109 protein-coding genes, 1 tRNA gene and 1 riboswitch (1 of these 111 cut by a window edge) are annotated in these 113,131 nt (G+C 55.3%); of the genes, 66 read left to right on the top strand and 44 right to left on the bottom strand.

Annotated elements, in window-relative coordinates:
- The 4 genes from ftsZ to recN form a co-directional block, all read left to right on the top strand.
- Nucleotides 1–1,355: the 3' portion of a cell division protein FtsZ gene (gene ftsZ / locus ACRBB0_RS20970; RefSeq protein WP_431376418.1), read on the top strand. 298 nt of this gene lie to the left of the window's left edge; 1,355 of the gene's 1,653 nt are visible here — the last part of the coding sequence; the start codon falls outside the window, past its left edge; its stop codon occupies nt 1,353–1,355.
- A 347-nt stretch (nt 1,356–1,702) separates the two neighbouring features.
- Complete coding sequence (lpxC, locus tag ACRBB0_RS20965; RefSeq protein WP_431376417.1) at nt 1,703–2,632, top strand: UDP-3-O-acyl-N-acetylglucosamine deacetylase; 930 nt, start codon at nt 1,703–1,705, stop codon at nt 2,630–2,632.
- A gap of 132 nt (nt 2,633–2,764) precedes the next feature.
- Nucleotides 2,765–3,619, top strand: coding sequence for an outer membrane protein assembly factor BamD (locus ACRBB0_RS20960; protein ID WP_431376416.1), 855 nt, complete (start codon nt 2,765–2,767; stop codon nt 3,617–3,619).
- Between the two features lie 48 nt (nt 3,620–3,667).
- Nucleotides 3,668–5,320 (top strand): DNA repair protein RecN, encoded by a 1,653-nt coding sequence (gene recN / locus ACRBB0_RS20955; protein ID WP_431376415.1) that lies wholly within the window; start codon nt 3,668–3,670, stop codon nt 5,318–5,320.
- A 31-nt stretch (nt 5,321–5,351) separates the two neighbouring features.
- Here recN and ACRBB0_RS20950 read toward each other — a convergent pair whose 3' ends face one another.
- A complete protein-coding gene (locus ACRBB0_RS20950; RefSeq protein ID WP_431376414.1) occupies nt 5,352–5,879 on the bottom strand; it encodes a DUF1772 domain-containing protein in 528 nt (175 codons plus the stop codon).
- Nucleotides 5,876–6,253 (bottom strand): hypothetical protein, encoded by a 378-nt coding sequence (locus ACRBB0_RS20945; protein WP_431376413.1) that lies wholly within the window; start codon nt 6,251–6,253, stop codon nt 5,876–5,878. Before ACRBB0_RS20945 ends, ACRBB0_RS20950 begins: the two co-directional genes overlap by 4 nt.
- Nucleotides 6,254–6,332: 79 nt before the next feature.
- On the opposite strand from ACRBB0_RS20945, the gene ACRBB0_RS20940 reads away from it, so the two are divergent.
- The gene (locus ACRBB0_RS20940) at nt 6,333–6,926 is read left to right on the top strand and encodes a TetR/AcrR family transcriptional regulator (protein WP_431376412.1); all 594 of its coding nucleotides are present in this window, start codon (nt 6,333–6,335) and stop codon (nt 6,924–6,926) included.
- A 22-nt stretch (nt 6,927–6,948) separates the two neighbouring features.
- Here ACRBB0_RS20940 and ACRBB0_RS20935 read toward each other — a convergent pair whose 3' ends face one another.
- On the bottom strand, nt 6,949–8,322 hold the full coding sequence (locus tag ACRBB0_RS20935; protein ID WP_431376411.1) for an FAD-binding oxidoreductase: 1,374 nt from the start codon (nt 8,320–8,322) through the stop codon (nt 6,949–6,951).
- Between the two features lie 142 nt (nt 8,323–8,464).
- On the opposite strand from ACRBB0_RS20935, the gene ACRBB0_RS20930 reads away from it, so the two are divergent.
- Nucleotides 8,465–10,075, top strand: a complete 1,611-nt coding sequence (locus tag ACRBB0_RS20930; RefSeq protein ID WP_431376428.1) for a chloride channel protein — start codon at nt 8,465–8,467, stop codon at nt 10,073–10,075.
- Nucleotides 10,076–10,086: 11 nt separating this feature from the next.
- Here ACRBB0_RS20930 and ACRBB0_RS20925 read toward each other — a convergent pair whose 3' ends face one another.
- The 9 genes from ACRBB0_RS20925 to ACRBB0_RS20885 all read right to left on the bottom strand — a co-directional run bounded on the left by ACRBB0_RS20925 (nt 10,087) and on the right by ACRBB0_RS20885 (nt 19,352).
- Nucleotides 10,087–10,731 (bottom strand): SH3 domain-containing protein, encoded by a 645-nt coding sequence (locus tag ACRBB0_RS20925; protein ID WP_431376410.1) that lies wholly within the window; start codon nt 10,729–10,731, stop codon nt 10,087–10,089.
- 154 nt (nt 10,732–10,885) lie between these two features.
- Nucleotides 10,886–11,230 (bottom strand): DUF427 domain-containing protein, encoded by a 345-nt coding sequence (locus tag ACRBB0_RS20920; protein ID WP_431376409.1) that lies wholly within the window; start codon nt 11,228–11,230, stop codon nt 10,886–10,888.
- Nucleotides 11,231–11,297: 67 nt separating this feature from the next.
- Nucleotides 11,298–13,064: an aminopeptidase P family protein gene (locus ACRBB0_RS20915; RefSeq protein ID WP_431376408.1), complete on the bottom strand. Its 1,767-nt coding sequence runs from the start codon at nt 13,062–13,064 to the stop codon at nt 11,298–11,300.
- Between the two features lie 208 nt (nt 13,065–13,272).
- Nucleotides 13,273–15,150, bottom strand: a complete 1,878-nt coding sequence (gene cobT / locus ACRBB0_RS20910; protein WP_431376407.1) for a cobaltochelatase subunit CobT — start codon at nt 15,148–15,150, stop codon at nt 13,273–13,275.
- 45 nt (nt 15,151–15,195) lie between these two features.
- Nucleotides 15,196–15,603 carry a hypothetical protein gene (locus ACRBB0_RS20905; RefSeq protein WP_431376406.1) on the bottom strand — a complete coding sequence of 136 codons (408 nt, stop codon included), beginning with the start codon at nt 15,601–15,603 and terminating at the stop codon, nt 15,196–15,198.
- A gap of 202 nt (nt 15,604–15,805) precedes the next feature.
- A complete protein-coding gene (locus ACRBB0_RS20900) occupies nt 15,806–16,429 on the bottom strand; it encodes a hypothetical protein (protein WP_431376405.1) in 624 nt (207 codons plus the stop codon).
- Nucleotides 16,430–16,547: 118 nt separating this feature from the next.
- A complete protein-coding gene (locus ACRBB0_RS20895; RefSeq protein ID WP_431376404.1) occupies nt 16,548–16,934 on the bottom strand; it encodes a hypothetical protein in 387 nt (128 codons plus the stop codon).
- 300 nt (nt 16,935–17,234) lie between these two features.
- Entirely contained in the window at nt 17,235–18,221 is a 987-nt protein-coding gene (gene cobS, locus ACRBB0_RS20890) for a cobaltochelatase subunit CobS (RefSeq protein WP_431376403.1), read from the bottom strand.
- A gap of 84 nt (nt 18,222–18,305) precedes the next feature.
- On the bottom strand, nt 18,306–19,352 hold the full coding sequence (locus ACRBB0_RS20885; protein ID WP_431376402.1) for a hypothetical protein: 1,047 nt from the start codon (nt 19,350–19,352) through the stop codon (nt 18,306–18,308).
- A 363-nt stretch (nt 19,353–19,715) separates the two neighbouring features.
- Between ACRBB0_RS20885 and ACRBB0_RS20880 the strand changes: the two genes are divergently transcribed.
- The 14 genes from ACRBB0_RS20880 to ACRBB0_RS20815 all read left to right on the top strand — a co-directional run bounded on the left by ACRBB0_RS20880 (nt 19,716) and on the right by ACRBB0_RS20815 (nt 31,028).
- Entirely contained in the window at nt 19,716–20,063 is a 348-nt protein-coding gene (locus ACRBB0_RS20880) for a hypothetical protein (protein ID WP_431376401.1), read from the top strand.
- 153 nt (nt 20,064–20,216) lie between these two features.
- Nucleotides 20,217–20,780: a sigma-70 family RNA polymerase sigma factor gene (locus ACRBB0_RS20875; RefSeq protein WP_431376400.1), complete on the top strand. Its 564-nt coding sequence runs from the start codon at nt 20,217–20,219 to the stop codon at nt 20,778–20,780.
- The gene (locus tag ACRBB0_RS20870) at nt 20,777–21,145 is read left to right on the top strand and encodes a hypothetical protein (RefSeq protein WP_431376399.1); all 369 of its coding nucleotides are present in this window, start codon (nt 20,777–20,779) and stop codon (nt 21,143–21,145) included. The genes ACRBB0_RS20875 and ACRBB0_RS20870 overlap by 4 nt, the downstream gene beginning before the upstream one ends.
- A 137-nt stretch (nt 21,146–21,282) precedes the next feature.
- Entirely contained in the window at nt 21,283–21,732 is a 450-nt protein-coding gene (locus ACRBB0_RS20865) for a hypothetical protein (protein ID WP_431376398.1), read from the top strand.
- A gap of 127 nt (nt 21,733–21,859) precedes the next feature.
- Entirely contained in the window at nt 21,860–22,642 is a 783-nt protein-coding gene (gene rpiA, locus ACRBB0_RS20860) for a ribose-5-phosphate isomerase RpiA (protein ID WP_431376397.1), read from the top strand.
- 10 nt (nt 22,643–22,652) lie between these two features.
- Complete coding sequence (locus ACRBB0_RS20855; protein ID WP_431376396.1) at nt 22,653–23,195, top strand: hypothetical protein; 543 nt, start codon at nt 22,653–22,655, stop codon at nt 23,193–23,195.
- A 152-nt stretch (nt 23,196–23,347) separates the two neighbouring features.
- A complete protein-coding gene (locus tag ACRBB0_RS20850; protein ID WP_431376395.1) occupies nt 23,348–23,839 on the top strand; it encodes a hypothetical protein in 492 nt (163 codons plus the stop codon).
- 205 nt (nt 23,840–24,044) lie between these two features.
- On the top strand, nt 24,045–24,410 hold the full coding sequence (locus ACRBB0_RS20845) for a hypothetical protein (RefSeq protein WP_431376394.1): 366 nt from the start codon (nt 24,045–24,047) through the stop codon (nt 24,408–24,410).
- A 252-nt stretch (nt 24,411–24,662) separates the two neighbouring features.
- A complete protein-coding gene (gene gor, locus ACRBB0_RS20840; protein WP_431376393.1) occupies nt 24,663–26,024 on the top strand; it encodes a glutathione-disulfide reductase in 1,362 nt (453 codons plus the stop codon).
- A gap of 67 nt (nt 26,025–26,091) precedes the next feature.
- Nucleotides 26,092–27,252: an FtsH protease activity modulator HflK gene (gene hflK / locus ACRBB0_RS20835; RefSeq protein ID WP_431376392.1), complete on the top strand. Its 1,161-nt coding sequence runs from the start codon at nt 26,092–26,094 to the stop codon at nt 27,250–27,252.
- Nucleotides 27,252–28,136 (top strand): protease modulator HflC, encoded by an 885-nt coding sequence (gene hflC, locus ACRBB0_RS20830; RefSeq protein ID WP_431376391.1) that lies wholly within the window; start codon nt 27,252–27,254, stop codon nt 28,134–28,136. Before hflK ends, hflC begins: the two co-directional genes overlap by 1 nt.
- Nucleotides 28,137–28,138: 2 nt before the next feature.
- The gene (locus ACRBB0_RS20825) at nt 28,139–28,327 is read left to right on the top strand and encodes a DUF2065 family protein (RefSeq protein ID WP_431376390.1); all 189 of its coding nucleotides are present in this window, start codon (nt 28,139–28,141) and stop codon (nt 28,325–28,327) included.
- 156 nt (nt 28,328–28,483) lie between these two features.
- Nucleotides 28,484–29,377 carry a RadC family protein gene (gene radC / locus ACRBB0_RS20820; protein WP_431376389.1) on the top strand — a complete coding sequence of 298 codons (894 nt, stop codon included), beginning with the start codon at nt 28,484–28,486 and terminating at the stop codon, nt 29,375–29,377.
- Nucleotides 29,378–29,519: 142 nt separating this feature from the next.
- A complete protein-coding gene (locus ACRBB0_RS20815; protein ID WP_431376427.1) occupies nt 29,520–31,028 on the top strand; it encodes a Do family serine endopeptidase in 1,509 nt (502 codons plus the stop codon).
- 293 nt (nt 31,029–31,321) lie between these two features.
- On the opposite strand, the gene ACRBB0_RS20810 is transcribed toward ACRBB0_RS20815, so the two are convergent.
- Together ACRBB0_RS20810 and ACRBB0_RS20805 are read right to left on the bottom strand one after the other, a co-directional pair.
- On the bottom strand, nt 31,322–31,837 hold the full coding sequence (locus ACRBB0_RS20810; protein WP_431376388.1) for a peptidoglycan-binding domain-containing protein: 516 nt from the start codon (nt 31,835–31,837) through the stop codon (nt 31,322–31,324).
- A 55-nt stretch (nt 31,838–31,892) separates the two neighbouring features.
- Complete coding sequence (locus ACRBB0_RS20805; protein WP_431376387.1) at nt 31,893–32,261, bottom strand: OB-fold nucleic acid binding domain-containing protein; 369 nt, start codon at nt 32,259–32,261, stop codon at nt 31,893–31,895.
- Between the two features lie 136 nt (nt 32,262–32,397).
- Between ACRBB0_RS20805 and ACRBB0_RS20800 the strand changes: the two genes are divergently transcribed.
- The 4 genes from ACRBB0_RS20800 (at nt 32,398) to ACRBB0_RS20785 (ending at nt 36,299) form a co-directional block, all read left to right on the top strand.
- Nucleotides 32,398–32,721: a 2Fe-2S iron-sulfur cluster-binding protein gene (locus ACRBB0_RS20800; RefSeq protein WP_431376386.1), complete on the top strand. Its 324-nt coding sequence runs from the start codon at nt 32,398–32,400 to the stop codon at nt 32,719–32,721.
- A gap of 65 nt (nt 32,722–32,786) precedes the next feature.
- Nucleotides 32,787–33,512, top strand: coding sequence for a VCBS repeat-containing protein (locus ACRBB0_RS20795; RefSeq protein WP_431376385.1), 726 nt, complete (start codon nt 32,787–32,789; stop codon nt 33,510–33,512).
- Between the two features lie 112 nt (nt 33,513–33,624).
- Nucleotides 33,625–34,437: a TIGR00282 family metallophosphoesterase gene (locus ACRBB0_RS20790; RefSeq protein WP_431376384.1), complete on the top strand. Its 813-nt coding sequence runs from the start codon at nt 33,625–33,627 to the stop codon at nt 34,435–34,437.
- Nucleotides 34,438–34,520: 83 nt separating this feature from the next.
- Nucleotides 34,521–36,299, top strand: a complete 1,779-nt coding sequence (locus tag ACRBB0_RS20785) for an SLC13 family permease (protein WP_431376383.1) — start codon at nt 34,521–34,523, stop codon at nt 36,297–36,299.
- Nucleotides 36,300–36,430: 131 nt separating this feature from the next.
- On the opposite strand, the gene ACRBB0_RS20780 is transcribed toward ACRBB0_RS20785, so the two are convergent.
- A complete protein-coding gene (locus ACRBB0_RS20780) occupies nt 36,431–37,165 on the bottom strand; it encodes a glutamine amidotransferase (protein ID WP_431376382.1) in 735 nt (244 codons plus the stop codon).
- A gap of 151 nt (nt 37,166–37,316) precedes the next feature.
- Between ACRBB0_RS20780 and ACRBB0_RS20775 the strand changes: the two genes are divergently transcribed.
- On the top strand, nt 37,317–38,057 hold the full coding sequence (locus ACRBB0_RS20775; protein ID WP_431376381.1) for a YebC/PmpR family DNA-binding transcriptional regulator: 741 nt from the start codon (nt 37,317–37,319) through the stop codon (nt 38,055–38,057).
- A gap of 137 nt (nt 38,058–38,194) precedes the next feature.
- Here ACRBB0_RS20775 and ACRBB0_RS20770 read toward each other — a convergent pair whose 3' ends face one another.
- Nucleotides 38,195–39,208 (bottom strand): alpha/beta fold hydrolase, encoded by a 1,014-nt coding sequence (locus ACRBB0_RS20770; protein ID WP_431376380.1) that lies wholly within the window; start codon nt 39,206–39,208, stop codon nt 38,195–38,197.
- A gap of 559 nt (nt 39,209–39,767) precedes the next feature.
- Nucleotides 39,768–40,112: an SH3 domain-containing protein gene (locus ACRBB0_RS20765; RefSeq protein ID WP_431376379.1), complete on the bottom strand. Its 345-nt coding sequence runs from the start codon at nt 40,110–40,112 to the stop codon at nt 39,768–39,770.
- Nucleotides 40,113–40,218: 106 nt separating this feature from the next.
- Between ACRBB0_RS20765 and ACRBB0_RS20760 the strand changes: the two genes are divergently transcribed.
- A complete protein-coding gene (locus ACRBB0_RS20760; protein WP_431376378.1) occupies nt 40,219–41,043 on the top strand; it encodes a hypothetical protein in 825 nt (274 codons plus the stop codon).
- Here the strand turns inward: ACRBB0_RS20760 and ACRBB0_RS20755 are convergent.
- Nucleotides 41,034–41,915 (bottom strand): LysR family transcriptional regulator ArgP, encoded by an 882-nt coding sequence (locus tag ACRBB0_RS20755; RefSeq protein ID WP_431376377.1) that lies wholly within the window; start codon nt 41,913–41,915, stop codon nt 41,034–41,036. The two genes, ACRBB0_RS20760 and ACRBB0_RS20755, sit on opposite strands and share 10 nt — an antisense overlap.
- A gap of 87 nt (nt 41,916–42,002) precedes the next feature.
- On the opposite strand from ACRBB0_RS20755, the gene ACRBB0_RS20750 reads away from it, so the two are divergent.
- The 11 genes from ACRBB0_RS20750 (at nt 42,003) to ACRBB0_RS20700 (ending at nt 53,004) form a co-directional block, all read left to right on the top strand.
- Nucleotides 42,003–42,596 (top strand): LysE/ArgO family amino acid transporter, encoded by a 594-nt coding sequence (locus ACRBB0_RS20750; RefSeq protein ID WP_431376376.1) that lies wholly within the window; start codon nt 42,003–42,005, stop codon nt 42,594–42,596.
- A 91-nt stretch (nt 42,597–42,687) separates the two neighbouring features.
- Nucleotides 42,688–43,581 (top strand): DMT family transporter, encoded by an 894-nt coding sequence (locus tag ACRBB0_RS20745; RefSeq protein ID WP_431376375.1) that lies wholly within the window; start codon nt 42,688–42,690, stop codon nt 43,579–43,581.
- A 132-nt stretch (nt 43,582–43,713) separates the two neighbouring features.
- Nucleotides 43,714–43,893, top strand: a complete 180-nt coding sequence (locus tag ACRBB0_RS20740; protein WP_431376374.1) for a hypothetical protein — start codon at nt 43,714–43,716, stop codon at nt 43,891–43,893.
- Nucleotides 43,894–44,177: 284 nt separating this feature from the next.
- Nucleotides 44,178–44,750 carry a transcriptional regulator BetI gene (gene betI / locus ACRBB0_RS20735; protein WP_431376373.1) on the top strand — a complete coding sequence of 191 codons (573 nt, stop codon included), beginning with the start codon at nt 44,178–44,180 and terminating at the stop codon, nt 44,748–44,750.
- Nucleotides 44,747–46,252 (top strand): choline-sulfatase, encoded by a 1,506-nt coding sequence (gene betC / locus ACRBB0_RS20730; RefSeq protein WP_431376372.1) that lies wholly within the window; start codon nt 44,747–44,749, stop codon nt 46,250–46,252. Before betI ends, betC begins: the two co-directional genes overlap by 4 nt.
- 94 nt (nt 46,253–46,346) lie before the next feature.
- Nucleotides 46,347–46,988 (top strand): glutathione S-transferase family protein, encoded by a 642-nt coding sequence (locus tag ACRBB0_RS20725; RefSeq protein WP_431376371.1) that lies wholly within the window; start codon nt 46,347–46,349, stop codon nt 46,986–46,988.
- The gene (gene betB / locus ACRBB0_RS20720; RefSeq protein WP_431376370.1) at nt 46,985–48,454 is read left to right on the top strand and encodes a betaine-aldehyde dehydrogenase; all 1,470 of its coding nucleotides are present in this window, start codon (nt 46,985–46,987) and stop codon (nt 48,452–48,454) included. The genes ACRBB0_RS20725 and betB overlap by 4 nt, the downstream gene beginning before the upstream one ends.
- Before the next feature lie 231 nt (nt 48,455–48,685).
- Nucleotides 48,686–50,338 carry a choline dehydrogenase gene (gene betA, locus ACRBB0_RS20715; RefSeq protein WP_431376369.1) on the top strand — a complete coding sequence of 551 codons (1,653 nt, stop codon included), beginning with the start codon at nt 48,686–48,688 and terminating at the stop codon, nt 50,336–50,338.
- A gap of 54 nt (nt 50,339–50,392) precedes the next feature.
- Nucleotides 50,393–51,070 carry a thermonuclease family protein gene (locus ACRBB0_RS20710; protein WP_431376368.1) on the top strand — a complete coding sequence of 226 codons (678 nt, stop codon included), beginning with the start codon at nt 50,393–50,395 and terminating at the stop codon, nt 51,068–51,070.
- A 100-nt stretch (nt 51,071–51,170) separates the two neighbouring features.
- Nucleotides 51,171–51,407 (top strand): YdcH family protein, encoded by a 237-nt coding sequence (locus ACRBB0_RS20705; RefSeq protein ID WP_431376367.1) that lies wholly within the window; start codon nt 51,171–51,173, stop codon nt 51,405–51,407.
- Nucleotides 51,408–51,705: 298 nt separating this feature from the next.
- Nucleotides 51,706–53,004 carry a flagellin gene (locus ACRBB0_RS20700; RefSeq protein WP_431376366.1) on the top strand — a complete coding sequence of 433 codons (1,299 nt, stop codon included), beginning with the start codon at nt 51,706–51,708 and terminating at the stop codon, nt 53,002–53,004.
- A 32-nt stretch (nt 53,005–53,036) separates the two neighbouring features.
- Here the strand turns inward: ACRBB0_RS20700 and ACRBB0_RS20695 are convergent, their stop codons facing one another.
- From ACRBB0_RS20695 to ACRBB0_RS20685, 3 genes are all read right to left on the bottom strand, one after another.
- A complete protein-coding gene (locus tag ACRBB0_RS20695; protein ID WP_431376365.1) occupies nt 53,037–54,851 on the bottom strand; it encodes a M3 family oligoendopeptidase in 1,815 nt (604 codons plus the stop codon).
- Nucleotides 54,852–55,050: 199 nt separating this feature from the next.
- Nucleotides 55,051–56,013: an alpha/beta hydrolase gene (locus ACRBB0_RS20690; RefSeq protein WP_431376364.1), complete on the bottom strand. Its 963-nt coding sequence runs from the start codon at nt 56,011–56,013 to the stop codon at nt 55,051–55,053.
- The gene (locus tag ACRBB0_RS20685; RefSeq protein ID WP_431376363.1) at nt 56,013–56,300 is read right to left on the bottom strand and encodes an SCP2 sterol-binding domain-containing protein; all 288 of its coding nucleotides are present in this window, start codon (nt 56,298–56,300) and stop codon (nt 56,013–56,015) included. Before ACRBB0_RS20685 ends, ACRBB0_RS20690 begins: the two co-directional genes overlap by 1 nt.
- An 83-nt stretch (nt 56,301–56,383) precedes the next feature.
- Here ACRBB0_RS20685 and ACRBB0_RS20680 point away from each other — a divergent pair, with 83 nt between their 5' ends.
- The 5 genes from ACRBB0_RS20680 to ACRBB0_RS20660 all read left to right on the top strand — a co-directional run bounded on the left by ACRBB0_RS20680 (nt 56,384) and on the right by ACRBB0_RS20660 (nt 61,410).
- Nucleotides 56,384–56,947 (top strand): tetratricopeptide repeat protein, encoded by a 564-nt coding sequence (locus ACRBB0_RS20680; protein ID WP_431376362.1) that lies wholly within the window; start codon nt 56,384–56,386, stop codon nt 56,945–56,947.
- A gap of 25 nt (nt 56,948–56,972) precedes the next feature.
- A complete protein-coding gene (locus ACRBB0_RS20675; RefSeq protein WP_431376361.1) occupies nt 56,973–59,855 on the top strand; it encodes a helicase-related protein in 2,883 nt (960 codons plus the stop codon).
- The gene (locus tag ACRBB0_RS20670) at nt 59,856–60,251 is read left to right on the top strand and encodes an RNA-binding S4 domain-containing protein (protein WP_431376360.1); all 396 of its coding nucleotides are present in this window, start codon (nt 59,856–59,858) and stop codon (nt 60,249–60,251) included.
- A gap of 51 nt (nt 60,252–60,302) precedes the next feature.
- Nucleotides 60,303–60,641, top strand: a complete 339-nt coding sequence (gene fdxA / locus ACRBB0_RS20665) for a ferredoxin FdxA (protein ID WP_431376359.1) — start codon at nt 60,303–60,305, stop codon at nt 60,639–60,641.
- Between the two features lie 259 nt (nt 60,642–60,900).
- Entirely contained in the window at nt 60,901–61,410 is a 510-nt protein-coding gene (locus ACRBB0_RS20660; protein WP_431376358.1) for a CarD family transcriptional regulator, read from the top strand.
- A 121-nt stretch (nt 61,411–61,531) separates the two neighbouring features.
- Here ACRBB0_RS20660 and ACRBB0_RS20655 read toward each other — a convergent pair whose 3' ends face one another.
- The 3 genes from ACRBB0_RS20655 to ACRBB0_RS20645 form a co-directional block, all read right to left on the bottom strand.
- Nucleotides 61,532–63,412, bottom strand: coding sequence for a cation:proton antiporter (locus ACRBB0_RS20655; protein WP_431376357.1), 1,881 nt, complete (start codon nt 63,410–63,412; stop codon nt 61,532–61,534).
- A gap of 123 nt (nt 63,413–63,535) precedes the next feature.
- Nucleotides 63,536–64,480, bottom strand: coding sequence for an alpha/beta hydrolase (locus ACRBB0_RS20650; RefSeq protein WP_431376356.1), 945 nt, complete (start codon nt 64,478–64,480; stop codon nt 63,536–63,538).
- A gap of 367 nt (nt 64,481–64,847) precedes the next feature.
- Entirely contained in the window at nt 64,848–65,738 is an 891-nt protein-coding gene (locus tag ACRBB0_RS20645) for a LysR family transcriptional regulator (protein WP_431376355.1), read from the bottom strand.
- A 100-nt stretch (nt 65,739–65,838) separates the two neighbouring features.
- Here ACRBB0_RS20645 and ACRBB0_RS20640 point away from each other — a divergent pair, with 100 nt between their 5' ends.
- The 7 genes from ACRBB0_RS20640 to ACRBB0_RS20610 all read left to right on the top strand — a co-directional run bounded on the left by ACRBB0_RS20640 (nt 65,839) and on the right by ACRBB0_RS20610 (nt 73,395).
- Entirely contained in the window at nt 65,839–66,597 is a 759-nt protein-coding gene (locus tag ACRBB0_RS20640; protein WP_431376354.1) for an SDR family NAD(P)-dependent oxidoreductase, read from the top strand.
- Nucleotides 66,594–66,968 carry a carboxymuconolactone decarboxylase family protein gene (locus tag ACRBB0_RS20635; RefSeq protein WP_431376353.1) on the top strand — a complete coding sequence of 125 codons (375 nt, stop codon included), beginning with the start codon at nt 66,594–66,596 and terminating at the stop codon, nt 66,966–66,968. Before ACRBB0_RS20640 ends, ACRBB0_RS20635 begins: the two co-directional genes overlap by 4 nt.
- Nucleotides 66,969–67,468: 500 nt before the next feature.
- Nucleotides 67,469–67,546, top strand: a riboswitch (SAM riboswitch).
- A gap of 44 nt (nt 67,547–67,590) precedes the next feature.
- Complete coding sequence (gene metZ / locus ACRBB0_RS20630; protein ID WP_431376352.1) at nt 67,591–68,769, top strand: O-succinylhomoserine sulfhydrylase; 1,179 nt, start codon at nt 67,591–67,593, stop codon at nt 68,767–68,769.
- A 101-nt stretch (nt 68,770–68,870) separates the two neighbouring features.
- On the top strand, nt 68,871–69,926 hold the full coding sequence (gene folE2 / locus ACRBB0_RS20625; RefSeq protein WP_431376351.1) for a GTP cyclohydrolase FolE2: 1,056 nt from the start codon (nt 68,871–68,873) through the stop codon (nt 69,924–69,926).
- Nucleotides 69,927–70,087: 161 nt separating this feature from the next.
- Nucleotides 70,088–70,315 carry a hypothetical protein gene (locus ACRBB0_RS20620; RefSeq protein ID WP_431376350.1) on the top strand — a complete coding sequence of 76 codons (228 nt, stop codon included), beginning with the start codon at nt 70,088–70,090 and terminating at the stop codon, nt 70,313–70,315.
- Between the two features lie 45 nt (nt 70,316–70,360).
- Nucleotides 70,361–71,809, top strand: a complete 1,449-nt coding sequence (locus tag ACRBB0_RS20615) for a TrkH family potassium uptake protein (protein ID WP_431376349.1) — start codon at nt 70,361–70,363, stop codon at nt 71,807–71,809.
- Nucleotides 71,809–73,395, top strand: coding sequence for a thiamine pyrophosphate-binding protein (locus ACRBB0_RS20610; protein WP_431376348.1), 1,587 nt, complete (start codon nt 71,809–71,811; stop codon nt 73,393–73,395). The genes ACRBB0_RS20615 and ACRBB0_RS20610 overlap by 1 nt, the downstream gene beginning before the upstream one ends.
- 100 nt (nt 73,396–73,495) lie before the next feature.
- Here the strand turns inward: ACRBB0_RS20610 and ACRBB0_RS20605 are convergent, their stop codons facing one another.
- From ACRBB0_RS20605 to ACRBB0_RS20595, 3 genes are all read right to left on the bottom strand, one after another.
- Nucleotides 73,496–76,567 carry a valine--tRNA ligase gene (locus tag ACRBB0_RS20605; RefSeq protein ID WP_431376347.1) on the bottom strand — a complete coding sequence of 1,024 codons (3,072 nt, stop codon included), beginning with the start codon at nt 76,565–76,567 and terminating at the stop codon, nt 73,496–73,498.
- A gap of 121 nt (nt 76,568–76,688) precedes the next feature.
- Nucleotides 76,689–77,147, bottom strand: coding sequence for a hypothetical protein (locus ACRBB0_RS20600; protein ID WP_431376346.1), 459 nt, complete (start codon nt 77,145–77,147; stop codon nt 76,689–76,691).
- A 454-nt stretch (nt 77,148–77,601) separates the two neighbouring features.
- Complete coding sequence (locus ACRBB0_RS20595; protein ID WP_431376345.1) at nt 77,602–77,820, bottom strand: DUF1127 domain-containing protein; 219 nt, start codon at nt 77,818–77,820, stop codon at nt 77,602–77,604.
- A 223-nt stretch (nt 77,821–78,043) separates the two neighbouring features.
- Here ACRBB0_RS20595 and ACRBB0_RS20590 point away from each other — a divergent pair, with 223 nt between their 5' ends.
- Entirely contained in the window at nt 78,044–79,105 is a 1,062-nt protein-coding gene (locus ACRBB0_RS20590) for an Mrp/NBP35 family ATP-binding protein (RefSeq protein ID WP_431376344.1), read from the top strand.
- A gap of 118 nt (nt 79,106–79,223) precedes the next feature.
- Here ACRBB0_RS20590 and ACRBB0_RS20585 read toward each other — a convergent pair whose 3' ends face one another.
- From ACRBB0_RS20585 to ACRBB0_RS20565, 5 genes are all read right to left on the bottom strand, one after another.
- A complete protein-coding gene (locus ACRBB0_RS20585) occupies nt 79,224–79,397 on the bottom strand; it encodes a hypothetical protein (protein ID WP_431376343.1) in 174 nt (57 codons plus the stop codon).
- A 351-nt stretch (nt 79,398–79,748) separates the two neighbouring features.
- The gene (locus tag ACRBB0_RS20580; RefSeq protein ID WP_431376342.1) at nt 79,749–80,858 is read right to left on the bottom strand and encodes a DNA polymerase III subunit delta'; all 1,110 of its coding nucleotides are present in this window, start codon (nt 80,856–80,858) and stop codon (nt 79,749–79,751) included.
- Complete coding sequence (gene tmk / locus ACRBB0_RS20575) at nt 80,855–81,493, bottom strand: dTMP kinase (protein ID WP_431376341.1); 639 nt, start codon at nt 81,491–81,493, stop codon at nt 80,855–80,857. The genes ACRBB0_RS20580 and tmk overlap by 4 nt, the downstream gene beginning before the upstream one ends.
- On the bottom strand, nt 81,490–82,659 hold the full coding sequence (locus ACRBB0_RS20570) for a D-alanyl-D-alanine carboxypeptidase family protein (RefSeq protein WP_431376340.1): 1,170 nt from the start codon (nt 82,657–82,659) through the stop codon (nt 81,490–81,492). Before ACRBB0_RS20570 ends, tmk begins: the two co-directional genes overlap by 4 nt.
- 167 nt (nt 82,660–82,826) lie before the next feature.
- Complete coding sequence (locus ACRBB0_RS20565; RefSeq protein ID WP_431376339.1) at nt 82,827–83,705, bottom strand: SPOR domain-containing protein; 879 nt, start codon at nt 83,703–83,705, stop codon at nt 82,827–82,829.
- A gap of 214 nt (nt 83,706–83,919) precedes the next feature.
- Here ACRBB0_RS20565 and ACRBB0_RS20560 point away from each other — a divergent pair.
- Nucleotides 83,920–84,009 (top strand) — tRNA-Ser (locus ACRBB0_RS20560).
- A gap of 253 nt (nt 84,010–84,262) precedes the next feature.
- Here ACRBB0_RS20560 and ACRBB0_RS20555 read toward each other — a convergent pair.
- The 5 genes from ACRBB0_RS20555 to ACRBB0_RS20535 form a co-directional block, all read right to left on the bottom strand.
- Complete coding sequence (locus ACRBB0_RS20555) at nt 84,263–85,219, bottom strand: ABC transporter permease (RefSeq protein WP_431376338.1); 957 nt, start codon at nt 85,217–85,219, stop codon at nt 84,263–84,265.
- A complete protein-coding gene (locus ACRBB0_RS20550) occupies nt 85,216–86,256 on the bottom strand; it encodes an ABC transporter permease (protein WP_431376337.1) in 1,041 nt (346 codons plus the stop codon). The genes ACRBB0_RS20555 and ACRBB0_RS20550 overlap by 4 nt, the downstream gene beginning before the upstream one ends.
- Nucleotides 86,253–87,770: a sugar ABC transporter ATP-binding protein gene (locus tag ACRBB0_RS20545; protein ID WP_431376336.1), complete on the bottom strand. Its 1,518-nt coding sequence runs from the start codon at nt 87,768–87,770 to the stop codon at nt 86,253–86,255. Before ACRBB0_RS20545 ends, ACRBB0_RS20550 begins: the two co-directional genes overlap by 4 nt.
- Before the next feature lie 62 nt (nt 87,771–87,832).
- Nucleotides 87,833–88,969, bottom strand: a complete 1,137-nt coding sequence (locus ACRBB0_RS20540) for a sugar ABC transporter substrate-binding protein (RefSeq protein ID WP_431376335.1) — start codon at nt 88,967–88,969, stop codon at nt 87,833–87,835.
- A gap of 43 nt (nt 88,970–89,012) precedes the next feature.
- Nucleotides 89,013–89,729 carry a FadR/GntR family transcriptional regulator gene (locus ACRBB0_RS20535; RefSeq protein WP_431376334.1) on the bottom strand — a complete coding sequence of 239 codons (717 nt, stop codon included), beginning with the start codon at nt 89,727–89,729 and terminating at the stop codon, nt 89,013–89,015.
- A 240-nt stretch (nt 89,730–89,969) separates the two neighbouring features.
- Between ACRBB0_RS20535 and ACRBB0_RS20530 the strand changes: the two genes are divergently transcribed.
- The 3 genes from ACRBB0_RS20530 (at nt 89,970) to ACRBB0_RS20520 (ending at nt 94,030) form a co-directional block, all read left to right on the top strand.
- Nucleotides 89,970–90,875 (top strand): SMP-30/gluconolactonase/LRE family protein, encoded by a 906-nt coding sequence (locus ACRBB0_RS20530; RefSeq protein WP_431376333.1) that lies wholly within the window; start codon nt 89,970–89,972, stop codon nt 90,873–90,875.
- 323 nt (nt 90,876–91,198) lie between these two features.
- Nucleotides 91,199–92,998 carry a methyl-accepting chemotaxis protein gene (locus ACRBB0_RS20525; RefSeq protein WP_431376332.1) on the top strand — a complete coding sequence of 600 codons (1,800 nt, stop codon included), beginning with the start codon at nt 91,199–91,201 and terminating at the stop codon, nt 92,996–92,998.
- A 294-nt stretch (nt 92,999–93,292) separates the two neighbouring features.
- Nucleotides 93,293–94,030 (top strand): SDR family NAD(P)-dependent oxidoreductase, encoded by a 738-nt coding sequence (locus ACRBB0_RS20520; protein WP_431376331.1) that lies wholly within the window; start codon nt 93,293–93,295, stop codon nt 94,028–94,030.
- Between the two features lie 450 nt (nt 94,031–94,480).
- Here the strand turns inward: ACRBB0_RS20520 and ACRBB0_RS20515 are convergent, their stop codons facing one another.
- Nucleotides 94,481–94,906, bottom strand: a complete 426-nt coding sequence (locus ACRBB0_RS20515; RefSeq protein WP_431376330.1) for an Lrp/AsnC family transcriptional regulator — start codon at nt 94,904–94,906, stop codon at nt 94,481–94,483.
- 135 nt (nt 94,907–95,041) lie between these two features.
- On the opposite strand from ACRBB0_RS20515, the gene ctlX reads away from it, so the two are divergent.
- The 12 genes from ctlX (at nt 95,042) to ACRBB0_RS20455 (ending at nt 106,086) form a co-directional block, all read left to right on the top strand.
- Complete coding sequence (gene ctlX / locus ACRBB0_RS20510) at nt 95,042–95,977, top strand: citrulline utilization hydrolase CtlX (protein ID WP_431376426.1); 936 nt, start codon at nt 95,042–95,044, stop codon at nt 95,975–95,977.
- On the top strand, nt 95,974–96,903 hold the full coding sequence (rocF, locus tag ACRBB0_RS20505) for an arginase (protein WP_431376329.1): 930 nt from the start codon (nt 95,974–95,976) through the stop codon (nt 96,901–96,903). The genes ctlX and rocF overlap by 4 nt, the downstream gene beginning before the upstream one ends.
- Before the next feature lie 10 nt (nt 96,904–96,913).
- Nucleotides 96,914–97,963: an ornithine cyclodeaminase gene (locus tag ACRBB0_RS20500; protein ID WP_431376328.1), complete on the top strand. Its 1,050-nt coding sequence runs from the start codon at nt 96,914–96,916 to the stop codon at nt 97,961–97,963.
- A gap of 74 nt (nt 97,964–98,037) precedes the next feature.
- Nucleotides 98,038–98,556 (top strand): DUF2478 domain-containing protein, encoded by a 519-nt coding sequence (locus ACRBB0_RS20495; protein WP_431376327.1) that lies wholly within the window; start codon nt 98,038–98,040, stop codon nt 98,554–98,556.
- 219 nt (nt 98,557–98,775) lie between these two features.
- The gene (locus ACRBB0_RS20490) at nt 98,776–101,310 is read left to right on the top strand and encodes an ATP-binding protein (RefSeq protein WP_431376326.1); all 2,535 of its coding nucleotides are present in this window, start codon (nt 98,776–98,778) and stop codon (nt 101,308–101,310) included.
- Between the two features lie 213 nt (nt 101,311–101,523).
- Complete coding sequence (locus ACRBB0_RS20485) at nt 101,524–101,760, top strand: hypothetical protein (protein ID WP_431376325.1); 237 nt, start codon at nt 101,524–101,526, stop codon at nt 101,758–101,760.
- A 63-nt stretch (nt 101,761–101,823) separates the two neighbouring features.
- Nucleotides 101,824–102,429, top strand: a complete 606-nt coding sequence (locus ACRBB0_RS20480) for a carboxymuconolactone decarboxylase family protein (protein WP_431376324.1) — start codon at nt 101,824–101,826, stop codon at nt 102,427–102,429.
- Between the two features lie 49 nt (nt 102,430–102,478).
- The gene (locus ACRBB0_RS20475) at nt 102,479–103,537 is read left to right on the top strand and encodes a bifunctional transcriptional activator/DNA repair enzyme AdaA (RefSeq protein WP_431376323.1); all 1,059 of its coding nucleotides are present in this window, start codon (nt 102,479–102,481) and stop codon (nt 103,535–103,537) included.
- A 12-nt stretch (nt 103,538–103,549) separates the two neighbouring features.
- Nucleotides 103,550–104,308, top strand: coding sequence for an isocitrate lyase/PEP mutase family protein (locus ACRBB0_RS20470; protein ID WP_431376322.1), 759 nt, complete (start codon nt 103,550–103,552; stop codon nt 104,306–104,308).
- 48 nt (nt 104,309–104,356) lie between these two features.
- The gene (locus tag ACRBB0_RS20465) at nt 104,357–104,623 is read left to right on the top strand and encodes a hypothetical protein (protein WP_431376321.1); all 267 of its coding nucleotides are present in this window, start codon (nt 104,357–104,359) and stop codon (nt 104,621–104,623) included.
- 31 nt (nt 104,624–104,654) lie between these two features.
- Nucleotides 104,655–105,188: a hypothetical protein gene (locus tag ACRBB0_RS20460; RefSeq protein ID WP_431376320.1), complete on the top strand. Its 534-nt coding sequence runs from the start codon at nt 104,655–104,657 to the stop codon at nt 105,186–105,188.
- 136 nt (nt 105,189–105,324) lie between these two features.
- Nucleotides 105,325–106,086, top strand: a complete 762-nt coding sequence (locus tag ACRBB0_RS20455) for an SDR family NAD(P)-dependent oxidoreductase (protein WP_431376319.1) — start codon at nt 105,325–105,327, stop codon at nt 106,084–106,086.
- A 62-nt stretch (nt 106,087–106,148) separates the two neighbouring features.
- Here ACRBB0_RS20455 and ACRBB0_RS20450 read toward each other — a convergent pair whose 3' ends face one another.
- From ACRBB0_RS20450 to ACRBB0_RS20425, 6 genes are all read right to left on the bottom strand, one after another.
- A complete protein-coding gene (locus ACRBB0_RS20450) occupies nt 106,149–107,558 on the bottom strand; it encodes a 3'-5' exonuclease (RefSeq protein WP_431376318.1) in 1,410 nt (469 codons plus the stop codon).
- Nucleotide 107,559: 1 nt separating this feature from the next.
- Complete coding sequence (locus ACRBB0_RS20445; RefSeq protein ID WP_431376317.1) at nt 107,560–108,060, bottom strand: hypothetical protein; 501 nt, start codon at nt 108,058–108,060, stop codon at nt 107,560–107,562.
- A 109-nt stretch (nt 108,061–108,169) separates the two neighbouring features.
- On the bottom strand, nt 108,170–109,993 hold the full coding sequence (locus ACRBB0_RS20440; protein ID WP_431376316.1) for a DUF294 nucleotidyltransferase-like domain-containing protein: 1,824 nt from the start codon (nt 109,991–109,993) through the stop codon (nt 108,170–108,172).
- Between the two features lie 221 nt (nt 109,994–110,214).
- Complete coding sequence (locus tag ACRBB0_RS20435) at nt 110,215–111,999, bottom strand: sodium:solute symporter family protein (RefSeq protein ID WP_431376315.1); 1,785 nt, start codon at nt 111,997–111,999, stop codon at nt 110,215–110,217.
- Between the two features lie 5 nt (nt 112,000–112,004).
- Complete coding sequence (locus ACRBB0_RS20430) at nt 112,005–112,292, bottom strand: DUF4212 domain-containing protein (protein ID WP_431376314.1); 288 nt, start codon at nt 112,290–112,292, stop codon at nt 112,005–112,007.
- Nucleotides 112,293–112,383: 91 nt separating this feature from the next.
- A complete protein-coding gene (locus ACRBB0_RS20425) occupies nt 112,384–113,067 on the bottom strand; it encodes an adenylate kinase (RefSeq protein WP_431376425.1) in 684 nt (227 codons plus the stop codon).
- Between the last annotated feature and the right edge of the window lie 64 nt (nt 113,068–113,131).

Below are 113,131 nucleotides of genomic sequence, written 5' to 3'. Positions count from 1 at the left end.
ATATGTGCTTTATCACCGCTGGTATGGGCGGCGGCACCGGTACGGGTGCGGCTCCGATCATCGCACAAGCGGCTCGTGAACTTGGCGTGCTGACCGTTGGTGTTGTCACCAAGCCCTTCCAATTTGAGGGCAACAAGCGGATGAAACAGGCGGAAGATGGCGTTGAGAACCTCCAAAGGGTTGTCGACACGCTGATCATCATTCCGAACCAGAACCTGTTCCGTCTGGCCAATGAAAAAACCACCTTTACCGAAGCCTTCAGCCTTGCAGATGATGTTCTGTATCAAGGTGTTAAGGGCGTGACCGATCTGATGGTGCGTCCCGGCCTGATCAACCTCGACTTTGCCGATGTTCGCGCTGTGATGGACGAAATGGGCAAGGCGATGATGGGCACAGGCGAAGCCGAAGGCGAAGATCGCGCCATTCAGGCGGCTGAGAAAGCCATCGCCAACCCACTGCTTGACGAAATCTCGCTCAAGGGTGCCAAAGGTGTGCTGATCAACATCACCGGCGGTCATGACCTGACATTGTTCGAACTGGACGAAGCGGCGAACCGCATTCGCGAGGAAGTCGATCAGGAGGCGAACATCATCGTCGGCTCGACACTTGATGACGGTCTTGACGGTATGATGCGCGTTTCGGTTGTTGCAACCGGGATCGACGCGGTGGAAAGCCATGCGGAAACGCCGCTTCCCCGCCGGTCACTGTCGCAGCCAGGGTCGACCAAAGCGGTTGACGCGCCTGCCATGGCCCCAGTTGCTGCGGCGGCTGTTGCTCAGGCGGCTGTTGCTCCTGCACCAGAACCAATTCCTGCGCCGCAGCCAGAACCGGTTGCTGCACAATATCAAGAGCCTGAACCCTCGTTGTTCCAAGGTATCGACGCTGAGCGGGCGCATGTTGAAGAGCCAACCGACAGCATCTTTGAGGATGAGCAGGTTCTGGACGACGACGGTCTGCCACCCCCAGCGTATCAGCCTGCCGTGGCGGAATTCCGTCCGCAGCCAGATACAATCGAAGCTGATCCACAGGATTTTGTTGCGCCACGTGGCCCCGCCGCCGGTACGCCCAACCCTGACATGGTTGCCCGTGTCAAAGCGGCCGCCGCGCGCAGCCGTGAAGAACAGGCAGCAGCCCAGCCCGAAGTGGAAGCGGACAAGCCACGTTTCAGCGTGAACTCTCTGATCGGTCGCATGACAGGTCATGCTCAGCAGCCGGCAGCACAAGAAGCGCCTGCGCCGCGTCGCCAACAGCCTCCGGTTCAGGCACAGCGCCCTGCGCCAATGCCAGAAGCCGAAGCCGAGCCAGAAGATGATCGGATTGAAATCCCCGCCTTCTTGCGCCGTCAGGCCAATTGATCGGCGAGATTTGCCGCTAAATTATTAACAAAAAGTAACGCCCTCGGACTCCGGGGGCGTTTCCTTTTGTGTCATATGGTGCAGTTTCCGTGAGGGCGCAGCGCGTTTTTACTGACAATTGAACATGATCACCCTGTGCATAACGGTGTGGAGTGTTTTGTTTTTCTGTTTAATTTTAGGGTGTTATGTGGCGCAAGTGAGAGATGCGCGGGGTTTCGCCCACCGCGTTCGGTGCATGTTTCACTTGGTTACAATCTTTGATTTGAGCCGTTGAGCGCTAACGCGTATCTCATAGCGAGAAGCCGCGACCCGAGTGGGGAGGGACGTGGTAACCAATAGGATGCCACGTGCAAACAACCATCAAATCGGCGATCACCTTTGACGGCTTTGGCCTACATTCCGGGAAACCGGCCTGTCTGACAATCCGTCCTGCCCCTGCCGATTATGGCGTTTGGTTTCAAAGAACCGATATCACATCCGGTGAGTCGCGCATCCCAGCCCGCTGGGATCTGGTTGAAGCGTCACCGCTTTGCACGTTGCTGCGAAATGCAGACGGAGCGAGCGTGTCGACCGTTGAACATGTCATGGCGGCGCTGTCGGGCTGTGGTGTCCACAACGCATTGATCGAAATTGATGGCCCTGAAGTTCCTATCCTCGATGGGTCTAGTATCCCATTTGTGCGCAATATCCTTGAGATTGGGTTAAGCCACCAAGATGCCCCTATGCAGGTCATCGAAATTCTTGCACCTGTGACGGTGAAAACGGATCAGGGCTGGGCGCGTTTGTCACCGGTGGAAGCCGGGCAGGGGCTTCAGATGGATTTCCACATTGATTTTGTGGATCGCGCCATCGGCCAACAACACAAGCGCCTGAATCTTGCCAATGGGACCTTTGTTCGTGAATTGTGCGACAGCCGGACATTTTGCCGGGCGGCAGATGTCGATGCGATGCGCGCGGCAGGTAAAGCTCTGGGCGGAACCTACGAAAATGCGGTTGTTGTGGACGATGAAAAAGTGCTGAGCCCAGGCGGTCTGCGCCATAGTGACGAAGCCGTTCGGCACAAAATGCTGGATGCTTTGGGTGATTTGGCCCTAGCCGGAGCACCGATTGTTGGCCTGTATGAAGGCCACAAGGCCGGGCATGCGATGACAAATGCCCTTTTGCGTGCGCTTTTTGCGACACCATCGGCATATCGGATGCGTCATTGTGACGATATTCTGGCCCAAAACCTGCCTGGTGCGGGCGTGGAACAGGATGAAATCCCTCTTCATTACTGACGTTTTTGCCATGGGCGGACCTACGCGCATGAAATACGCGTAAAGACGTTTTGCACCGGAAAATTCTGTGCTAGACCGAAGCCAATAGGGCCGCGCAAGGTGGCCGGACTTGAGATCAAAAGGTAGTCGCGCATGGCAGGGGGCAGATCACGGTTTGTACTGATCGGGGCGATCTTTGGTGCTTTTACGCTGGCAGGGTGTTCAGAACTGCAGCCAAAGGGAACGGGCCCCGGTGGGAGGCCGCTTGAAGGTTACACCGCCGAGCAGATTTTTGAGCGTGGCGAGTATGAGCTTTCGATCGATGATTACGAAGAAGGTGCGCTCTTTTTCAGCGAAATAGAACGCCTGTACCCATATTCTGAGTGGGCCAAACGCGCTTTGATCATGCAGGCCTTTGCCCATCACCAGGACAAGAATTACGAAGAGGCGCGCTCAGCTGCGCAGCGCTTTATTGATTTTTATCCTGCTGACGATGATGCGGCCTATGCGCAATATCTGTTGGCGCTGAGCTATTATGACCAGATCGAATTGGTCGGGCGGGATCAGGGTTTGACCTTTCAGGCGTTGCAAGCCCTGCGGACCGTGATTGAACGCTATCCAGATAGCGAATACGCGCGATCGTCGATCCTGAAATTTGATCTGGCGTTTGACCATTTGGCTGGCAAGGAAATGGAAATCGGCCGCTATTATCTCAAGCGCGACCATTTCGGTGCCGCCATCAACCGGTTCCGCGTTGTTGTCGAAGATTTCCAGACCACCACCCATACCGCTGAAGCGCTGTACCGTTTGGTTGAGGCGTATTTGTCGCTTGGATTGGTGGAAGAGGCACAGACCTCGGCGGCGATCTTGGGACATAACTATCAGTCGTCTGATTGGTATGACTTGGCGTTCTCGCAACTCAAGGGCCATGATTTGGAACCGAAATTGTTTAGTGGCAACTGGCTTGCGTCAGCTTATCGCCAAACGCTCAAGGGCGAATGGCTGTAAGGGCGGCGTGGTTCGGCTCTGGCATTGTGACTTACCGGACGGATAACGATGCTGCGCGCGCTTGAAATCAGAGACATGTTGATCATTGACCGGTTGGACCTCGCGTTCCAGCCGGGCCTGAATGTTCTGACCGGTGAGACTGGTGCAGGTAAGTCTATCTTATTGGATTCGCTTGGCTTTGTTCTGGGGTGGCGGGGCCGGGCGGAGCTGGTGCGAAGCGGGGCCAAACAGGGTGAAGTCACCGCTGTTTTTGAGCTGGCTGAGGGCCATGCCGCGCGCATTGTACTGGAAGAGGCCGGACTGCCGAGCGGTGATGAGCTTATCATGCGGCGGGTGAACACCGCCGATGGGCGCAAAACCGGTTGGGTGAATGATCGCCGCGTATCGGGCGATGTGTTGCGGCAGCTGTCGGCGACGTTGGTTGAGCTGCATGGCCAGCATGACGATCGTGGCTTGCTTGATCCCAAGGGGCATATGACCATTTTGGACAGCTATGCCGGGAATGACGCGACGCGCAACAAGGTTCGCACCGCGTGGTCCAAAGTCGGCAAAGCCAAACGCGACTTGACCAAGGCGCGCACCGCTTTGGAAGAGGTCCGCGCCGAAGAAGAGTTTTTGCGCCATTCGGTCGAAGAGTTAAACAAGTTGGGTCCGGCACCGGGCGAAGAGGCCGAGCTGGATAAGCGCCGGCGCAGCATGCAACAGGCGGAACGAATCCGGGATGACATTGCTCAGGCGTCCTCTGCGCTTGGGTATGAAGGGGCCGAAGGGGCGATGGCCAACGCGTTGCGGTGGCTGGAAGGGGCGTCTGACAAGGCCGATGGGCGGCTGGATGCGCCGATGAATGCGCTCACCCGTGCGATGGCGGAATTGGACGAAGCCTCACGCGGGGTTGCCGATTGTTTGGACGGGCTTGAGTTCAATCCGGTTGATTTGGAAGACACCGAAGAGCGGCTTTTTGCGCTGCGGGGCTTGGCGCGCAAACATCAGGTTCAGGCCGACGATTTGGCCGGTCTCAGTGTTGAGCTGTCGGCACGGCTGGCGGCTTTGGACGCTGGGGAAGCCCAGATGTCTGATCTTGAAGCCGCTCTGCGAAAGGCAGAGGCCGAGTATGATGCGGCCGCCGTCAAGTTGACTGAGAATCGGCGCAAGGCTGCCAAACGCCTCGATGCGGCTGTGGCGTCAGAACTGGCTCCGCTCAAGATGGAACGCGCTGTTTTTGTGACAGAAATCACCGAGGTTCAGCCCGGAGCAGAGGGCGCTGATGCGGTGTGTTTCACCGTTGCCACCAACCCCGGATCTCCGGCTGGTGCGCTTAACAAAATCGCCTCGGGTGGGGAGCTGAGCCGGTTCCTTCTCGCGCTCAAAGTGTGTTTGTCTGAGGAGCGCAACGACGGCACCACGATGATCTTTGATGAGATCGACCGGGGTGTGGGGGGCGCAACTGCGGATGCTGTTGGGCGCCGTCTCAAGGCGCTGTCGGATGGCGGGCAAGTCTTGGTTGTGACCCATTCTCCGCAGGTTGCGGCGCTTGGGGGGCATCACTGGCGGGTTGCCAAACATGTTTCGGCAGGGGTGACGACATCGGATGTTTCGCCGCTTGATCCAGATCAGCGGGAGGCCGAAATCGCCCGAATGTTGTCAGGCGATACCGTCACCGAAGAGGCCCGCGCTGCGGCACGGGCCCTGTTGGCTGGTTAATGAGAGCTCAGGCTTTGACCCAGATTTGGGGTTAGTTTTGGGGCGACTCTTTGAGAGCTGACGTCGTTTGGCCCAGTTTGAGAAGACCCAAAGCGCATAACAACAAACTCCCACCCGAGACCACGGTCCTTAGAATGTTGTAGGTTTGCCAACGGGATGAGTAGGTGATCCAGATGTCCTGCGCCGCCTCGGACGACGCGGGGATGGGGGTTGCGGCCAAGGCGTCGTTCATTGGGACATTGACCGACATGGTGAGCAGCAATGCGCCCGCAAAATAAAGGCTGGCTGCCAGCGCAAAATACACTCCAGACACCTGAGCCTGAACCCGCCACGCGGCGATGGCGGCAACAGCGATGACACAGGGTGTTCCAAAGAAAATCGGGGCAAAGACCGCGTTGCGGACGCTTGCGTTCATGGCTTGCATGGCAGCGATTGCGACCTCGGGCTTGGCCGCATCGAGCCCCCACATCGTTGAACAAATCCACGCATAAAAGAACCCAAAGATGGCACCGGAAAACAGGATGGCAGCGATCGCGGTGAGGTGACTGATGGTCTTCATTCTTGGGCGGCCTTTGCGGATGTGCGTTTGAAGAACAAATTCGCCATGATGGTCAAAACTGCGAGCTGCGCTGCCAGAACTGCTGGCCAGATTTCTGGAAAGGCGGGGTCGAAATATTTTTGCGGTCCGAAGCTCAGCAGCGCCATGAGTGCGGCACCGACGGCCAGAATATCGCCCCCACCATGACGCCCCATTTGTAACGCGGCCGCCGCGCAGGCGATGGATGCGGCGAGAAAGGGAGCCAGTGCAAAGAGGGCGATGCTCCGAGGAGGGTGGGGCGGCACACCGGCATAAAGCGACGCTACCATAACGACTTGCAGAATTATCAACGCCCAAAGAGCGGCGGGAATGGCGGTGGGAGAATATCGAAACATGTGCGTATCCGTAATTGTGTGTACGTTTGCATGTTGGTGTAATTGGGTGTACGGTTTTTGTCAAGCAGGAGAAAACCCGATGCGCAGCGAAGCCAAAGAACACCGAGAACAGCAGATCGCCGATGCGGCTTATGCATTGATGTCAGAAAAGGGATATCAGGGGCTGTCGATGCTTGCGGTTGCCAAGCGGGCAAAAGCCTCCAATGAAACGCTTTACCGGTGGTACGGCGATAAACTTGGGCTGTTTCAGGCACTTATCGCCCGAAATGCCCAGCGGATCGTTGAGGCGCTCGACCATGCAACCAAAGAAGACCTCTCAGCGCGCGAAACGCTGCGTGGCATTGGGCCGGTTTTGTTGGCGATGCTTTTGTCACCTCAGGCCATTGCCCTGAATCGCGCGGCTGCGGCAGATGCGAGCAATACGTTGGGGCAGGTCTTGGCACAATCGGGGCGCGGAGAGGTTTTTCCGCGCATTCAAGCGTTGTTTCAACAGTTGGTTGATCAAGGTGAGCTAAACGGCCCGGTCGAAACTGCGGCGACGCTTTGGATCAGTTTGTTGATAGGAGATTGGCAAGTCCGCTGTGCAACGGGGGCCATGCCCCCCCCCAGCGCCGCCCGGCAGTCAGAGCGTGCTCAGTCTGCCGAGGCGTATTTGTTTCAGCTTCTGGGCTAGGTCACAGAAACGGGGCTGGGGTTTAGTTTCCGGGCACCAATTTGCCGGGATTCATGATGTCTTGTGGGTCCAACGCATGTTTGATGGCCCCCATGACGGTCCAGGCCTCGCCGTGTTCCGCATCCATATAGGGCTTTTTACCAACACCGATGCCATGTTCGCCTGTGGATGTGCCGCCAAGGGCCAAAGCGCGTTTCACAAGGCTGTTGGACAGGCGTTTGGCTTCTTCCATTTCTGCTGGTTGATCAGGGTCGATCAACAAAATGGCATGAAAGTTGCCATCGCCCACATGGCCCAAAATCGGCCCCGGAAGTATCGAATTGGCGATTTCAAGCTGGGTTTCTTCTACGGCCTGGGCCAGTTGGGAAATTGGAACACAGATGTCAGTCACCAAAGCCCGCGCCCCAGGCCGTGAGGCCAGAATTGCGTAATATCCGTTGTGACGCATCGACCAAAGCGCGCGCCGCTCTTCTTCGCGCGAAGACCAGCGAAACGGTGAGCCATCATGATACGAAACGATTTCAGCGAATCTTTCGGCGTCTTGGGCGGTGCTCTCCGGGCTGCCGTGGAATTCAACCATGAGATGCGGGGATTCGTCCATCGACACCCCCGCATAGTCGTTAAATGCTCGGGCGGTATCGGCGCAGGCGAATTCGATTCGGGCCATGGGAATGCCCATCTGGATGGTTTCCGTGACGGCCGCGACCGCGCAAGCCATGTCTGGAAAGCTACATATCCCGGCGCTGATCGCCTCGGGGATGCCGTGCAGCTTTAAGGTGAGTTCCGTCGCCAAGCCCAAGGTGCCTTCGGAGCCAACCATCAAGGCGGTGAGGTCATACCCGGCGGCCGATTTGCGCGCCCGCGTGCCGGTTTGGATCACACGACCATCGCCCAGCACCACCTGCATGCCCATCACATTGTCGCGCATCGAGCCATAACGTACGGTTGTTGTCCCCGAGGCGCGGGTCATCGCCATGCCACCAATCGACGCGTTGGCACCGGGATCGACAGGGAAAAACAGGCCGGTCGCGCGCAATTCTTCGTTCAGTGTTTCACGCGTAACACCGGGTTGCACCACCACATCCATGTCAGCGGCGTTGATGCTGATGATTTTATTCATCCGCGAAAAATCGACGCTTATCCCGCCTCGCATGGCAAGCGCATGCCCTTCAAGAGAGGTTCCCGCCCCCCAGCCGATGACAGGCACGCCATGTGTTGCGCAAATGCTTACAATCTTTTGAGTTTCTTCAGTGTTTTCCGGAAAAACCACCCCATCCGGCGGTGTTAATGGAAAATGTGATTCGGAACGACCATGCGCCTCCAGATCGGACTTGGACAAACTTAAACGTTCGCCTAGTAGAGTGTGCAATTCTGCAATCGCCTGTTGTAAGGGCATTCGGGCCTCCGGATTCAATTGGGGGCATATTAACGAAGCTTAAACATTGGCGAAACCCGCCGATTATGAGGAGGTCCCAGTGCTGGGTCAATTGCGCCACCAGTTGCGGCAGGCAACCCAAGCTTTTGGCGAGGGTTGGGACATGGTGCGCCACGAGGCACCGAGCCAGATTCAGTTTTGGTTGATCGCGCTTGGCTTGGGGATCGTATCGGGCTTGGCCGCAATCGGGTTTCGGGCTGCGATTGAGTGGTTGCAAGCCAGCGTTTACGGCACCGCGAATGTCAACTCTCTGCACAGTTTCGCAGAACTTTTGCCGTGGTATTGGGTGCTTTTGATACCCGCGTTTGGCGGTGTTGTTGTTGGGTTCATTCTTCATCACATGACGCCAGATGGCCGGGTGCGATCGGTTGCAGATGTGATCGAAGGGGCTGCTTTGAACGATGGTCGGGTTGAGACCAAGGCCGGTCTGGGCTCTGCGCTGTGTTCGTGGATCACCTTGTCGACCGGGGGCAGCACAGGGCGCGAAGGGCCGGTCGTTCACATTGCCGCCATGGCAGCCAGTTGGGTGGCCAATAAGCTTCGGGTTGATGGCGTCACGGGCCGGGATTTGATGGGCTGCGCGGTTGCGGCGGCGGTTTCGGCAAGCTTTAACGCGCCAATTGCCGGAGCCTTGTTTGCGCTAGAGGTGATCCTACGTCACTTTGCGCTGCACGCCTTTGCGCCAATCGTTGTCGCCAGCGCTGCGGGGACAGTGATCAACAGGTTGGTCTATGGCGACGTCACTGAATTTGTCCTTCCCGGCACCACGACGGTGGAATTCTATCTGGAATTGCCCGCTTTTTTCATGCTTGGATTGGTTTGCGGATGTGTCGCGGTGGTCATGATGCGGGCGATTTTCTTCGCGGATGATGTCGAAACGGAACTGCAAAACCGGCTGAGCCTGCCGTATTGGCTACGACCAGCGGTGGCCGGGTTGTTACTTGGCGGTTTGGCGATCTTTTTCCCCCATATCATTGGCGTTGGATATGAGACCACGTCTCTGGCGTTGACCGGCAACCTGATGTTGCACGAAGCCTTTGTCTTTGCGGTTCTCAAAGTGCTGGCCGTGTCGCTGACGGTTGCGGGGCGCATGGGGGGCGGGGTGTTTTCCCCGGCGTTGATGGTCGGTGCGCTGACCGGGCTGACCTTTGGCCATATTGCGACCGGCTTGTTCCCTGAAATGTCGTCGGCCTTTACTTTATATGCATTGGCCGGCATGGGGGCCGTTGCGGCGGCGGTTCTTGGCGCGCCCATTTCAACCACGTTGATTGTGTTTGAACTGACCGGGGATTGGCAGACTGGGCTTGCGGTGATGGTGTCGGTGTCCATGTCGACGGCGCTGGCCTCACGTCTTGTGGACCGCTCGTTCTTTTTGACCCAGCTTGAGCGGCGCAAAGTGCATTTGGCCGCCGGGCCGCAGGCCTATTTATTGGCGATGTTTCGTGTTCAGGGGGTCATGCGGCGGCCCACAGATGAGAACGCAGCGGATGAGAAGCTCTGTCTCGAGCTGATCGAACAGGGGTTATATGTCTCAGCGGAGGCGACGCTGGAAACCGCGTTGCCGCTGTTGGATCGCTCGGATTTGAGCTTTTTGCCGGTGGTGATCAAAGACGGAAGCAGCCCCCCTGTGTTGCAAGGGGCGCTGTTCCATGTCGATGCTCTCAAGGCCTATAATCAAGCGCTGGCGGCCACCGCTGAAGAAGAGCACAGCTAGTCGCCGCAGAGTTACCGGCGTGGCAAGCGTTGTGCCATACAATGGCGAAACGCACGGCCGTAATTGTGTTCGCAGGCATCAAAGGCGGCTTGCAGATCGGAATACGGTTTTGGCTGTGGCTGCGGGGCAGGGCGCGGGCGGTCGGGGCGTTGCTTGGTCAGATAGGCTTTGTGCGCCCAGCCGATCAGCCCCGATTTCAGCTTGACCAAGCGCCATTTGCCGCTTTTGCCCAAGACATCCACCTTCATGCCGTTGTGAATTTTGCGCAGCACATGGTAATCGGTGCCCGGACCTTTGCGCAGATTGAGATCACCGTAAGGCGCATCGACCCAACGTTGGCCATCGGAATACTGCGGCGGCTTGGGATGGTGAGGCTTGGGCTGGTGCGGCTTGTCATGGCTTAGAAACCGGCCATGCGCCCATCCGATTGTATCGGTTTCATGGTGATAGACCTTGGCCCAGGTGCCGGGTTTTGCAATCAGGGTGACCTTACTTCCGTGCTCCATTTTTTCCAAAACGTGATAGCCGGTTGAGGGGCCTGTGCGCAGGTTGAGATAGCCGTCGCGCGGGGCATCGACAAAGAGACGGGGGCCTTCGGAGGCGGAAACGGCGCTGGCAAAGCTCAGGGCCAAAAGCAGAAATACGAAGCGGAACATGACAACCTTCCTTATGAAAATAGTGATGAGGAGACTGTGTGTTTGGCGCGCTTGTTATACAATAACCGGCGATTGTATGTTCATAACTTGTTGAATTTAAACGAAAACGGCACCCGTTAGGATGCCGCCAAATAATCGTCATTTGCAAACGAACTTAGGGGATTTGTTCGATCGCGACACCTTCTTGGACCTGAAACGCCAGGTAACCGGCGATTTGCTTGGCGTTATCGTTGGGTGTTTCATAGCTCCAAACCGCATTTTCATAGGTTTTGGATTTTGACATGATCGAAAAGTAAGACGCTTCGCCTTTGAAGGGGCAGGTGGTTTTGTGATCGGTGGCTTCGAGAAAGGCCATGCCGATGTCTTCGCGGGGGAAGTAGATAACCGGGGGGTAATCCCCTTCAACCAACTCCAGCGCCCGGTTTGTTTCGCCCAAGACGGCACCTCCGGCACGAATGGTCCAGCTGCCCTCGGCTGGTGTGATTGTGATCTTGCTCATGTCTCTCTCCCCCTGTTCGTTTCGTATGGTCCCGGATCAAAGACACGGGAAATGTATCAACAATATGTCAGATAGCCCGGCAAGCCCGTGACAGCCAGTCTTTTGCGGCCCCTTCTACCAAAGGACTAACGCGGACCTCAACTTCGGCGTGATAGCTATTGAGCCAATCGCGCTCGTCTTCTGTAAGAAGGGTAGGGTTAACAAGCCGTGTATCAATGGGCACCCAAGTCAGGGTTTCAAAGCGCAACATATGGGGCACGGTTTGGCCGGGCAGGGCGGGGGCATCTTGGACGGCGATCAGGTTTTCGATCCGAATACCAAAGGCCCCTTCCTTGTAAAACCCTGGTTCATTTGACAAAATCATCCCGGCTTCAAAGGGCACTGTGCCTGTGCTGGCCAGACGCTGGGGGCCTTCGTGAACCGAGAGATAGGCCCCGACACCATGCCCGGTGCCATGGCCGTAATCTAGCCCGTCTTGCCAAAGGGCCGTGCGCGCCAAAACATCCATGTCACGCCCAGCCAAGCCGGTTGGAAAGCGCAGCCGTGAGATGGCAATCATCCCTTTGAGCACCAAGGTGAAGGCGCGGCGCTCTTCTTGTGTGGGCGTGCCGACCACAACTGTACGGGTGATATCGGTGGTGCCATCCACATATTGCCCCCCGGAATCGACCAACAAAAGCTGATTGTTTTCAACGGTGCGATTGCTGGTATTGGTCACGCGGTAATGCACGATCGCCCCGTTGGGCCCCGCGCCAGAGATTGTCTCAAACGAGATATCGCGCAAGGCATTGGTGGCCCGGCGTTCCGCTTCGAGCCGTTGAACGACGTCGATTTCGGTGAATTCTCCGCCGGTTTGGGTCTCAAGCCAGCTCAGGAACCGCACCATAGCCGCCGCGTCGCGCAGATGTGCGGCCCGGCTACCGCTCAGTTCGGCATCGTTCTTGCGGGCCTTGGGCAGCAAACAGGGATCTTGCGCCTCAATCGTATCACTCAAGAGGTCAGCGACAATCACCGGGCAGGTGGCGGGATCAATTTGCACGCGGCCAGTCAGGTTTTGAACCGCTGGCAAAAAGGCGTCGACCGGGTTTAGATCAACCAAATCGCCAAAGTGGTCCCCCAGAGATGTGACTTTGTCCTGCGCAATGAACAGAGAGACCCGCCCTTTTTTGTGCAGAATGGCAAACCCATGTGGCACCGGATTGCGCGCAATATCACGGCCGCGAATATTCAAAAGCCAGGCGATGGAATCGGGGAGGGTGATAATGGCGGCATCAGCCTTGAGATCAGCGGCCAGGCGTTTGATCTTTGCTTCATGCGGCTCACCGGCCAGTTCAACGGGTTGGGCAAAGGCCTCGCCCATGGGGGGGGCGGGTTGGTCGGACCAAATGCTGTCGATCAGGTTGTCGCAGGAGCGCAGTTCATGATCCCCGAGCTTGGCCGCCAATGCCCGCTGTTGATCAAGCGACAACAGCCAGGGATCAAAGCCGACAACCCCTTTGGGCAAAGCCTCGGCGATCCAATCCCCAAGCGACACTTCCGGCCAATCCACCGGCTCAAACACATCTGCGACCTGAGCGCGGACCTGCACCCGGTAGCGTCCATCAACAAACACACCGGCGCGGGTCGCCAAAGCAACACACCATCCCGCCGATCCTGTAAAACCGGTCAACCAAGATAGCCGTTCATCATGGGCCGAGACGTATTCACCTTGGTGGGCATCGGCGCGGGGGACCAAAAATGCATCGACGCCTGCCGCCGTCATTTCTGAGCGCAAGGCCTCCAATCTTGCCGGACCTTGCTGGGGTGTGGCGGAGTCTTCAAAGCTTTGAAACATCGTCGGTTCCTCTTGGACACAAGTTGGACACAAGCCAATCAAGACCTTGGCTTAAAACAATTTTTGAACACACAAGCAGCACGGCCTGCCAAACCCACACCTCAGCGGGCGTCTTTTGGGCAAGATACCCAGATTGGGGGCAAGGGCCGAGGGGTGGCCAAGGGGCGAAACGTATTTGCCGCAGGTACAGATGCGCGGCAAAGCCCGCTCAAGATGCCCGGTTGATCCCCATAATCCGCGCACGCGCGCGCGGATCACTATCAAACAAAGAAGCCAGCTGTTCGGTCATGGCACCTGCCAGCTGTTCCACGTCGGTGATGGTCACGGCGCGATCATAATACCGCGTCACATCGTGGCCGATCCCAATGGCCAGGAGCTCAACCTGACGCTTGCGCTCGACCATCGCGATCACATCGCGCAGGTGTTTTTCAAGGTAATTGGCAGGGTTAACCGACAATGTGCTGTCATCCACGGGCGCGCCGTCGGAAATCACCATCAGGATTTTGCGCGCCTCAGGGCGGCCTGCCATACGGCGGTGCGCCCATTCCAGCGCCTCGCCGTCGATGTTTTCCTTGAGCAAGCCTTCTTTCATCATCAGGCCAAGATTATCGCGGGTCCGGCGCCATGGGGCATCGGCGCTTTTGTAGATGATGTGGCGCAAATCATTGAGGCGACCGGGCTGTTGATCGCGCCCGGCATTGAGCCATTTTTCACGGGCCTGCCCGCCTTTCCATGCGCGGGTGGTAAAGCCAAGAATCTCAACCTTGACGCTACAGCGTTCAAGCGTGCGGGCCAGAACGTCGGCGCAAATCGCGGCAATCGAAATCGGGCGACCGCGCATCGAGCCGGAGTTATCGAGCAGCAGGGTCACCACTGTGTCGCGAAATTCGGTATCTTTTTCGCGCTTGAAACTCAGCGGGGTGGTTGGGTTGGCAACAACCCGCGCCAGACGGCCAGCGTCCAGAATGCCCTCTTCGAGGTCAAATTCCCACGACCGGTTTTGCTGCGCCTGCAAACGGCGCTGCAATTTATTGGCAAGCCGCGATACGGCCCCCTTGAGCGGCTCTAACTGCTGATCTAGATAGGCGCGCAACCGTTCCAATTCCTGCGGCTCGGCCAATTCTTCGGCCATGATCTCTTCGTCGTTGTCAGTGTTATAGACCGCATAATCGGGATCCGCTTCGGAAAACGGTTGCGGGGCAGGGGGCTCCATCGGGGCCTCACCCTCGGGCATTTCCGCTTCGTCACCAAGCTCTTGGTCGGCCATTTCGTCCATGCTGACTTGGGCCTGCGATGGGTCTTGGGTCTCTTCTTGGCTTTGTTCGGGCGAGGCATCGGCCTCATCGCCTTCGTCATCCTGACCGGAAGAATCGGGCTGTTCTTCTTCTTCCTGATCGTCTTGTGAGCCGTCATCGTCAGAGTCGTCCGAGATATCGTCGGGGTCTTCGCCAAGCTGATCGCCATAGCCCAGATCGGTGATCATCTGCCGTGCGAATTTGGCAAAGGCCGCCTGATCGGACAGAACATCGCCGAGATTGTCCAATGTGCCGGCGGCTTGGTTTTCCATAAAGCCACGCCACAGTTCCATGACGTTATTGGCCCCGTCGGGCAAATCGCGCCCGGTGGCCAGATGGCGGATCAGATACCCCGCAGCCACCGGAAGGGGCGCTTCGGCGGCTTGCGTGATCTGACTATAGCCACGACGATTGGCTTCGTGGCTGATCTTGGCGTCGATATTGCCAGCCGTTCCGGGCATATCGCGCGCGCCCATAGCTTCGCAGCGGGCGGTTTCCATGGCCTCGTATAATTCGCGGGCCATATCACCGGGCGGCGCATAACGCGCATGGGTGGTATCGTCATGATAGCGTCGTTGCAGAGCCAAAGCATCCGCCGTACCGCGCGCCAGCAAAACCTCGTCGCGTGTCATGCGCCGCGAGATTTGCGGCAAGCGCATCGCGTCGCCGGACACACCGGACGGGTCAACGGTATAGCTTACCGAAAGTTCGGGATCATCCGCCATGACCTTGGTGGCCTCGGCCAATGCCTTTTTGAACGGATCTGCGGGGTTGTCGGATGGCTTATTCATAGCGCATTTATCGGCAGATTGATGCGCCGCTGCAAGCGATAAAGACTAGCCAATTACCAATGTTTTGCAGGCCAGAAGATGGTTGTCAGCCAGACGCGCCGATATCCGTCTGCGCTTGGGGTCTTGTTGAAAGGTTGCGGCCTGCATCAAGCGGGCCTGAGCCATCTTGGCCTCAATCCGGTTTGCCAGCAATTCTTGGCCGCTGATCCCCAGGCTTTGGGCATCAAAGGACACGGCCTCAAGCAGATCTTCGAACATGGAAAATCCAACTTCGGCCTGCCGATCTTCGCCACCCATCAACCACGCATGTTCGCGCGCGGCCGAGAAACGGCCAAGGCAGGAGGCAAAGAACTGCGCTTGTTCACGCGGCGCGTTGGGCATGCCATCAGACAAGGCATGGGTCGGGGGGGCGCATAAAATCGCCAATGCAATCGCCGCAATGTGTGTTTTCAAAACGCCCATAAAATGGAGTTTAGACGCAAAAACCTGATGAAAGGTTGTGCGAAATGAAAACTTTTACCGAACTGTCACATTTTTACGAAACGCGCAGGTCCGTTGATCCAGAGAACTGAGCCCCACAACATCGCCCTAAAAGGCCCCCGAGGCCCTAATTTTGTGCATCGACCTGCGATTTGGACAGGTGGTCATGGCCGTCTCAGTCATCAACCGGAATGTAGTGAACCTTGTCCAAGCGAATACCGAGCCGCGCGGTGCTGCGCCTAGGCCACGCGCCACCAAAAGCGCTGTACCAAGCATTGCCGGCTTTCTGAGACAGATCGATGGGGACGTATTTTCCGGCAGGGAGCGTTTTGAGCTGCTGGCGCCGCATGATTTCAGCACCTGTATTGGGGTATAAATCCAGCATGTCCAGATTTGACCTAAACAACAGACCGACCGCCATAGTCGGGTCGCCGGGCGCTTTGGGGCGTGGGTAACCATCCAAATAGACCATTGCGCAAAAATCCTTGCCGGCGATTCCTCCGTTTGGCAAATCTGGCCTAGCGGTGATGTCGTATTTGCCGGGGGTTTGGCCGACGACGATTTCGCCAAAGGTCAGAACCGTCAAGGCCGGAAGGGTCAGGATGGGCGCGACGATTTCATCGGTAATCGCGATGGTTTCCCCGATGTTGGTTGGCGTGAACATGCAGCCGATCTTGCGAAGCTGTCGTTCTTGATCGGTGATGGCGCGCTGCGACGCTGCGGCTTGTTCCGAGATGGAGAGGTCGGACAAGGCTGGAAGCGGCAACAGGAAAAGAGCAACGGTCAAAATTCGGCGCATGGGGCATCCTCACATCAATACAGATGTGAGTGGGCCACATGAAGTGTGGCATAGCAAGGGAGCATTTGTGCGCCGGGTGTTTCAGGTGTTTCGGTGATTTCTGGGTGGTTTTGGACGCTTATCTGAGAGGGACAAGTTCGCTACAGGCGAGGCACAGGGCATCTTGTGGGCAACTGGTGACGTGACCGGCCTCAGCCAGTTTGGTCAATTGTATCAAACTGCGCTCTTGGAAACTGGGAAGGTGCCGCCCAAAGCGCAAGTGTTGGTCCGGCGCGGCTTTTATCTTGGCGATGCTTGCCAGAAGCACGTCGCGGCGCATTGCCATTTCAACGCCTTGCTCTGGGCCGTCCTCCATAATGTTGAGCCATTTGGTTCGGGCATCGAATTGGGCGGCGCAATGGAGCATGACTTGTTTTTCGGCCATCGTATTTGCCTGCGCATCTGAGCCAAATGCGATGGCGCAAGACAAGCCAAGGCCCATCATCCATTTTCCCAAAATCATCATATCTCAGCCCCCCGGCACGTCTCTGCCTGCCAGCAGAACAGAGTAAACAAAACCTTACAAGGCCCGGAGCCTATGAGAACGCTGTGTTTCTGATGCGATGACAGTGTTGTCATGGGGCGCTGTCGCGCAATCCGCCAAAACTGTCATTCTATTGCTGATCTCCGGCGCTCCAAGAGCGAGGCGGCGCAGGCATGGCACCCGCTGCTTTGAAAGGGGGCGTGATCATAAGGGGCGCGCGCGAAAAAGGCCCCTGGCAAAATGCGAGGGGCCTTGATTGCGATTTAGGTCGTGTGGGCGAGCTTAGCCCAAGCTGACGCTTGCCGCGCTTTCGGGGAGTTCTTCGTCAAAACAGCGCTGGTAGAATTCGGCCACGGTTTGACGCTCAAGCTCGTCACATTTGTTCAGGAAGCTCAGGCGGAAGGCATAGCCGACATTGCGGAAAATCTCGGCGTTTTGGGCCCATGCGATCACGGTCCGCGGCGACATAACGGTCGACAGCTCACCATTCATAAAGGCGCGGCGGGTGAAATCGGCGACGGTGACCATCTGTTTGATGGTCTTGCGACCGGCTTCGGTGTTGTAATGCGGCGCTTTGGACAGAATGATCTGGGTTTCGGCGTCAATCGACAGATAGTTCAGCGTGGCGACCAAAGACCAGCGGTCCATCTGACCTTGGTTGATCTGTTGCGTACCGTGATAAAGCCCGGTTGTATCCCCCAACCCGACAGTGTTGGCGGTGGCAAACAGACGGAAATAGGGGTGCGGTGTGATGACTTCGTTTTGGTCAAGCAGGGTCAGCTTACCATCGGTTTCCAAAACCCGCTGGATCACAAACATAACATCGGCGCGCCCGGCGTCATATTCGTCAAACACAATCGCCGTCGGATTGCGCAGCGCCCAAGGCAAGATGCCTTCTTGGAACTGAGTTGTCTGCTTGCCGTCGATCAGTTTGATCGCGTCTTTGCCGATCAAATCGATCCGCGAAATGTGTGAGTCCAGATTGACACGAACCGCAGGCCAGTTGAGCCGCGAGGCAACTTGTTCGATATGAGTCGACTTACCGGTGCCGTGGTAGCCCTGAATCATCACCCGACGATTGCGGTTAAACCCGGCAAGAATCGCCAATGTCGTATCAGGATCGAACTTGTAAGTGCTGTCGACTTCGGGAACACGCGATGTGCGCTCAGGAAAACCATGCACAACCATGTCAGTATCGATGCCAAAGACGTCACGAACGGAGATTTCTTCGGTGGGTTTCGCGTTGATATCAATCAGGCCGTCCGTCATGGTAATAATGTCCTCTTATCCGGGCTCGAAAACTGCGCCCCCGTGGTGCATCATTTCGTCGGAAGGGGCAAGGGGAAGCCCGCATTAGAATGCTGTCAGCAAATCGCCTTCGGCGGCCCGCGTCTGTAATTGGATAAGTTGGTCTTCAGTGGCCTTGATCCCAAGGCCGTGCAGAACGTCCAATGTGTCGGCCAGATCCCGGACGCCAGCGGCCTCTTTTGTGGCGCTGTAATACTGATCGAACCGCGCGATTTCCGACTGGTTGGCGCCTTTCTCCAATGTGCCGCCCGGAACAGCAAAAATCTCAAAGAGGGCTCCGAAATGTTGGTAAGTTGAGGCGAGCCCCAACATGACGCCCGATAATGTCATTGGTGGTTCCTCAAGTCTCTCTGTCCGATAGTTGGTGAGACGTTCGTCATTTAGGAAAACTGAGGCTGTGAAGGATTTGTCATTAGTCGTTTCAATACCCTGCAACACGAGACGGTCGGCTTTTACGACGACGACTCCTTCTATTTTCATAGTATTTCGGGTTTTGGCCCGCTGTTTTAGTTTGAACAGCGGGTGGTAGGCACCTTCCTGGACGTGTTTTGGGGGGATATTGAGTAACGAGAGTGACCAGCCTCGCGTAATTGCACCGGGTTCATTGCGTGCTTTGTCTGGAACCGTTTCATTCGCACGGCGCAATATAACACTTAATCCTTCAAACGGTTTGATGCGATCTCTGATTTTTTCTTCTCGGGGGATTAAGGAACGATGCCCGATAACCATGGAGTTTTTGATGATTCCACGTGGGGCAAACGCCGTTGCTCCGAAGACATCCTGGAGGGCCGTCCGAATAATAACGGGGATGTCTTTTCGGTCTTCCAGAACGGAGGATAATCCGGACGCGATCAAAGTGAACTGTTTCTCTTCTTCGTTGGTGTTCAGCTTCTTTTTCAAGAACTTATTTAGCCGGTCCAGATTCGTATCTGCACGCTCAGCGATCTTCTCCAACGTGGCCCCCGATTGAATTTTGCCGTTACTGCTTGAGGAACCTGTCGGCTCGGGCAAGCCGCCTTCGTGTTGAACCCAACGAATTACGGTCCTGAGCGAGTCGATAGCGATAGCGTTGGGAGCGACTGGCTTTTGCATAGGTACCATCCATAAAAAGTCAAAAATCGTTTTAGTTCCGGTTAAGTTGCATCGTTTTAGCCCCATTGCCTAGTTTTTTTTGTATTCAAAACTATTTCGGCCTGTTCGACCTTTTTTTGAGGTCGATTGTTCGATTTCCGCCATTTTGTGGACAAACGCCGCCTAGACGGCCGCAAAGTATGCGTTGGTATACAATTCCCCCTTTGTGGAACGTTGATTTTTGACCGATGAGTCAGTTTTTTTGACGGACGTACGAGTTCCCAGTCAAAAACCTGTCTTTGCCGAGTGTTAGCGCAATCTGAGCGGGGCGTTCTCTGTAGGGTTGAAGAGCCAAAGGTTGGCTTAACCACAATGGTGATCGAAATGACCGGCAGACACTTACTTGCGTTTCAAAGCGCATTTCGCCCGAAAACCGCAAAACCCGCCTCAACAGTAGAGGTCGCCGCTCGCGAGAGGGGCTATCGCCTGCCGCTGGCGGCTCAAACGGACAAGGGACGGAAAGACATTCCGGCGCAGATCAATCGCAGCCCTGCAAACCCAGCACTCCCACTTAAAAAGGATAAACCCATGCTAAACAGACTGAAAACAGAAATTCTTGCTATTTTGCGTTGTGGCACCAAACGGGACCAAGCGCGTTTGGTTATCGCAGCAGCAAGCCTGATCGTTGCTGCCTCAGGTGTCATTGTTGCCTTTGCCGCCGTGTTCGCGTGATCTGAAGGCAAAAACAATGAAAACCAAATATTCCGGCGCTTTGACGTCGACCTAAAGCGTCCAGTACTCTGGGCGCTTCTTTCGTGTGGGACATGGACCTGTACCCCAAAGTTGTGGCAAGAGTGGTTCTGAAAATTGCTGCGGGATGTGAAAATGCAAAGTGATCCTGAGCTGATCTTATTAGAGCAAGAGATTGCGAAAATAGCCAAGGGCGACAGGCGCGCCCTTCGTCGCTTGTTTAACATGGTTTCTCCGCAACTGTTCGGAGTGTGCTGCGGAATCCTCAATGACGAATCTGTGGCTGAGGACGTTTTGGAAGAGGTGTTTTTGCGGGTTTGGACATGGGCGGGGCAAATGCGACCCAATGGCAGTTCTGCGGTGACGTGGTTGGTGACTTTGGCGCGGGATGCGTCGGTGGAGCGGCTTCGACAGATGCGCAATGAGGGCGAGATCGGCAGCCCGCCGGAAATCGCACAGAGGTTATATCGTCCTGCTGCGACATCCGTGCCCGGATCGGCTGGCCCGGCTGGCTCGGCTCGGGCTGAAGCGGATCAGTTGCTGGCCTGTTTGGCCGAGTTGCCCAGGGATCAGACCCAAGTGATGCGCAATGCCTATGTTCAGGGGCTGACCTATGATAATCAATCCAAGGACGCGCATGCTCTGAGATGTGCCGTCCGCAAGGGTATTCTACAATTGCGCGAGTGTTTGAGCCGATGACAGAGCCGACCCAGACGCCGCTTCCGGGTGGGCCAGAGGCCACCGCTGCTGAATATGTTTTGGGGCTGCTCACGGAGGCGGAGCGGACAGCGTTTGAAGATCTTGTGTCGTCCGATCCAGACCTTCAACAAGACGTGGCCGCGTGGCGTGAGTATTTTTCGACATTTGTCGCGGATATGCCCGAGCATGTGCCGCCGCCCCAAGTGTTGCGTCGGATCGAAGCCAAGCTGGCCGGCGCGCCGCGTGTGCCTCTGCGCAAGCAGATCGTGCCCTACGTGATTGGCGCCGTGATCGGTGCCGTCATTTGTTGGGTCGCGCTTTGGGCGGGGGTGTTGCCATCGCAAGGTGTGGGCCCAACCAAATAGGGTGATCAAATAGGGCGATCAAAATCGCTGGATCAATTCATCTGGCGCTCGGGTCTGTGCCAGATACCTGTGCAGGCTCTGCACAAAATCTGCGCATCATGCCGCGTAATCCGTTGAAAAAATGCGGAGAGATAAGCATGAAACGATTTTTAACACCGTCATATGTGGCACCGATGTTTCGGTTGCGCTTGGCAATGATCATGGCGTTTATCGGCGTTTGCATCGGTGGAGGATTTATCATGTTCGACACCGAACTGTTGTCATCGCGTGGATCTGTACAGAGTTTTATTCCACTCTGGTCGTATTTTTCGGCCATTGGCCTTGGGGCATTTGTGGCGGGGGGGCTCTTGGCGCATTTGTTTGGCAGGCCGGGCGGTTTGGGAGTGATTTTGTCACTGGTTGGCGGTGTATTGGCCAGCGTGATTGCAGCGATGATCGCCGGTCTGATCACGGTGCCTAGCGATTTAGACCTACCGATCTTGAATTTGATCCTTGTCGTTGTGCTCACACCGCTCAATCTGACCTGGGTGGCGATGATCTTTGGCTTGCATTTCTATTCTGCCAAGGTGCGATCCGCGATGATCTGATCCCTTGCACAGATAGCTAAAACCATTGCTGAATTCCCTCTCGCTCTGAGGGGATGCAATGCGTATAAGTTCCTTGCCTGCTTTATTTTCAACGCCAAGATACAAAGCCTAGACCCAAGGAACCATCATGACCGGAGAGCTGTCGCCAATCGACAAGGCCAAATTCGTTGCTGCCAAACGGGCGGCTGATCTTGTGGAAGACGGCATGCGTGTCGGTCTGGGGACCGGATCCACGGCGGCGTGGTTGGTGCGCTGTTTGGGCGAAATGGTCGAAAAGGATGGTTTGAAAATTCGCGGTGTGCCGACCTCGACGCGCACCGCGGTCTTGGCGCGCGATGTCGGGATTGAGGTGGTTTCGCTGGATGAGGCGCGCTGGCTCGACATTACCATCGACGGGGCGGATGAGTTTGATGCCAACCTGTCGCTGGTCAAGGGCGGAGGTGGGGCGCTGTTGCAAGAAAAGATCGTGGCGGCGGCTTCGGATCAGATGGTCGTTATTGCGGATGCCGCCAAAGAGGTGGAGCATCTTGGTGCCTTCCCTTTGCCAATAGAAGTGATCCCCTTTGGCTGGCAAACCACCCAAGCCTTGGTCGAAGAAACACTGGTGTCGATGGATGTGATGGGGCGCCAAGCGTCATTGCGGATGAATGGCGACATCGCGTTTGTCACCGATGAGGGTAACCATATCCTCGACCTGCATCTGGGCCGTATCGGCAACGCCCGGCAATTGGCGATGGTGCTGAACCAAATCCCCGGCGTGGTGGAAAACGGGCTGTTTATCGACATCTGTGACAAGGTGGTGATCGGCTATGGCGATGGCCGCGTCGAAACCCGCGATATCAACGAAGGCACGGTATCCGAAGACCGCTTGGATTTTGTCGAAACGGACAACCTGTTTCGCGATATTTGAGGAGGTTTAGGTGGCGGGCGACACAGTTGTATTCGAAGGTTACATTCGCGAAAAAGGGGGGATTACGACCGGCCGCTATGCTTTGGGTTTGGCGGTTGCACATGTTCTCTGGATCTACTCCGGTGAAAGTTCTTACCCGATTGTCTTGGTGATTGGCGATGTTTGCCTATTGGTCTTTATCAGTTTTTCTATTTGGGATTTAGTGAATGAGCGGTTTTTGGGCGGCAGTCCACGACTTCCCAGTAGGGCGATAGGTGTGGCGGTAACTGACAAAGGTCTATGGCTCCGCGATCTCGTATATGACCAACCCGACAACCTGTTATGGTTGCCGTGGGAAAATATTCGCAGTTTTGAAATTATAAGAGATGCAAAGGGCCGTTTGATTAGTGCATTTGTGAGGCACCAAGGTGGGCCGACGCAACGCTCAAACGTTTTGTCGTTTTCTATGTTGTCCCCTGACGAGGCAAAAGACTGCCTTAGGGCAATTTTGGAGTTTTGGCCGGATGCTGAAGACCCTTGGCAGGATCAATTGAAGCGGCGCGGATTGGCGTGAGGGTACATTGGGGGGCAGCGCCCAAACTCCCGGAGTTTATCTGGCAAGATGAAGGGGAGGTGGCGGTTTGCGCGATGGGGCGAGTTGTAGATAGCCGGTTTGAAAACTGTTGGGGCGGATGATTTGTTTCGGGGTTTTAGGTGACTTCAAATTTGATGAGCTTTCGCGGGACAAAGCGCCCCTTGGTCAGGCTTCGCTGGATCGGGCTTTTTTTCTTGGGAATGCTGGCGATTGCCGTCGTTCAGATTGCCTATGAGTTTTGGACAGAGAATAGATGGAATTTTGAAAACCTCCCTGCAATTGCGCTCAGCTTTTCAATTGGGGCTGCAGCGTTCTATTTCATAAATGATATGATCTTTTGGATTGGTCCCGACGGTGTGAAAGTTGGCGTTCCAAAGCGGGGTTTTCGGCGTATGAGGATGATCCCATGGTCGGACATATGCTACTTTGACATAGCTGACGATCTAAAGGCACCGGAAGCTGAGAGTTCTGTAACTTTTGTCTGGCAGTCAGAAAGGGTTACAGCGCCGTTGGCCTTGCAGGACTTGACCAAAGAACGATCAAAGGTTGCACTCGAAGTTATCAAAAAATACTGGCCGGATGCTGAAGCTGAGCCGAGAGTTCAATGTGATCGTCGGTCATGATACCAAAGGTAAGCCGTGGTGAACTTTGATCTAGACGATTGTGAAAAGGGGTGGGATGTATCATTCTGATTTTGAATGGGAATTGCAAAGGCCCCAATTCCCATTCCGTGTGTTTCCGCCATTATTTGGGCTTACTACCGCGATCTTTTTTGCGACGAAGTTTGCGGATGATTGGCGTTTGTTGACCGACTCATGGGTATTGGCGGTGATATTTTTTCTTTCTCTAAGCGCTGTCATCTTCCGCGCTGCCCAAGATTTCCGTTCGTTTCGGGCGGCTTTTTCGAAACAGGGTACGATCTTGCGAATAGATGCAGATGGCTGGTCAATGAATGGCGAGCTGGTGGTTCCTTGGGAACAGCTGAGGTCTTTTGAACTGCGCAGAGCGAAGAGGCGTCTGATCGGATCATATGTGAACTATTCGACACAAGATGGCGGACGAACAAGTGCTGTTTTTCCCTTTGGCGTTTTGCCTACGGAACAGGCTGAACGTTGTCTGTCCGCAATCAAGCACTACGTCCCGGATGCCGATGCCCCTTGGCAGGATCAATTGAAACGGCGTGGATTGGCGTGAGGGTGCATTGGGCGGCAGCCCCCAAAGCCCCTTGGAAATATTCATGCGTTTATCTGGCAAGATGAAGGGGGAGGCGTGCGGCATTTGATTTGACGGAGCAAGAGGTGGTGGCCTTTGTAACGCTTTTAACAAACTCGTGCGCATCTTCGTGATGACATCCGGCTCTGGCCTTCCTATCTGCGCTATGGAATATCTTTGCACCACAGTGCGGCAGCGCAGATGCGAGAAGACACAGGAAGACTGGGGACAGCCATGAGCGACTTTGATTTTGACCTATTTGTGATTGGCGGCGGTTCGGGCGGCGTGCGCGCGGCGCGGGTTGCGGCGGGGGAAACCGGGGCCAAGGTTGGTCTTGCCGAAGAAGACCGTTACGGCGGCACCTGTGTCATTCGCGGCTGTGTGCCCAAAAAGCTGATGGTGTTTGCCTCGGGCTATCCTGCAATGGCCGCCGAGGCGCAGGCCTATGGCTGGGACATGACCTCCGGTGATTTCAACTGGGATCACTTCCACGGCAAACTGGCGGCGGAGTTGGACCGCCTTGAAGGCATCTATCGCAAACTGCTGGCAGGCAGCGGTGTTGAGACCTTTGACGCCCGCGCCAAGGTTGTTGATGCCCATACGGTTGAGCTTTCGACTGGTGAACGTAAGACCGCCAAACATATCCTTTTGGCCATGGGCGGACGCCCAACGATGCCCGATATTCCCGGTGCGGAGCTGGCGATTTCATCGAATGAAATCTTCCACCTTCCTAAGCTTCCCAAGAATATCCTCATCGTCGGTGGCGGCTATATCGCGTCGGAATTTGCCGGGGTGATGAATGGCTTGGGTGTGAAAACCACGCAGTTTTATCGCGGTGCGCAAATCCTGCGCGGCTTTGATGATGAAGCGCGTGGGCTGATTGCCGAAGAGATGATCCAAAAGGGGGTCGATTTGCATCTTGGCACCAATGTGCTTGAGATGAAAAAGGTTGATGACGGCATTTGGGTCAAGGCCACCAATGGCTCGGAACATGTGTTTGATCACGTCATGTTTGCCACAGGTCGCAAGCCCAACACCGATGACATGGGCCTTGAAGAGGTGGGCGTGAAACTTGGCCGTAAGGGCGAGGTTCTTGTGGATGAATACAGCCAGACCGCCGTGCCGTCGATCTATGCGATTGGAGATGCAACGGATCGGGTCAACCTCACACCGGTGGCGATCCGCGAAGGCATGGCCTTTGTCGAGACCGTGTTTAAGGGCAATCCCACACCCGTTGATCACGAGTTGATCCCAAGCGCGGTGTTCACTCAGCCCGAATATGGCACCATTGGCCTTTCCGAAGAAGCGGCGCGCGAGCAGGAAGCGATCGAAGTCTATGCGACCTCGTTCAAACCGATGCAGTCGAGCTTTGCCGGGCGGCCCGACCGGGTGTTGATGAAATTGATCGTGTCCCAAGCCAATCGCAAGGTTCTGGGCGTGCATATCGTCGCACCAGCGGCAGGGGAAATGATCCAAATGGCAGGGATCGCCGTAAAAATGGGGGCTACCAAGGAGGATTTCGACCGAGTGGTTGCAGTTCACCCCGTAATGGCCGAAGAACTTGTCACAATGCGGAACCCGACGCGGACTGGTTGAATTTTAACCAAATCGCGCACAGGTTACGGTATCAAGACGCCTAACGACCAAAGAAGGACGACACTTCATGGCAGGAAACAGTGGCGGCCCCTGGGGGGGCGGCGGAAATAACGGCGGCAGCAATGGCGGCGGCAACAACGGTGGAAGCAACGGTCGCGGCCCTCAGGGTGGTGGCGGCAAGCGCCCCGATGATGGCCAGATTACCGAAATTGATGAGCTGATGAAAAAAGGCCAGGAACAGCTGCGTGTCCTTATGGGCGGTCGCGGTGACAATGGCGGCAGCAACCGTGGCGGCAATAGCGGCGGCGGTTCCGGCGGCCCCGGCTTTAGCAAAGGCACGGCGGCGCTTGGGGTTGTTGGGCTTTTGGCGCTTTGGGCGTTCGGAAGCTTTTACACCGTCAAACCTGAAGAGCAGTCTGTTGAGCTGTTCCTTGGTGAATATTCCGCCACTGGTAATCCCGGTCTGAACTTTGCCCCGTGGCCGTTTGTGACAGCCGAAGTGGTGAACGTGACGTCGGAACGTTCTGAAACCATCGGTTCTGGCCGTTCGGTAGACGGTCTGATGCTGACGACGGATGCGAATATCGTTGATATCGACTTCCAGGTTGTTTGGACAATCAACGATCCCGCGAAATATCTGTTCAATATTGCCGATGCCCAGCTCACCGTTCAGGCGGTATCTGAGGCGGTGATGCGCGAGATTATCGCCGCTTCGAACCTGGCACCGATCTTGAACCGTGATCGTGGTGCCATTGCGGATGCTGCAAAAGAAAACGTTCAGGCGACGCTGGATGAATATGAGGCCGGTATTTCCATCGTGCGTGTGAACCTTGCCAAGGCTGACCCGCCAGCAGACGTTATTGACGCTTTCCGCAAGGTCCAAGAGGCCGAGCAGGAACGTGATCGTCTGGAACGTCAGGCCGATGCCTATGCCAACAAAGTGGTTGCCGAAGCCCGTGGTTCTGCCGCGCAGGTTATGGAGCAATCCGAAGGCTATCGCGCCCGCGTGGTGAACGAAGCCTTGGGTGAAGCAGCGCGATTTACCTCGGTGCGTGACGAATATGTCAAAGCGCCCGAAGTGACCCGCAAACGTCTCTACCTCGAAACCATGGAAAACGTTTTGGGCGATGTCGACAAGATGATCCTTGATCCCAGCCTGACAGGGGAGGGCGGCGTAGTGCCGTATCTGCCTTTGAACGAGCTGACCCGGTCGGGAGGGAACAACTAATGCGTAAGACAGCCTTTCTATTGCCCGCTTTCGTGATCCTTTTGGTGGTGTTATTGTCGTCGCTCTTTGTGGTTGATGAACGTCAAAAGGCCCTGGTTCTACAGTTTGGTCAAATTAAAGCCGTAAAGGAAGAGCCGGGATTGGCGTTTAAAATTCCGCTGATCCAAGAGGTTGTGTTTTATGATGACCGTATCTTGTCGCTCGATACGGATGAGATCGAAGTCACGCCTGCCGATGATCGCCGCCTTGTGGTTGACGCCTTTGCCCGCTACCGGATTGCCGATGTGGTCAAGTTCCGTCAGGCCGTTGGCGTGGGTGGTATCCGCGTTGCCGAAGATCGCCTGTCGGGTATTCTCAACTCAATGATCCGAGAAGTTTTGGGTGCCGATCAGGTGACCTCGGACCGGATTTTGTCAGTCGATCGTCGTGAATTGACCAACCGTATCCGTGATCGTGCCCGTGTTCAGGCGCTGTCTTTGGGTCTGGATGTGGTTGACGTGCGTCTGAAGCAGACAAACCTGCCGACCTCTAGCCTTGAGGTGACATTTGCCCGGATGCGCGCTGAGCGTGAACGTGAAGCGGCGGATGAAATCGCGCGCGGTAACGAAGCGGCGCAACGTGTGCGCGCCCTTGCGGATCGTACTGTGGTTGAAACCCTGTCTGAGGCCGAAAAGGAAGCCAACGTGATCCGCGGTGAAGCGGATGCGGAACGTAACCGGGTCTTTGCCGAAGCTTATGGCGCCGATCAGGAGTTCTTTGCTTTCTATCGGTCTTTGCAGGCCTATGAAACGGCGCTGCGCGGGTCCAACTCGACCATGGTTATCACACCGGACAGTCAGTTCTTTGACTATTTCGGCAGCGAAAACGCCGCTTCTGCTGAGTAAGCATGGGCTGGAGTGAAATATTAACGGGGATTGGAATGCTCCTCGTGATTGAGGGGCTGGTGTACGCACTGGCCCCTTCGCTTGTGGAGCGCCTGCTTGAGACGCTGCGCGACATGCCGCTTGAGATGCGGCGCAATCTGGGGGTGGCGGCCATTGCGGCCGGGCTGGCGATTTTGTGGCTGGTGACCTGAGGCAACACAGAAAATTGGTTCTGAGACGTTAATCATTTGATAACCGAGCTTCTTGCATGATCCGTTTGGAATTGTGCAAGAACCAATGGGGCTGAGATGATAACAGGTCTGCCAGAGCACGTTGTCAAACACCTAAAGGCGTCAAAGCAAAAGCTTTTGAAAAGTCCGAAAAAACCGTCTGGGTTTGGCGAAAAACCTGCCCGTGGCTGGGAGCAATCCGCCGAAGCGATGCGCGGTTTGCAAGAGCTTGAGGCGCGGCTTCCTCCTCCTGATATTGAAACCAAGTCCGCCTTTGCCCCTTCATATGCGCCCAACCCGAAACTGTCGCATGATAATGCTGCCGGGGGGGGGCTTGTGCGCGATGATCGGGGCAACATGGTGCCAAGCTATTGGGGGCACAGACGACGTCTTAGGGACCGGTTCCTGTCTGGTGGACACGAGCCGATGCCAGAATATGAGCTGTTGGAGCTGTTGCTGTTCAATGCCATCGAACGGATTGACGTTAAGCCGCTTGCGAAACGGCTGTTGGCAGCCTTTGGCGATCTGAACGGTGTGGTTGCCGCGCCAAGGCAGCTTTTGCTGCAGGTCGAGGGCGCGACGGAAAAGGTGTTTTTGCAATTGCGCATTGCCGAAGCCTTTGCCCATCGTATGAGCCAAGCGCGCATGATGGATCGCGATGTTCTTTCCTCGTCAGAAGCGCTTCTGAAATATTGTAAAACCCGGATGGCGCATCGGGATACGGAACAGTTCCGGGTGATCTATCTTGACCGTAAAAACATGGTGATCGCCGATGAATCGCAGGGCGAAGGCACGGTTGATCATGTGCCCGTTTACCCGCGTGAGGTCATCAAACGGGCGTTTGAACTCAATGCGACGGCGATGATCCTGGTGCACAATCACCCGTCTGGTGATCCGACGCCAAGCGAAGCGGATATCATTATGACGGACGAGCTGGTCGACGTGTGCAAAGTGGTGGGCCTGTCCATTCACGACCATCTGGTCATCGGTAAAGAACGCGATTTCTCGTTCCGTGGGGAGGGGCTTATTTGACCTGAGCGGGCGCGCAGGTGCTTGCGACAATCCGCTCACTCGCCCTTCACAATCTCTTGAGGTCAGGTTTTCCCGTCTTTGGTGTTGCGCAAGAGCACCTATCTTTGTCACACTGACGAAAAGCAGGAGGCATATGCAGAAAATGCAGCAAACCCTGAAAAAATCGACAAGGAGTGCCAAGTTGAAATCCCAAACCCTCGCTTTGACCAAGGAAGACGTGACGCCGCTACGGCTGTTTTGGCTGACGACGTTATCAATGGTTTTGATCTTGTCGCAGTCCCTTATGGCAAGCGCGCGCGGAGCCCCCGAGAGCTTTGCCGATTTGGCCGAGCGCATCAGCCCATCGGTGGTGAATATCACCACATCAACAGTGGTCGAAGGACGTGCCGGCCCACAGGGGATCGTTCCCGAAGGCTCGCCCTTTGAAGATTTCTTTCGTGAGTTTCAGGATCGCGGCGGCGAAGACGGTGATCGCCCGCGTCGCAGCTCTGCGCTTGGCTCCGGTTTTGTCATTTCCGAAGACGGCTATGTTGTGACAAACAACCACGTCATCGAAGGCGCAGATGAGATTCTGATCGAATTTTTCGAAGGCTTTGAATTGCCCGCGAAACTGATCGGTACGGATCCAAATACTGACATTGCGCTTCTTAAGGTTGAAGCCGAAGAACCACTGAAATTTGTCAATTTCGGTGATAGTGATACAGGTCGTGTTGGCGATTGGGTTATGGCCATGGGCAACCCCTTGGGGCAGGGCTTTTCGGTATCCGCCGGGATCGTGTCCGCCCGAAATCGGGCGCTGAGCGGCACCTATGATGACTATATTCAAACCGATGCGGCGATTAACCGGGGCAACTCGGGTGGTCCGCTGTTCAACATGGACGGCGATGTGATCGGTGTGAACACCGCGATCCTGTCGCCCAATGGTGGCTCGATCGGGATTGGCTTTTCGATGGCGTCCAATGTTGTGACCAAGGTCGTTGATCAGCTGAAAGAGTTCGGTGAAACACGTCGCGGCTGGCTTGGTGTGCGCATTCAGGATGTAACTGACGACGTTGCGGAAGCCTTGGATCTCGAAGATGCGAAGGGCGCGCTGGTTTCTGATGTGCCGGATGGGCCCGCCAAGGATGGTGGCGTTCTGGCCGGTGATGTGATCATCAGTTTTGATGGCATTGCGGTTGAAAACACCCGCCAACTGGTGCGTGTGGTTGCAAATGCGCCAGTGGGGGCCACGGTTCGTGTTGTGGTAAATCGCGCTGGGGAGACCCAAACGCTCAAGATCACTTTGGGCCGTCGCGAAGAGGCCGAAGGTGCGGCAGCCCCTGCCGAGACTGTTGAGCCAGAAGCGCCGTCCAAGCTTGAACTGATGGGACTGACCCTAAGCCCGCTGACGGCTGATATTCGTGCTGAATTGCAGTTAGGCGATGAGGCCACCGGTTTGGCTGTGCTTGCTGTTGATGAAGCCTCTGTTGCGTTTGAAAAAGGTTTGCGCGCCGGTGATTTGATCACGGAAGCTGGGCAAACATCGGTCGCAACGCTTGAGGATCTGCAAGCTCGGATCGAAGAAGCCAAAGAGGGTGGTCGCAAGTCGATCTTGCTTTTGGTGCGTCGCGCCGGTGATCCGCGCTTTGTGGCGCTTGGCCTCGAAGAATAAAACTTGTCACCACGACGGTTTGAAAAGGCACCCCTCGGGGTGCCTTTTTATTTGGTGTGTCTGTATTTGGTTGGGGTTTCTCTCAGATCGTGTCCGCGAGAGAAAGATGCCGCGATGCACAAGCCCCGTATGGGAGGACAGGTTTTGATTGTCATGATCCCGCGCGGGCTGATCTGGGTAAGCTTGTCCTAGGTTTTGCGAACCATGCCTTGGCTGGGGGCAAAGGCGGTTTGTCGTGCCGGGTATGCAAAGGGCGGATGTGCGCGCCGTGCGGGTCTTACCGGTAACTCAGGTCAGAGCAGGCTTCGGTCAATGGCCTCGAGGCCCAATGTGCGCGCGGTTTCGAGAGACAGTTGCCCGCTGTCCAAACCGCGTTCGCTTTGGAACTTGCGGATGGCTGCGGTGGTTGGGGCGTCGATCTGGCCGGTAACATTGCCGTGGAAATACCCGCGTGCCGCCAGGGCGCGCTGGGTTGAAGCGATGAATTCCGGGGTCATTTGATGGCCGCACATGGCCTCAAACTTCATCTCACCGCGCGGTGTGACAATGCGGGGCACCGGGGCTTTACGATAAATGGGCGGGCGGATCACGGTGCCATCCTCGGCGATTTCGGCTTGAACCACCTGCACTTCGCCCATGACTTGTTCATAGACGGCGGGGGTGATTTCACGGGCCCAGCAGGAGCCGCTTTGGTCTGGTGTTGCCATGGGGGGCGGGCCGACAGGCGTGGCGGCACGGGTCACGGGCTGCGATGTGCTACATGCAGCCAAAAGCGCCATCGCGAATAGCGGTGCGGTAAATTTGATCACTCTGCTCGGGCCTCTTGTCGTGCCATTATTGGCCGTGCCTTTGTTGAAAGGAACGTTAGCCGGTTTTGTCGATTTGGCCAAGCTTTGGGTCCAAAAGCAGGTCAAGCATGTGGGAAATATCTTCGATTGTGTCCGCAATGACATGGGTGACGCCATTATCACGCTGAATACGGCCGGTGACGCGCAGCATGCGACCTGCGATCACGGCACGGCGAAAGGCTTCGTACATTTTGCGCCAGACGATGATGTTGACGATGCCGGTTTCATCCTCAAGCGTCAGAAAGATCACGCCGTTGGCGGTGCCGGGGCGTTGGCGCAGGATCACCAGCCCAGCCACAGTGATACGCGCGCCATTTGGTGGTTCGACCAAACGGCAGGCTTGGAGGGCTGAGGGGGGCAGGGGCCATGGGCAGCTGTGCGTCATTCGAACAAATATAGAACATGCGCCGTGTGATGCAAGTTTCTACACCCTGCGACATCACAGTGCCGCAAAAGGGGCTGGCAGAGCTTTAACTGGCGCACTAGATATGGGCGCAAATGTTTATTGGAGAACGGTGAAGATGGCGAAAATCACCTATGTCGAGCACAACGGAACCAAGCACGAGGTCGAAGTGGCCAACGGGCTGACCGTCATGGAAGGCGCACGTGACAATGGCGTGCCGGGCATTGAAGCGGATTGTGGCGGGGCCTGTGCCTGTTCAACATGCCACGTCTATGTTGATCCGGCTTGGGTCGAAAAGGTTCCGGCCAAGGATGACATGGAAGAAGACATGTTGGATTTTGCCTTCGAGCCGGACCCAGCGCGCTCGCGCCTGACCTGCCAGATCAAAGTGACCGACGATCTGGATGGTTTGGTTGTGCAACTGCCCGAAAAGCAAATCTGATGTTGAGAAGGGCGCCGCGTCTCTTGCTGCGCCCTTGGCGACGCTTTTTGCGCGGCGCGTTGCTTATGTCGAGCTTGTCTCTGGCTGGGGCAGCTGCGGCGGACACGATCTCGCACGCTTATTTTGAAGAGCCCACGGCGCGATACGCTCATGGTGTACTTGGCGATGATATTGAGTATAGCGCCTTAGTGATCCGGGCGCTGGACAACGAGCGGTCTAAATTATTGGTGACCAAACCCGTTATTCGTACGAAAGAGATCACGGTTCGGTTGCCGGTAGACCATGTTTTTGAAGATATAGCACCGCGCATCATAACGCTCACGACACGATTTGGAACCGAGCATGCGGTGATGGTGGTCGAAACCGACGTCCGGCTTGGGGCGCAATTGGCGTTGTATTCAAGTACTGGTCGGAAACTGGCCGCAACGCCGCATATTGGACAACGCAACCGTTGGTTGGCTCCTATTGGAGCGGCTGATCTGGACGGGGATGGCAATATCGAGATTGCTTATGTTGACCGGCCGCATTTGGCTAAGGTGATGCGGGTTTGGCGGTTTGAGAATGGCAAATTGACGGAAGTGGCCAGTGCCAGCGGTTTTAGCAATCACCAGATCGGTTGGGATTACATCGAGGGCGGCCTGCGTGACTGCGGACGCGGGCCTGAGATGATTGTCGCGTCGGGGGATTGGCGCGAGCTGCGCGCGGTGCGCTTTGACGGCAAGAACCTGCACAGCAAACGCATCGGGGCCTACAGTTCCGCTGCGATGCAACAGGCAATGGCTTGTAAGTAGACGCCGGGCTGGCGCTCAGGCTGCGCCTATCGCCCCGCCCACCGTCCCGTAATTGTCGCAGATGTGATCGCGCCCCTTTGCTTTCCGCGCATTTGGCGCTAGGGCAGGACTTATGCGAATTCTCTTTCTAGGCGATGTGATGGGCCGCGCCGGGCGCGCCGCTATCACCGAAAAACTCTCCCAGCTGCGTGATGACTGGCGGCTGGATTTTGTTGTGGTCAATGGCGAGAACGCCTCGAACGGCATGGGCCTGTCGGGTGAGCATGCCAAACTTATTCTGGATGCGGGGGCCGATGTGGTCACGCTTGGGGATCATGCCTTTGACCAAAAGGATATGCTCAGCTTTATCGAAACCGAACCACGGGTGTTGCGGCCGATAAACTTTGCCAAGAGCGCTCCGGGGCGCGGGGTTGGGCTTTTCAATGATCGGCGTGGGCGCAAGGTTCTGGTCAGCCAGGTTTTGGGGCAGGTGTTTATGAAACGCGCCTATGACGATCCGTTTTCCGCCATGGATGATGTGTTTCGCCGCCACCCTTTGGGCGGCCAAGCGCAGGCCATTTTGGTGGACATGCATTGCGAAGCGACCTCTGAGAAAATGGGTATGGGCCATTTTTGCGATGGCAAAGCCAGCTTGGTTGTCGGGACGCATACACATGTCCCAACGGGGGATGCGCAAATTCTTCCGGGCGGAACAGCATATATGACCGATGCCGGTATGTGTGGTGATTACAATTCGGTCATTGGCATGGAAAAGGCGGAACCCATGCGCCGCTTTGTCACCGGAATGGTGAAGGGGCGCTTTACACCGGCAACGGGAGAGGCAACCTTGTCAGGCGTTGTGGTTGAAACCGATGATCGCAGCGGCAAGGCGACATCCATCACCCCCGTCCGACACGGTGGGCGTTTGCAACCCTCGGGGCTTTGAGCGGCGGAACGACGCAAGTCGGGCTTGTTCCCAGCGCGCGGGTCAGCCAGAATGCCATTGGTTGAGGGAAAAAAGAGCAGATAATGCAACTGATTGAACTAAGCCAATCCGGGCAAGCCGGGGTTGCGATTGCGGTTGTGGTCGTGATGTTTGCGCTGTTTTTGCGGGACGTCTACCCCACCGAAGTGACCGCATTGGGCGGGGTCGCGGTTCTTTTGGCATCGGGTGTTTTGCCCTACGACGACGCGTTGGCGGTTTTGTCGAACCCCGCTCCTTGGACCATCGCGGGCATGTTCATTGTCATGGGGGCCTTGGTGCGCACCGGGGCCTTGGATGCCTTTACCAGCTTTGCACAGGCGCAAGTCTTGGTGCATCCACGTGCGGCCATGGCCGCGATTTTGGCTGTGGTCGTTGTGGCATCGGCCTTTATGAACAACACCCCCGTTGTTGTGGTTATGTTGCCAGTTTTTGTGCAATTGGCCAAAGCTTTGGGGGTTGCGCCCTCAAAACTGCTTATCCCGCTAAGTTATGCGGCCATTCTTGGGGGGACGCTGACCCTGATCGGGACGTCTACCAATTTGCTTGTAGATGGGGTTGCCCGCACCCAAGGGCTTGAGCCCTTTACGATTTTTGAGGTCACGCCGCTGGCCGTTATTTTGATTGCTTTTGGCATGACCTATCTTGCGGTTGTCGGGCGCTACCTTTTGCCGGACCGCCATTCGATGGCTGGAATGCTGTCTGATCGCTCTCAAATGAAGTTTTTCACCGAAGCCGTGGTGCCACCTGATTCGAATTTGATCGGGCGCGATGTTCTTGGGGTGCAGTTGTTCAAACGCGATGGGGTGCGCCTTATCGACGTGATCCGAGGGGACGAATCCTTGCGGCGCAACCTCAAAGAGGTGTCTTTGCAGGTCGGGGATCGTGTGGTTTTGCGCACCCAAATGACCGAACTCTTGTCCCTCCAGCGCAACAAATCTTTGAAGCGGGTTGATCAGGTTTCTGCAAAAGAAACCACGACTGTTGAGGTTCTCATTTCGCCCGGTTGCAAAATGATTGGCCGAAGCCTTGGTGCTTTGCGTCTGCGCCGCCGCTATGGCGTGTACACTCTGGCCGTGCATCGCCGGAACCAGAATATTGGCCGCCAGTTGGATCAATTGGTGGTGCGTGTCGGTGATACCTTGTTGCTTGAAGGCAACCCGGAAGACATTCAGCGCCTGGCTGAAGACATGGCCCTTGTGGACGTGTCACGCCCGTCCGCCAAAGCGTTCCGCCGTGGGCATGCCCCTGTCGCTTTGTTGGCTTTGGCCGGGATTGTGACGCTGTCGGCGCTGGGCATGGCGAAAATCCTGCCTTTGACGATCATTGCGGTCGCACTTGTCTTGTTGGCGCGATGTATTGATGCCGACGAAGCTTTCTCTTTTATCGAAGGGCGGTTGCTTGCGCTGATCTTTTCGATGCTGGCAATTGGTGCGGCCTTGCAGGCGTCGGGGGCCGTGTCGATGATTGTTGAAACCGTCGCCCCATACCTGATTGGATTGCCGCCATTTGCTTTGATCTGGGCGGTCTATCTGTTGACCTCGGTCTTGACCGAAGCCGTTAGCAACAATGCGGTCGCGGTGGTGGTCACCCCCATCGCAATTTCCTTGGCAGCCGCCATTGGTGTTGATCCGCGTCCTTTGGTTGTGGCCGTTATGGTTGCCGCATCCTGTAGCTTTGCAACGCCGATCGGCTATCAGACCAACACGCTGGTCTATGGTCCCGGCGGCTACAAATTCACGGATTTTGTCAAAGTCGGCCTTCCCCTCAATATCGGTATTGGATTGCTGTCTTCGGTGCTCATCCCCTTCTTTTGGCCCCTGTGATCCACTGAGCCCGCAGTAACCGCTGTCGCAGTCACTGCGCGATACTCTGCGCGAACGCCGATCTGCTTGTGCGCTCTCTTAGGCGCAAAATCTAAGGGGCAGGGCAATGGCCGCAAGGGGCCGTCGCGCGGTTAACCGTAGCGCGCGACAAACGCAGATAAAATCCGCTCTGGTGAGGTAACGTCGGCAGAATGGCACATCTCGATCAAACGGTCCGCGTCCTCGGGGGCAAAATAGCCCTTGTGGCGATAAAACTTGATACGCGTCTCAAACTCCGCCCCATCTGCTTCGGGGTGAAATTGGGTTGCATACACGTTTTGCCCATAGCGGATCATCTGATACGGGCAGGGCTCGGAGGAGAGCAGCTGAACCGCCCCGTGCGGCAGATGTTGCAGCGCCTCTTTGTGGCCGACAAAAGCGTCAAACGCCTCGGGCAAGCCATCCAATAGTGGATCGGCGCGGCCGTCTTGTGTCATGATGCAGGTGGTCGGCCCCACAGGCTCACCATACTTGGCCTTGGACACGTCAGCGCCAAGATGATGCCCGAGTATGCCAATACCATAGCAACAGCCCATAAAGGGCAGGTCATCACGGGTGATCTGGGGCATCATAGCCAAACAGGCGGCTTCAATACGTGCCTCAACTGGGGTTTTGTCTTCTGGCGCGTCAGACACGCACCCCGGACCACCGCCGACAATGACACCTGCATAGTCGTGCAAATCCAATCCTTTGGGCAGGTCTTGGCGGTCCAGGCAAATCCGATGGACGCGGGCCGCGTCTAGCCCGCTTTTGTCGAGAATGGCGCGAAATTCGCTGTCGCTGACTTCGGCTTCTGGGCGCAATTGCAAAAGGAGAAATTTTGACATGCCGCATCGCCTAACGCAGGCACCGCGTCTTGCCAAGCCCTGACGCGCGAAACGCAGTCGCGAACACAGGGTGTGGAAACCCATCTTGGAAACCTAGGCCCAATACCTTATAGACTGCGCCAATCAAGGCGATCAGATACGAGGCGACACCATGGCCGGCCATTCCAAATGGGCAAACATTCAGCACCGCAAAGGCCGTCAGGACAAATTGCGGGCCAAGCTGTTTTCGAAGCTTTCCAAAGAAATTACCATCGCAGCCAAGATGGGCGACCCCGACCCAGAGAAAAACCCGCGTTTGCGTTTGGCTGTCAAAGAAGCCAAAGGGCAATCTATGCCCAAGGATAATATCGAACGCGCGATCAAGAAGTCGGTCGCGGGTGAGGGGGATGATTACGAAGAAATCCGCTATGAAGGTTATGGCCCCAATGGGGTTGCCGTGATCGTTGAAGCGTTGACCGACAATCGCAATCGGACCGCATCAACCGTGCGGTCAACCTTCGCAAAAACCGGCGGCAATCTTGGTGAAACTGGCTCGGTCGGGTTCATGTTCGACCGCGTTGGCGAGGTTATCTACGCCGCCTCAGTTGGCGACAATGACGCCGTTATGGAAGCCGCGATCGAAGCGGGGGCCGAGGATGTCGAGAGCTCAGAAGACGGTCATGTCATCTATTGCGCAGACACGGATTTGAACGAGGTGTCCACTGCGCTCGAAGCGGCGTTGGGTGAATCTGAATCAACGAAATTGATCTGGAAACCAACCACGACCACCGAGTTGGACCTAGAGGGGATGCAGTCTTTGATGCGTCTGATTGATGCCTTGGAAGACGATGATGATGTTCAGCGTGTCACGGCCAATTTCGAGGCCTCGGATGAGGTGATGGAACAGCTGTAATAAGCTGCTCCAACAATTTGAAAAGGCTCCGAATTTTCGGGGCCTTTTTGTTTTTACCATCTTTGCCAAGTGTTACGGTGGTGCCGTTTCCTAACGCTTCCAACCCGGCATATTCACTGGGTTGGCCGGTTTCGACGTTATGTGTCGTGATCCTGAGCAAGCGTGTTTTTAAAGAAGCGGGTCAAGTGTTGGGCCGTCTGTGTCGGCACTTCTTCGGGAAGAAAATGCCCGCATGGCAGCGGATGCGCCTCTAGGGTCTCGGCATAGCGCGACCAAACCTCTGGCACGTCATAGAGCGTGCCGACAACGCCGTTTTCACCCCATAAAACCTGAGCGGGCATCTGAAGCTTTGTTCCGCCGTCGGCGGCGTCATGGTCCAGGTCTATCGTGGCCGAGGCCCGGTAGTCTTCGCAGGTGGCATGGATGCAATCGGTTTCGCGAAAACAGCGCAGGTAGTCAGCGACGGCCTCAGGGGCGAAAGCCGATGGCATGCCCCGGCTCCAAGCATTGAGTTTGCTGGTTAAGTAGAATTCGGGGTTCTGCCCAATCAACGTTTCGGGCAAGGGTGCTGGCTGGATCAAAAAGAACCAGTGATAATAGGACGATGCAAATTTCATGTTGGTTTGGGCATACATGTATTCGGTCGGTGCAATGTCCAAAAACGAGACCGCCAAGACACGATCACCGTGATCACGGGCCAAGCGATGGGCCACGCGCGCGCCGCGATCATGCCCCGCAACACCAAAACAAGAGTGGCCAAGCTCTGTCATCAGCTCGGTCATATCCTGCGCCATGGCGCGTTTCGAATAGGGGGCATGGGTGTCATCAGAGGCGGGTTTGTCGCTGTCGCCATAGCCGCGCAGATCGGGTAAAATGACACGAAACCCAGCTGTGACCAGATCGGGGGCCACTTTGTGCCAACATAGATGGGTTTGCAGATAGCCATGAAGCAGTAACAGTGCCGGACCATCGCCCGCTTGCCTAACCCGCAATGTGATGCCCGATGGCACTGTGATCCGATGATCGTCAAACCCGTCTAACACGGCACCCTCCCGTTTGGTGTCAGGCTGGCATCCAAGACGCGCCTTGGCAAGAGGGCGGTCAGGTGTGGGGGCAGTTGTGGGGGGCAGGCCATTGACTTTGATGGCCATGCCGAACTCACAGGTGGCAGCACATCATAGATCAAAGCAACGACAGGCAGCAGCCCCCCGGTTTTGTCATGTTCTGCCGCATGTTTGGCGGGTCTTTCAATGGCGAGATGTTATCGTCGGGTAAATATGCGCCAATGACAAACAATGCGGGCCACGGGCGTGTTTCACCCAATCCGCGCGCCATGTGAGGCGTGCTTTTCTGACCGCTTGTGAATTGCGGTGATGGCACTTAGCCCCCCGGCCGCGCTGTGTCGCCCGTTGATAAGCCCGTTGATACAGGCAAGGAAGGCATGGCGGACCGGTCGCTCATGCCCTTTCGGATACCGGCTTGGCAGAGCCTGGGGGCAACGGAAACTGATGTAGCCCCCGAATGCGGAGATCTTTGTGGGGAGTTTGCGGGCCTAACGACAGGGGCATTGGGGATGGCTTGGGCTGGACTGTCGTGTTCCGGCTCTCCCGCCTGAGAGAGCGATAGACGTCATAGGAAATGGCCCGCCCCCTTAGGGCAGGCCAACAGGGTCATTGATCCGGTCACGAGCGATGAGAAATGGGCAAAAACCTATGGGCAAACGCCGCCGATATCCAAGTATTTACCATATACCCAGCCATTGGGGTTTGGTTGGCCCCATAGTGGTCTGGTGCAGGTGCCTGACATGCATTGTACGTGGTACCAGCTTCCTGAGCGGTCCCAGACCGCAACCTCATCGCCGCGGTATACTTCGCCAAGCTGTTGGTATTTCGAACCCGGTCCTGTGCGCACTGCCAAAAAGCCATTGCCCTGAGCATGGTTGTATTGGCTGATCGGTCGCACACCGGTGACATAGCCCGTGCAATCCCCGGCGAAGGCCGTTGTTGCGGCGGAACCAATAAGCGTGATTGCGGCCAGAGTTATCAGGTGTTTCATGGGTCATTCCCCTTTGCTGTTACCGCCGGGGCATCAGGGCGCGATGCCCCGACGCAAGCGATATTAAGCCGTTGGGCGTGATCTGTCGTTGATGTGGGTCAGGTCGATGGCAGATGTGCCACGGGCCGGGTCTCGATGGCTTGCCCCTTTGGGGTGGCTGGCCTATTCACAAGGCATGCTGTTTCGCGCCATCGTTTTGCTGACCCTTGTCGTTGCCTTATCCGTTGCAGCGACCTTTTATTTTGGCAACGAAGTTTTAATCGCGGTCGGTTTGATCGCGGTTCAGTTGAAAATCATCTTCAAATCGGCGATGGGACTCAAGTTGCCGGTGTTTGTCCTTTGGTTGAAAACCCACTCGGCGGCGTTTTTCAAAATTGAGCTGATCAAGAAATGGATCATGTCGACCCTGATGCCGATGGTGTTGGGCAAGGCCGTGTTGCGGCGGCTGGCTGGGCTGTTCAGCGGCTATATTGAAGCTGTCCAAGAGCGATATGCCCGGATGATAGCGTGGTATCAAAGCCTGTCTGGGATCGAAAAGCTGATATCCGGTTTGATCCTGATTTTTGCGGCGCTGGCGCTTTCGGTCAGTACGGTGGGGCTGTGGCTGATTTTGTTCTCGGTGCAATTGCCGCTTTGGATTGTCGCCGGGGCGGCGGCCTTTGGGCGGATGGCCTGGGTGAGTTTGCAAAAGATGGTGTTCAAAGCCGTGGCGTTTTTGCAATTGGGGTTGCTGTGGAAGGGCCTTCAAAAGCTGTTGCCTGAACGGGTGCTGAAACGCAAACGCGCCTTTGATTACCGCGTGGCGCGGGCGGTTATTCGGCGCAGGCGGATGACGGTGCGCCAATTGGCCGATCGCAAAGAAAGCCTGCCGTTTCGCATGGGCCTGATGGTGGATTACCTGTTTGGGACCGGAAAATCCGATCAGGGTTGAACCAGAACAGTCTGGGCGGTTTGCAACACGGCTTGGGTGACCGGTGTGAGGGCCGGGGCCAAAACGCGACTGACCTGCCAAACGAGCGGAACATCCCAGGTTGCGTCGCCATTGATTGGCACCAAGGTTCCGGTCTGCAAGGCGGTTTTGACCAAGAGTTCGGGGTTCATGCCCCACCCGATCCCGGCGATGGCAGCGTCGACAAAGGCTTGGGTTGAGGGCAGGTAATGGCAGGGCGGCGCGGCGCGCGGGGCCCCTTGGGCGGTGATCCAATCACGCTGCAACCCGTCTTTGGCATCGAACACCAGATTGGGTGCCTTGGCCAATGTGGCGGGGGTGACCCCAGAGCTAAACCATCTTTGATGAAAGTCGGGTGATGCCGTTGCAACATACCTCAGCGCGCCAAGCGCATAGGCATCACAGCCGGGAATGTTTGGAACCGTCGTAATGGCGGCACTAACTGCGCCGCGTTTGAGCCAATCTGCACTGTAATCCTGATCGTCGATTTCCAGATCAAATAAGATGTCAGGCACCTGTGCCATAGCAGGCACAAACCAAGTCGCGAGACTGTCTGCGTTGATTGCGATACGCTGATGCCGCTGGCTGCCATCGCCATCCAATTGCAGATCGCGGGTCAACGCGTTTTCCAACAGGCCAATATCTTCCGCATGTTTGGCGATGCGCAGCCCGTGTGGCGTGGCCGTACAGGGGCTGGTGCGGTTGACCAGCGTGGTGCCAACGCGTTCCTCTAACGCTTTGATCCGTTGCGAAATAGCCGAGGGGGTCACATGCAGCGCGTTGGCCGCGGCGTCAAAACTGCCGTGTCGCAAAACCGCGGATAACGCCGCGAGATGATGAGGGTCAAAGTGCATTAGAAAGCCTAACTTGAGTGTAGTATCTTTAATTTGATTGCAGGTTGGCCCTGGCGTAGTCAAGCCTCGGGACGACAGGAGACGAAGATGACCACCTATTTTGCCGGATTTGCGCTTGGCTTTACCTTGATATTGGCGATTGGCGCGCAAAATGCGTTTGTGCTGCGCCAAGGCTTGATGCGCCAGCATGTGTTGGCGGTGGTTCTGGTATGCGGGATCTCTGATGCGGTCCTGATTGCAGCCGGTGTGGCCGGTTTTGGGGCTTTGGCCCAAGCTGTGCCGGGTCTGGAATGGGGCATGCGGGTGTTTGGGGCTGCGTTTCTGATGTGGTACGGGCTTCGAACCCTGTGGGGGGCGTGGAAGGGGGGACATGTGATGCAAGCGGGCGAAAAAGCCGGTAGCCTGCGTCTCGCTGTTCTGACTTGTTTGGCCCTGACATGGCTTAACCCACATGTCTATTTGGATACGGTTGTTTTGTTGGGGTCGGTTTCTGCGCAATATGAGGACCGGTTGGGATTTGGACTTGGCGCAGCATCCGCCAGTTTCGTGTTCTTCTTTAGCTTGGGCTATGGCGCACGCCTTTTGGCTCCGGTCTTTGCAAAACCAAGCGCATGGCGGGTTTTGGATTTGGGGGTGGGGGTGACCATGCTTTTGATCGCTGTGGGTCTTTTGGCCGGGTAGGGCGCTTTGGCCTTAGGGGGGAACCCAAGGTTTTTGAGGCGGCACGACAGGCGAGCCTTGTGCCTGATTGTGAATGGGTTAAGTATTTCGCATGGATCAATCTCGCCCGAGTGTCGGTATCTTTTGGATGGTTGTGACAGGGCTTTGCTTTGTCGCCGTGACTGCCTTGGTCAAAACCCTGCATGGGCGGGTGCCCGCGCCCGAAGCCGCGTTTTTGCGGTATGTGTTGGGGTTGGTGTTTTTGATCCCGCTGTGGCGTGAGCTGAGAGACTTTCGACCAACATCGCGGCAATGGAAACTGTTTGCCGTGCGCGGTGTGTTTCAGTCGCTGGGCGTGGCGTTTTGGTTTTTTGCCATGACGCGAATCCCGTTGGCGGAAGTGACGTCGATGAACTACCTCAACCCGATCTTTGTGACCCTGTTGGCGGTTTTGCTCTTGGGGGAAAAGCTGGCGATGCGGCGGATTTTGGCGATCATCGTGGCGATGATTGGCGCTCTGATCATATTGCGACCGGGATTTCGCGAACTTGATCCGGGGCACTTTGCCATGCTGATCACCGCAAGTTGTTTTGCCGCGTCCTATTTGATTGCGAAAATCCTGTCAGCCGAGGTCAGCCCGGCGATGGTCGTCGCGACAATGTCTGTGTCTGTTACCATTGGTCTTGCACCGATGGCGATCCCGGTTTGGGTGTGGCCGAGCCTTTGGGACGTAGGGATTTTATTCCTGGTGGCGTGCTTTGCTACGGGCGGGCATTACGCGATGACACTGGCGTTCAAAGCCGCACCTTTGACCGTGACACAGCCGGTGACTTTTCTGCAATTGGTCTGGTCTGTCTCGATCGGTGCGCTGTTGTTTGATGAAGGAATTGACCCATGGGTCATCTCGGGCGGCGGTTTGATTATGAGCGCGGTGGTCTTTATCACTTGGCGTGAAGCTGTCTTGAACCGGCGTATCACGCCCGGTGTGGTGGAAACGAAACATTAGCAGCGCGGCGATTGTCTCCATTTCGTTAAAAATCCATGTATTGGCCGCACTTGTGCCCAAGTCTCTAAGGAATTTGTCAACCATCGGAAGTTAACGTGAACGATGGAGAGAGAGATGTTTGCGGAGAATAAATTGACTGAGAATATGCATGAGATCGAGGCCTTCTTGCTCAAAGAACGGGCCAAAGTGTTGTCAGAAGCCGAATGGCGTTTCCGGATGCGTGGCTATGGTTATAACCTGCGTCGCACCCATGATGGCGTCGAAGTTGCTCGCCTTCCACAAAACAAAGTGCTGGGCACATTTGAAATGTGATGGCTTTGTGATGGTATCGCTGGGCCGGTTTTGGCCTGGGTATTGCTGCACTGAAGTGTTTAAGATGATTCTGGCCCGGTGGGCCAAGTCGAAGGGTGCCACGTCATAGTGTTGACTGCGCATCTGAGGGAGCACCTGGATTTTTGGGAATGCGTCTAGGAAGCGACCTTTATTGACCTAAATGCGACCCCTTCCAAGCGGGGGGCATGGCCGGGGTTTCCCGCCATATTGCTGTAGATGGATTTTGATTGACTTGTCAGTCAATAACCGGCAGCAATTCTTGTATGCCTAAGATTGGACAAGAACCAAAACGACGCGCCGCGCTGGTGGCTGCCACGGTCGAAGAGATCGGGGCCGCTGGATCGCTAGAGGTGACCGTCGGACAAATCGCCAAACGTGCCGGAATGTCGAGCGCGTTGGCCCATCATTACTTTGGCGGCAAAGCCCAGATTTTTCTGGCGGCGATGCGCCATATTCTGACCGAATATTCCCGTGATGTGCGTCTTGCGCTGGGCCGTGCGACACCGGGACGGCGGCTTGAAGCGATCATTGAGGGGAGCTTTGATCCCAACTGTTTTGATCCCGCGGCGATTTCGGCATGGCTCAATTTCTACAGCTTTGCGCAGCGCGATACTGAGGCGGCGCGCCTATTGAGGGTCTATCAGCGCCGTTTGCATAGCAATTTGGTGCATGCATTGCGGGGACGTTGCGCCGACCCCGAGACGGTCGCGCACATCATTGCGGCGCAAATCGATGGTGTCTATTTGCGCGCAGCGCTTGATGGCGGCGACATAACAGGCGCGTCAGAACAGGTGAAAACGGTTGCCAAGGCCTTGATGCAGGACAAGCTGATATGAGCCCCAACATCCTGATAATCATGGTGGATCAGTTAAACGGAACTTTGTTTCCCGATGGTCCGGCGGATTGGTTGCATACACCACATCTCAAAGCCTTGGCCGCGCGGTCGTCGCGTTTTGTGAACAGTTACACGGCCAGCCCATTATGTGCGCCGGGTCGTGCGAGCTTTATGTCCGGGCAATTGCCGAGCCAGACGCGGGTTTATGACAATGCCGCCGAATTCGCGAGCGACATTCCCACCTATGCCCATCACTTGCGTCGTGCCGGGTATTACACCTGCTTGTCCGGCAAAATGCATTTTGTGGGCCCTGATCAATTGCATGGGTTTGAGGACCGACTGACCACGGATATCTATCCTGCCGATTTCGGCTGGACCCCAGATTACCGCAAACCGGGCGAGCGGATTGATTGGTGGTATCACAACATGGGCTCGGTCACGGGGGCCGGTGTGGCAGAGATCAGCAATCAGATGGAGTATGACGACGAAGTCGCGCATTTCGCCAAGATGAAGATCTATGATTTGGCGCGGGCCAAGGAAGATCGGCCTTGGTGCGTTACCGCGAGTTTTACCCATCCGCATGATCCTTACGTGGCGCGCAAGAAATACTGGGATTTGTATGAGGATTGCGACCATCTGGACCCAAGTGTTGCGTCGATGGGCTATGACAATCACGATCCGCATTCCAAGCGCATTTTTGATGCCAATGACTGGCGGTCCTTTGACGTAACGCCGCAAAATGTGCGCAGGGCGCGGCAAGCCTATTTCGCCAATATCTCGTATCTTGATGATAAGGTCGGTGAGCTCTTGGCGGTGCTGGAAGAGACGCGGCAAGAGGCGGTGGTGGTCTTTGTGTCCGATCACGGGGATATGCTGGGGGAGCGCGGGCTCTGGTACAAGATGTCCTTTTTTGAGGGATCGTCACGGGTGCCGATGATGATTGCGCTGCCAGATGGGCAGGGGCAACGCATCGCTGCGCCGGTTTCAACGATTGATTTATGTCCAACTCTGGCCGATTTGGCAGGGGTTGATATGGGCGAGGTGGCACCTTGGACCAGTGGCGAAAGTCTTGTTCCGGTGATGAACGGGGCCGAGCGCACAGAACCGGTTGCGATGGAATATGCGGCGGAAGCATCCTATGCGCCCTTGGTGTGTCTGCGCTATGGGAAGTGGAAATACATCGCTTGTTCGCTGGATCCAGAGCAGTTGTTTGATCTGGATGCCGACCCGCATGAATTGACCAATCTGGCTGACAACCCGGCTCATGCGGGCACTGTCGAGGCGATGCGGGCCAAGGCCGAGACACGCTGGGACCTTTCACGGTTTGACACCGAGGTGCGCCACTCGCAGGCGCGGCGTTTGGTGGTGTATGAGGCGTTGCGGCAGGGCGGGTATTATCCGTGGGATTACCAACCGCTGCAAAAAGCTTCGGAGCGCTATATGCGCAACCATATGGATTTGAATGACCTTGAGGAAAACCAACGCTTTCCGAGGGGGGAGTGACCATGGCGATGTTGTGCCACCGCTTTGATACGCCGCCCACCCACCCACCCCGTCGCATCAAAGCGGTTCAGGTTCATCGGGATGTGGTGGCGTCATGATGACCGTTTGGGGGCGTGCGACCTCATCTAATGTTCAGGCCGTTATGTGGTGTGCGGCTGAGCTCGGGCTTGAGGTGGATCGCCGCAATGTGGGCGAGGGGTTTGGCGGGTTAGACACGCCCGACTTTCTGGCGATGAACCCCAATGGGTTGATCCCTGTCTTGCAGGACGGTGATGTGACGCTTTTCGAAAGCGCGGCCATTATCCGGCATTTGGCGCGGGTTTATGGATCTGCCACGTTCTGGCCCAAGGCTGCCGCTGAATTGGCCGAGGTCGATCAATGGGCGGAATGGGCCAAGCAAATGCTGGCCAATCGCTTTACCGGCCCGATCTTTTGGCGGGTGGTGCGCACGCCGCTGGCACATCGCGATCACCGCGCCATACAGCACGCCGTCGCACAGTTTGAGACAGCGCTGGCTGTGGCGGAAAACAGGTTAAATGCCACTGATTGGCTGGCGGGGCCGGTTATGACACCGGGGGATATCCACTTGGGTCATGTGCTGTTTCGCTATTTTGACATCGACATCACGCGGGCCGACTTTCCGGCCTTGCGCGACTATTATGACCGGCTGACCCAAAGACCTGCCTATCAGGAGACGGTGATGCTTTCTTATGAGAGTTTGCGAGACACACTATGAGCACGAGCAAAAGCTATGATACCCAGCCCACGGCGAGCCATTTTGTAAATGGGGCCTATCTGGAAGATACGGACGGCGACCTGATTGAGGTGGTTTATCCCGCCACTGGCAAGGTGATCGCCCGGGTTCACGCCGCGACGCCAGCCGTTATTGAAGCGGCGATTGCCTCGGCCAAAGCGGCACAACGCGAATGGGCGGCCAAGTCGGGCACTGAGCGTGGGCGCGTGTTGCGACGCGCTGCTGATCTGATGCGCGAGCGCAATCGGGAGCTGTCGGAGCTCGAAACCCATGACACCGGCAAACCAATGTCCGAAACGCTTTATGTTGATGCGACATCGGGCGCGGACGCGCTTGAGTATTTCGGTGGTTTGGCGGGGAGCCTGACCGGAGAACATGTCAATCTGGGCGGCGATTGGGGATATACGGTGCGCGAGGCGCTGGGCGTTTGCGTTGGCATTGGTGCCTGGAATTACCCGACACAAATCGCCTGCTGGAAAGGCGCGCCGGCATTGGCCTGTGGCAATGCGATGATCTTTAAGCCGAGCGAAAACACACCGCTCTGTGCGCTTAAGGTGGCTGAAATCCTGCATGAAGCGGGATTGCCAGCGGGATTGTATAACGTGGTTCAGGGGATGGGGGCCGTTGGCGGCGCGTTGGTGAATGACCCGCGCGTAGATAAGGTTTCGTTGACTGGATCTGTGCCAACAGGGCGAAAAGTCTATGCGGCGGCGGCCGAGGGGATGAAGCATGTTACCATGGAGTTGGGCGGCAAAAGCCCTCTGATTATCTTTGACGACGCTGATCTGGAAAACGCGGTTGGCGGCGCGATCTTGGGGAATTTTTATTCTTCTGGTCAGGTTTGCTCAAACGGCACACGCGTCTTTGTTCAAAAAGGTATCAAGGAGGCGTTTTTGAAACGTCTGGCCGAGCGTTTGGAGACCGCCAAAATAGGCGACCCGATGGATGAAGACGTGAATTTTGGCCCGATGGTAAGCAAGGCGCAGCGCGATATTGTGATGTCCTACATCGACAAAGGTCGGGAGGAAGGTGCGCGTTTGGTGTGTGGTGGCTCTGAGATCGAGGGGGATGGGTTTTACATCCAGCCCACCGTTTTTGCGGATGTGTCAGACGGTATGACGATCGCGCGCGAAGAGATTTTTGGCCCGGTGATGTCAGTGCTGGATTTCGACGACGAAGCCGAGGTCATTGCCCGCGCAAATGATACGGAGTTTGGCCTGTCTGCCGGTGTCTTCACCAGCGATTTGACCCGCGGTCACCGCGTGATTGGAGAGCTGGAGGCGGGGAGTTGTTTCATCAACTCCTATAACGACGCACCGGTTGAGTTGCCGTTTGGGGGATCAAAGATGTCCGGTGTCGGGCGCGAAAACGCCAAAGGTGCGATAGAGCATTATTCACAAGTGAAATCGGTTTACGTGCGGATGGGCGACGTGGAATCGCCGTTCTAAGGCCGGTTTGGACGAGCGTGTTTAACGCTGGGGCAACAGCCCCGGCGAGCGGCCCACCCACCCACCCCCGTCTCGCCGGGGCTGTTGTGGGGAGCCAAGTTGACGTTTGAAATAGAGCATTTCGGAGCACGTCTCTGAAGTGATGAGCGACGTTTGCGCGAATTGCGCGGCGGCTTTTTGTGATCTTGGGTGTTTATGGAAGCGCCCGGATGCCTGAAAGGAAACAGAGGCATGAAAGCGGATTATGTTGTTGTCGGCGCGGGCAGCGCCGGGTGCGCGATGGCGTATCGTCTGGCTGAAGCCGGAAAATCGGTCATTGTGATCGAACATGGTGGCAGCGATTGGGGACCGTTTATTAACATGCCGGGTGCCCTGAGCTATCCGATGGGGATGAAAACCTATGATTGGGGCTTTGAGAGTGAACCAGAGCCCCATTTGGGGGGGCGGCGATTGGCCTGCCCGCGTGGCAAGGTTATTGGCGGTTCGTCTTCCATCAACGGCATGATCTATGTGCGCGGCCATGCCCGCGACTTTGACACATGGCGCGATATGGGGGCCGCTGGTTGGGGGTATGCCGATGTGTTGCCCTATTACAAACGGCTCGAAGATTGGCATGCCGGTGGACATGGCGGTGAGGCGGAGTGGCGCGGCAGAGGCGGGCCTTTGCATGTGACACGTGGCAAGCGCGACAATCCACTTGTCCCTGCCTTTGTCGAGGCGGGGCGTCAGGCGGGCTACCCTGTGACCGGCGATTACAATGGCCACCAACAAGAAGGGTTCGGCCCTTTTGACATGACGGTTTGGAAAGGCGCGCGCTGGTCTGCGGCCAAGGCCTATCTACGGCCAGCGGAAAAGCTGGGGGCACAGGTTGTCCGTGGTTTGGCCCGCAAAGTGGTGATCCAGGAGGGACGGGCCATTGGGGTCGAGCTGCGCCGGAAGGGGCGGATTGAGATCATTGAGGCCGCTCAGGAAGTCATCATTGCCGCTAGCGCAATAAACTCGCCCAAATTGTTGATGCATTCCGGTATTGGACCCGCTGCGCATCTTGCAGATCATGGTATTGATCTCGTGGCGGATCGACCGGGCGTCGGACAAAACTTGCAAGACCATCTCGAGCTCTACATCCAGCAAGCCGCGACAAAACCTGTGACCTTGGCCAAATACTGGAACCTGATTGGCAAGGGGTATGTCGGGGCGCGCTGGCTTTTTGGTCGGTCTGGACCAGGTGCGTCGAACCAGTTTGAAAGTGCGGGGTTTATTCGCTCAAAAGCGGGTGTTGAATACCCCGATATTCAGTACCATTTTCTGCCGATTGCGGTGCGTTACGATGGTCAGGTTGCCTCAGAGGGGCATGGGTATCAGGCGCATGTCGGGCCAATGCGGTCGCCGTCACGCGGGGCGATAACCCTAAAGTCCAATGACCCAGAGACCGCGCCCAGCATCCTGTTCAACTACATGAGCGAAGAACAGGATTGGGAGGATTTCCGCACATGCATTCGCCTCACACGGGAAATTTTTGGTCAAGAGGCGTTTGCGCCTTATCGCGGCCATGAGATTCAGCCAGGGGATGCGCTGCAAAGCGACGAAGAGCTCAACAGTTTCATCCAAGAACACGTTGAAAGCGCCTATCACCCTTGTGGGACCTGTAAAATGGGCGCGGTTGATGACCCTATGGCTGTGGTTGACCCTCAGGCGCGGGTGATTGGTGTAGAGGGTCTTCGGGTGGCGGACAGCTCAATCTTTCCGCAGATCACCAATGGCAATCTCAATGCGCCGTCAATCATGGTTGGGGAAAAGGTGTCTGACCACGTTTTGGGACGCAGTTTGCCAGCGGAAAACTCTGAACCTTGGATCCATCCTGAGTGGGAAACCGCCCAGCGTTAAGGAACTTCGACAGAATCGGTTGATTTCGGAGCTCCGGGCCCCGAGATTAACCGAATGTTAAGTATTCGTTTCTGTCTTGTTCTCATTTGTGGCGTCATTTCCGCCAATATCGCCTCTGGCGAGATCAGCGGCCCCTTGCGCGTCAAAGACGCAGATACAATCGACGTGGCGGGGACATCGGTGCGGCTTCACGCCATTGACGCGCCCGAAGTCAAACAACGTTGCGGTGGTCCTGGGCAACCGGTCTGGGCTTGTGGTGTCTGGAGCAAGGCGCAGGCACAGGCGCTTTTCGAAGGCCAAGTCGCGTCATGCGAACAGCTTGACACAGATAGATATGGCCGGGTCGTTGCACGCTGTTGGGTGAATGGGCAGGACATGGCCCGTGTTCTGGTTCGCGATGGCCTTGCTTTCGCCTTTCGTAAATACGGCTGGGACTACGACCTGGAAGAAAAAGCGGCGGCAATCGCAGGGCGCGGCTTGCATAGCACAGGCATTGTTGAGCCGGCACAATACCGGGCGCAGGGACGCGCGGCGCGGGCAAAATGGTCCTTGTCGTCTGCCCCGCAAGGCTGTGTTCTAAAAGGCAATATCTCCAAACATGGAGAGCGTATTTTTCATGCCCCCGATCAGCGATGGTATGATGTGACAACCATCCGGGTTGAAAAGGGCGAACGCTGGTTTTGCTCGGAATCAGAGGCCCAAAAAGCCGGTTGGCGCGCGGCAAAAAAATAAGACAAAAAGAGACAGGTTTTTGGCCGGGTTGATCCGAGTCAAAGTCTCGGACCCGTCGGTATGTCACCTTGCTTGCGAAATCGAACAAGGGGAGACGCAAATGTCACATACACCACATGAACTGGCCGAAGAATTTCCGGAATTTGTCGAAAAGATGAGCGTGCTGAAACAAGACGATGCGCATTTTGCCAAGCTGGCGGACGAGTATCATGATGTGAACCGTGAGGTGCACAGGGCTGAGACAAATGTTGAGCCGATGAGCGAGCAAGCCGAAGCAGAGCTGCGCAAAAAGCGTGCGGCTCTTAAGGATGAAATCTACGGAATGTTGTCGTCGTAAATCGCAAAACATGTTTTCTGGAAGGACCGGTCAGGCTTTGCTTGGCTGGTCCTTTTCTTTGTTCCCAACAGGTTGCGGCGGAAATAAGGCAGGTCTGCCACAATTTAGCCACAAATGTCGGCATTTCGCGTGAACATGTTTAGCGCCGATTTAACCATCGTCATTCAACTTCAGGCCATCCAAGTGAATGTTGCAAGTCGTCAGAAAAGACCGGCTTGTTGGGGCAGAATGCAACCTGTGAACACATCCTGATCGGTACATTGCGCAGAAGCGTGGCCGCGGAGCAGAGGCGTGAAACATGTCGAGTATTTTGACCAATAACGGGGCGTTTGCCGCCCTTAGGGCGTTGAGAACGGTTGGTGCCGATCTGGACAAGACCATGCAGCAAGTCGGGACCGGAAAACGGGTGTCGACCGCTGCGACGAATGCGTCGGTCTGGGCCGTTTCCAAGAAAATGGAATCCGATGTTAAGGGGTTCCGCCAGATTGCCGATGGCCTGAATCTGGCCCAAGCGACTTTGTCGGTCGCTCGGCAAGGGGCTGAAAGCTTGACGGATTTGCTTACGGAACTGAAAGGCAAAATCGTTGTTGCTCAGCAAGACAATATTGACCGTGTCAAAGTTCAAGCTGATGTTGATGCTTTGCGCGACCAGATCATTGCCGTGGTTGATGCCACGACATTCAATGGTCAAAACCTCATCAAACATGACAGCACCGAAGCCGGATATGGCCATGTTGAAATTCTGGCGTCGATCAGCCGGACCCAGCAAGGGGTTAGTACAAGCGACATTTCCTTGAAACGTCAGGATCTTAGGGCGCAGACTGCATTTGTTGCATCCGCTGGGGGGACCTATACAGCCACGGCAGATCAGCTCACGTTGAATGCCACACAAAGCGCGACGATGGATGTCAGTGGCTTGTCGGTTGAAACGGGCACGGCGTTTGGATTGTCGGTTTTTGGGACCGATGCAAATGCCTCTGGCTTTGATCAAGCTGAGTATCGAACGACGGCCGCCGGGGCGCAGACGCAATCGGAAATGGCCGGCGGCACCTTGGCCTATGTGGCCCGCGAAGGCGATACAATGGCCGACGTGGTGACAGGGCTGGGCCGCCGGTGGGAAGCCTATGCCAACGCCAATGGGTTGGCCTCTGACGTGCTGGCATTAAGCTTTGCGGGCACCGACATCACGGCAAGATCGAATGTCAGTTCGGCAAGCGATACGTTGCAGGTCTCTATCAGTCGATTGGATGCGGATGCTGGCAATCGAACCGGTGGTGAACTCGGCGATTTGCAAGGCCTGAATGTCACAACCGAGGCAGGCGCAGACGATGCGTTGGGCAGAGTAGACGTGATGATCGAGGCGGCGGTGGACGCCGCAGCGGAGATCGGATCCGTTCAGGGGCGGCTTACGACACAGGCAAACTTTACGACCAAATTGGTCGATAGTTTCACGGTAGGGATTGGCTCACTTGTTGACGCAGATTTGGTCGAAACCTCAGCGCGTCAACAGGCGCTTCAAGTTCAGCAACAGCTTGCCTTCCAATCCTTGTCGATTGCCAACCAATCGCCTCAGGCACTGATGTCGCTCTTCCGGTAAAGAAAAAGGCCGCTTTCGCGGCCTTTTTTGTCTCAGTCTTCCATGGCTTCTAGCTCGTCGATGAACTCTTCGATCATTGAAAGACCCTTGTCCCAGAAACTAGGGTCCGAGGCATCAAGCCCAAACGGGGCCAAAAGCTCTGAATGGTGTTTTGACCCGCCAGCCCGCAGCATTTCAAAATACTTGTCTTGGAACCCGTCGGGCTGTTCTTGGTAGGCCGCATAGAGCGCGTTCACCAAACCATCGCCAAATGCGTAGGCATACACATAGAAAGGCGAATGCACGAAATGCGGAATATAGGCCCAGAAGGTTTCGTAACCTTCCATAAATTCGAAGGCTGAGCCAAGGCTTTCGGCCTGAACGCTCATCCAAAGGGCGTTGATGTCATCCGGTGTGAGTTCCCCGCCGCGCCGCGCCGCATGCAATTTACATTCGAAATCGTAAAAGGCGATCTGGCGGACAACGGTATTGATCATGTCTTCGACCTTGCCGGCCAGCATCACCTTGCGTTCTGCTTGGGTTTGGGCACCGTCCAACATCTGGCGGAAGGTCAGCATTTCGCCAAACACCGAGGCAGTTTCGGCCAAGGTTAAGGGGGTGGAGGAGAGCATTTCGCCCTGACCCGCCGCCAAAACCTGATGCACACCATGGCCCAGCTCATGCGCCAAGGTCATGACATCGCGCGGTTTTCCCAAGTAATTGAGCATCACATAGGGATGCACATCTGTCACGGTCGGATGGGCAAACGCTCCGGGGGCTTTGCCCGGTTTCACTTCGGCATCAATCCAGCCCTTGGTGAAAAACGGTTCCGCCAATTCACCCATGCGTGGATCAAAGGCGTTATAGGCATCCATAACGGTCTTTTTCGCCTCTTCCCAATCGACGATGCGGTCGCTCTCCATTGGTAACGGGGCATTGCGATCCCAGACCTGCATGACATCCAGGCCGAGCCATTTGCGTTTTAATTCGTAATACCGGTGGCTTAGCCGCGGGTAGGCATTAACGACGGCGTTGCGCAATGCCTCAACAACTTCGGGTTCGACATCATTGGCGAGATGGCGACCGGCCTGCGCGGACGGCATGCCACGCCAGCGATCAACAATCTCTTTTTCCTTTGCTTGGGTGTTGTGCACACGCGCAAAGGTTTTGATATTGTCGGCAAAAACACGGGCCAGTTCCCGAGCGGCACCTTCACGCTTGCTGCGATCTTGGTCGGTGAGGAAATTCAGAGTTGCCTCGATGTTGAGGTCTTCGCCGTCGATGTCAAAAGTAAGCCCGGCAATGGTTTCGTCAAACAAACGTTCCCAGGCGTCGCCAACAACACCCAGATCATGCAAAAACTTCTCCAGCTCATCACTTAGCTGATGTGGCTTCATTTTGCGGATCTTGTCAAAAATCGGTTTGTAACGCGCCAAATCGGCGCTTTCGCTAAACAGACCGTCCAGGAAGTCATCCTCTAGCCGGTTGATTTCCAATGTGAAAAACACCAGAGGCGTTGAGAAGTTTGTGATGCGCTCTTGGGCATCGGATAGGAACTTGGCGCGCTCAGCATCGGTGGTAAGTTGGTAATACCGCAACCCGGCATAGGACATGATCCGACCTGCAACGCTATCAATGCGCTCTTGCCGCTTGATCGCTTCCAGCATCCCAGCGGCATCAAGCGTCGCGAGCTTGCCTTCGTAATTGTCGGCGAATTTCAGGCAGGCGGATTCGAGCCAATCCAGATCGCGCTTGAGCTCCGGCGCGTCATCGGCCGTATATAAATCGCTCAGATCCCATTCCGGCAACGGTCCTAGCGAGCCATCGCCATTCGAAGCATTGATGTCATAAAACGGCTGGGTCGGCATACGCGTCTCTCCTTGATATCTTATGCCAGAGCTAATCCTGCCAAGGCGGGAGGTTCAAGGGGCAGACGCGTATAACCTGTGGATTGCTATGAAAACTCTGCCCAATACGATGGAAAACAAGATCGCGACAGGCCAAGACCCGCAATGGGATCTTGTTTTACCCACTCGTATTGACAGGCCCGGCGCTGACAAAGTGTCATCAGGCGGTCAGGGCTGTGTCCGAACCTGCCCGGTCAAAAAGAGCACACATCTGATCCGCAACACGGCTGCGGGTGTTCTCATCTTCCATCAATATTTCATGTTCGCCATCAGTGATTTGCACCAATTGCCCACCGGGCCATTTTTCCATTCGGTTAAGAATGCGTGAGGTATCAACGATGCGTTCATTGGTGCCCAAAAATGTCAGACAGGGCTGTGATGGTGAGGGGCGGCGTGACAGTTCACGGGTTTCGGCCAAAGCTTCGTGTAGCCAGTTCAAGGACGGTCCACCAAGCTGCAATTCGGGCACGGCCAGAACCTGACGCCGCATATAATCCCACATCGCCGGGTCTCTGGTTAAGAGGTTGTTTTCAAACGGTTCGGTGACGATATAGCTTTCGGGTTTGGTGCCCGGTGTGAAGACATGGCCAAGGCCAATTTGCTTGCCCCACCAAGACAAGGCCCAGGCCGCAGGGCGCAGCGGATCGGCCATGCGAATCCCCCACATTGGGCCGGTGAACACGCAGCTTTCAACCGGTAGGCCATCCATAACAGCGCGCAACCCAATGCAGCCGCCCATGGAGTGGCCAATCATGTGCAAGGGGCGGGGCAGGCCAAGCGCACCGACGCTATCAAGAAGGGCAGCAACGTCACGTTGATAGTCTTCAAAGACATGGACGTGACCAGCCATCGGCTCATCGAGCATCCGATCTGCCAAGCCCTGACCTCGCCAGTCAATCGCCAACACGTGATATCCACGCGCGGTTAGATCAGACGCGGTGCGGCCATATTTTTCGACATATTCTGTGCGGCCGGGCATAAGCAGCACGGTACCCCGCGCCTGTTCTGCCGGGAAATGCGCCACGCGAAGGCGCAACCCGTCGTCGGCCTCAACCCAATAGGCACGGCCATTAACGGGACCATCAGACAGATCGGCATGAAAAGGCGCGGGAACCAAACTCATTATGCTAACGCCGATGCAAGACGCATGGCGGCGGACATATCGCCGTCAATGGTCAATTTGCCTGACATGAACGCGCCAGTTGGGTTCAGATCGCCCGATAGGATCTGCTCAAATGTGTCAACGTCCGCAGTCAGGGTGACATCGGCATCGTCGTCACCAGCGCGCACGCCGTTTTCGTCTACGATCACACTGCCTTCTTCGCCGAGCACAAATTTGGCTGTGGCATCAAAGCCGTCGCCGAGCTTTTCAGCCAGTGCTGCAACTGCAGTATTGATAGTGTCGCTCATGTATTTTCCTCTCTACATCAAGTGGTGCTGGAAATCTTGCGCTCCAGCGCTACACTCAGGACACGTTATGAGCACGGGTCACCATGGTTTTCAAATCTATCCTCACGGCACTTTGCACCGTAGTAATGATTTCCCTACCTTTTGGTTTACGGGCGGAAAATCGCGCGTCGGACCTTGCGACAGGGCTGCTGCACGACCTTTCCGTAGCGGAAGACGCCGCTGCGGCCCAAAGGTTGGAAGCTCAATTATTAGCAGAGTGGTCTAAATCTGGCTCGCCTGCAATGGATTTGCTGCTAAAGCGCGGACATGATGCGCTTGAGGTCGAAAAAATCGACGCCGCGTTGGAGCATTTTCGCGCTTTGACAGATCATGCTCCGATGTTTGCTGAGGGCTGGCACGGGCTTGCTTTGGCCTATTTCCAGGCCGAGCGTTTTGGTGTGGCAATGGAGGCTTTGGAACGGACGCTGGCGTTGAACCCCAATCAATTTGCCGCCATGCGAGGGGTGGGCGCAATCCAGGAGCAGGTTGGAAATCCGGCCCTTGCCTATGATGCCTATGCGCGTGTACTTGAGCTGCGACCGCATGACCCAGACGTCATGAAGGCGTTGGCGCGGCTGGAACAAGAGGTGAAGGGCGTAAAGCTCTGATAACAAGGACCCTCCGGGAAAATTTATGAGCATGACAGCGCGGATCGCGGCCGTTCTCGGCCCGACCAATACCGGCAAAACCACCTATGCAATTGACCGAATGCTCAGCTACCGGACCGGTTTAATCGGTTTGCCGCTGCGGCTTTTGGCACGTGAAGTCTATGATCGCGTTGTTGATCTGCGCGGGCCATCTGTCGTGGCCCTGGTCACTGGCGAAGAGCGAATCGTACCGCCGCGGGCGAAATATTGGATCAGCACCGTCGAGGCGATGCCCGAAGGGATGGGCGCTGATTTTGTTGCCATTGATGAAATCCAACTCTGTGCCGACCCAGACCGTGGCCATGTGTTCACCGATCGTCTTTTGCGCATGCGTGGCACCCATGAGACGCTGTTTTTAGGCTCAGACACCATGCGAGGCCCGATTCAGACCTTGGTGTCGGATGTGGAATTCATCTATCGGGACCGGATGAGCCAATTGGCCTATGCCGGATCAAAAAAGATTAGCCGTTTGCAACCTCGCTCTGCGATTGTCGGGTTTTCGGTGGACAATGTTTATGCGATTGCCGAGCTGCTCAAACGCCAAAAAGGCGGGGCTGCGGTTGTCATGGGGGCACTCAGCCCGCGCACCCGCAATGCACAAGTGGCATTATATCAAAACCGCGAAGTGGATTATCTGGTTGCGACTGATGCGATTGGTATGGGGCTCAACCTTGATATCGACCACATTGCCTTTTCATCGCTGAGCAAATTTGACGGGCGTCGCATGCGCCAGCTTCAACCCAACGAACTGGCGCAAATCGCGGGACGGGCAGGGCGGGGCATGTCGGATGGCACTTTCGGGGTGACGGGGGATGCCGGTCAAATCCCCGAGGAATGGGCCGACGCGATCTGCAATCACCAGTTTACGCCGCTCAAAAAGCTGAACTGGCGGAACTCAAAACTGCAGTTCGGTAGTATCGACGCATTGGAGCGCAGCCTTGACCAAGCCCCAAGTGATGAAAATTTAGTCAAAGCGCGCGAGGCAGATGACTTGCGCGCGCTACGTCATCTGAGCTCAGAGGCGGAAATCCGCGCACGGGCATCTGATGGGAAATCGGTCCAGCTGTTGTGGGATACCTGCCGGATCCCCGACTTTCGTGGCATATCCCCAGCGGAACATTCCGGTCTTTTACAGGTTATTTTCCAATATCTGCATGAAAAAGGACACGTTCCGGATGATTTTATGGCGCGACAAATCAACCGTATTGACCGTATTGATGGTGACATTGACACATTGTCGAAACGTCTGGCCTATATCCGTACTTGGACCTATGTTGCGCAGCGCAATGGCTGGACCAGAGATGAAGACCATTGGCGCGGGGCAACTCGCAAAGTTGAAGACAGCCTGTCAGATGCGTTACACCAACGCCTGACACAAAGATTTGTTGATCGGCGCACAAGTGTTTTGCTGCGCCGATTGAAACAGAAGGAGGCCCTTTTGGCCGAAGTGAACGATCAAGGTGAAGTTACCGTCGAAGGAGAATTCGTCGGGAAACTAGAGGGTTTCCGATTCCGTCAGGATAAGGATGCAACTGGGCAAGAAGCCAAAACGCTTAGACAAGCGTCGCTTCAGGCGTTGACACCGCATTTCCATTTGCGGGCGGACCGGTTTTACAATGCACCAGACAGTGAGATTGATTTCACCGAGCAGGGCGGCCTTATGTGGGGCGACCAGGCGGTGGGCAAGCTCGCCAAGGGAGACGATCCGCTCAAGCCGCGTGTTGTTGTCTTTGTCGATGACGAAGCCGGAGCAGATGTCGCGCAAAAAGTAGAGCGCCGTTTGCAGCATTTCATGGACCGCAAGATTGCGGCGCTGTTTGAGCCGCTGGTGAAAATGCGCGACGACGAAGCGCTGACAGGTTTGGCACGTGGTTTCGCGTTCCAACTGGTCGAAGCGATGGGTGTTGTGCAACGCGCAGATGTGGCCGATGACGTTAAAGCGTTGGATCAGGATGCGCGTGGGACTTTGCGCAAGCATGGTGTGCGATTTGGTCAATATACGATCTTTATGCCGTTGCTGCTCAAGCCTGCACCGACACGTCTGCGTTTGGTTTTGTGGAGCCTTGCCAACGATTTGCAAGAGTTTCCTGAGGCACCGCCTCCCGGTCTTGTGACCGTTCCAAATGTCGAAGAAATCCCGGCGCGCCACTATGCGCTGGCTGGCTATCGTAAATCTGGCGCTCGGGCGATCCGCATTGATATGCTGGAGCGTCTTGCAGATATGCTGCGTACGGAAGACAGCCGCGCCGGCTTTGAAGCCAATGCGGATATGTTGTCGATCACCGGGATGACGCTGGAGCAATTTGCCGATTTGATGGGCGGCTTGGGCTACAAGGCCGAAAAAGGCGAGCGGGCCAAAGTCAAATTGACCGCGCCCGTTGATGCCGGGTCTTCTGAGACCGCCGCAAGTGAGCCACAAGCGTCGGACGCTGCGCCTGTCGAGGGCCAAGAGCCTGCGTCCGAAACCGCGAATGACAAGCCAGTCGCTGAGCCAGCCGGTCAGACATCCGGGGGCGACGTGGACACGCTCGAGGCCCCAGTGGCCGAAGCCGCAAGCGCTGAAGCACCTGCCGAGGCCGAGATGGAGGTGTTCTTTACCTTCACTTGGGGCGGCAACCGTGGTGGCCAACGTCGCGGTGGGGGCAAGCCCCAGCGCAATGCGCGTGGTGGCGGTGACAATCGCAATGAACGCAGTGGTGGCGATCGACCGCGGGGCGGCAAAGGCAAGCCACGCGGCAAGGGCGGCCCCAAAGGCGGTGGCGATCGCGGTGCCAAGACCTTCCAGGCGCGTCCGCCCAAGAAGGAAAAGCCGATTGATCCCGATAACCCCTTTGCAGCAGCGCTTATGGGGTTGAAGGACAAGACCTAAGTGGCCGAAACAACCGGGAAAGTTCGGGTTGAGAAAATCCGGATAGACAAATGGCTCTGGCAGGCGCGGTTTTTCAAAACCCGGAGCCTGTCGGCCAAGGTTGTATCCGCTGGTGGGTGTCGTGTGAACGGAACTCCGGTTTCAAAACCGGCATTTGGGGTCAGCGCGGGGGACGTGCTGACCTTTGCCAAAGAAGACGATGTGCGCGTAATCAAAGTTGTGGCTTTGGGTGACCGTCGTGGCCCCGCACCCGAGGCGCGCCAGCTCTATGAAGATCTTGCCCCGCCTCAGCCGCGGGAAAAACCGCATGAGGCCCCAAAATTTGACGGTGGCGGGCGGCCAAGCAAACGGGATCGTCGTGCTCTCGAACAGTTGCGCAGGGATGTGCTTGAATGATGGCGCGGCGTGGTCTAGTCACGCGGCAAGCTTTTTGAAGGATCGAGATTCATGACCTACGTGGTGATCGACAATTGCATCGCCTGCAAATACACCGACTGTGTCGAGGTGTGCCCTGTAGATTGTTTCTATGAGGGGGAGAACATGTTAGTGATCCACCCCGATGAATGTATCGACTGCGGGGTTTGCGAACCGGAATGTCCAGCGGATGCGATCCGCCCAGACACTGAGCCAGAAATGGAAAAATGGGTTGAATTCAACCGCAAGTATTCCGAAGCATGGCCGGTGATTATCGAAAAGAAAGATCCGCTGCCCGACTACGAAGCCAGAGATGGCGAACCTGATAAGCTGAAGAAATACTTCTCAGAAGCGCCGGGTGAGGGCAGTTAAGCGAATCGAGTTTCGTTTTTCCGTTTTCCTGAGCTTTGCGCTTTAGGGGGCTGAAACTAATGACAAAAAGCACTTTTTCCCATGCTATGGGAATAGGTGCTTTTTTGTGATATACTGACACTTCACAAGACGACATTTTGTTGGGTGCAGAGCATTTAGGTTCTGTGAAAATAGCTATGAGAGATGATCGGGTATCGTGAGGTTCCCGTTCGTCTTTTTTGTCGCCCATAGGAAATGCGCTGCAAGGAATGAGACTTATATGACCAAAGCGAAGAAACCCGAATTCCGTCCAAATGAATACGTTGTCTATCCGGCACATGGTGTCGGCCAGATAGTGAACATCGAGGAACAGGAAATCGCCGGCATCCAGCTGGAGCTTTTCGTGATTTCGTTTGAAAAGGACAAGATGACCTTGCGGGTGCCTACCCACAAAGCTACGGAAATCGGTATGCGCTCGCTCAGCTCACCTGATGTGATCGACGCGGCAATGAAAACTCTGCGTGGTAAAGCCAAGGTGAAACGCGCGATGTGGTCGCGCCGGGCTCAGGAATATGAGCAAAAGATCAACTCAGGCGACCTGATTGCAATCGCAGAAGTGGTGCGCGACCTGCATCGCGCCGATGATCAACGCGAGCAAAGCTATTCTGAACGCCAGCTTTACGAAGCGGCTTTGGAGCGTTTGACGCGTGAAGTCGCTGCGGTGGCTGGTGGCGACGAAGTGGGTGCTGCCAAACAGGTGGACGACGTTCTGGCTCTGCGCGCCGCGTAACGTTTCGCTGAGCTATAAAAGCGTGTCTTTGGTGAAAAGGCACGTTTTTTCTTGGCGATTGTTAATCCCGTTCCAAGGATTTGCCAAACTCTTGCAAGAGTTTTGTTGCGCAGGCTGGTGGTTACGCCATGTCCTTTTTGCCGCGCTCTTCCAACGCATTAAACAGCGCTGTTTCCAGTTCTTTTTCCAATTCTTTCGCACGTTTAATATAGGCGTGGTTGTCGGCTGGGGCGATTGTCGGATCCCACAACAAAGCGAGTTCGCGGATCGTATGGCGGTCGTGATGGTAAAACGTCTCTTCAGCGATGGCGGCCTCGTATTCGCTCATCCCAATGTTTTCAAGCACATAGCGCCCAGCCCGGAGCGAGCTGTCAAACATTTCACGGACAATATCGCTCGCCCCAGCTTGATAGAGGCTAAAGACATGGGTTCTGTCATGGGCACGTGCGACGATGTGCAGGTCTGGGCGCAACCGACGCGCATAAGCGACAAGTTTGACCGTCGCTTTGGTGTCATCCAGCGCGACAACCAAAACGCGGGCCGTTTCAATGCCAGCCGCATGAAGCAGTTCCGGGCGGGTCGGATCACCAAAGAAGCCCTTGTAGCCAAACCGCCGCATGAGTTGTATCGTTTGCATGTCGTGATCAAGAACAACGGTGCGGTAGCCCGAGTTTTGCACCAAACGGTTGACGATTTGCCCAAATCGCCCGATCCCAGCAATGATCACAGGCCCATCTGTATCAATCGTATCGGCTTCGATGATTTCGCGGGTGTCTTCGACCCGGTGTGACAGCCATTCATAGACCAGAAACAGCAAAGGTGTGATCAACATTGATAACGCGACAACCAAGAGCATGCGGTCGCTGAGGGCGGCGCTAAACACTTTTTGCTGATGACCGTATGAGACCAAAACAAAGCCGAACTCACCCGCTTGTGCGAGCCCAAGCGTAAAAAGCCATTGGCCACGATGGCTAAGTTGGAACAAGCGGCCAATCCCATAGAGAATAATGCCTTTGGTCACAATGACACTAACAGTTAGCGCCAAAATGAGACCCGGTTCGCTCAGGAGCCTATCAACGTCGATACCAGCCCCAACAGTGATAAAGAACAGGCCAAGCAGCAGGCCTTTAAAGGGGGCGATGTCTGATTCCAGCTCGTGGCGGAATTCTGAGTTTGCCAAGACCACGCCCGCCAAGAATGTCCCCAAAGCCGGTGAAAGCCCCAAAAGGATCATCAAAAAGCCGATGCCAATGACAATAAGCAGGGCCACCGCTGTGAACATCTCGGGCAAGCGGGCCGAGTGGATGTAACGAAACAATGGGCGGGCCCCATAGATACCGCCCAAAATAATGCCCAATATCACCCCCAAGGTGACCAAGGCCGCACCCCAGCCTGGAAGCCCTTCGACCAAAGACATGGCGGCGTGTGTGTCGTCGGCATGTTCAACCGCGGCGCGCTGAATTGATCCGTCGGCTGACAGTGACACTGCAGGTGAAAACGCCAACAGCGGTAAGACCACCAACATCGGGATGACGGCAATATCCTGGGTCAACAGCACTGAAAACGTTGATCTGCCTCCAGATGTTTGCATCAATCCCTTTTCGGACAGTGTCTGCAGGACAATGGCGGTTGACGATAAGGCCAAGGTCAATCCGATCGCCAAAGATGTATTCCACGGATAGCCCAGTGCCATCGCACCCAACGTGATGGCGGCGGCGGTGCCACCAATCTGCAAACCACCAAGCCCCAAAAGGCGATGGCGCATGCCCCAAAGCGCCCTTGGTTCAAGCTCGAGCCCAATGATGAAAAGCATCATGACAACGCCGAATTCCGCAAAATGCTGAATGTCAGCGGTATCAACCACCAAGCCTAAGCCCGGACCGATGGCAAGGCCCGCCAATAGATAGCCCAACACCGAGCCAAGACCCATCCGTGCCGCTAGAGGAACTGCTATCACCGCAGCGGCCAGGAAAACGGAGGCCTGAAACAGCATGGATTCCATAATTGGTTGCTACCTTTGATCCAGTTCTCACCATGATGCGGTATCGGAACGAGAGAACGCAATATTTAGAGGGACATATATAGCAATTCTTCTCCTTTAGAAGAATGCGTGATGCCAAAATACTCAGTTTAGGTGAAGAACAGATTGATTGCTTTTACCAGACCATCTGTTTAGCCGAAACCGGGACCAACGTGGTTCGGAATCTCCTGGGAGCAGGGCGCGCAACTGTCCTACTGGCATGTCGCCGTTCAAAAATGCCCGATAGAGCGGGAAGACCCCGGGGCGCAGATAGGGGGACCAATGGCAGATTCGGCGCTGCGGATGCGCGATCGGAAAGCGGGCCTTTTGCAGGGCTTTTAGCGATCTTCTGTCGTCCAATTGTAAGGTCGCGATGTTTGGCAATGTGATGCTGCCGTGGCCGAGCATCCGATCATTTGGGGCAGGGCGGGAAATCACGCGTTCCAGCAAGAAATCAAAGATATCATTTTCGCGGCTCGAGACATTCAAGACCTGAACTTGCTTGCCAGCCGATGTTGTCAGCGCTTGGCCCGCCACGCTGCTGTATTCAGCGGCAGCCATCAAAATGGCATGCGACACCGAGCCTGGGTCGCTTTTGTGAATGGCCCGCAACGCTACTCGCGCCCCGAGGGAATGGCCAATCAATTGAATCGGACGATCCGGGGTTAGCATTTTGATCGTGTTCAGCAATGTTGCCAATGCATCGCCTGCGATCTGGGCGGCTTTGTGAGCGTTCCAAATACTCCCACGTGAGGCCCAACCAAATGAGATCCCTAAACCTTCGCCCGACTGTCCACGCAGACCAAGATGGCGCGGCCAGCTGATTTTTCCACGCAGGGTGTCGGGCGGGATACGGGAAAAAATACCGTCATGTGGGCAAAACCCTGGGCGACCGGGCAAATATTTGAACCCATGGATCATAATCTTGATCGGACCGTGATCCAGAGATAATGCGTGACGCAAAGTTGGGACCAATGCGGCCGGAGACCCGTGAATTTGGGGGCTGTTGTCTTGTACTGAAATGCGCAACATCGGCATGGTGCTATCCACGAAATCCTGTGTCCAAGGGCCTATCCAAAGGCTGCAACGGAATTGTGAAGGGTTTGTTATAGCTGCGTTACGCGCATCAGCCGGGCGCGCAACGGGTGTGTTTTCTTGGATATAGCGGTTTTTCCTTAGTGGTCGGCTTTAAGCTATTGTCGATAAATTGTTTTTGGGGCTATGGGGGCGGTGCACGACGGGATGTCCGCTTGGCACAGCTTACTAAATGTTAAGAGTTAGGCGATGACCATGTGTTAGATTTGCGCGATCCTTGTAGCCTTTTGTCCGGTCGTGAATTGAGCTTGGGGTCACGCACGAGGTTTTGCACAAAATGGACCAGTAACGACCGAAGGCCGTCACGATTGCTGGCCCGTCGTCATGTGTGGTGATGTTTAAACACTGATCGAACAAAATCAATGAATGTCGTCAAACGTTGCGGCCTGTAGCGATCACTGTGATAGATCAACGCCATAGGTTGCTCTGGTAAGTTCCAATTGGATAAGACTTGCACCAGTTTCCCTTCGGCGATGTCCCCTTTGACGAGAGTTTCCGGCAACATCGCGATGCCCATGCCTGTTTTTGCTGCAACCCGGACGGCTTGACCGGAATTCACTGAAGTGTTTGCGCGTGGCGACCAGGAAATTTCGTCAGTCCCGTTTTTGAACCTCCATGGTTTGCGTCCGGTTTTTGAAAAGAGAACGGCGCGCAGGTGGTCCAAATCTGATGGTTTCTGCGGCTTACCGTGTTGTTCTAAATATGTGTCAGACGCGCAGACCAGCATTTTATAAGGGGCCAGTTGGACATACATGAGATCGCTGTCTTCCAGTGTCCCGATGCGAAAGGCTGCATCAAACCCATCTGCAATCAAGTCTTCGTTTTTGTCAGACAAGGTCAATTCGATCTCCACCTCTGGTGCGATCTCGGTGAAGTCTTTGAGGGCAGGCATCAGCGCCGATGTCCCAAAGCTCATCGGTGCAGCGATGCGCAATCGCCCCTGAGGTTGACGCGTCTGATCGCTTGCTTTGCCCTCAGAAAAGTTAACCAACTCCAGAATGTCTTTGCATTGCTCAAGATAGCTTTCGCCAAAATCCGTAAGCTTCTGTTGTCGCGTTGTTCGATTGAGCAATTTCGCCTGAAGGTGGTCTTCAAGGCCAGCGATCCTTTGGCCAACCAGAGCCCCGCTCACATTGAGCTTGAGCGCGGCGGCATTCATCGAGCCGGCCTGAGCCACTTCGACAAAGGTGCGCATCGCGGTGAACAGGTCCATATTAAAGGAATCCTTTAGTATGCTTAAAAATATCGGATGATTATCACATTTTTCCTGACAGTGTAGAGATCTCATTGAAAACCCAATGAGAGAAACCGACATGGTAAACCATTTTGAGACCCGCGCAGTGCTTGTGACGGGGGCCGGAAGTGGCATGGGGCGTGCAGTGGCGCTTCGGCTCGCAGGTGAAGGCGCTCGTGTAACGATTTGGGGGCGCCGGAGGGCACCTCTCGATGACGTTGCGCAGGAAATACAAGAGGCTGGCGGCTCCGTTTTGGTCCAAGTCTGCGATATTTCCAACCCAGACGAGATTGCAGAAAACCTTAAGGCGTCTATTGCCCAGTTCGGTCGGTTAGATGCGGTTTTTGCCAATGCCGGGCATCTGGGAGAGTTCAAGCCATTGAGAAACACTCAGGCTGAGGACTTTGCTGATCTTGTCAAAACCAACCTGATCGGAACCCAGCAAACCGTGGCGCAATGTCTGTCTCACATGAAAAACGGTGCCGTGCTGATAAATGCGTCTTGGACCGCCGGAGCGGTCATGCCCGGCTCTGGTGCCTATGCGGCGACAAAAGCGGCCCTGCTGGCGATGATGCGGGTGTTTGCCGTCGAAGAGGGGCCTCATGGCAATCGTATCAACGCAATCAGCCCGGGGATCATTTTGACCCCAATGGCGGATAAGGTTTTGGACCCCGAGATTTCCAGCCGCCTATCGAACCACACGCCGCTTCGACGCAATGGCCGCCCGCAAGACATTACTGGAACGGCCTTGTGGCTCTTGTCGGACGATGCTGATTTCGTCACAGGGCAAGACATTGTGGTGGACGGAGGGTTTACCTTGGGGGGAGCCTTGAGATGACAAAGATAACTGGCGCACAACTCGCCAACGAGCTGAACCCAGGGGTTCGAGAGGTCTTAGAAGAGCGGTACGGCGACCTTCTTCCAAATATGGCGAACACCGTTATTGATATGGCCTATGGGCAGTTTTATGCGCGTCCGGGCCTTGATCTGAAGAGCCGGTACATCGCGACCATCGCAGCCCTGTCGGCAATGGGGCATCAAACAGCGCCGCAGTTGCGGATCAATATCGAGGCTGGATTGAAAGTTGGTTTAAGCGAAAGAGAAATCGCCGAAGTCATATGGCAAATGGCGCTCTATGGCGGTCTTCCCGCCGCGATCAATGCGCTCAATACACTTCGCACTATTTGTGATGAGAGACGCAAGAGCTAGCGTTCAGGCATGTTGCCGCAAGCAACGGGTAGGGCTGTGCGGGCAGCGATTAACGGACATAGCTATTCGCACAGCCGTTGTGACATGGCGGCTGTGTTCCGCTTGACGCGATGGGACATTGACGCATCATCCAGCGCGACCAAACTCTGGCTGAACATGCGTATTTGGAACCAATTACGGGTCGCACATCACTGGGCGTTTGGACCTTTTGCGCTGGCATGTCTTCAATTGAACGCCCGTGTTTTGCGGGAAATTGTTGCGATTTTCTATGGCCTTACCCCTTGCGTTTTGAAATGATTTGCGCCTTATACGCGGGGCACTTCACTGAGTGAATATTTTGATAATCGCACCCGTGGTCAGCCCCGAAAACTTTGAATTCAGGGAACTCCGCCAAACAAAAATGCCGAGATACGCCAAAAAATCACGGCAAATATCGTTTGGGAAAAGGCTTGGACAATTGAGCCTTGGGCGGGTACATGCTCGAAAATACGGTTTTAGATGAGTCGTGTCGTGGTGATTTGTTACCGGATTGCGGGCCACGTTAAAAATACCGCTAAAGAGGTCAGACGAAGGGCTCCTTTCGCTTGACCGCGATCGGGGCTTTTTTGTTGCGGAGGCACAAATGACAAAACGTGGTAAGGGCACCAATCTGGTGCATGGTGGCAGTAAGCGCAGCCAGTGGAATGAAGTGAGTGAGGCGATTTTCCTCACTCAGGGCTTTGTCTACGAAAACGCAGAACAGGCTGAGGCACGGTTTTTAGAAACCGGTCCAGATGAATACATCTATGCCCGCTATGGCAACCCAACGGTTGCAATGTTCGAAGAGCGGATGGCCCTCTTGGAAGGAGCAGAAGACGGCTTTGCCTGTGCCTCTGGCATGGCAGCGGTTAATGGCGCGCTGACGTCAATGCTCAAATCCGGTGATCACGTCGTCTCGGCCAAGGCTCTGTTTGGCTCCTGCCTCTATATCTTAGAAGAGGTTTTGACCCGATATGGTGTTGAGGTGACCTTTGTCGACGGGGCCAATTTGGATGAATGGCGTGCGGCTATGCGCCCAGAAACCAAGGCCGTTTTCTTTGAATCGATGTCCAACCCAACACTTGAGGTGATCGACATTGCGGGGGTGTCTGAGATCGCCCATTCTGTTGGTGCCAAAGTGGTGATCGACAATGTTTTTTCGACGCCCGTCTACTCGAAGGCCATTGAACAAGGCGCTGATGTCATTGTCTATTCCACCACCAAACATGTTGATGGACAAGGGCGATGCCTTGGCGGTGTCATTCTAGGCACCAAGGAACATATTCGCGGCGTTGTCGAACCTTATATGAAGCATACCGGCGGATCGCTGAGCCCGTTTAACGCTTGGGTCATGCTTAAGGGATTGGAAACTGTGGCTCTGCGCGTGCGGGCGCAAACCGAAGGCGCGCTGGCCATTGCCAAGGCGACCCAAGGTCACGCCAAGCTCTTGCGTTTGATTTATCCAGGTCTAGAAGATCACCCTCAGCATGAGCTGGTCATGCGCCAACTTGGAGCAGGAGGCACGATGTTGTCTTTTGTTCTGAAGGATGGAAAAGAGGCGGCTTTCCGGTTCCTCAATGCATTGGAAATCGCCATTATTTCCAACAATCTAGGTGATGCAAAATCCATCGTGACCCATCCTGCAACCACCACCCATCAGCGCCTCAGCGACGCGCAGAGGTCGGAACTGGGTATCAGTGATGGCTTGGTGCGGTTCTCGGTGGGAATCGAGGATCCGCAAGACCTAGTGAACGACGTTTTGCAGGCATTGGACGCAGTCTGACTCTGGGTTTTGTCGCAAATGATTGGGATTGCTGCGCAAGTGGACTTTGCGCAGCAGCACCCTATCTATAGGGTGCGACAGGATGAAAAGGGGGCCTGCCCATGAATATGCAATCGGGTATCTCAGAGAAACCGAGCCGAGAAGAGGCAGAGAAGGCACTGGAATTGCTGCGCAAATACGCAGGAAGTGACGGTGCATTGGCAGAGATGACCGGTGCTTATCCTGAACTACACTCGGTCTATCCTGACAATTTTGTCGTGGATGACGCGTATAAAGACACGCTGCCGGATCTGCAAAACGGGCCGTCCTCGCTGATCCGCGGTGCCCATCGCGTGATCCAACACGTTGGCATCTCCAACTTTCGGTTGCCGATCCCGTATCATACCCGCGACAATGGTGATTTGACGCTCGAGACATCGGTCACCGGGACGGTGAGCCTTGAGGCGGATAAAAAGGGCATCAATATGAGCCGCATCATGCGGTCATTTTATACCCATTCCGAAAAAACCTTTAGTTTTGAGGTGATGGAAGCCGCGCTTGATGATTACAAGACTGATTTAGAAAGCTTTGAAGCGCGTATTCAGATGCGCTTTAGCTTTCCTATGAAGGTGCAAAGCCTGCGCTCCGGCCTGAGTGGATTTCAATACTATGACATCGCGCTTGAGCTTGTTGAAACAGCGGGGCAGCGGCGCAAGATCATGCATTTGGATTACGTTTACAGCTCCACATGCCCTTGCTCGCTTGAACTGAGTGAGCATGCGCGACGCGAGCGTGGGCAGCTTGCGACCCCTCATTCGCAACGCTCGGTTGCCAGACTGTCGGTTGAGGTGCTGCCGGGCGAATGCCTGTGGTTCGAAGATCTCGTTGACCTTTGCCGTCGCGCCGTTCCAACCGAAACCCAGGTTATGGTCAAGCGCGAGGATGAGCAGGCTTTTGCGGAACTGAACGCCGCGAACCCTATCTTTGTTGAGGATGCCGCGCGGCTTTTTGCACAAGGGTTGGAGGATGACGCCCGCGTTGGTGATTTTCGTATCGTGGCAAGCCACCAAGAAAGCCTGCACAGTCATGATGCGGTTTCAGTCCTGACCGAGGGGACGCTGTTTGCTGATCAGAGCCTTGACCCAAAACTGTTCTCTACGCTGTTCCACGTCGGGTAATGCCCATCAAAAGTAGATGCCGAATGTATCTTTTGGTTGAAATCTTAGGCATTTACCTAAAAGTCTAATCGGAGCGTCCGGTCTTTTCATACAAATCACACCTCCCGTGTGGCAGGCTACTGGCAGGGGGGAAACCAGTGTCGTAATGAAAGGTTTCCAAAATGCCACGTGATAATGTTCAAATGGCCATGAGCAAAGTTTCCTTGGGCCTCAAGATCGATAATTTTTTCGCGGAACGTGGATTCGGGGTAAACCCGGCTGGGTTACGTCGTGCCCGATTGAAACAAATCATTCAACTCGAAGCCCAGAGCGACAACGATCTTGCACGACTGGGTCTCAAGCGCGATGATATCTTGCCGCATGTTTTCCGGGACATCCTCTATAGTTAACGCCCTGACTTGACATGACGTGCGGCTGCATCCAACCCTGCGTCTATGTTCGATATCCGCCCCGTCGCCTATGTCATTGGCCTGCTAGTCACCTGTCTTGGTGCCACGATGTTCCTCCCGATGCTGGTCGATTTGGCCGAGGGGAGGGGGCAGTGGCATGTGTTCTTAGAGAGCGCGCTGATCACGGTGATGATTGGCGGTTTGATTTCACTGGCATGTGCCAATGCGGTCAAGCAAGGGCTCTCTATTCAGCAGACCTTTTTGTTGACCACATCCGTCTGGGTGGCGCTGCCTGCTTTTGGGGCGTTGCCATTTGTGTTGGGCGAAACCCAAGCCACGTATACCGACGCGTTTTTTGAGGCCATGTCAGGCCTGACAACCACCGGGTCGACGGTGTTGTCGGGCTTGGATGACTTGCCAAAAGGGTTGCTGTTGTGGCGCGGCTTGTTGCAGTGGATTGGCGGGATCGGGATCATTGTTGTGGCGATGGTGTTCTTGCCCGAACTCAGGGTCGGCGGGATGCAAATTTTCCGATCAGAAGGCTTTGATACCATGGGGAAAATCTTGCCCCGCGCGACGCAAATTTCCTCCTCGATTTCCACAGTCTATGTGTCGATTACCCTGATGTGCGCACTGTCCTACTTGTTATGCGGAATGAACGCTTTTGATGCGTCTGTGCATGCTCTGACGACTGTTTCTACCGGCGGGTTTGCCAATTACGATGCGTCTTTTGGCACGTTTTCCGGGCCTGCCGAATATGTGGCGGCCGTCTTTATGATTTTGGCGGCCCTACCATTTGTGCGCTATGTCCAAATGCTGAATGGCAACCGCAATGTGTTGTGGCGCGACAGCCAGGTTCGCGCTTTTTTGGGAACGATTGTTGTACTGGTGGCGGGAACTGCCACCATGTTGCTCTGGATTTTCCCACACCATCCCGAACAGGCCTTTCGCGAGGCGTTGTTTAATATCACGTCAATCATTTCGGGCACCGGTTATGCCAGTGTTGACTATATGGAATGGGGCCCATTCCTGATCATGCTGTTCTTCTTTGTTGGCCTGATTGGCGGCTGCGCGGGATCGACGGCTTGTTCGATCAAGATCTTCCGGTATCAGCTGCTCTTTGCATCAATCAAAGTTCAGCTAAAACGCATTCGCTCGCCCAATGGGGTGTTTTCTCTGCGCTATGATGGCCGCCCCATTGGTGACGAAGTTGTCAGCTCCGTCATGTCCTTCTTCGTCTTTTTCGTGGTGTCCATGGGGGTGCTTTCCGTGGCGCTAAGCCTGACTGGTTTGGATTTCATCACGTCCGTCTCGGGGGCGGCAACGGCGTTGGCGAATATCGGGCCGGGGCTTGGCGATCAGATCGGGCCTGCAGGTAATTTTGCCGATATTGGCACGACGGCCAAATGGATGCTGAGCTTTGCTATGCTGACTGGGCGTTTGGAACTTTTGGCGGTTTACGCCATTTTCACAATCCGTTTCTGGAGGGCATGATGCAAAGACCATTGGGGGCACAGATTTCACATATGTTGAAATCGCGCGGGGTTGAGGTGATCTTTGGCATTCCCGGCGTGCACAACGTTGAGATGTATCGCGGGATCGAAGAGGCTGGGATCACCCATGTCTTGGCCCGCCATGAACAGGGCGCGGGATTTATGGCCGACGGCTATTCCCGTGCGACTGGCAAGCCGGGCGTGTGCTATCTGATCACTGGGCCGGGTTTGTGCAATGCGATGACCGCCTTGGGGCAGGCCTATAGTGACAGTGTATCGGTGCTCGCGATTACGTCTTGTTTGGATGATATCACTGGCAAACATGGCCAGCTGCACCAGATGTTAGATCAACGCGCCGCGGCGGATATGGTTTGCGAATGGTCTGAAGAAGCGCGTGATGCCTCTACGACCTATCACTTGGTAGATCGCGCTTTGACCGGTTTTGTGACCAAACGCAAACGCTCGTGCCATATTCAGGTGCCGATCGCCAGCTTGGGCGCGAGTGCTGATCCTGCGCCTGAAGCGGCGTCGGCACCCGGCTTACCGCAGGCCAGCACAGAAGAGACCCGTGCCATTACCGACCGATTGCTGGCCGCCAAGAAACCGATTTTTGTGTTTGGCGGCGGTGCAAAAGGCGGTGCGGATGTCATCACTGACGTCCTGAGGATGAGCGGCGCGGCGGCGTTTTGCACCTATGCCGGGCGTGGTTTGGTGTCGGCTGACTACCCGCTGTATTTCGGGTCTTTTTTGGCGCGGCCAGACAGTGCAGACACGCTCTCCGAGGCTGACCTCGTTATTGCAATGGGGACGGAGCTTTCTGAGTGTGATCTTTGGCGCGATGAGCTTGGGCATTCGGCACCAATGATCCGCGTCGATATTGATCCGGTGGTGCTGGCAAAGGCCAAACCTGGTGACATGTCTGTTCTCGGCGACGCTGGGGCGATTTTGCGGGCTATGGCCGTTGCAATCCCGGCTCGGATCGATGATCGTGCCCCGTGTTGGGACATCAAAAAAGTTGCCGCGACCAAGGCGCGCTGGCGTGCCGAAGTCATGACCGAACGTCCCGGAATTGTGGAGGTGGCCGATGCTCTCAAGGCTGTTTTGCCAAAAGATTGCATGATCTATTCCGATATGACGCAATTTGCCTATGCGGCCAAGGAAGTGTGGGATATGCCCCGCCCTTGCCATTGGCACCATCCATCTGGTTTTGGCACGCTCGGCTATGGGTTGCCTGCGGCCATTGGTGGAGCGGTTGCGCGGCGCGGCAGGCCAACTCTGGCAATCCTCGGCGATTACGGATTTCAATACACGGTCCAAGATCTTGGGACGGCTGTTGAATTGGGGCTTAGCCTACCCATTTTCGTCTGGGACAACGGTAAGTTGGGCGAGATCGAAGACAGTATGATCCAAAGCCAAATCGCTCCGAATGCCGTGGTTGCCCACAATCCTGATTTTCTGGCTTTGGCGCGGGCCTATGGGGCTGAGGCGGTTGAACCGGAGGATTTGGAGGCGTTGCAGCGGGCCGTTTTGGCCGCTTTTGCGGTGCCGCTTCCAACATTGATCCGGGTGACACCAGCGGTCCTTTAATCGGCGGTCCTTTAAGTCGGTGGGTCGACCTTCGACGGCAATATGAAAAAGCCCGGAGCAGTTAATGCTCCGGGCTTTCTTGTCACTAGTTGTGTCGCGCTCAACCGATTTCGGCAACACGGGCGAGGGCCTCTTGCAGCTTTGCGTCTTCAATCAATCGGGCCTCAAGATTGGCCTGCGCCTCTTCAACAACTTCGGCGGGGGCTGAGACCGCGAATTTGGGGTTGTTAAGCCGACCACGCAAACCGCCAATCTCTTTCGCCAATTTGCCAATTGCCTTTTCAAGACGGTCTTTTTCAGCACTGACATCGATGATGTCGGCCAGCGGCATGCCAAATGTTGCGCCACCCACCGGAACGGTCACACAGCCCTTGGGGAAGCTTTCGACGTCTCCAAGAGACTCGATACGCGCCATACGTTTGATAATGGCTTCGTTACGCGCCCAAGCAGCTTTTTCTTCATCCCCAAAGCCTGTGACCAGAAGTGGAACAAATAGGCGTGCTGGTACGTTCATTTGAGACCGAGCCGAGCGAACCCCCTCAATCAGGCTGATCACCCAAGAGATTTCTGCCTCCGCTTTGGGATCAACCAAATCGGTGCCATAGTCGGGCCAATCACCGTGAACGAGCATTTTTTCACGTTTGGCGGTGTTGTCCCAGAGCTCTTCGGTGATGAAGGGCATGATTGGGTGCAGCATGATCATGCACTGGTCCAGCACCCAGGCCATTGTCTCGCGGGTTTCTTGTGCCAGAGCCTCATCATCCGATCCAAACAGAGGCTTGGAAAATTCAACATACCAGTCGCACACCTTGCCCCAAACAAAGGCGTAAAGGCCAAGTGCCGCGTCATTGAAGCGGTAGTCTTTCAGTGCCTTGTCCGTGTTTTCGCGAACCTTTGCAGTCTCGCCGATGATCCATTTGTTGAGAGTCGCGTTTGGCGCGGGACGATTTTTCGCCGAAAAATCATGGCCGACGGCACCGTTCATTTCCGCAAAGCGCGTGGCGTTCCAGAGTTTGGTTCCAAAGTTGCGATAGCCTTCGATCCGATCTTTGGACAGCTTTAACACACCGCCAATAGATGCCATGGCCGTGTTGGTGAAACGCAAAGCATCCGCACCGTATTCATCAACAATTTCAAGTGGATCAATGACGTTCCCAGTGGTTTTGGACATCTTCTTGCCCTTCTCGTCGCGGACGAGCTGGTGCAAATAGACGGTGTCAAACGGAACCTGATCAACGACGGCGAGCTGCATCATGATCATGCGTGCCACCCAGAAGAACAGAATATCCTGACCGGTGATCAAGGTGCTGGTCGGGAAGAAGCGCTTCATTTCATCGCTGTCTTCCGGCCAGCCGAGTGTACCGATTGGCCAGAGACCGGAGGAGAACCAAGTGTCGAGAACATCCGCGTCGCGGAACATCGGGATGACCATTGGGCCTTCGAATTGACGGATCGTCCCTTCGTCTTTGGTGTCCATCAACGCAACGTCTGCCGCAAGAACGCCGGCAGCTTCCTGAGCATCCGCAACAATGCGGAAATCAGTTCCCTCGGGGAAGCGCAAGGCGGCTTCCTTCAAAGCGTCTTCTTCAGTTGCGGCGCAAATTGCATACCAATCTTCTTCGCCTGGAACATACCAAACCGGGATCTGGTGCCCCCACCAAAGCTGGCGTGAAATACACCAAGGCTCAATGTTTTCGAGCCAGTGGTAATACACTTTTTCGCCGCTCTCGGGCATGATTTTGATGTCGCCATTGCGCACGGCGTCCAGCGCTGGGCCAACGATTTTAGCCGCATCAACATACCATTGGTCGGTATGCATCGGTTCGATGACGACCTTGGAACGGTCGCCAAAGGGTTGCATGATCGGCTTGGCCTCGACCAAAGGAACCGCCACAGCTTCCGGGGCTTCTTCGCCCTTTTTGAGCTTTTTCTTGGGGCCAAGGCGGGGGTCGTCCGACATCGTCATCACGGCCAAGCCTTCGGCGGTGATTTCTGCGACCACCATTTCGCGGGCATCAAAACGATCAAGGCCACGAAGATGTTCAGGCACAAGATTGATGGCGTCGGCTTCTGCCTCGCTTAGCGTGCGTTTGCCATTGGCAACGTCACCGGCGATTTTAGCGTCGTGGTCATAGGTGGCCCCGTCGGCACGCATCGCACCGCGAGTATCCATCAGGCGATACATCGGAATGCCGCCGCGTTTGGCGACCTGGTAATCGTTGAAATCATGCGCGCCGGTAATCTTAACCGCACCAGAGCCGAAATTCATATCGGGGTATTCATCGGTGATGATGGGGATCAGGCGGCGATGTTCTTTGGGGCCAACCGGAATTTCACAAAGGGTGCCGACAATGGGGGCATAGCGTTCGTCATCGGGGTGAACCGCCACCGCACCATCGCCGAGCATGGTTTCAGGACGGGTCGTTGCGATTGAAATATAGTCGCGTTCTTCGGTCAGAGTGACATTTCCGTCCTCGTCTTTTTCGACATAGGTATATGTCGCACCACCGGCGAGTGGGTATTTGAAGTGCCACATATGCCCGGCCACTTCGATATTTTCGACCTCAAGATCTGAAATCGCAGTTTCGAAATGTGGGTCCCAGTTGACCAAGCGCTTGCCGCGATAGATCAACCCCTTGTTGTACATATCAACAAAGACCTTGATCACCGCGTCATGAAAATTCGGCGAATTTTCGTGGCCCACGCGCGGGTCGCCCGCAGCACCGGCCATCGTAAAGGCGTTGCGATCCCAATCACAGGAACAGCCGAGGCGCTTGAGCTGTTCAACAATTGTGCCGCCATATTGGCCTTTCCATTCCCAAACTTTGTCGAGAAACGCTTCTCGACCCAATTCAGCGCGGCTTGGCTGCCCGGTTTTGGCAAGCTCTTTTTCCACCATCAACTGGGTGGCAATACCCGCGTGGTCTTGGCCCGGCTGCCAGAGCGTGTCGAACCCGCGCATCCGGTGCCAGCGCGTCAGAATATCCTGAAGCGTATTGTTAAACGCATGGCCCACATGTAGCGCCCCGGTAACGTTCGGGGGCGGGATCATCACGCAAAAGCTTTCGTCGCGCGACTTGTTGGCACCGGCGGCAAAGGCCTTTTGGTCCTGCCACTTCTTGTTGATCCGCGGTTCTGCCTCGGCGGCATTGAACGTCTTTTCCATGGGCATCGGAAATTCCTCGTCTTTGGTTGACGATGCTGTAGCGAATAAGGGGGGGAAGGGGAAGGTGGCGAAGCAACAAAGCCTGTTTCTTCATCACGTCAGATTGGTGCTCGAAAGAGGCGAAACGCTATGATGAGTTTGATCGTTTTTCGATCTCCTTGATAAGCATCGAACCAAGAACCATTGGAATGAATGTCCCAATTGTCAAAATGGCCAAATAACGCGTCGCGAAAAAGGTCCATTTCCCAACTTCTGTTAGCTGTCCGTGGCTCGCTAGAAAAAAGCGACCATCAACAATTTGGCCATTTATGCCGTCTCCTCCGAGCATGATGGATGAGATGGCCAAAAGCCAAAAGCTTGGGACCGCAACAATTGTGCAAACTCCGACGAAAAAACGGAATGCTATGAAAAGCTTTGCCTTTAAGTAAGACGGGAAACTGGAAAGCATGGCTGAAACTACCGACTTGAAGAGGTTTAGTAAATCCATTCCACAAAACAAAACGGCGCTGCTCAGGGAGGTGAGCAGCGCCGTTTCAAGTTTTGAAACCCATAACAATTCTCTGGGAGGAGGAAGAGAAGGGCTCAAATCAGATGGATCATGCGACCCTTGGTTTTGGTGCGGTGGCTCCAGGGAGGAGGAGAGGAGCCATCATTCCGTTGGGCCGTTTGGCCCGAATTCGCGTTGCGGTGATGCCGGGAGGAGGAGTGGCATCACCGCGAGCTTTGAAGGGTCCAGGGAGGAGGAGAGGACCCAGCAATGCGTTGGACCGTTTGGTCCGAATGAGGTGCGGCAGCTCCAGGGAGGAGGAGAGGAGCCGTCATTCTTTTGGGCCGTTTGGCCCGAAACTTATTGCGGTGTCTCCTGGGAGGAGGAGTGGAGACACCGCTTTTATGAAAGACCCAGGGAGGAGGAGAGGGTCTGTCATTCTTGTGGATCCGTAGATCCGAATTAGGCGGCGGCGGTATCAGGGAGGAGGAGCGATACCGTCGCCGAAGCCGCAAGAGACAGGGAGGAGGAGAGTCCCGTGCGGTATTCTGATTTAAACTTCGTATGCGGCTTGGTATGCCACACGGCGAATTATGGAACGGTTAAGACCCAGATCCGCCAAGTCGCGGTTCGACAGGAGTTGAAGTTCGCGAATTGTGTCTTTGTAGACCTTGCGGCGTGCCATACGGGCGCGCAGGTCAATCATGATGTCCGTGAAGCGTGCAGCCAAACCGCTTTGAGCGTCGGTGCTGATCTGAGTTGCGTATGCCATAATCTTCGGTGCCTCGGTGGCTGTGTTGTCTGGTTGCGCTAAACATGGGGGAAATGCTGCGCATGCACAATGCCCGGTTTGAGCAATGCTGCTATGCAGAAATCGCATGTGAAACGCAGGGTAACTTTTGCATTTCGCTCGATTTTTAATCAAAGCGACGTTCTGGGTTGCAGTGCCGCGCGGTCACCTCCAGTTATTGGTGTAAATGAGATGGAGATTAAGCATGACAGACACAAAAGCCGCGATTCGAGACGCGCTTGCCCGGCTTGCACTGCCCGATGGCGGAGACCTGATTTCCAAAGATATGATTCGAGCGTTGACGATTGACGGGGGGCATGTCCGTTTTGTGATCGAAGCTCCGAATGCTGAAATCGCCAAACATATGGAGCCGTTGCGCAAAGCTGCGGAAGCGGCCGTCGGGCAGGTCGATGGTGTTACCTCGGTTAGTGCTGTTCTGACCGCCGAAGCCAAATCACCGCCTCCGCAGCTCAAAATGGGCGGACATCCCAAACCGCAAGAGGGGGCCATGAACCCCGCCGGTGTCAAAACGATCCTGGCGATTGGGTCCGGCAAGGGGGGCGTTGGCAAATCTACGGTGTCATCCAACCTGGCCGTGGCGCTGACCCGCGCCGGTAAAAAGGTTGGGCTGTTGGATGCAGATATTCACGGGCCATCGCAACCGCGTATGTTTGGCCTGACAGATAAACCCGCCAGCCCTGACGGCAAAACCATTATCCCGCTCAAGGCGCATGGTGTCACTGTTATGTCGATCGGGTCGATGTTGGCCGAAGAAAAGGCTGTTGTTTGGCGGGGCCCTATGTTGATGGGGGCCTTGCAACAGATGTTGATGCAGGTCGAATGGGGTGAATTGGATGTCCTGATTGTTGATTTGCCCCCTGGAACCGGTGATGTGCAACTGTCGCTTTGCCAAAAATCCGATGTTGCCGGGGCCATCGTTGTCAGCACCCCGCAGGATGTGGCGTTGTTGGATGCGCGCAAGGCTCTTGATGCCTTTGAGACGCTCAAGACACCTGTGTTGGGGCTGATCGAGAACATGGCCGTGTTCACCTGCCCGCATTGTGGCAAAGACAGTCATATCTTTGGTCAGGGCGGTGTTGCGGCTGAGGCAGACAAGATCGGTGTTCCGTTGCTGGCGCAGTTGCCGATTGACCTTGATACCCGGCTGGGCGGGGATGGCGGTGTGCCAATCGCGACGAGTGAGAGTGCTATGGCGCAGGCGTATGGCCAATTGGCGGATCGGTTGATTAAGGGCGGTATCGTTTAGACCGTTGACCCTTGCCTCGGTCCAACTTTTATCGGGCAGGTGAAAAGCCTGCCCATACCAGCACTCTTAATCGCATTCCTAATAACAATGCGCCTTGTCCACGCATCTGTTTTCAAGATCATGAAGCGGCAATCACGTTCTGAATGTCAGCATTGCCAAGGACGAGATCGACGTCAAACCCCAGAAGCAAAACAACGCGGTCCAATTCCGGCCATTCCGGGGTGTGGTGGAGATCGCTTTGAATGAGGTTTGGTTGACTGCCAACCCAATGAGCATCGTGCAACTCTTCCATGACACCACCGACGTGATCACTTTGCGACAGACTGTGGAGCCATAAGAATACACCATTTGCGGTCAGCGATGGTTCGTCGCAGGTATTTTATGTCGGGTAAAGTCCGAGCGCCCAACCGGCTTGGCAGCAAATGGGGTGGTGCGCATGGAAAATTTTTTTGCGCAAGCCTAACCTACCGTCGAGACCGAACAAAGAAGGAGCGCGGAAAACGCGAGGCGTTTCATGAGGGCATCCTGAACACAAACTTTGAGCCAAACTTGTACGCCGACAAGTTGCAGGCCCAATCTGGTCCAAACGCGCGATCGTGGATTAATGGAATGTCAGGTGAGCGGCGTTATAACCGTACGAAAATTAGGATTTCAGTTGCAAAAACAGATCGGTGACCAGAGCGGCGGCATCGACGTTGACAGCACGGGCATGGCGGGCGCGATCACTGGCTTGACCGGCCAATGTTGCCCAATGCCGGCCTGTATGCGGATCAGGTGACAGCCGCGCCAATATCCCGGCTTCTTGCGGGGCGGCTTCGTGCGCCGGGGGGTGGCCGGTGACACCTGTTCGGGCCAACCGCGCGGTCATTTGATCCACCAAGGTTAACAGCAAGTCGAGCCGGGCTTCTTTGCCTTTGCCTGCACAGCTGTCGGACAGGGCCAACATGCGCGCGCTGTCAAAGTTCGGCAGGCTGCCCATTACAGATAAGATATCGGAGTAAAGCTGTAGTCCCCCCAGGTTAATAAGCCGCAAAGCTTCTCCGACAGACCCTTGCGACAATTCCGTCAACGCCGCGGCCTCAGACGGGTCAACATGGGCATCCGCCTGGGCCAAAGCCGTTGCCATATCATCAGGAGAAAGAGGGCCAAGCCGTAAAACCCGGCAGCGTGATCGGATCGTTGGCAACAGCCGCGCGGGCTGGTGGCTGATCAACAAAATCGTTGTGTTGGCGGGCGGTTCTTCGAGCATTTTCAAAATGGCGTTAGCGGCCTGAATGTTCAGCTCGTCTGCACTGTCAACAATCACCACGCGGCGACCACCATCCGCTGCGGACAGCGAAAAGAAATGCCCCAACTTGCGGACTTCGTTCACCCGGATTTCCGCGGCCAGCTTGTCGCCCTTGTCGGTTGGCCCGCGGCGAAGCAAAAACAGGCCCGGCTCGGACAAAGCGAGCATGCGGTGTGACACCGGATGCTCAGCCGAGATATCAAGGGTTTGCGGAGGGGGCGGCGCGCCAAACATGTCGTCTTCGGCAGGGGGTGTCGCCAACAAAAAACGCGCAATCCGCCATGCCAAGGTCGCCTTGCCGACACCGCGCGGCCCGGTCAACATCCACCCGTGATGCAAGCGACCGGTGTTGAATGCGGTCAAAAAATCGTCTTCTGCGCGAGATTGCCCAACAAGGCGTTCGGTTTCGCGTGGGTGAGGGGCCCCGTCGACGCGGTCTGGCTCAGGGAGCTCGTTGTCACTCATGTCAGGCGGGCCATGACGCGTGCCAAGACATCGGCGGAAATGACGTCTATGTCACGGTCAGCGTCGATCACTTGGAACCGGGGGGCGAATTCCTCAGCCAAAGCCAGAAAGCCGGCGCGCATCTTCTCTTGCAGGCCGACACCAAAGTCCTCAAACCGCTCCTCGACGGTGGCGCGGGATTTGGCACGGGCAAGTCCCGCGCTTGGATCCATATCAAACAACAGTGTTAAGTCCGGCTCCATCCCGATCATCAGATCGTGCAGAGCATCAACTTTGGCTCGTAAATCACCGCGTGAAAGGCCCTGATACATCCGAGTGCTATCGGCAAAACGGTCACAGATCACCACCTGACCCGCCGCCAAAGCCGGGCGAATGGTCCGCTCGAGATGATCTCGGCGTGCGGCCGTGAATAACAATAATTCAGTTTCGGCCGACCAACGATCAGGATCGCCTTGCAAAACCAAGGCGCGGATTTCTTCTGCGCCGGGGCTTCCGCCTGGCTCTCGGGTCAAAATCACGTCACGACCCGCTGCTCGCAAACCGTCAGCCAAAAGCCGCGCTTGCGTTGATTTCCCTGATCCGTCAATGCCTTCAAAGCTGATGAACAGCCCAGTTGCGCCGTTTTGGATGGTCACAGCTGCTCCTTTGGGCCGTCCTGCAAGCGTTTTAGCAAGACCTGAGATACGGTCAACATTCTGTCCATAAATCCGCCGCCGGGAACGGATTTTTCCGCTACCAATGGCACACGTGTTTCAGGCAAGCCTTCCGGGCTGATAATGAGCTCAGCCAGTTTTTGTCCTTGCTCGACAGGGGCTGCAATGGGGCCGGTATAGACAACTTCGGCCTTGACGCCGCCCAATGTGTTGACCGGCAAGAGCAGGCGAATGTCTTGTTTGGACACAAGACCAACCCGGTCTTCGGCCCCTAGCCAGACATCTGCGTCAGCAACCGCTTTGTCTTTGTTCACAATGGTTTGTTCGGAAAACTGCCGGAAAGCCCAGTTGACAATCGCTTCGGATTCTTCGGCACGGGCACGTTCGCTATCAAGCCCGGTGATCGCAAAGATCACCCGCCGGTCGCCGTTTTTAGCAGACCCGACAAGCCCATAGCCAGCCTCGCTGGTGTGGCCGGTTTTCAACCCATCGGCGCCAATTCCCAATGCCAACAACGGATTGCGGTTTTTAACATTGCCCGGTGCGCGCCCATCAAAGGCAAAGGTTTTTTCCGAAAACATGGCATAATGATCGGGAAAGTCTTCGATAAGACGTGTAGCCAACAAAACCAGATCACGCATCGACATCACATGTCCCTGAGCAGGCCATCCCGACGCGTTTTTAAAGGTCGAGCTGGTCATACCCATCTGTTGGGCCCGCTGCGTCATCAGCTTGGCAAACCCTTTTTCGGTGCCATCGGGGCTGAGGGTTTCTGCAATCACAGCGCAGGCGTCATTACCCGATAACACGATGATACCGCGCAGCAGGTCTTCGACCTTGACGCGATCAGTGGTGTCCAAAAACATCGTCGACCCGCCATAGGACATGGCGTGGCTGGATACTCTTAGCTTTTCGTCGATCTTAAGCTGCCCGTCGCGGATCGCCTCGAAGGCAATGTACAGGGTCATCAATTTGGACATCGACGCCGGGGGCAGGGCCTCATCAGCGCGTTTGGCCAGCAAGACGGTCCCAGTGGTTTGGTCAAGCACAAAGGCGGCTTTGGCCCGTGTGTCAAAGGCCGAAACCGGCGCAGCCAGAATAGCAAATACGGCTGCACTAGCCAAAAAGCGGCGGGGCAAAAAGCTCATGTGGCGGCTCCTGTCCAAACAATCGGTTCAAAACGTTAACTCGTTTATTGCCGGAAAGCGGCGGGCTGTCACCTGCCAGCATGTCATTGGTCCGCGTTTTCTTGCCGATACTTAAAAACTGCTCGGATTATGCCAAGAAAAGCCCAGGTTTCGGGAAGAACCCGACGTTAGTTGGTCACCGCATAAGCGTCTGTAAAGCCCGTGCCTTTGATGGTTTTCAGCACTGTCGAGAGTTCTGACTTGGTTTGCGCCGGACCAACAACCACGCGCCAAAAGGTTTTCCCTTTTGATGTGTGCTGTTTAACAGTCGGAACCATGCCAGCCTGACGCATGGCTGTGGCGGTATTGCGGGCGTTTTGTTCGACGCTGAAAATGCCAATCTGAACAAAGGGCTTGCTGAGCGATGACGTCGCGGGTTTCGCGGCGGGTTTCGGCGCGGTTGTCGCGGTCGGTGCCAGCGCGGCGGTTTCAATCGCCTTGGCGGCGCCATCGAGAACCGGATCCAACGTGCCTTCGGCGATTTCGGGTGCGGCGGGCATCGGAGCGGCTTCGCTCAAGGGCTCCATCGGCGCATCCATGGCAACTTCTTCACGACGCAAAGCTACAACATTCAAATTGGATGGCTGACCTGCCAAGATGCCGAGCGCTGCGGCCGCATCAGAAGAGATTTGCAAACGTGGGCCAGGTGATTGGCGCTCACGGCGGAACAATGCGCCAATGACAAACTTGCCATTCGCTTCATTGCGAATGATGGCGCGCTCAGGGTCGGTCACATCAGGGTGGGCGATCCAAACGCCGCCAAGCGATGGGCGTCCATCCCACAGGCCTGCTTCCGTCGCTTGAAAAATTTCGGGCGCTTCAACGTCGCGTTCGGTCGTCGTGCCTGAGGTCGCTGCGCGTGCAACCACCTCTCCGTCGCCGCCGGACTGTGGTAGAAGGAACCCTGGCATCTGTCCATCGGCGCAGGCCGAAAGCATCAAAAAACTCGTGAACGCAAAACCTGCGCGCAGAGTCCGATTAGATTTGGGCGTAAAAATACCGCTCATGCTGTGCCTCATGCCTGTGTTTCGCGCGGGCGTTGCCGCACTGAATGCCGGATTTTCCGGTCACTACTGCCTCATTCGGGCACTATTCGGCCCATTTTGAGTAAACAGTAACCTGTTGGAGGTCATATGAAAAGCCTGCAGTTCAACCTTGGGCGTTTTTTCGTAGATATGTACTTTTAGAATCGAAAGAGTGGATATAAAGGTGTCCGAACGCGGAGGTTTGGCAGAGTGGTCGAATGCACCGGTCTTGAAAACCGACGAGGGTGAAAGTCCTCCCAGGGTTCGAATCCCTGAGCCTCCGCCATTTCATTTACAACGTAGTTGAGACCGCCTGAGAGCCGTGAAGGCCAGGTCGGGTTGGGCTGTTTGAATTTTACCCTGAGAGTTTTCCCCAAAGCCGCCAAGGGGGCTTTGGGGTCAAAACACCTTGGCATAGGCGCAATACAGCAGGCCCAATAAAACCGGCCCAATAGCACTGGCCCAATTGGTTGTTCACTTTCCTTGTGCCCAAGTGATTTAGGCCTGACACAACCGGGCCACAACCAGCCTAGGCCTTGTTATTGTCGCTTGTGGCTCTCGCGGCCGTAAATCAACAGCATTCCAATGATCACAACACCATAAATGATCTGCCGGTAGGCTTCGGACATTTGCATGATCGATAGCACGGAGTTCAGGAACACGATCAAAATCACGCCGACGAGAGTGCCGAGATAGCGACCGCGTCCGCCGAGAATATGCGTGCCGCCCAAGACGACTGCGGCAATGGCAGGCAAGAGGAACGCACCGCCCATCCCTTGATAGGCTTTGGCCGAATACCCCGCGAGCAAAACGCCCGCTGTGGCGGCACATAATGACGATGCTATGAAGGCACCAATAACAACACGTCGGGTTCGAATGCCCGACAAATAGGCTGCCCCTTCTTTGGCTCCGGTTGCATAGATGGATTTTCCAAATCCCGTTCGGGTTAGAATGACAGCGATCAAAACCGACACGCCAGCCCAAACGAATATCGCAACGGGTATGCCCAAGATACGATCAGCTGCGAGGAACCGCATCAGCGGTGTGGCTTCGGTTTGGGGGGCGAAGCCGCCGGTATGGGCGACCATTAAACCTCGTAACACTGAATCAACCCCGAGTGTGAAGATCATGGATGGAATGCGCATGACTGAAACGCCGATTCCATTCACGATGCCAACCACAAGCCCGACTGCCAAACCTGCCGGGATGGCCCAAGGGCCGCCCACTGTGGTGGCCATCATTGCCGCCGCAGTCAGCGTCCAGGGAACGGACAGATCAATATGGCCCATCAAGATCACCATCATCATGCCAGCGGCACAAATGCCCAGAAAGGATCCGATTTGCAGCTGCTGGAGCAGGTATGAGGGCATGAGCATGGGAGCCGTCCCCTGCGTCGCCAGCGTATAGGCCGTGCCAACCAAAATGATGACAATCGTAAAGGCCAGAGCGATTGCAATTGGGCGATTTTCCGGCGTCACGCGGTTCAAAGCATTCATCGGAACAGCTCCATTATGTTTTTAACGCGGAATGTCCGCAGGGCCCCCAAACTGACCGCCGCCAAGAGAACCATCCCCTCGATCAACGGCTGCAAGAGTGGGTCAATAGACAGGATACGAAAGTAGAAGGAGATGACTCTCAGGATACCTGCCCCGATCAACGACCCGATGGCCCCGCCAATTCCACCCAGAAGGGAGGTTCCCCCAAGAACAACCGCCGCGATTGAATTGAGTGTGTAGGCTCCGGCTTGCGTGATGTCTGCGTTGCCAGATGACGTTTGGATTGCGAGGTAGAGACCGCCACAGGAAGCAAAGAACCCAGCCATGGTGAAAGCCGCAATCTTGGCACGGGCGACCGGAAGCCCTGACATATAGGCGGCCCCCTCGGCTGAGCCGATCGCATAGATCGTCCGCCCAGTGACTGTGCGCTTAAAGGGGAGCCACACGCCAACACCCACCACGAGAATGATAATCAAAGGCACTGGAATATTGGCGATTGGCTGTAACCAAGCGGCGTTTCCATTGTCAGCAAACCCATAGGTTTCGGCGAAATCAAACACGGCGTTGGTCAGGGCCCAGTTGAGATCCGAGTCGATGTTGCCCCCCGGAGAAGGGCGAATGATCAACGCCAACCCGATTGCAATCGCCCCGGTTGCGAGCGTGGCAATAATAGGTTGAATGCGTCCGTAAACGACAATCAGACCATTCATCAAACCAAATGCAGACCCAAACAACAGTGTCGCAATCATGCCCAAAACCATTTGCAACGGTGTGCCTGTCACAAGATGAGACGCAATGGTGTTTGCCAAAGTCATCACTGCGCCGACGGACAAATCCAAGCCCCCCATGAGAACCGGGATGGTCTGCGCAATGGCGACAAACCCGATGGCGACGCTTTCGTTTGCGTTTTGAACGAAAACAGCCGTCGAAAAACCACGCGGGTGCAGGATGTGATACACAATAAAGAAGATGAGGAACATCGTCAGCGCACCAACGAAGCCGCGATTGCGTAGAATATGTGCGCGAAGGTGCATCATGCCGCTTCTCCTCCTGCAATGTTGAGTGAGGCCGCGATGATGGCTTCTTCTGTTAGGGCACCGCCTTCCAGCTCACTGACAACAGCGCCATCATACATGATTGAGACCCTGTCACAGCAGCCGATGAGTTCGGCGTAATCCGTTGAATAGAGCAGGATCGCCTTGCCTGCGTCGGCAAGATCACGCATCAAACGATAGATTTCTTGCTTTGTCCCGACATCAATCCCCCGCGTCGGATCGTTGAGCAAAATGACATCGGGATTAAGCATAAGCCATTTTGCGATAACAACTTTTTGTTGGTTTCCCCCTGAAAGCGTTTCAACCGGCGTCGCGGGGTCTTTGGTTTTGATTTGCAATTTAGCGATGGCTTTTTGCACAACATCATCAGCCAGTTTTGGGTCAATGATCGGACCACGAGATATGTCTGGGTAAATTGGCAGCAATAGATTGTCGGTTATCGACAATTGCAGCATAAGACCTTCGGTTTTTCGGTCTTCCGGCACCAGCGCCATCGCGGCGTTTTTGCAATCCGCCGGAGAGGTCGGACGGAAGGGGTTGCCGTTTAATTCTATCGCACCACGCATGCCGCGCAGGATTCCAAACAGCCCCAAAAGCAGCTCCTTGTGGCCCTGACCATCAAGCCCACCAAGCCCAACGATCTGGCCCGCGCCAACATCTAGGTTGACGCCTTTCAGGCGATCTTCCCATGTTAGGTCTCGGATTTTCAGAGCAGTCTTGACGGCTTTTTGTGGGGTAGGTTTCGGGGGGTAATGGGCCTCAATGTCTCGCCCGATCATCAGTTTGACGATTTCGGCTTCGGTCAAATCACCTTTGTTGAAGCTGTGAATATGTTGTCCGTTTCGGAACACGGACAAGCGATCACAAAGGGCTTCAACTTCTTGCATGCGATGGCTGATAAACAGGCAGGCCACGCCATCTTCTCGCAACTCATTCAAAAGGCGATACACTGTTTCGACATCCCGACTGGTCAAAGCTGAGGTGGCCTCGTCGAGGATCAAAATCTTGGGATTCTTGCTCAACGCCTTGGCGATTTCCACCATCTGGCGCCGCGACAAAGATAAATCGCGTACGGGCATGTCAGGATCGACATCTTCGCAATTGATCCGGGCCAAGACTTTACGCGCCATGCGCCGTTGTGCGGCCCGGTCAATCATCCCCATCCAACGCGGCGGATTGTCGATAAAAATATTGTCGGCGACCGATAGGTCCGGGATCAAAGACAGCTCTTGAAAAATGCAGACGATCCCATCCTTGGTGGCATCGGAGGGCGTGCCATAGGTCACGTCTTTGCCATTAAGCAGCATGCGGCCTTCGCTGGGTTTCAGAACGCCTGATAGAATTTTGATGAGGGTGGATTTGCCCGCACCATTTTCACCCAAAATACCGTGTACGGTGCCGGGTTGGCAGGAAAAATCGACGTCCTTGAGCGCAGTGATGCCGCCAAAGAAACGCGACACGCCTTGCAATTGGACTAATCCATTGGTCTCAGTCATGAGCCTTATTTCTCTTGAGAGGGAAACGGGGGCCACATCGTGGCACCCCGAAACTTAGCTGATTATTTCATGTCAGCTTCGTCTTGTGCCATGATGGCCGGACCAGAGATGTTCACATCGCAAGGAGGGAACTCATTGACCGTAAAGAAATTATCCGGAAGGTCTGACCAATAGTTCAGCCCATCTTCCAGCTCAGCATATGTCGCCGTCGGAAGCGGAACCGAGATCAGCTGAGGCATGACATTGCCTTCCAAAGCGGAAACGGCGGCCTTCATTGCGATAGCAACCAACCCCGGTGATTGACCGATGGAAATGCCTGTCAAACCGGCGTCTGAATGCTCGGCCATCAACTTGCGATATCCGTTTTCAGCTTCTCCCGAAACCGGAACCATTGGGTGGCCGGCATCCAGCATAGCGCGAACCACGCCTGTAGTGCCGCCCTGCGCTAAAATGGCATCGAATTCGCCATGAACGGCAATGGCATCGGCCACAACTTTCTGAGCTGTCCCGTCGTCCCACATGCCGTTGACGCTCACGCGTTCCCAATTGCCGCCGGACTCATCCAGAACCGCGTTGATGCCTATGGAGCGGTCGCGGTCAACCGAATTGCCCGCCAATCCGCGCACTTCAAGAACTTTGCCAGAGGATTTTCCAATTTTCTCCAGTTCGGCCAGCACGTGGGTGGTGTAAGCGCGCCCCATGGCCAGTTGGTCTTCGTTGACCTGCATGACTTTGTCGGTATCGAGCACGTTGTCGAAGGGCACGAGGACAACGTTGTTGCGATCGGCCAGGCGGATAACTCGGTCAAACCCATCGGGGCTTACGGCGATGGTGATAATTGCGTCATAGCCTTGGTTGATGAAGTCTTCGATGGCCCCTAATTGGGCTGGCGCATCTGTCCCGGTGGAGACAACTTTGAAGTCAGAGATTTTGTCAGCGATTGTTGGATCTTGTGCAAAAGCCTTGGCGGTTTTGATCATCTGGATGCGCCATGTGTTGCCAACAAATCCGTTGACCACCGCAATCCTAAATGGCCCTTCGCGCCCCTCCCATTGAAAATGCTTGGTGCTTTCGTCCCAAGGCGCAAAACAGCCGGGGTTGACACCCGGACCGTCCACAGTTTTTGGGCCAGCAACAGCCGCCGAGGTTGCCAAAACAGCCCCGGTAATAGCGGCTATAAATGTGTATCCACTTTTCATTTTTTTCCTCCCATTGGAAATTTGACCTGCAGTTTGGCTTTTCTTATCTGGTTGAGGTCTCCTCAAACTGCTCAACCTTGTTAAACTGCGCGTACCCCATCTCGAGATGCGACTTCATCCGGTACTGGTAGGTGATCCGATCTCGGACCTCCAAAGCGTTCAGGACGCTTTCATGTTCACCGAATGTTGACGCCGAAAACGTATGGCGTGTTTTGCCTAATTTGATGATCCTAAGAATGACCGGCTTCATCAGGCCGTAAACGTCTAAAATCGCTTTGTTTCTCAGCACCTGAATAAGACGTGTGTGAAAAAGAAAATCCTGTTCCGAGGCTTCATCGACCCCGTCCGCCTCAAGCATATTCGCGTTTATTTGGCGTAGTGCGGCAATGTCCTCTGGTGTGATTTTCTCAAAAATCTCATCCACAGATGACACTTCCAATAGGCTGCGAAATCCTTGGATATCTGCAAAAGTGTCGCGCGAAATGTCCATGACGTTGAAGGAAAACATATCCATGGCCGAGGCCATGCGTTTGTCGATAATGGTCGCTCCAACTTTGGGCCGGACTTCGACGATGCCGTATGCTTTGAGAATGCGCATCGCTTCGCGGACAGTGTTGCGTGACGCGCCAAACGCATCACAAAGCTCGCGCTCAGTTGGCAATTGATCACCGACGGTCAATCCCCGTGAGCCGATCAATTCACGCATTTGATCCACCACTTCGTCAACAGCTGACCGAGTTTCTGTATCGCTGACATTCAACGTTTCATCCTGCCCTTAAGTTCTGATGCCGCCAAGTTTTTTTGCCGGTGGCAAAGCATCGTTGCTGTCATCAATTCTTATTTGTCCAACAAATAACTGTCAATAGTTGCATAATAGGTTGAGTGATTGACCATAAGCGCCTGTTTTGACCAACAAATAGTTGTGCCTAGCATACTAGACATGGTCAATTGCGGCGCAGCTCGTATATTTTTTTCGATAGAATCAAGTCAGGATCCAAAGATGCAAAACCAAATCTATGACGTTCACGATCCACGCTTTTTGGGTCTCATCCACAAGACTGCCCAAATTGATACACTATGGACCGGGGGGCGTTGGACCGAAGGACCAGCCTATTTTGCAGCCGGTCGATATTTGCTTTGGTCCGATATTCCAAACGATCGGGTTCTCAGGTGGGACGAATGCGATGGCAACGTGTCAACATTTGAGTACCCGTGTCGCAATCAAAACGGGCACACTGTCGATCTCCAAGGGCGGCTCGTGTCGTGTGAGCACCGTGGCCGATCTGTCAGCCGCCGCGAACATGATGGTACTATGACGGTTTTGGCCGACACTTTCGAAGGTGCCAGGCTCAATTCCCCCAACGATGTCGTGGTGAAATCGGATGGGTCCATTTGGTTTACCGATCCGACCTATGGCATTGACAGCGACTATGAAGGAGATGCGAGTGCGTCAGAAATCGGGGCGCAAAACGTCTATCGCATTGATCAATCCGGGGCGATGAGCGTGGTCGCAACCGACAACCTACAACCCAATGGGCTTGCGTTTTCGCCGGATGAACAAGTGCTTTATGTGTCCGACACGGGGCAAACGCATGCCCCTCAAAATGACGCCGTTATCCGAGCCTATCCCGTTCTTGGCGAAACTTTGGGTCAGAGTAAGGTTTTGACCACTTGCGACGTCGGGCTCTTTGATGGTTTTCGCGTCGATACCAAAGGCAATATTTGGTCGTCTGCCGGGGATGGTGTGCATTGTTACGCCTCTGACGGCACGATCTTGGGTAAAATCAAAATCGACGAATGTGTTTCAAACCTTGTCTTCGGCGGCCCTAAAAAAAACCGGCTTTTCATCTGTGCCACAACATCCGTGCGTTCGATCTATGTCAATGCAAAGGGGGCTGCACGCTGAGCGGGCGGGAATATGTCGGAATGGAGTCGTGGCGGTTTGATGAAACAGGCCCGCCTCACTCGAACCTAAAATATGTGTTTACTTTCAGTAGTTTGTTCTCGGTTCTGCGCCAAAGAACAGACGGTCCCAACAATAAGGAAAATGCGGTGACGTATCAGCCAAAAGTTTTGCTTGCTGCTAGGCTGTACCGGTTTTGTGTCATTTAAAATTTTCCGAAGTTGGCTGGGACAATCTGCCCAAGAATTCAGGAAATTGAAACTGTGCCGACCAATAAGTCTCGTAGCTAGTCGTGTGATGAACACACCTTTTTGGGGATCGAAACCATGAGAAACTATTCCTTGAGAACGCAGATATTCACGTTTGCCGCGGTGCTGATTGCGATGTTGCTTGCTGTCTCAGGCGGGGGGATGCTTATCAATGCGCAAACCACCTTTAGCATTAAGCATTCCCAGATTGTTGGAACCCAACTCAAGAGCTTAGACGACATGAAGGAGGACATCGAGCAAGGACTTGGTGATCTTTTAGCGTATTCTTTGGGGGACGACGACGGCTTGCAGCGGCTGCGCGGCAATATGCAAGAGGTGCTGGATGAGGTCGATTTGGCCAAATCCCGTTTTGTAGACGTCGATATTCAGGCCGCCAAGGATCCTGCTTCCTTCGAAGATGTGGAGACGTTGCGTGTTGTGTTGGATGATATTGAAGCCAGCTTAGGACCGCTAAAATCTGCGTCTGTCGCGGATCGCAAACAGATAACATTCGACACGATTGAACCATTGATTGGCAATTTGAGGGATATCGTGAACGGCCTTCAAGACAGGTTGAGCGTGACCAATGCAGAGGTCAAAGCGTTGATCAAAGTTTCGGTAACGAGAAGCGAAACGGTGTTGATGATCGGCAGTCTGGCCGCAACAATTGCGGCAACTTTGTTCGCTTGGTTTTTTGGCCGTCGATTAAGTGCGCCGGTTACGGATGCGACACAGGCGATTCAAAACCTGACATCAGGTGATTTCAACACGGCGATATCAGGCACAACTAGTAAAGATGAAGTGGGGACCATTGCACGCAACCTTGAAGAGTTGCGCGACAAACTGGCCCGAGCAGAAGAGCTTGAGAAACTGGCTACGCAGGAAAATGAGCTGAGAGTCGAGCTGTTTCATGTGCTTGGCGCGGCGATGAATGGCTTGAAGGGAGGGGACCTGAAGCAAGCCATTGAAACGGATAAGTGGGAGCAGCTTGGGGGCGCGTATTTGGCCCTGTGCGACGACTTCAATTCTTTGTCGAACATACTACGTGATTTGGTCGATCAGCTGGACAAAAGCTCGGGCGTGGTGGACCAAAACGCGAGGGATTTGGCCCACATGTCCGACCAAATGGCCAGACGTGCCGAAACCCAAGCTGCGACGCTTGAGCAATCTGCCGCTGGATTGGAAGAGCTGCTGGCGGGATTGGAGACCAGCGCAGAGCGGGCTCGACGGTCGGATCAGCAGGCGCGCGAAGGTCGGGAATTTGCCGAAAAGGGAAGTGTCGAAATGGAACTGGCCATGAATGCCATGAGCGCGATTGCGACGTCATCCAGTCAGATCAACCAGATCATCTCATCCATCGACGATATTGCCTTCCAAACCAGTCTTCTTGCATTGAATGCAGGGGTCGAGGCCGCAAGGGCCGGGGAAGCAGGACAGGGCTTTGCGGTTGTCGCCTCAGAAGTCCGTGGGTTGGCCGAGCTGGCCGCGACATCTGCGAGCGAAATCAAAGCACTGGTCAATGAAAGCGCCGAACAGGTCCAAGAAGGAGAGAGGCTTGTTCAATCCACGGCCAGCACCTTGACCCTGATCACAGAAAACGCCAATCGGCTTTCTGAAACTGTGGCCGAGATTTCGCATTCAGCAGAGGAACAAGCGACAGGATTCCAAGAAATCAATACGGGTGTGTCGCAGCTTGATACGGTAACGCAGCAGAACACCGCCGTTATCAGCGAAACGAATGATGCCTGCCAAAAACTCCAAGGCGAGGCGACCCGTTTGAGGGGAATGCTGAGCGCGTTCTTGGCGTCCGAGCAAGGTCAGGGTCCAGAGGTTTCGTCAGATCCAGAGGAGGATGGGGGGGTTGCCTTGGCCGGGTAATGGGTGGAAAAGATCACTGGGTTGAGGGGCAAACCGTTGCAGGTGACCTGAAACCGGAGCATGTCCAAACCATGCATACGGGGCATTGGACCGGACAAGACCGATGCTGTGACCCCGATCCGGTGTTGCTCGTTTCGGCGGCGGGGTAGTCTTTGATAGCAGGGATGCACGACAGATGTCGCCCGCCGCAAAATGCCCATATTGATCCCGTGCTCTACCTTTTGAAATCCTGTTAGTATAATCCAAACGGCAATCGCATTCCGGGCCGTGAAGCGACACAGGATTGAATGAAATATGACAAACTTCGCCAGCTATCCCAGCCTTGCCGGCAAGCGGATTTTTATCACCGGCGGTGCCTCGGGCATCGGGGCTGCTATGGTGCGGGCCTTTACCGGGCAGGGCGCTGTGGTGGGTTTCGTTGATATTGCCGACGACGCCGGGCAAAAACTGGCGGTCGAATGTGGTGCGGCGTTCACACCGGTGGATGTAACCGACACCGCCGCCTTGCAAGCCGCCATTACGGGTTTCGGTGCGGTCGATGTCCTTGTGAATAATGTCGCCAACGACACTCGACATGATTGGCGTTTGGTGACACAAGACAGTTGGGACGCGGCTTTGGCGGTCAATCTGCGCCCGGCGTTTTTTGCAATTCAAGCGGTGGCCGAAGGTATGATGGCGCGCGAACATGGCAGTATCATTAACTTTGGCTCGATTTCCTGGAAGGTAAAGTTTGGCAACTTGCCGGGATACACAACCGCGAAATCTGCCATTCACGGGTTAACCAAGTCCTTTGTGACTGAGCTCGGCGGAGCGGGCGTGCGTATCAATACGGTGCTGCCTGGCTGGGTGATGACCGAACGGCAAAAGCAAGAGCATTGGAGCGAAGAAGGTGCGCGCATGTTAGAGGCAAGCCAGCCGTTAAAAGGAGAAATTCAACCCGAAGACGCGGCCGCGCTGGTTTTGTTTTTGGCGTCGGATGACAGCCGCATGTGCACTGGACAGGATTTCACGATTGATGGCGGTTGGACATAGGCTCCGGCACTCACCAACGTGAAAAGAGGTGAACAGGCATGGTGTTTTCGCCGACATGCAGGGATCCGTTGCCAAGCGGTTTTTCGAAAGCGGCACCGAGGTGGTGTGGTGTCCAAGGCATTGTCTAGATTTTCTGGCACCTATGTGCCCTGAGGTAACTCTTGGCTGGAAAATTGAAACGCAGTGACAAACCTTGATCTGAGCAGGGGTTTCATACCTGCCGCGCCGCCGCACGTTTTGCAAAATCTCGATTGGATCGTAGGGTGATTAATGCATCTACTACGAAAAGGGATGCCACCCAATGCGTTGGCTTGTTAGGTATCTAAAGGGGTCGATTGGCTTGAGCAAAGTCTCGGAAGACGACATTAAACCGTCGACCAGAAATATGTCTGCAAAAACGCCTAGGCGTCCGGGGCTGTTTTCGATCACTCAGGCGAACAGCGCCAGGTCTTAAACTGAGCTGAGTAGGATCGAGGTCTCGCTATTCGTGATGCCTTCGATTTGTCGCACCACCCGCAAAACCCGATCGAAATCAGGCAGGCTGTCGGCCGTAAGCTGCGCCACAAGATCCCATTTGCCATTTGTCGAATGCAACTGGCGCAACTCTGGGACCCCGCGCAGGCGGCGGATCACTGCGCTGGTCGAATGGCCCGACACTTCGATCATCATCATCGCATGCACTCCATCCGGCCCATGCTCTTGACGGGCACGGATGGTGAACCCCAATACCGCGCCGCTGTCTAGCAATCGGTCCAGCCGGGCCTGTACTGTGGCGCGTGACACGCTCAAAATTGTCGCCAATTTGGAGATCGGTGCACGGCCATCCTCACGAAGGATGGAAATCAATTGGCGGTCTAGGTCATCTAGTATTTGCATAGCTATCTGTTAAATCGTCCTTATCATTTTGTCAAATTCGACTGTTATATTTGCACCTCATGCCTATATGTTTTGCCAACCCCTGTTCGATAGAGTTGTGGCACGCTCAAACAGGAACAGGATTTTGTCATGTCACTGCGCTCGCTCCAAGCGCCAGAGGCGGTTGTGATGATACGCCCGCATCATTTCACTCCGAATGCGCAAACCGCTGAGGACAACAGCTTTCAATCGACGCTCAATGGATGTGCATCGGCGGTGGCCAAACAGGCCTATGATGAGATCAGCGAAGCGGTGAAGGTGCTTCGATCCTTTGGGGTTTCGGTGCATTTGTTTGAAGATGAAAGCAAAGCGACACCAGATAGCGTTTTTCCAAACAACTGGTTTTCGACCCATGCAGGGGGCCATGTCGCGCTGCATGCGATGTATTCTAAAAACCGTCGGGCCGAGCGTCGCATGGACGTTATGGAACTGCTGAAACAGCGGTTTCGGGTTCAGGATTTGATTGATTACTCAGGGTTGGAGCAGGATGGTCTTTTCCTCGAAGGGACCGGAGCCATGGTGATCGATCATCTTGAGCGGGTGGTATATGCGGCGCGTTCAAACCGCATGAGCGACATTTTGTTGGAGCGGTTTTGCACGCACTTTAACTACGAGCCTTTGGTGTTTGACGCCGTCACCGCGGATGGAAACCCGATTTATCACACCAATGTTTTGATGTGTATTGGCACTGACTTCGCTCTGATCGGAACGGACATGATCTCCGACGCGGCGCGGCGCGCTGTGGTCATCGAACGTCTTGCCCATGGTGAGCGGGACGTGATCGCCCTAAGCACGGAACAGATCGGTGAATTTGCGGGAAATGCCATTGAGTTGCAGGGCGCTGATGGAAGATTGCTCGCTATTTCTGCGCGCGCTGTTGCGGCGCTTACACCAGATCAGGTCGCGCGGATCGAACGTCATGCAACTCTTGTCGCATTGGAGATTCCAACGATTGAACTGGCTGGTGGCTCTGTCCGCTGCACCATTGCCGGTCTTCATTTAAGCGCCCGCCCGCTGGAGGTTGCAGCATGACCAAGATTGTTTTGTTGGGCGCTCCAATCGAAGCTGGGGCTGGGCGACGCGGTTGTGTTATGGGGCCGAATGCCTTTCGAACGGCGGGGTTGGCCGAAGAGTTGGAGGCTTTGGGGCATGATGTGGCAGACTTGGGCGATGCGCGGCCCGAAGAGGTCACAGGCATCGAAACCGACCACACGCATCTCAAGCAATTGGATACGGTGGCTGGGTGGACCCGTGCGTTGCACAGCCAAGCCAAGAAACTGGCGCGTTGTGATGCCTTGCCGATCTATCTGGGCGGTGACCATGCCTTGTCGGCAGGAACCGTTTCGGGGCACGCGGCCTTGGCGGCCCAAGAAGGGCGTCCGCTATTTGTGCTTTGGCTCGATGCACATGCCGATTTCAACACGTTTGCATCTACCCAAAGCGGCAATCTACACGGCACACCATTGGCCTTTGTTTGCGGTTTGCCAGGGTTTGACAGTTATCTCGGTGGGCCTGTGCCCGCCGCTGTTGACCCCGCTAATGTTTGCATTTTGGGGCTCAGGTCGGTTGATGGAGAAGAGCGGCGTCTTTTGCAATCAACCAACGTGATTGCCCATGACATGCGCGCAATTGATGAACATGGGATTGCACCGCTTTTGGCGGAATTCTTAGATCGTGTCCAAGCCGCTAATGGGCTTTTGCATGTTAGTTTGGACGTCGATTTCATCGAACCCGATATTGCTCCGGCCGTCGGCACGACAGTCCCCGGCGGCGCAACCTTCCGCGAGGCCCATCACGTCATGGAAATGCTGCATGACAGCGGTCTTGTTTCCTCGCTCGATCTTGTCGAGCTGAACCCTTTCTTGGATGTCAAAGGTCGCACCGCGCGGCTGATGGTCGATTTGACGGCAAGCCTGTTTGGCCGTCGTGTTCTTGACCGTGTGACCCGCAGCTATTGAGGTTTTAACCATGGCACCGACACCTTCCGATCTCGCCTTTGTTCCGTTTGTTTCCGTCGATAACATGATGGCGCTTGTCCACCATATTGGGGTGGAAACTGTCTTGCGCGATTTGGCCGAGGCCATTGAGGCCGACTTTAAGCGCTGGGAGCTTTTTGATAAAACGCCGCGTGTTGCCTCCCATTCCGAAGTTGGCGTGATTGAATTGATGCCTACATCCGATGGCGAGATGTATGGTTTCAAATATGTTAACGGTCATCCCAAGAATACGCGTGAAGGGCTGCAAACCGTCACGGCATTTGGCCTTTTGGCCGATGTAGACACCGGCTATCCAAAACTACTGTCGGAGATGACATTGCTGACGGCTCTGCGGACCGCGGCGACCAGCGCCATGGTTGCCAAGCATCTGGCCCCCAAAGGCGCGAGCACGATGGCAATGATCGGCAATGGTGCTCAGTCTGAGTTCCAGTGTCTGGCGTTCAAAGCCATCTGTGGCATCAGCGAAGTCCGCTTGTATGACACCGACCCATCGGCAACCGCAAAATGTGCTGCGAACTTGGCGGGGCAGGGGGTGCGGGTTGTGGCCTGTGGCAGCGCCGAAGAGGCGATGGAAGGTGCCCAGATCATCACAACCTGTACGGCTGACAAACAAAACAACACCATTTTGACCGACAACATGATTGGGCCTGGTGTGCATATCAATGCGATTGGAGGCGATTGCCCGGGTAAAACGGAACTGCACCGCGACATCCTATTGCGCTCTGACATCTTTGTTGAATACCCGCCGCAAACATGGGTCGAAGGTGAGATCCAGCAATTGAACGAAGGGCATCCAATAACAGAGCTTTGGCGGGTGATCTCCGGGGATGCCGAGGGGCGGCGGGATGACAAACAAATCACGTTGTTTGACAGCGTTGGGTTTGCGATCGAGGATTTTTCGGCGTTGCGATACATTCTAGGCGCTATCCAGGGGACCGCTTTCTTTGTCCAGCTCGATATGTTGGCGGACCCTGATGACCCGCGTGATCTGTTTGGCATGTTGCAGCGTTCAAAGCGCTAGTTCAGTGCGTCGCATGGCGCGCAACAATTGGGTGACTTAGAGTTGCATCTGCAAAATCAATCAACGGGTGCGACATGAAAATTGCGGCAATAGGGGTCGAAGGGCGTGGTGAAACTGACCGCTTGATTTCGCAAGCGGCGGCTGAGCTTGAAAAACGCGGTTTACGGCTGAGTGGCATTGCCAAAGTCTTGCAGGAATTGCCCGACGGAAGTCACCAATGCGACATGGACGTGCGCGTGTTTCCGGGAACCGGAACCATCCGAATAACTCAATCCTTGGGGCAAGGCTCAACAGGGTGTCGACTTAACCCGGCGGCTATTGCTGAGGCGGTGTCATCGGTCGAAGAGTCGATCGGCAGCGACAAAGCCGACTTGTTTGTTCTCAACAAGTTCGGACCGGAAGAGGCCGAAGGCCGCGGGTTTCGAGCCGCAATTGCGACAGCTCTGGAACAAGACGTTCCGGTCTTGGTTGGTCTAAGTGGCGGGGCCGCAAATAAAGCGGCGTTTGCGGAGTTTTCAGCGGGATTAGCAGAGCAATTGCCAGCGGACGTTGATGCGGTGGTTGAATGGTGTCTTGCAGCCCAAAAAGTTTAACGCACCCTCCCGTTGTAAATTGACGAACTAGGTGAGTCTTAGGATTGGCTTATAAACGCCCTCTTTAAGGGTTTTTGAAGCCGTCGCTCAATCAGAGGTTGTTAACCTTAACAAATTCGGTTGGTTTTTGTTCATCAAAGGTAAGCCGCAGGCATCTGAATTGTTTTCCCTAAGCGGTTTTTTCGATAGCTTGAAGAAAGTTGAAGAAGGGTCATCTGCATGGTGTTTCTACAGATTGTCCAGAACATCACATTTCTGACCCTTTGCGGTGTCGGCCTATACGCCATTCGGGCCAACGGCAAGCTGAGCGAAAAACCGATATTAAAGAAGACCTTGATTGGCTTGGTTTTCAGTCTCGTCTTCATTCTCATCTCAACAAATTCTGTCCCTCATTCAAGCGAAGCGTTCCATTTGGATGGCGGGGCAGGACCGTTGCTTTTCGCTGGCTATCTTGGTGGTCCAGTCGGAGCCGCAATTGCGGTTTTGGCCGGGGTTCTGGTGGCCCCACAGGGGTATGAACCAGACGCGTGGGTGAGCCTCCCACTTTATGGCTCGATTGCTGTGATGGGCTATGTGCTCACACGGTTTTTTCCGCCCCAGAAAGATAGAAAATTCACGCAGCTGTTTTTGGCGACCGCCTTTGGCGGGCTCTGCTTACTTCACATTTTGATAAATGGTGTCAGTTCGTTTTTTCGAAGCGGGGAAACAATTTCTGAGCTAATCAGTTGTTTGGCTCTCGGTGGTTTATCTATACTCGCGACGGCGTTTGTCGTGTCAATCTCGGGTCGGGTTTACCGGACGGAGCGATCCGCCGTTGAGCTGGGACGGCGTTTGAACATGGCGACCAAATCAGGCCGCATGGGTGTGTTCGAATACCAGAACGACTGCAAAGATGTTGCCTTTGACGAAGGTATGATGCGCATTCTCGAACTGCCTGGAGCCGCCGGTGATATTCCGGTTTCTAGCTGGATCGAGCGTGTTCATCCTGATGATCGGACCCGCCTTTCAAAAACAATTGCGTCCGTAACCCGAGAAAACAAGGGCGTAAACCATGTTGAATTTCGCGGTCTGATGCCGGACGGCAGCCAGCGTCATTTCGCATCGAATTGGGTCACCGATCGTGACCCTGACGGGCGCTTTGTTAGGATTGTCGGCATTTTGATTGATCTGACGGATTTCAAACAAAGCGAAGACCGCAAGAATGAGGCCGAGCAGAGGTTGGCGTCGATTGCCGCAAGTCTGCCGGGCGCGATTATTAGTGCTGAGATGGTCCAGGGACAGCCTGCACGGGCCGTTTACGCCAGCGCTCATGTTGAAGACATTTGGGGATACAGCGCCAAAGAGATCTTGGCAAACAACGAAATTTTGTTTGACTCTCTGGATGCCGAAACACGCGAAGAGATGCGCAAAGATGTGAGAAACGCGGCGTTGAGGGTTCAACCTTTGGCGCGCCGGTTGAGGATAACGGACAAATTTGGCGACACAAAATGGATCGATTACCACAGCAGTGCCGTCAAACTTGGCGAGGATCGAGTTCGCACCGACTGTATCATTTTTGACGTGACCCAAGAAGTTGCTGATGGGCTTCGGCTCAAGGAGCAAAGCGCGTTGGCGATGCAGGCGCAAAAAATGGAGAGCATTGGCCAACTAACCGGCGGTGTTGCTCATGATTTCAATAACTTGCTTGCGGTCATCATCGGAAACCTAGAGCTGTTGCGCGATGAGGTGTTCGACAAAGACCATCGCCAAATGATTGAAGCCGGGATCGCCGCAGCCATGCGCGGCGCGGATTTGACCAAAAAGATGTTGGCCTTTGCGCGCCGTGCGCGGTTGGAACCCCAAGCCATTGATCTCAATTCTATTGTGCGAGAGACCAAGAACTGGGCGGGGCGCACGCTTCCGGCAAATGTAAGCATTGAAACCTCGTTGTTGGCTGGTCTTTGGCCCGTTTCGGCGGATCAGGCATCTACCGAAAGTGCTTTGTTGAACCTTATTCTAAATGCGCGAGATGCCATGCCTTTGGGCGGCGAACTCACCCTTGAGACCGCCAATGTTCGTATTGACGATGACTATATTGATACGCGTGGCGAACAGCTTGAGCCGGGGCGCTATGTTATGCTCTGTGTCTCTGACACAGGGACCGGTATTGAACCACAAATTCTTAATTTTGTGTTTGAGCCTTTCTACACGACCAAGGCACCTGGTGCTGGGTCTGGTCTTGGTCTGTCGATGGTTATGGGATTCATGCGGCAGTCGGGCGGAACAGTGCGCGCTTATTCCGAGCCGGGCGTTGGGACAACGTTTAAGTTGTATTTTCCAGTTGGGGAAAAGGCGATCTTGAACGAGATTTCCACCGCGTCTCGGCCCGAAGGTTGGGACAATACGGATGCTCGGATTTTGTTGGCCGAAGATCAAGAAGACGTGCGCGAAATTCTTGTCCGCATATTGGAAAATGCAAACTATAACGTCACCCCGGCACCATCAGGGGATGTCGCACGGACGATTTTCGAAAATGATCCAAGTTTTGATCTGTTGCTGACGGACATTGTAATGCCAGGCAAGTTGCAGGGTACAACTTTGGCGAAAGTTCTGCGAGAGACTTGGCCCGACTTACGCGTCGTCTTTATGTCTGGATACGCGAGCGAAGCAACGGTTCATGGCAATGGGCTTCGACCAGAAGATATCAGATTGATGAAGCCTATACAAAAACGCGATTTGTTGACTGCGATCGAGAGAGTCCTAGCCAAGGAATGACATCCGCCTTGCGCGTTTCGAAGGGCTTTCGAATGAAAAACACCCTGAGTGTGTCAGTTCCGTTAAATGCACGCTAAGATTGTATTTTTGACTTGAAAGTAATTTGTTTACTCGATAACCAAATACTGGGTGTCGGTGCTAAGCCAAGTGTTTTTTATTTCACCGATGCAATTTTTTGTTTTGTGACAGGGACATGCAAGCAGGACGCGATAAATGCCAAAAGATTCAGCAGGCGATATGAACGGCCAAGATTCCAACAACCTGACAGGGGCAGACAATTCCCAGTCACCAGATGTGTCAGCCATTGCTTTTGATTTAACGGAAGCTGCTCGTTTGATCGAAAAATCGGCGATTTCCTTGGCTGGTGAGGTTGAAACTGGGCAGGTCACTCATCTGATGTTGCTGTCCCAACAGCTTGAGCGGATTACGCTCTCCTTGACAGACCAGTAATGTCTAGCTGGTCATTCCAGCAAACCCTTGGCATATCCCTCCAAACATTGGGGAGGCGAGGGAATGCCAGCACAGGTTGAGCCAATTGATTTAACAGAGTGGGATAGCTCCCTTTCATCTGTCGCAGATGACATGAATGGTGCTCCACTGAATGTGCACAAATTGATGGCGCACAACCCGTCACTGTTGAACGCGTGGTGGAATTTTCGCAATTACTCTGTCAACGGGGGCAGTTTGGGGCCGCGTCTGGGAGAGTTGGTGATTTTGCGCGTCGGCATTCAACTTGGCGCTTGGTACGAATGGGGGTCGCATGTTGATCGGTCCTTGCGATGCGGGTTAACCCATTCGGAAATAAACGCAGTTCTTGAACGCAACATTGCACCACTATGGTCTCCCCAAGACGCGCTTTTGCTTCAGGCGGTGGATGAGCTCATTGGGGAACATCAGATTTCCGCCGGAACTTTGACTAAGCTTGAGTCGCATTTTGACACGGCTCAAATTATGGACATCATGGCCATTCACGGCATGTATGTCATTTTGGGGTGTATGATAAAAACCTGGGGTTTGCGGCTCGATGACACTGTCAACGACCGGATAAAATCGCATACCACTCAGAGCGATTTCGAGGCGGCTGCAACGGTTTTTCGTCAGGTCAAAAATGTGAAGTAAGCGCCCGATTTTCGGCGGACCCGCGGTGCTAGCATGCTAAAACCACGCCATGCTATTTGATCTTCCAGACCAAGACACCTTGTACCGTGCGCTGTTGGCGCGTGACGACCGCTATGATGGTCAGGCCTTTGTGTGTGTGTCGTCGACAGGTGTGTTTTGCAGGCTGACCTGCCCGGCGCGCAAACCCAAACGTGAAAATTGCGCGTTTTTCCCAACAATAGGGGCCTGTATCGAAGCGGGCTACCGGGCCTGCAAGCGATGCCATCCGATGCAACCTGCGGCCAAGGCGGACCCCGTTATCGAAACGCTGCTCGCCGCTTTGGAAGAACGTCCCGATTTTCGCTGGACCGAAGGCGATGTCGCGCGACTTGGGTTTGATACCTCGACCGTGCGCCGCAGCTTCAAGCGTCAATTCGGCATGACCTTTCTTGAAATGGCTCGGCAGAGGCGGCTTCGCGACGGGTTTGTTTCGCTCAAAGAGGGGGAGCGTGTCATCGAGGCGCAACTGGATGCTGGTTTCGCATCTGGAAGCGCGTTTCGAGCCGCCTTTGCCCGGCTTCTCGGACGCCCCCCCGGCAGTTTCAAAGCCACCGGTCTGTTGCTCGCGGATTGGATCGCAACACCGCTTGGCGATATGATCGCTGTGAGCAGCAAATCTCATTTGCATCTGTTAGAGTTTGTTGAGCGCAAGGCCCTCAAGACCGAGCTGACCAAACTCAGCGCCTCTGTCCGTGGTGACATAGGGATCGGGACCACCGACCCGACGGAGCAAACGCGGACTGAGTTGGACGCGTTTTTCATGGGAACATCCGCACAATTTAGTGTGCCCTTGGCCTTTCATGGATCGGACTTTTCCAAAGATGTCTGGCGGGCGTTGCAAGATATTCCCGCCGGCCAAACCCGAAGCTATGGCGCATTGGCTGCGCATCTTGGCAAGCCAAGCGCGACGCGGGCCGTGGCGCGGGCCAATGGGGCCAACCAAATTGCGCTGATTGTGCCATGTCATCGGGTGGTTGGCGCAGATGGCGCGCTGACGGGGTATGGTGGTGGGCTTTGGCGCAAGCAAAAACTGTTGGAAATTGAACGCGGCTATGCTGTCGCCGAATGAAGGGTTCTCACGATGACGCGTATTGAAAAGTTCAACCGTTTCAAGGGACTGCATAAATCGGGAACTCCTTTGGTGTTATACAACATCTGGGATGCCGGTAGTGCAAAGGCCGTCGAGGCCGCAGGCGCGAAGGCAATTGCAACAGGAAGTTGGTCAGTTGCCGGTGCGCAAGGCTATTCCGACGGGCAGGCAATGCCTTTGGATCGTGTGTTGGACATTGTTCTGAGGATTGCCGAAACCACGACGCTGCCCGTCAGTATTGATTTTGAGGGGGGCTATGCGGAAAGTGACGCTGATCTTAGCACAAATATCGCCAAACTATTGGAGACCGGGGTGATCGGTCTCAACTTTGAAGATCAAGTCCTAGGGGGCCAAGGGCTCCATCCCAGTAAGGTGCAAGCGCGGCGCATTGCGGTGATCCGCGACACCGCGCAAAAGATCGGAGCGCCCGTGTTTATTAACGCGCGCACCGATGTGTTTTTGAAGTCGAAACCGGACATGCACGCGACCCATCTGGATGAGGCGAAGAAACGGGCTGCCCAATATTCCAAAGCTGGGGCAGATGGATTCTTTGTACCGGGATTGGCTGATCCTGATCTCATTCGAGATATCTGCGAGAGTGTCGATCTGCCCATCAATATCATGACGTCTACAACAACGCCCGAGATTGCCGCGCTTGCCGATCTTGGCGTGGCGCGGGTGAGTTACGGGCCCGGGCCATTTCGTGACACCTATGCAGCTGTGACTGAAGCGGCAAAACGTGTTTTTTGAGGTGGGACGGCCCGGTAGCTGCCGGTATGAGCCGGGTAGGAGAATGAAATGACGCAAGACTTTTCCAGCTGGATTGGCAAAACAGAAACTCGGAGCGATGTGCTGCGACATGACCCTGCTAACCGCATGGCAGCAACAATGGGTCTGGACAGAGTGTTAAAAGACGGGGACGCGCTTCCACCACTTTGGCATTGGCTGTTCTTTCTGGAAGCAAAATCCCCCGCTGATTTGGGGCGTGATGGGCATCCTAAAAAGGGAGGATTTTTGCCACCTATTGCCCTGCCGCGTCGGATGTGGGCTGGGGGGGCGGTTTGAATTTCACAACCCGCTGCGCTTGGGCTCCATGGTGCAAAAACGCTCTTCTATTGTGAAAATGGAAGAAAAGACCGGTCGCAGCGGGGCTTTGTGCTTTGTGACGGTACGCCACGAGATTTCCCAGAACGGCCAGATCGCGCTAAGCGAAGACCACGATATTGTTTACCGCGAAGACCCGCAAAAGGGGCGCACATCTCCGGCCCCCATGCCCGCGCCCCAAGAGGCTGAGTTTTCAGAAACCATTCAGCCGGATCCTGTGACCCTGTTTCGGTACTCTGCGCTGACTTTTAACGGGCACCGCATTCACTATGACGTTGATTATGCGCGACAGGTCGAAGGTTATGAGGGGTTGGTCTTTCACGGGCCGCTAACAGCGACGTTGTTGGTTGATCTTGGGAGGCGTATGGTCGGCAAGACACCCAAGCGGTTTTCGTTCCGTGGCTTGGCCCCCATTGCCGGGAATGCCCCGTTTCAGATCCAAGGGCGACCAGAGGGTCACAGCATGGCTCTCTGGGCACGGCGGGCAGATGGCGCGATGGCAATGCAGGCTGACGCCGTTTTCTGAACAAATGTTCAATTGTCGGCGGTGATGGCATTGACGGGCTTGCATGATTTGGTCATTCAAAAGCGACCCGAGCCGATTTGGCCCCCTTTTGAAGGGCTTTGTCGGCTTTTGTTTGACGGTGGAGAAGGAGAACACCATGGATATCACAGGGCAGGTTGCAGTCGTTACAGGTGGAGCAAGCGGATTGGGAGCAGCGACAGCCAAACGGCTTGCCGCTGAGGGTGCCAAGGTTGCGATCCTTGATTTCGACGCAGAGGGCGGAGCTTTGATGGCCAAGGACATCGGAGGCATTGCGATCAAAACGGACGTTGGTGATCAAGCCTCGGTGGCCGCGGCGTTTGATCGGGTTCTTGCGGAGCTGGGCAAGCCACGGATTGCGGTGAATTGCGCTGGGATCGCGCCTGCCAAGCGGATTGTTGGCCGAGAAGGGGCGTTGTCGATTGACTCGTTTGAGCAAACCATTCGGGTTAACCTTATTGGAACCTTCAACGTCATGTCCTATGCGGCGCGGGCGATGATGGAGCAGGACGCGTTGGATACGGGGGAACGAGGCGTGGTGATCAACACGGCGTCGATTGCGTTTCAAGACGGTCAGTTCGGTCAATCCGCCTATTCCGCGTCCAAGGGCGCGATTGCGGCCATGTGTTTGCCAGCCGCACGTGAAATGGCCAAGCAAGGCATTCGGGTCATGGCCATCGCACCGGGCTTGTTTAACACGCCGATGATGGAAACGCTGCCGGAGGATGTGACCGCCGGGATCGTTGCCAATATCCCGTTTCCGCATCGTCTTGGGGACCCTGCAGAATACGCGCAAATGGTCTGTCAAATCTGCGAGAATGCCTATTTGAACGGCACAACAATCCGGCTGGACGGCGCTGTGCGTTTGCCACAACGCTAAGTCGGCTGGGTGACGCTGGCTCGTTCCGAGCGTCGCCCCACCCGCCGTCCCACAACTGAGCGCTAGTTGAGGTCTTCGAGAAGTCGCCCGTGGCGGCGGGTTTCTTCGATGACCTCGCCAAATGTGGACAAACCGCGCGCTTCGAGCATGGGGAGCATCCGCACCAGAACTTCGGCTGTGGCTTGCGCATCACCCAGTGCTGTATGGCGCAATTCCGGGGGGATGGTGACATCAAGCCTATCACATAGCGCATCCAGTGTGTGGGTTTGGGACGCGCCAAACAGCACGGCGGACAAGAGCACGGTGTCAAGAATGGGATGGTCCCAGTCGACACCCATTTTAGCTTTGTCGCGGTGCAAGAAGGCCATATCGAACGGGGCATTGTGGGCGACGATCACCGAATTGCTGGCAAAGCGATGAAACTGCAGCCCAGCGGTGGCAATATTGGGGGCACCGGCAACCATTGCGTCGCTGACATGATGCACTTTGGTCGAGGCGGGGGGAATGGGGCGGCCGGGATCGACCAATTGGTTAATGCTTTCCCCCTCAACGATGCGGCCATTCACGACCCGGACAGCACCGATTTGCACGATCTCGTCTTTGTGGGGCAACAGGCCAGTGGTTTCAGTATCGAACACCGCATAGGTCAAATCGCGAAGCGGTGTATGGGTGCCATGCTGTTCACTCGTGCGGTCCATTAGATCGAAGTCGTACACCAACGGGCGCGCCGCATCGGGGGTGATGTTAACGTGCTCGGCGTCGATCATCAGCATATAGCCGCCGCCATCCATTGCCTTCATTCGGGTATCAAAGCTGAGCCTGTCATGGGCCCCTTTGGCGGCAAAACTCACTTCTAGACCGGTTTTGTTGAGTTTCTTGATGGCCGCTTTCAAGCTGGCAGTGTCAAAGTAGTCGCCGATCGGGGCATTCAGGCGGGGCACTCCGATTTGAGATAAGACTTCGGCGGCCTGGCCATCGTATAAAACGATCTGATCATGCGCGTTTACCAAGATCATCGCAACGGGAATTTCAGTCAGAAGTGCGGTGAGACGGGCTTTTTCCGCAGCCAACCGCTCTGTTTCGGCAGCAACTTTTTGGGCCGTCGATAGTGCCGTGTCTGACAAAGCTGTGGTCACCGCGCTGGCCGCCGGAGCGAGGTCACCCAAATAACGGGCGGCTTTGGTGTCCACCTCTGTGCCAACACCGGCATGCGCGCGGGTCCGCATTTCCGAGGCCAGTTTTTCAATCGGTTTGGCAATGTTTTCGTCGAAGAGAAGCCAAATTCCGGCGGTCAATCCCACTGTGCCGAGGACGGAAATGATCCCGGCAAAGAGGAAGCCATCCGCAACGGATGTCTTCGAGACACGTGCGTGACCGATCCAGAGCGAGACGAGAACCAAGCTTGTGCCACCTATGGCAATCAGGCAGAAAAACAGGAAAATCCTCACTCTAAGGCTGAGCTTGGTAAACATGTCAGGCCTCCTGACAGACGGTTTTCACAATCTCATCTTTGGGGCCGACATCACGCCATAATGGCTCAGAGCCATCACCAAGCACCGGGTCGGCCCGGCGGTGGGTCTTGCAATCTACCATGACTTCAACAACTTGAACCGCCTGCCAACGGCCAAAAAAGTAGAGATCAACGAGGAAAAGCCCCTCTGTCGCGCTGTTGGCTTGTTTATTTCCGATGTCGGCCGCGACAAAGCGGTTGGTCATCGGGAACACATAGGTCCAGGGACGCCACATCGCTTTGCTCTCACCTGTTTGGGCGATTTCAATGCCTTCAGGAAGATTTCCCGATGTGCGGCTGTACCAGCTGTATTCGCTGGAAATACCTGCCGCGAGCATGGCGGCACCTGCGCCAACTGGGATAAGCCATTTTGGCAACCGCCCGCCGGTGAGCTTGGCCAGTAACATCATGGCACCGGCACCCGCAAACCCGGCGATAAAAACCGCGATCAATTCCAGAAACATTCAACCTCCCCAACACCGTCACCCGGTGTTCATTCCCATTGTGTGCCAGAAGCGCGGCCAAAACTCTTGCAAGAGTCTTGCAAATTCCATGAATGGAATTTGGCTGGCCTCATCCGAGCATCCCTTTTCCATGTCCTACGGCAGACTGTAGGGATTTCACCACCACAAATGCATCCCGCAAATGACTGCGTTCGAAATCTGACAGGTCCGCAGGGGCCAGATAGTTGTCAGGCGCATTGCCCGATTTGACTTGTTCGGCCTGATGTTCCAGCCGGGATTCCGCGATCAAATCATAGGCATCCAAGAGGTCCTGGCCACCGGATTGGCTGAGCACGCCAGCCGCCATTGCCCCTTCGAGCCGCGCGCGGGTATTGGCTTGCGCCAACCGACTTTGAAGCGCATAAATCCGGCCCAAATCCACCACAGGAACAACGCCGTTATGTTTCAGGTCCAAATGGTTTTTGTGCTCCCCCGAGCGAATGGTCGCAAAGCCGCGCAACAACCCCAATGGGGGCGTGTGCTTCAGAGAGTTGGACAGCATATGCGCAACAAAGATGGAGTTTTGGGCGGCGGCTTTTAGCGTCTCTTCCTGCAGGTCGCCGAACAGATCAACCGCGCCTCCGATAGGGCGCAGATCAAACATAACAGAGGCCAGCATTTGTGCTTCGGGGACTGGCTTGTTGATCCAACTGCGGAAATACTCCCGCCAGACCCGAACGGGTTGGCACCAGCGCGGATTGGTGGCCATCATGTCGCCGGGGCAAAACACATAGCCACAGGTATCAAGGCCCGTACAAACAAACTCGGCCAGTTTGGTGAAATAGGGCATTTGATCTTGGGTCACGGCATCGTCGATCAAAATGCAGTTGTCTTGGTCCGAAACGCCGGTTTGTTCCTGGCGTCCTTGGCTCCCACAGGCCAACCAAAGAAACGGCACTGGCGCGGGGCCGAAGGTCTCTTCGGCTAGGGCCAAAAGGCGGCGGGTTGCCGTGTCGGCGATGTCAGTAATCAAACGCGTGACAACTTCGTGGCGGTTTCCGCCCGCGACAAGCTGCAACAAAAGTTGCGGAATACGCGCAGTCACCTTGGCCATCTCTTCGGCGCTTGAGGCATGGGCGATTTCTGACACCAACTCGGCCGAACTAACGGCCTGAAACCGGGTGAGGTCTGTCTGGGTGACGATGCCCACCAACTTACCCGCTTCGGTGATGGGAACATGGCCGATCCGCCGCTCCATCATCATATGCAACACGTCAGACCCGATATCTGACGGGGATAGGGTCATTGGGTTTGGTGTCATGATATCTGACAGCGGCGTGTCATAGGGCAGGGCTCCTCCGACAACTTTGCCCGATAGATCGCGGATCGTTGCAATGCCCAGAAGGTTGCTTCCATCGGTGATACAAACCGATGAAATGCGACGAGAATGCATGATCTGTGCCGCGTCTCTGACTGTGGTTTGAGCGGGGCACGTCAAAGGAGCCGGGGCCATCAGGGTGGCAACCCGGCTTGTTGAGAGGTCAGCTTTGCGTGGTTTGGCGGTGCGACTGCGGTCAAAGAATTTGCGCGCCGCGTCTTGGGTTTCAAGCAACCCGTGAAAAGCGTCTCGCGGTAGGATGACCAGCAGGCAATCTTCGACGGCCCGCGCCGAGGTGACCGACAGGCCTTCGCGCAACAACCCGCGTTCGCCAAAGGAATTTCGGCGGCCCAGCAAAGACACCGGCACGTCATGTTCGTCGCGGATTTCGACCTGACCTTCATGGATCAAAAACAGTCCTTCTAGCTCAGAGCCGAGGCTGTAGATCTCATCGCCTGCGAAATAGAGACGCGATTCAAAGCGGGGCAAGAGCGCGCTCAGCGCCTCTTGGGGCAGTGCGTCATACGGATGCACGGCGCTTAGAAATCGGGAGAGGGCAGCGGAGTCGAGGGGCATCAATCAGGCTCTTTTTTGCAACGTCAGTATCGGGAGTCTTTTTGCATTCGGCGGCGACAGTGACCTTGATTTGAAGCAAATAAGGCCCTGCGACGGCAGGAGAATTTTGGGAGAGGCAAGTGTGAATTACCCTTAGGAAATGTAAAACGGGGCACCGTATAGGCGCCCCGTCTTGGTCATGATGTGCTCTGCCGAATGGGAAACAACAGAGCACTCATTGTTTAGTGATCCACAGCTTCGCCAGCACCGCGTGGTACGCGAACGCTTTCGACCAGCTCTTCGATCTCGGTAGGGATAGGAGCCGAGAATTTGGAGACTGTGAAGGCCACACAGAAGTTCACCATCGCGCCAATCGCACCGAAGGAAGTCGATTTGATTGTCCCCAAGAGAGGGTCTGCGTCGGTGAAGGTGTTGGTGCCCGGAACAAAGAACCAACCTTTGTGCAGGAAGATGTAGATCAGGGTGACACCCAGACCGGCCAACATGCCTGCAACAGCACCTTTGTTGTTCACCTTGGTAAAGATGCCCATCATCAGCGCCGGGAAGATCGACGCAGCGGCCAGACCAAAGGCAAGGGCCACGGTTTGAGCAGCGAAGCCCGGAGGGTTCAGACCCAGCCATGTCGCAACGGCGATGGCAACGGCCATGGCGATACGAGCGGAGAGCAATTCACCTTTTTCCGAGATATTCGGATTGATCGAACCTTTGATCAAGTCATGCGATACCGCAGAAGAGATCGCCAGCAACAGGCCAGCAGCGGTTGACAGAGCAGCGGCAAGACCACCCGCAGCAACCAGACCAATAACCCAAGGTTGCAAGTTCGCAATTTCAGGGTTCGCAAGAACCAGGATGTCGCGGTTGAACTTGGTCAGCTCGTTTTCAGAACCCCAGCCAGCAGCTTCCATTTTGGCAACTGTGTCGGCGTCTTTTTCGTTGAAGTAAGCGATTTTGCCGTCGCCGTTCTTGTCTTCCCAGCCCAAGAGGCCAGTTTTCTGCCAAGTCGCCATCCAGTCATATTGCTTCTCGCCTTCGATCATTTCGACCGAAACAGGGTCACCAGACGTGCCGTTTGGCCACATCAGTTCAGTGATGTTCAGACGCGCCATGGCACCAACAGCAGGGGCGGTGAGGTAAAGCAGCGCGATGAACACCAGCGCCCAACCAGCAGACCAACGTGCGTCGGCAACTTTAGGAACGGTGAAGAAACGCATGATCACGTGGGGCAGACCCGCGGTACCGATCATCAGCGACAGAGTGAACAGAACCATGTTGAACGTGTCAGCGTGGTGGGCTGTATACTCTTTGAAGCCAAGCTCGGACACGATTTGGTCAAGCGTGGTTAGCAGCGGCGTACCCGACGCGGCGTGATCACCAAACAGACCCAGAGCAGGAACAGGGTTACCGGTCAGCTGCAGCGAGATAAAGATCGCTGGGATGGTGTAGGCCATGATCAGAACAACGTACTGAGCAACCTGAGTGTATGTCACACCCTTCATGCCGCCGAACACAGCGTAGGCGAAAACCACACAGGCACCGATCAACAGACCGGCCGTGTTGGACACTTCCAAGAAGCGACCAAAGGCAACACCAACACCGGTCATCTGACCGATAACATAGGTGGTGGAGGCAACGATCAGACAGATAACCGCAACAACACGCGCGGTTGGGCTGTAGAAACGATCGCCGATGAATTCGGACACGGTGAACTTGCCGAACTTACGCAGGTAAGGCGCAAGCAGCAGAGCCAGCAGAACGTAGCCGCCTGTCCAACCCATCAAGAAGGAAGAGTTGTCGTAGCCGGTGAACGCGATAAGACCGGCCATCGAAATGAACGAGGCCGCTGACATCCAGTCAGCCGCTGTCGCCATACCGTTGGTGACCGGGTGAACGCCGCGACCCGCAGCGTAGAATTCGGATGTGGAACCCGCACGGGCCCAGATCGCGATGCCGATGTAGAGCGCAAAAGACGCGCCAACAAACAGCAGGTTGATGGTAAACTGATCCATTGCGCTTATTCCTCTTCGACGCCGTATTCACGGTCGAGCTTGTTCATCCGCCAGGCGTAGAAAAAGATCAGGCCCAAAAAGACGATGATTGACCCTTGTTGGGCAAACCAAAAGCCAAGGTCAGTGCCACCCACGCGGATACCCGACAGGGCAGGGCGCAGCAGAATACCGAAACCAAAGCTAACAACGGCCCAAATAACCAGGCTAACCAAAATGATACGCACGTTGGCGGCCCAATAGCCCTGATCGGACTTTTCGGCGGCTTTTGCGTCTTGAGATGTGTGATCCGTCATGCGGGTCCTCCTCTTCCTCCATTTGCCTGCCCGGGGAAGGGCAGGGCTTTTGCTGCGCCCCCCGTCCCAAGGGGCGCCAAGGTGCCGACGCTTACGCGACGGCCCCTCGAACTATTGCGCCCATTTCGGACGCGATTTCATTGATGGCACCCATGGCAGCCACGCCTTTCAGCGCGCCTTGAGTTTTGTAATATTCAATCAGCGGGGCGGTTTGAGCGTGATAGGCTTCCAAACGGCTGGCAACGGTTTCGGCATTGTCGTCGGCGCGGCGCTTCATGTCCGTCCCGCCGCAATTGTCGCAAACACCGCTGGCTTTTGGCTGTTTGAAGGTGTCGTGATAGCCTTCGCCACATCCGCCACAGGTGTAGCGGCCGGAAATCCGCGTCACCATCGCAGCGTCGTCAACCTCAAGGCTGATCGCGGCGTTGATACGCTGACCTGAGTCCTCAAGCAGACGGTCCAGAGCTTCGGCCTGAACCGTGGTGCGTGGGAAGCCATCAAGGATGACCCCCTTGGCGCAATCGGTGTCGCTCAAACGGTCACGCAGGATCGCAATCACGATATCGTCGCTGACCAGATCGCCCGCTTCCATAACCGCCTTGGCGCGTTTTCCGGCCTCGGTCCCAGCGGCCACAGCGGCGCGCAAAAGATCTCCGGTCGAAAGCTGAACAAAACCAAATTCTTCTTCCAGCATACGGGCTTGGGTGCCTTTGCCGGCCCCTGGGGGGCCAAGCAGGATAAGGACAGGCGCAGCGAGAGTTGTTGATCCATCCATCATGGCTCAGCTCTCCCGGTTCATACGGTTGTCAACCAGCGTTTCCACCACGGATGGATCGGCC

It is taken from the genome of Pelagimonas sp., from assembly GCF_050633425.1.
GTDB lineage: Bacteria > Pseudomonadota > Alphaproteobacteria > Rhodobacterales > Rhodobacteraceae > Pelagimonas.
Note: the sequence above shows the minus strand (reverse complement) of the source record. Positions and strands in the feature narration are given on the sequence as shown.

Bases quoted from the DNA above. Each gene is read 5' to 3' on its own strand.
- ACRBB0_RS20960 (WP_431376416.1), top strand. From the start codon at position 2,765: ATGGCAGGGGGCAGATCACGGTTTGTACTGATCGGGGCGATCTTTGGT.
- recN (WP_431376415.1), top strand. From the start codon at position 3,668: ATGCTGCGCGCGCTTGAAATCAGAGACATGTTGATCATTGACCGGTTG.
- ACRBB0_RS20950 (WP_431376414.1), bottom strand. From the start codon at position 5,879: ATGAAGACCATCAGTCACCTCACCGCGATCGCTGCCATCCTGTTTTCC.
- ACRBB0_RS20945 (WP_431376413.1), bottom strand. From the start codon at position 6,253: ATGTTTCGATATTCTCCCACCGCCATTCCCGCCGCTCTTTGGGCGTTG.
- ACRBB0_RS20940 (WP_431376412.1), top strand. From the start codon at position 6,333: ATGCGCAGCGAAGCCAAAGAACACCGAGAACAGCAGATCGCCGATGCG.
- ACRBB0_RS20935 (WP_431376411.1), bottom strand. From the start codon at position 8,322: ATGCCCTTACAACAGGCGATTGCAGAATTGCACACTCTACTAGGCGAA.
- ACRBB0_RS20930 (WP_431376428.1), top strand. From the start codon at position 8,465: ATGGTGCGCCACGAGGCACCGAGCCAGATTCAGTTTTGGTTGATCGCG.
- ACRBB0_RS20925 (WP_431376410.1), bottom strand. From the start codon at position 10,731: ATGTTCCGCTTCGTATTTCTGCTTTTGGCCCTGAGCTTTGCCAGCGCC.
- ACRBB0_RS20920 (WP_431376409.1), bottom strand. From the start codon at position 11,230: ATGAGCAAGATCACAATCACACCAGCCGAGGGCAGCTGGACCATTCGT.
- ACRBB0_RS20915 (WP_431376408.1), bottom strand. From the start codon at position 13,064: ATGTTTCAAAGCTTTGAAGACTCCGCCACACCCCAGCAAGGTCCGGCA.
- cobT (WP_431376407.1), bottom strand. From the start codon at position 15,150: ATGAATAAGCCATCCGACAACCCCGCAGATCCGTTCAAAAAGGCATTG.
- ACRBB0_RS20900 (WP_431376405.1), bottom strand. From the start codon at position 16,429: ATGCGCCGAATTTTGACCGTTGCTCTTTTCCTGTTGCCGCTTCCAGCC.
- ACRBB0_RS20895 (WP_431376404.1), bottom strand. From the start codon at position 16,934: ATGATGATTTTGGGAAAATGGATGATGGGCCTTGGCTTGTCTTGCGCC.
- cobS (WP_431376403.1), bottom strand. From the start codon at position 18,221: ATGACGGACGGCCTGATTGATATCAACGCGAAACCCACCGAAGAAATC.
- ACRBB0_RS20885 (WP_431376402.1), bottom strand. From the start codon at position 19,352: ATGCAAAAGCCAGTCGCTCCCAACGCTATCGCTATCGACTCGCTCAGG.
- ACRBB0_RS20880 (WP_431376401.1), top strand. From the start codon at position 19,716: ATGACCGGCAGACACTTACTTGCGTTTCAAAGCGCATTTCGCCCGAAA.
- ACRBB0_RS20875 (WP_431376400.1), top strand. From the start codon at position 20,217: ATGCAAAGTGATCCTGAGCTGATCTTATTAGAGCAAGAGATTGCGAAA.
- ACRBB0_RS20870 (WP_431376399.1), top strand. From the start codon at position 20,777: ATGACAGAGCCGACCCAGACGCCGCTTCCGGGTGGGCCAGAGGCCACC.
- ACRBB0_RS20865 (WP_431376398.1), top strand. From the start codon at position 21,283: ATGAAACGATTTTTAACACCGTCATATGTGGCACCGATGTTTCGGTTG.
- rpiA (WP_431376397.1), top strand. From the start codon at position 21,860: ATGACCGGAGAGCTGTCGCCAATCGACAAGGCCAAATTCGTTGCTGCC.
- gor (WP_431376393.1), top strand. From the start codon at position 24,663: ATGAGCGACTTTGATTTTGACCTATTTGTGATTGGCGGCGGTTCGGGC.
- hflK (WP_431376392.1), top strand. From the start codon at position 26,092: ATGGCAGGAAACAGTGGCGGCCCCTGGGGGGGCGGCGGAAATAACGGC.
- hflC (WP_431376391.1), top strand. From the start codon at position 27,252: ATGCGTAAGACAGCCTTTCTATTGCCCGCTTTCGTGATCCTTTTGGTG.
- ACRBB0_RS20825 (WP_431376390.1), top strand. From the start codon at position 28,139: ATGGGCTGGAGTGAAATATTAACGGGGATTGGAATGCTCCTCGTGATT.
- ACRBB0_RS20815 (WP_431376427.1), top strand. From the start codon at position 29,520: ATGCAGCAAACCCTGAAAAAATCGACAAGGAGTGCCAAGTTGAAATCC.
- ACRBB0_RS20805 (WP_431376387.1), bottom strand. From the start codon at position 32,261: ATGACGCACAGCTGCCCATGGCCCCTGCCCCCCTCAGCCCTCCAAGCC.
- ACRBB0_RS20800 (WP_431376386.1), top strand. From the start codon at position 32,398: ATGGCGAAAATCACCTATGTCGAGCACAACGGAACCAAGCACGAGGTC.
- ACRBB0_RS20795 (WP_431376385.1), top strand. From the start codon at position 32,787: ATGTCGAGCTTGTCTCTGGCTGGGGCAGCTGCGGCGGACACGATCTCG.
- ACRBB0_RS20790 (WP_431376384.1), top strand. From the start codon at position 33,625: ATGCGAATTCTCTTTCTAGGCGATGTGATGGGCCGCGCCGGGCGCGCC.
- ACRBB0_RS20785 (WP_431376383.1), top strand. From the start codon at position 34,521: ATGCAACTGATTGAACTAAGCCAATCCGGGCAAGCCGGGGTTGCGATT.
- ACRBB0_RS20780 (WP_431376382.1), bottom strand. From the start codon at position 37,165: ATGTCAAAATTTCTCCTTTTGCAATTGCGCCCAGAAGCCGAAGTCAGC.
- ACRBB0_RS20775 (WP_431376381.1), top strand. From the start codon at position 37,317: ATGGCCGGCCATTCCAAATGGGCAAACATTCAGCACCGCAAAGGCCGT.
- ACRBB0_RS20770 (WP_431376380.1), bottom strand. From the start codon at position 39,208: ATGGCCATCAAAGTCAATGGCCTGCCCCCCACAACTGCCCCCACACCT.
- ACRBB0_RS20765 (WP_431376379.1), bottom strand. From the start codon at position 40,112: ATGAAACACCTGATAACTCTGGCCGCAATCACGCTTATTGGTTCCGCC.
- ACRBB0_RS20760 (WP_431376378.1), top strand. From the start codon at position 40,219: ATGGCAGATGTGCCACGGGCCGGGTCTCGATGGCTTGCCCCTTTGGGG.
- ACRBB0_RS20755 (WP_431376377.1), bottom strand. From the start codon at position 41,915: ATGCACTTTGACCCTCATCATCTCGCGGCGTTATCCGCGGTTTTGCGA.
- ACRBB0_RS20750 (WP_431376376.1), top strand. From the start codon at position 42,003: ATGACCACCTATTTTGCCGGATTTGCGCTTGGCTTTACCTTGATATTG.
- ACRBB0_RS20745 (WP_431376375.1), top strand. From the start codon at position 42,688: ATGGATCAATCTCGCCCGAGTGTCGGTATCTTTTGGATGGTTGTGACA.
- betI (WP_431376373.1), top strand. From the start codon at position 44,178: ATGCCTAAGATTGGACAAGAACCAAAACGACGCGCCGCGCTGGTGGCT.
- betC (WP_431376372.1), top strand. From the start codon at position 44,747: ATGAGCCCCAACATCCTGATAATCATGGTGGATCAGTTAAACGGAACT.
- ACRBB0_RS20725 (WP_431376371.1), top strand. From the start codon at position 46,347: ATGATGACCGTTTGGGGGCGTGCGACCTCATCTAATGTTCAGGCCGTT.
- betB (WP_431376370.1), top strand. From the start codon at position 46,985: ATGAGCACGAGCAAAAGCTATGATACCCAGCCCACGGCGAGCCATTTT.
- betA (WP_431376369.1), top strand. From the start codon at position 48,686: ATGAAAGCGGATTATGTTGTTGTCGGCGCGGGCAGCGCCGGGTGCGCG.
- ACRBB0_RS20710 (WP_431376368.1), top strand. From the start codon at position 50,393: ATGTTAAGTATTCGTTTCTGTCTTGTTCTCATTTGTGGCGTCATTTCC.
- ACRBB0_RS20705 (WP_431376367.1), top strand. From the start codon at position 51,171: ATGTCACATACACCACATGAACTGGCCGAAGAATTTCCGGAATTTGTC.
- ACRBB0_RS20700 (WP_431376366.1), top strand. From the start codon at position 51,706: ATGTCGAGTATTTTGACCAATAACGGGGCGTTTGCCGCCCTTAGGGCG.
- ACRBB0_RS20695 (WP_431376365.1), bottom strand. From the start codon at position 54,851: ATGCCGACCCAGCCGTTTTATGACATCAATGCTTCGAATGGCGATGGC.
- ACRBB0_RS20690 (WP_431376364.1), bottom strand. From the start codon at position 56,013: ATGAGTTTGGTTCCCGCGCCTTTTCATGCCGATCTGTCTGATGGTCCC.
- ACRBB0_RS20685 (WP_431376363.1), bottom strand. From the start codon at position 56,300: ATGAGCGACACTATCAATACTGCAGTTGCAGCACTGGCTGAAAAGCTC.
- ACRBB0_RS20680 (WP_431376362.1), top strand. From the start codon at position 56,384: ATGGTTTTCAAATCTATCCTCACGGCACTTTGCACCGTAGTAATGATT.
- ACRBB0_RS20675 (WP_431376361.1), top strand. From the start codon at position 56,973: ATGAGCATGACAGCGCGGATCGCGGCCGTTCTCGGCCCGACCAATACC.
- fdxA (WP_431376359.1), top strand. From the start codon at position 60,303: ATGACCTACGTGGTGATCGACAATTGCATCGCCTGCAAATACACCGAC.
- ACRBB0_RS20660 (WP_431376358.1), top strand. From the start codon at position 60,901: ATGACCAAAGCGAAGAAACCCGAATTCCGTCCAAATGAATACGTTGTC.
- ACRBB0_RS20655 (WP_431376357.1), bottom strand. From the start codon at position 63,412: ATGGAATCCATGCTGTTTCAGGCCTCCGTTTTCCTGGCCGCTGCGGTG.
- ACRBB0_RS20645 (WP_431376355.1), bottom strand. From the start codon at position 65,738: ATGGACCTGTTCACCGCGATGCGCACCTTTGTCGAAGTGGCTCAGGCC.
- ACRBB0_RS20640 (WP_431376354.1), top strand. From the start codon at position 65,839: ATGGTAAACCATTTTGAGACCCGCGCAGTGCTTGTGACGGGGGCCGGA.
- ACRBB0_RS20635 (WP_431376353.1), top strand. From the start codon at position 66,594: ATGACAAAGATAACTGGCGCACAACTCGCCAACGAGCTGAACCCAGGG.
- metZ (WP_431376352.1), top strand. From the start codon at position 67,591: ATGACAAAACGTGGTAAGGGCACCAATCTGGTGCATGGTGGCAGTAAG.
- folE2 (WP_431376351.1), top strand. From the start codon at position 68,871: ATGAATATGCAATCGGGTATCTCAGAGAAACCGAGCCGAGAAGAGGCA.
- ACRBB0_RS20620 (WP_431376350.1), top strand. From the start codon at position 70,088: ATGCCACGTGATAATGTTCAAATGGCCATGAGCAAAGTTTCCTTGGGC.
- ACRBB0_RS20615 (WP_431376349.1), top strand. From the start codon at position 70,361: ATGTTCGATATCCGCCCCGTCGCCTATGTCATTGGCCTGCTAGTCACC.
- ACRBB0_RS20610 (WP_431376348.1), top strand. From the start codon at position 71,809: ATGCAAAGACCATTGGGGGCACAGATTTCACATATGTTGAAATCGCGC.
- ACRBB0_RS20605 (WP_431376347.1), bottom strand. From the start codon at position 76,567: ATGCCCATGGAAAAGACGTTCAATGCCGCCGAGGCAGAACCGCGGATC.
- ACRBB0_RS20595 (WP_431376345.1), bottom strand. From the start codon at position 77,820: ATGGCATACGCAACTCAGATCAGCACCGACGCTCAAAGCGGTTTGGCT.
- ACRBB0_RS20590 (WP_431376344.1), top strand. From the start codon at position 78,044: ATGACAGACACAAAAGCCGCGATTCGAGACGCGCTTGCCCGGCTTGCA.
- ACRBB0_RS20585 (WP_431376343.1), bottom strand. From the start codon at position 79,397: ATGGAAGAGTTGCACGATGCTCATTGGGTTGGCAGTCAACCAAACCTC.
- ACRBB0_RS20580 (WP_431376342.1), bottom strand. From the start codon at position 80,858: ATGAGTGACAACGAGCTCCCTGAGCCAGACCGCGTCGACGGGGCCCCT.
- ACRBB0_RS20570 (WP_431376340.1), bottom strand. From the start codon at position 82,659: ATGAGCTTTTTGCCCCGCCGCTTTTTGGCTAGTGCAGCCGTATTTGCT.
- ACRBB0_RS20565 (WP_431376339.1), bottom strand. From the start codon at position 83,705: ATGAGCGGTATTTTTACGCCCAAATCTAATCGGACTCTGCGCGCAGGT.
- ACRBB0_RS20555 (WP_431376338.1), bottom strand. From the start codon at position 85,219: ATGAATGCTTTGAACCGCGTGACGCCGGAAAATCGCCCAATTGCAATC.
- ACRBB0_RS20550 (WP_431376337.1), bottom strand. From the start codon at position 86,256: ATGATGCACCTTCGCGCACATATTCTACGCAATCGCGGCTTCGTTGGT.
- ACRBB0_RS20545 (WP_431376336.1), bottom strand. From the start codon at position 87,770: ATGACTGAGACCAATGGATTAGTCCAATTGCAAGGCGTGTCGCGTTTC.
- ACRBB0_RS20540 (WP_431376335.1), bottom strand. From the start codon at position 88,969: ATGAAAAGTGGATACACATTTATAGCCGCTATTACCGGGGCTGTTTTG.
- ACRBB0_RS20530 (WP_431376333.1), top strand. From the start codon at position 89,970: ATGCAAAACCAAATCTATGACGTTCACGATCCACGCTTTTTGGGTCTC.
- ACRBB0_RS20525 (WP_431376332.1), top strand. From the start codon at position 91,199: ATGAGAAACTATTCCTTGAGAACGCAGATATTCACGTTTGCCGCGGTG.
- ACRBB0_RS20520 (WP_431376331.1), top strand. From the start codon at position 93,293: ATGACAAACTTCGCCAGCTATCCCAGCCTTGCCGGCAAGCGGATTTTT.
- ACRBB0_RS20515 (WP_431376330.1), bottom strand. From the start codon at position 94,906: ATGCAAATACTAGATGACCTAGACCGCCAATTGATTTCCATCCTTCGT.
- rocF (WP_431376329.1), top strand. From the start codon at position 95,974: ATGACCAAGATTGTTTTGTTGGGCGCTCCAATCGAAGCTGGGGCTGGG.
- ACRBB0_RS20500 (WP_431376328.1), top strand. From the start codon at position 96,914: ATGGCACCGACACCTTCCGATCTCGCCTTTGTTCCGTTTGTTTCCGTC.
- ACRBB0_RS20495 (WP_431376327.1), top strand. From the start codon at position 98,038: ATGAAAATTGCGGCAATAGGGGTCGAAGGGCGTGGTGAAACTGACCGC.
- ACRBB0_RS20490 (WP_431376326.1), top strand. From the start codon at position 98,776: ATGGTGTTTCTACAGATTGTCCAGAACATCACATTTCTGACCCTTTGC.
- ACRBB0_RS20485 (WP_431376325.1), top strand. From the start codon at position 101,524: ATGCCAAAAGATTCAGCAGGCGATATGAACGGCCAAGATTCCAACAAC.
- ACRBB0_RS20480 (WP_431376324.1), top strand. From the start codon at position 101,824: ATGCCAGCACAGGTTGAGCCAATTGATTTAACAGAGTGGGATAGCTCC.
- ACRBB0_RS20475 (WP_431376323.1), top strand. From the start codon at position 102,479: ATGCTATTTGATCTTCCAGACCAAGACACCTTGTACCGTGCGCTGTTG.
- ACRBB0_RS20470 (WP_431376322.1), top strand. From the start codon at position 103,550: ATGACGCGTATTGAAAAGTTCAACCGTTTCAAGGGACTGCATAAATCG.
- ACRBB0_RS20465 (WP_431376321.1), top strand. From the start codon at position 104,357: ATGACGCAAGACTTTTCCAGCTGGATTGGCAAAACAGAAACTCGGAGC.
- ACRBB0_RS20455 (WP_431376319.1), top strand. From the start codon at position 105,325: ATGGATATCACAGGGCAGGTTGCAGTCGTTACAGGTGGAGCAAGCGGA.
- ACRBB0_RS20450 (WP_431376318.1), bottom strand. From the start codon at position 107,558: ATGTTTACCAAGCTCAGCCTTAGAGTGAGGATTTTCCTGTTTTTCTGC.
- ACRBB0_RS20445 (WP_431376317.1), bottom strand. From the start codon at position 108,060: ATGTTTCTGGAATTGATCGCGGTTTTTATCGCCGGGTTTGCGGGTGCC.
- ACRBB0_RS20440 (WP_431376316.1), bottom strand. From the start codon at position 109,993: ATGCCCCTCGACTCCGCTGCCCTCTCCCGATTTCTAAGCGCCGTGCAT.
- ACRBB0_RS20435 (WP_431376315.1), bottom strand. From the start codon at position 111,999: ATGGATCAGTTTACCATCAACCTGCTGTTTGTTGGCGCGTCTTTTGCG.
- ACRBB0_RS20430 (WP_431376314.1), bottom strand. From the start codon at position 112,292: ATGACGGATCACACATCTCAAGACGCAAAAGCCGCCGAAAAGTCCGAT.
- ACRBB0_RS20425 (WP_431376425.1), bottom strand. From the start codon at position 113,067: ATGGATGGATCAACAACTCTCGCTGCGCCTGTCCTTATCCTGCTTGGC.